This is a genomic window from Iodobacter fluviatilis, from assembly GCF_900451195.1.
Classification (GTDB): domain Bacteria; phylum Pseudomonadota; class Gammaproteobacteria; order Burkholderiales; family Chitinibacteraceae; genus Iodobacter; species Iodobacter fluviatilis.
Genome location: NZ_UGHR01000001.1, coordinates 689,386 through 804,728, shown reverse-complemented (window position 1 = coordinate 804,728; position 115,343 = coordinate 689,386). Strand labels below are relative to the sequence as shown.

Below are 115,343 nucleotides of genomic sequence, written 5' to 3'. Positions count from 1 at the left end.
AATAAATAAACACGTCTTCTAATGAGGTGGCAATCGGCGTGACATGGTTAATCCCCAATGCAGCAAAGCATGCTTCAACCCTGGCCGCATCGTGGCCGCTGACATGCAGCATTTCGCCAAACACCACCGTTTGGGCAATTGCCGCTTGGGCACGCAGCTGATCAGACAAGCCGGTTAAACCTTGGCCCGCTATCTGCCAGGTCTGCAGGTTTTGCTCTGCAATAATTTCACTGGCACGTCCCTTAGTCAGTAAGCGGCCATAAGCGATATAGGCCAGCTGATGGCAGCGCTCGGCCTCGTCCATATAGTGAGTACTAACCAAGACCGATATGCCCTGAGCCGCCAGCCTGTGCAGCTCTTCCCAAAAATCCCGCCTGGCGGTTGGATCCACGCCGGCAGTGGGCTCATCCAGCAGCAGTAATTTAGGCTGGTGCAGCATACAGGCAGCAAGTGCCAGCCTTTGCTTCCAGCCGCCCGATAACGAGCCGGTAAGTTGCTTAGCCCGGGATTGCAGCCCTAGGCTTTCAAGCGCCCTGTCCACCACTTCAATGCGATTGGGCATCTGATACATACGGGCGACAAAATCTAAGTTTTCACGGATGGAAAGATCATCCCAATAAGAAAACTTTTGTGTCATATAGCCCACATTGCGTTTAATCCCGGCGGCCTGGCTGCGAATATCAAACCCTAGGCAGCGACCACTGCCTGCATCCGGCGTTAGCAAGCCGCACATCAGACGTATCGAAGTGGTTTTGCCGCTGCCATTCGGGCCTAAAAAACCATAAATCTCGCCCCGTCCCACCTGCAATGACAAGTCATTTACCACGTGTTTATCGCCAAAGTGCTTGTGCAAGCCTTGCACATCGATGACCCAATCACTCATGGAGTCACCGTAACCGGCTGGCCGGGATGCAGTGCTTTGGGGTTTTCGAGTACGGCCTCAAGGCGATAAACCAATTTGCTGCGAGTTTGCTCGCTGTAAATCACCGGCGGAGTGTATTCAGCAAGGGCAGAAATAAAATCCACTTTGGCCTGGACAGGGGCGGCGCACTGATCACAAGTGGCCTTGATCTTCTGCCCAAGTTTAAATTGGCTTAAGGCGCTTTCAGGCACAAAAAAACGCAGCTTAATCTGCTCTGGCGGCAGAAGCTTAACGACGGGTGCACCCGCTTTAATCCATTCGCCTTCCCTGTAAAGCGTATCCACCACTAGGGCGGATTTGGGCGCAGCCACGCTTTTTTGCTCTACCAGCCACCTCGCTTGCTGCAAGGCGGCCACGGCGGCTGACCACTGCGCCTTGGCGGCTTTGAGCTGCTGATCGCGGGCCGGAAGCGCAGCAACCTGCTGTTGATTTTGTAATTCGCGCACGCGGGCGGCGCTGCTTTCGGCGGCGGCAAGCGCCTCATCCAGCTGAACTTGTGAAACGGCGTGCTCCGCATAGAGCTGGCTGATGCGGTTTTTTTGCCGCAAAGCATCATGAGCGGTGGCACGGGCCTGAATCAGCTGCTCGGCAATCACAGCGATTTCCGGCGCTCGTTTTCCCGACTGCAAATCCTGCCACTGTGAATGGGCGGCCTCGACCTGCTGCTGTGCCTGATTTTGGGCGGCCATTTCTTTTTCGGCATCTAAGGCAAATAAGGGCACTTTGGCAAGAACCTGCTGACCCCGTTTCACCCAAAGCTGATCGAGACGCCCTGCCTGTGAAGATGAGATATACACATAATCCCCTTCCGCATAGCCCTGATAACTTGCCCGCTCTGACACGCTGCATCCGGACAGCAGCAAAACCAAGCCGTAAACCCAAGATGGCTGCATAAGAATCCTTATGAAATCTTTCTTCAGCCTAGACCTTACACCAAAGAAAGTCATAGCAACTGCGATGACGTCAAGCTATGCCCTTGGGCCCACAAAAAAAGGTGCAAGAAAATAGTATTTTCTTTGCACCTTTTTGAATCAAACCGCTCATTAAGCCGTTTACATCCCCGCCTCAACCAGCATTTCCCGCGTCAGCAAGAATACAAAACCATCACCGCTTTCGGTATCCAGCCACACAAAAGGTAACTCAGGGAAGCTGGCTTCCAGCTCTTCACGGTTGTGGCCAATTTCTACCACCAGCACGCCCAACGGATTCAGGAAGCGAGTGGCTTCTTCCAGAATACGGCGGGTAATATCTAAGCCATCTTCACCGCTGCCCAGGGCCATTTCCGGCTCGTGCAGATATTCTGGAGGAAGCTCTTCTACCGAATGCGCGTCTACATAAGGTGGATTAGAAATAATCAGGTCGTACAGCTCGCCTTCAACTGCGCTGAATAAATCGGAATCCATCAGATCAATGCGCTCGCCCAAGCTATATTCCAACACATTGATTTCCGCCACATCCAGCGCGTCTGGCGACAAATCCAGCGCATCAATCGCGGCATCAGGGAAGGCATCGGCCATCACAATCGCAAGGCAACCGGAGCCGGTACATAAATCCATCGCGCGGTGAATCAGCTCTGGGTATTCAATCCACGGTGTTAAGCCGCCCTCACGGATAATCTCGGCAATAAACGAGCGCGGCACAATGGTGCGCTCATCAACATAAAATTTATACTCGCCAAGCCACGCTTCCTTGGTTAAGTAAGCAGCCGGTTTGCGGGTTTCTACACGCTCTTTTAATACCGCCAACACTTGCGTTAATTCTTCTGGCAGTAATTTTGCGTCGTACATGGGCTCTAAGCGATCGAGCGGCAATTTCAGCGTGGCTAAAATCAAATAAGCCGCTTCATCCCAGGCGTTGTCAGTACCATGGCCATAAAACAATTCGGCCGCGTTGAAACGGCTGACCGCAAAGCGATGTAAGTCGCGCACGGTGGTTAAGTGTTGCGAAGCGTGATCAAACATTGCGCTATTCCGTCAGGTTTAAATATGGGCGTTAGTTTAACCGATTGGCGGGCTTAGAGCCTGTTTCACTGTTGTCCGATGGTCGGTCAGGGTATGCAGCGGGCCTCGCTTCGTGTAAATTGGAACGTTGTTCTTATTTTTCGGAAAGAAACACGCATGACATTCGCATCGCTCGGGCTGGCTCCGGAAGTGCTCAAGGCAGTCGCCGAGCAAGGTTATGAACATCCGACGCTGATTCAAGCGCAGGCCATCCCTGTCATTCTGTCCGGACGCGACGTTCTCGGTGCAGCACAAACAGGCACCGGTAAAACAGCTGCGTTTACTTTACCGATCCTCACCAAAATCGCTAAACACGCGAACACCAGCGCGTCCCCTGCACGTCACCCGATTCGTGTATTAATTCTTACACCGACTCGCGAGCTGGCCGATCAGGTTTCTGAAAGCGTGACCACCTACAGCAAGCACATGCCGCTACGCAGCCATGTTGTATTTGGTGGCATGGATATTAAGGCGCAAATCCCAAAATTGCGGGAAGGTGTAGAAATCCTGGTCGCAACGCCTGGCCGCTTGCTCGATCATATCCAGCAAAAATCGGTTAATTTATCGCAAGTTGAAATTCTGATTCTAGATGAAGCCGATCGCATGCTCGATATGGGTTTTATTTTAGATATCCGTAAGATTTTTGAGCTGTGCACTACGCGCAAGCAAACGCTGCTGTTTTCAGCCACCTTTGCACCAGAAATCAAAAAGCTGGCCGAAGACTTTATGCACGACCCTGAAGTCATCGAAGTCGCGCGCCAGAATTCAGCCAATGAATCGGTAAAACAAGAGCTGCATCCGGTAGAAAACAGCCGCAAAAAAGCCCTCGTTGCCCATTTGATTCGCACCCACAATATGGGGCAGGTCATTGTATTTTGCCGCACCAAAATTGGCGCAGAGCAATTGGGCCGCGAGCTGAAACGCGCTGGTTTTTCTGCCGAAGCCATTCATGGCGACCGCACTCAGCAATCCCGTCTGGAAACGCTGGCGGCATTTAAAGATGGCAGCCTTAAAGTATTGGTCGCCACCGATGTAGCCGCTCGCGGCTTAGATATTAACGAGCTGCCCTTTGTCATTAACTTTGAGCTGCCAACCAATCCAGAAGACTATGTGCACCGCATTGGCCGTACTGGCCGCGCAGGCGCATCAGGAATTGCGATTTCTTTAGTCGCACCAGAAGAAGAAAAAGCTTACCTTGGCATTCAAAAAATGCTCAAACGTGATCTGCCTCTGATTCCGGTTCCGGGCTTCTCACCAGGCACTACACCGCTTGAAACCACGCCTCAACCAAGCCGAGGACGCGACCGTATTCCTGCTGCACGCTCTGCTGCTGCACCTGTTGCAGCGCTGACCCGCAATATGAATACACCACCAAGCAGCCGGGCCCGCGCACAAAGCTATGACGAAATGCCGGATGCACCACTGTCTAAGCTTAAGCGTGCACCGCAAATTGCAGCGCTCTTTTTGCCGCCAAAGTATCAGGTCACCAACTAAGCCAGCCATGAATGATTTTTCCCAACGCTGGACCACACGACTTCATCAGGGCTTCCCCCTTTTAAAAGCCATGCAGGTTCAGCTTTTGGGAGATCAATCCGATTGGCAACTAACTGCCCCCTACGGCCCTAATCAAAACGATCATCACAGCGCATTTGGCGGTAGCATCAGTACGCTGGCCACTATTGCAGGTTGGTTGTGGGTATCTGAATTAGCAGGACCAGATATAGAGGTGGTGATTCAAACCGGCAGTACCCACTTTTTAATCCCCTTGCAAAGCGACCTCATCGCCAAGGTTTGCCCACCAGACGCGAGCCAAACCGCACGTTTTTTACAAATGCTGCAACGTAAAGGGCGGGCCAGAATGGCGCTGGAAATCACGGTAGGTGACGCAACAGGCAAGATTGCCGCACGCTTTAATGCTCAATATGTAGCAGGCTGATGCTTCAGCGATCTTGCCGCCTTGAAATAATTAAAGTACATTAAGCCTTCCCCCATTCTTATCGTCAAAGTAATGATTATGCAAAACTCCCCACTTAGCCAAACAACAGCTCCGCTGCTGTGTTTGCATGTGGCTTCCATCAATCTGCTTGGCAATAATAAACCGAAGAAACAGCTGTCCCTCTGACGGAGCAGCCTTCCCGTCAGACGACAGCCGACGGGAATCAGTAAACCAATCCACCTCATCTATTCCCTGAGCGCTTCAAATCTGAAGGCATGGCCTCCCATGGTTGGCACCGCACAGGAGCAAATATATGATTGAATTTTCAGGCATTTGGGTCCCCATGGTCACGCCCTTTTTAAACGGGCAAGTTGATCTGGCCGCCGCAGCCCGCTTGGCAAAACACCTAGCAGAACAAGGCGCAGATGGCTTGGTCGTTTGTGGCACCACGGGCGAATCCGCCACGCTATCAACATCAGAGCAACATCAACTCCTTGCGGCAGTCTTAACCGCAGTCAGCAAAGATTTCCCCGTGGCCTTTGGTATTAGCGGCAACAATACGGCGGAAGTGGCTCAAGCAGCAGCGGCACTGAACAATATGCCCATCGCCGCGCTATTAGTTTCTGCCCCCTATTACGTAAGGCCATCCCAATCGGGGATTTTGCAGCATTTTGAAGCCATTGCTGCAGCAAGCCACCATCCTCTTATTATTTATAATATTCCCTATCGCACCGGCGTAACCATAGAGCCGGCCACCATTAAAGCGCTCAGCCTTAATCCGCAATTTGTGGCGATTAAAGAAAGTGGCGGCGGGCAAATAGAGCCTATTTATCAGATAATCAATGAAACCCCACTCAAGTTTTTAAGCGGTGAAGATCATCTTATTTTTATCAGCAGCTGTATGGGTGGCCATGGCGCAATTGCTGCGGCCGCGCATATCCGGCCTGATTTATATAAAAAGATGCTGAGCTATATCCAAGAAGGTAATTTAGCCGCGGCCAGAATCATTGATCTGCAATTACGCCCGCTGATTAAGTTGTTATTTTCCGAACCCAACCCTGCAGTGATTAAAGCAGCACTGGCCATGCAGGGATTAATACATGACGAGCTCCGCTTACCGATGACTTCTGCATCAGCAGAAACAAAATCAAAATTAAGCATGTTGCTCGCTGAAATAAACGCTATTTAGCATCTGCATAAAAAAGCACTTATTGTCTGTAAGTGCTTTTTTTCGAGTATTTATTTCTGTGCTCCCCATTTTGCTTTAATTTGCTTTAACTTACCGTTATCCGCAACGATTCTATAGCCTTGCTCAAACTGGCTAAGCGCCCATAAGCCTTTGGGATGCTGAATACTAAAGCCAATAAACACATCTTGTTTGGTGCTTGGGAATATCATTTCTACTTGCCCTGCCACGCCCGCGTTTTCTGCCCAATACCCAGGAATCTGTATCTCATTTGCCATCACCAGAGCAGCATCCAGGCTTTTGCCTGCTAATTGTTTTAAATTAATTTGCTCACTATTGCCCATCACAAAAATAACTCCTTTTTTAGGCAACTGACTGGCACTGGGCGGGTATTCATAGCCATTGACCACGCCTATTTTTAAGCCAGGTTTGAGCTGTGCCTCGCTCTTTGCCCCAATAGGATTCGCTTTATTCTGAAAGTAAACCGGTGTGACCGTATAAAGCGGTACGCTGGGGAATTTAATTTTTCCATTCAATGCAGGCTCCCAAGCCATATTAAAACAAGCAATGGCGCGGGCCTCTAAAACCATATTTTTACAGCGCGCATAGGGCACGACTTTAAGCTTTGCTTCAACGCCTGCTGCAGCATAAATAGCCACAATCAATTCATTGCTATAGCCCGTGCCATCGGCTTTAGAAAAAGGCTCAGCCGCATTTTCTACCATCAGCTCCACAACCGGCCGGGCAGAATATGCAGGCCCCATTAACAGGCTGCTTAACACTCCACAACACATAAAACGCATCACGCCACCCCGCGTATTATTCCAAATCTAAATTTAGTTACATTCTGAGGCTTAGCTTTATATCTGCAGGGATTGCCAGACAAGCGAAGCGGCAGTATCCGTCTTGCTTTCAATAAGCGATGGGCAGTGAATACCCGGTTTTAAAGCATATTTAGTTCTTAAAAACTGAATTAAATAAAGAAAAATTCGCGATCCCATTGACATGCCATTTTATGGCATTAAGATACGCCCATTGGTAAATTAGGATTTAATGATATGCGATTAACCCGTATAGCACTGCTTCTGAATTTCGCTATCGCAGGCTATACACACGCTTTAGTGCTTGATTTAGGTGTGGCCAATGAATACAACGGTTTTTTCTTTGCAGATGTCAATACGGCAGCTTACGTCGAAGGGCGTCTGGCAGTAGGCGGCAATTTAAATGCAGGGTTTGATGTGGGCTATCGCAATGCCCATGATTCCTCTGCTCCCTCTCTTGTGGTGGCAGGCAATGTATTGCTAAGTACTGCATGGGGCAAAGCAGGCATTATCTCGAATGGGCCGGTAAAAAACATAGATACCAACACAAGCATCGGTCTTAGCCCTGCCATTTGGGTATCTAAGGGGCCTAATCGTCCCAACGGATTACAAATGGGTGATTTGGTCTATGGTGGCAAACTGAATGCCGCCAGCTGGCAATATGCTACAGCGATCCCCAGTGCTACTGTGATTAATTTTGCAGCTGCAAAAATTCAACTTTCTGCTCTGTCAAAAAAATTAGCTCAACTGCCAGCGATAGGACAATGGCGTGCAGAAGCTGAAGGTTTGGTGCTCAGCGGAAATGGCCAATCCGATTTACAAGTTTTTAATCTTGGCGATACTGCAATCACGAATGTTTACCTTAAAAATATCAAACCAGACGCACACATCATCATCAACAGCACACTGAGCAAAGCAGATTTTTCTGGCCATTATGGAGGGGAGCACGCAGATTCTGCCGACACAATGGCAAAGCACCGCGATCGCATTATCTGGAATCTCAGCCATGCGCGGCAGATAAATATCAGTCGCTTTGTAAACGGCAGCGTACTGGCCGTAAATGCCGATGTGATTGGCTCCGGCCATATTGAGGGCACACTGATTGCTAATTCCTTAAGCAATGGCAATTTAGAAATAGGCTATGAGCCATTTAAATCCATAACCATGCCCTCCCTGATATCAAAGCCAGAATTCTGTGCATTGATAAGCTTCGGGCTGGCAAGCGTCATCATGGGGCTTCGCCGTAAAAAAAAGAGCAAATACCTAGCTGAATTAACTGACAGAGCTCAAGTCAACACCCTCTCCGGATGGGTATAAACAGTAAAACGCTGCCCGCGCACAAAGCCGAGCAGGGTGATATTGGCCTGCCTTGCTTGCTCTATCGCCAGATGGCTTGGGGCGGATATCGCTGCGATGATGGGCATTTGGGCGCGGGCAGCTTTTTGGACCAAATCGTAAGACAGTCGTGAAGACATCAGGAGCAGGCCATCCGGCCTTTGCCGCTGGCTGGCTAAATGGCCAATCAGCTTATCGAGCGCATTATGGCGGCCTAAGTCTTCAAATACCGTTAACTGCCCTGCTGCCCACCAGCCTGCGGCATGCACGCCCCCCGTTTGCTGGTTTATGGTTTGCAGCTGACTTAAGGCCTGCATTCCGGCCAGAATAGCCTGCGGTTCAATTTGAAAATCAGAATCAAACGCGGGTGGCGCACGCATCACCTCGGCCAGCTGCTCGCTGCCACACAGACCGCATGCGGTGCGGCTTTGCAGATTACGACGACGGCTGCGCAGCTTGGCGGCAAATTCATTGGGGATTTGTAAATGCGCCTCATAGCCATCGTGGCTGGGTCTGATTTCTAAGGCCAGTATTTGATAATAAGCCTCAACAATGCCTTCGCTCAGGCTAAAGCCAATCGCTAGTTGCTCCAAATGCAGTGGGCTGCACAGCATCACCAGATAGGCTACGCCGTTGTAGACCAAGAGCAGCGGTACTTCTTCTGCCACCTGCTGCTCCAGCAATTGTAAGCCATCATCAACATAAAAATGTGCTGTTACGGTTTGAATACCCTCGCTCATGCTTGCAGATAAACCACTAAGGCTTTACTGGCCGGCGTCATTGCGCCAACGGCGTAGTAATCCAAGGGCACCAGCGGATTGGTTTCCGGAAAATACGCAGCCAGGCAACCACGCGGCGTATCAAAAGGCTGCAGGCGAAAATCATTCACCTGACGCTCACGGTCAAACCACACAGAAACGATATTCACATACTGATCGGCCTGCAAGCCCAGCTCGGCCATGTCCTCAGCATTGATAAACAATACTTTTCGCTCATTTTGAATGCCGCGATAGCGATCATTTCTGCGGTACACCGTAGTGTTGTACTGATCGTGGCTGCGAATCGTTGAAAGGAGCAGCAGTGAATGTGTGGTCAATCCCTGTAGCTGATCACGGACAGACGCTTGCAAAGCATGCACTTTAAAACGCGCCTTACCCACCACCCAATGCCTCTCCCTTGCCGTATTGCCCAGATAAAACCCGCCAGGCACGCGCACCCGCTGATTAAAATCGGCAAAGCCTGGAATCGCGGCGGCGATTAAATCGCGGATTAAATCGTAATCCTGAATCAAGGCCATAAAATCTATAGGGCTATTACTCAGCGTGGCGGCAGCCATACGCGCCACTATTTCTGGCTCGGACAATAAATGCGGAGACGCAGGCGTTTTAATGCCGTGCGTCAGGTGCACCATACTCATCGAATCTTCAACCGTAATGCTTTGCGGCTGCTCGTTTTGCAGATCGATTTCAGTGCGGCCCAAGCAAGGCAAAATCAGCGCATCCAGCCCCGGCACAAGGTGCGATCGATTCAGCGTGGTGGTGATATGCACCGTCAGGTTTTGCTTACGTAATGCCGCATGCGTTCGTTCAGTATCCGGCGTGGCAGCAGCAAAGTTACCCCCCATGGCGATAAACACCTTGCCAGCGCCAGACTCCATTGCGGCTATGCTTTCCACCACATTGCGCCCTTGCTGGGATGGCGGCGTAAAGCCACAGGCCTTACCTAACTGCTGCAAAAAGGCCGCGCTGGGGCGCTCATTAATCCCCATGGTGCGATCGCCCTGCACATTAGAATGCCCGCGCACTGGGCAAACACCTGCGCCGGGCTTGCCGATATTGCCTTTCACCAGCAACACATTGCAGAGCATCTGGATGGTCGCCACCGCATGCTGATGCTGGGTAATACCCATACCCCAGGTAATAATCGTCGCCTTGCTCTGGATATACACATCACCAAGCTGCTTTAATTCGGCCAGCGTTAAGCCGCTATGGCTGACCAGATCTTCCCAGGAAGTCGCAGCAATATCGGCCACCAGCGCCTCATAGCCTTCGGTATGCTCGGTAATAAAAGCCTGATCGGCAGCGCCAGCCTCTAGCACCGATTTAAGCAGTGCCTTAGCAATCGCCAGATCGCCGCCCAGCTGTGGCTGTACATAGAGCGAGGCAATGGGGGAAGCAGAGTTACGCAACATTTGCAGCGGATTTTGCGGGTCTTGAAATGAAACCAAACCACGCTCTTTGAGTGGATTAATCACCACAATCTTGCAGCCCCGCTCTGCTGCTTCATGCAAAGTACCCAGCATGCGCGGATGATTAGTGCCGGGGTTTTGCCCAAAAATAAAAATCGCTTCGGCAAGATCAAAGTCTTCCAGCGTTACCGTGCCCTTACCCACGCCAATGCTGGCATTAAGCGCAAAGCCGCTGGGCTCATGACACATATTCGAGCAATCGGGCATATTATTCGTGCCATAAAGCCGCACAAAGAGTTGATATAAAAACGCTGTTTCATTGCCGGTGCGCCCCGAGGTATAAAAATGCGCCTCGTCAGGCTTTATCTCTTTCAAATGCCTTGCAATCAACTGAAACGCATCATTCCAGCTAATCGGAAGGTAGCGATCGCTTGCGGCATCAAAGCGCATTGGCGCGGTCAGCCTGCCCTGCTGCTCCAGCGAATAATCATCCCATCGCTGCAAATCGCTGACGGTATGCTCTGCAAAAAAATCCACCTCAACTCGCTTAGATGTAATCTCATGGCCAATGGCCTTGGCCCCGTTCTCACAAAATTGCACACGAGTATTAGGCTTATCCGGCCAAGCACAGCCGGGGCAATCAAAGCCATCGGGCTGATTGGCATTGGCCAAGGCAATCACGGACTTGCCCGCATGACTTGGCTCGATGGTGGCAAGCGTCGCTTTAAGCGCCCCCCAACCACCCGCTGGCGCTGGAATTTTTTGTGGCATTGTGATTTTCCTAAGCTCTATTGCATATTGAGAGCAAACGCTCCGATCAGGATTGCCTTAGGCTTTATTGCATAGTGAACGCTCCGAGCGGCTCGATCAGCCCATCCCCTGCTCAATCTTACTGAGGACAGATATTTCAAGCTAGTAATCTTTCAGCCAATATTCACGTAAGTATCTCCCCAACAGCTCCACTGTCAAGCGCTCAAACACAGCCATCTAGATACAAATAGCATAAAGCCCACCAGCGCAGTGCATTAGAATAGCGCCCATAAAAATGATTCTTAATCAGGGTATCAAAATGAGTTTGGCAGCAACCTTCTTTCGCTGGCATCGCTGGATAGGCTATCTGGTGGCATTTCAAGTTTTAGCATGGATACTAGGCGGGCTACTCTTTGCTTGGCTGCCTTTTCAAGATTGGATTAAATGCGGCGAAGTCATGGAAAAACCACGCCAGCCGCTCCCCGCAAATTGGGCTACCCAGATCGGCCCCATGCCAACAAATAAAGGCGCTTTGCTCGGTGTGCAAAGCATTGCCACAGCTACTGGCCCTGCACTCAAACTACGTTTTGAAAAAGAAGAGCTGCTCTTCAGTACGGCAGGAGGCGCAGTTCTAGCCGCCAATGCCAGCAATATCAGCCAGTTTGCTCGCAGTATCTATAAGGGTGAAGGTAAATTAGCTGAAGTCATCAAAATCAAAGAAGCCCCCCGCCGCCTAGGCATGGTGCATGAGTTTTCTGCCCGCCAAAATATATGGGTGGCGCAATTTGATGATGCCCTGCAAAGCCGCTTTTACTTTGACGGCCAGAGCGGCGAGCTATTAGCTGCTCGCAACGAAGCGTGGGTGATTTACGACTTTTTCTGGCGTTTACATGTGATGGATTACAGCGAGGGCGAGGATTTTAACAACAGCCTACTGCGCGGCACCTCTATCGTAGCCATGGGGCTGACTATCACCGGCTTTGCACTGAGCTTTTTTGCGATCAGGCGTAGCTGGCGAAGGAGGACTAAGCTAGTAAAACCCACATCTTGAACCACAGAGGGCACGGAGAAAAACAGATCCCTCGTAGGACGGGTGAAACCCCATACGCGTAAGCACTTTGTTTTTCATCTGCAAACAGCGAAAAATCTATTGTCCACACTCTCTGCACGGGGCTTTTAGAGTCCCCTTGAAACCGCGACACGAGGAACAAACGGGCGGGGTTTCTTTGATGCCTGTTTGAGCGAAGCGAGTTCCGCAGCCGCCGCTCGATTGTCCGCAGATGAGGGGCCTTCGTGTTTCGTGGGGCGGCCTTCTTTGCTTACTTTCTTGGCCGTTCAAGAAAGTGAGTCCCGCGCGGGGGACTCCCGCACCAAAATCAACGTGCCGAAGGCACTAATAAAAAAGTCTTTTGACTTTGCTTAGCTCGTATGGTGCTTCACCCGCCCTACAATACATCAGGCCTGATGAGCGCCAGACTGATCATCCCTTAAACGAAAACAGGCACGCTCGAATAAATCCTGTATATCAGGCTCTAGCTCACAGGCATCGGCCAATCGCTCCAACAAATTAGCCGCTTGCTGTGCGGCATGATGGCAGCCCGTTTCATGGTGCTTCAGTAAAAGGCTTAAAGCGCCAATACATAAATCTCCATTGCCCATTTCCTGCCCTCACAAGCTTGATGAAAGAATGATTTATCAGTGTAATATAATTGATATTAATTATCATTTATATTTTATATCAAGATAAACGATCCCATTTTCAAAGCCAGCCCCAGCAAAGCACACACCCCAATCACATGAATCACCGATCTTTTATATCGGAACAAAGCCACCGCAGCAGCCAGTGCGATCAGCGCTGATCGCCAGTCAAACACGCCAGCAAAGCCCGTAGGCCACAGCACGTGATAGCCAAAAAACAGCGCCAGATTTAATATCACCCCAACAACCGCAGCCGTAATGGCAGTGAGCGGCGCGGTGAATTTCAGATCGTTATGCGTAGCTTCCACCATCGGCCCACCGGCCAGAATCAAAATAAACGAAGGCAAAAAGGTAAACCAAGTCACCAAGGTGGCGGCAGCAGCGCCTGCCCAAAACAAGCTGTCCGGCCCGAATAATCCCTTGCTGTAGCCGCCAACAAACCCCACAAAAGCAACCACCATAATCAAGGGGCCAGGGGTCGTTTCACCGAGCGCCAAACCATCGATCATTTGCACTGGCATCAGCCAGCCATAATGATCCACCGCGCCCTGATAGACATAGGGCAGCACGGCATACGCACCACCAAACGTCAGCAAAGCAGCCTTGCTAAAAAACCAGGCCATTTGCGTAAAGGTATGCTCCCAGCCGTAGCTTGCCAGTAACAACCCCATAGGAATCAGCCAAAGCAGCAGGCCCACGATGGCAATTTTAATTAAGCCTGCCCAGCGAAAACGCGCATGTTCTGGTGTTGGCGTATCGTCATCAATCAGCGCAGGGCCAAAAGAAAGGTCGCTCTTACCATGGCCACCGCCCGCACTAAATTGCTCTGGAGCAATGCGCCCACCAACATAGCCAACTAAAGCCGCTACCGCAACAATCATAGGAAAAGGCAGTTTTAAAACAAAGATGGCAAGAAAAGACGCAGCGGCAATCGCCCACAGCGTATTGTTTTTCAGCGCCCTAGAACCGATGCGATGCGCGGCTTGCAGCACAATCGCCGTAACCGCAGGCTTAATCCCATAAAACAATCCCGCCACCAAGGGCTGATTGCCAAAAGCGATATAGACCCAGGAAAGCGCAATCAGAATAAATAATGATGGCAAAACAAACAGCACACCCGCAGCGATGCCGCCACGGGTTTTGTGCATCAGCCAGCCAATATAAGTCGCCAACTGCTGCGCCTCAGGCCCAGGCAGCAGCATGCAGTAGTTCAGCGCATGCAAAAATCGCCGCTCAGAAATCCAGCGCCGCCGCTCTACCAGCTCCTGGTGCATGATAGAAATCTGCCCGGCAGGCCCGCCAAAGCTAATCAAACCTAATTTCAGCCAAAATAAAAAAGCCTGCCAAAAGCTCACTGCTTGCGGTGCGACTTGGGGAGTTTCAAGCTGGGGCATACGATTCTCTGGCAGCTGGGGATTGGATGGCCGGTATTCTTATAAACGCATTTCTAAAACCGCCCTTGCCGTCATCTCGCTCTGGCTGGTGGTGGTTTGCTGGCGAATTCCGTTTTGATCTGTATAAAGAGATTCGGCGATATGGTCTTCAGCCAATATATTGGCAAATGAAATACGCAATTGCATTGCCGGGCTGATTTTCCATAAGCCATATACATCGAGCGTGCGTTTGGCTGGGTTGATTGCAGCCTGAGTATTCGAAAGCTGGGTCTTCGCCGCACTCTGAAAATTATAATTGCCACCTAAAGTCAGAAACTCACCCGGCAATTTATAATCCACCCCAAAATTAGCACTCACAGGCGTTTGCTGATCTAGGCGATTATCCGGCCCTGCTATTGATTCAACTTCCGACCAATTAGCCGCCACATTAGTGCGAATATCTAAAGCAGGTGCATCAGGCCAATACTGTTTTAAATTAAATTTGGCTTCTAATTCTAAACCACGCAACAGAGCCCGGCCCTGATTAAAAGGTTGAGAAACCCACAGGCCATTTATTTTCATCAGAGTTGGCAAGATCACATCATCAATTTGGCGAGCATAAATACTGGCACTAAGTACCCCGCCTTTTTCCAGATAATGCTCAATGGCCAGATCAGCGCCCCAAGCTAATTCAGGGCGTAAATCCGGATTGCCCTTAGTGTCTGGCGTGGTAGCGCTATTATCATTGGCCACATTACGCCGTGGAATTAAATCGCGGGTATTGGGCGCTTTATAGGTGCGGCTCAGCGCAAATCTCAGCTGATCTTTTTCAGCGAACTTCCATAGTGTTTGCAAAATAGGGCTAAGCACAGCAGAGCGATTAGCCACGTCATCCAGAGTATTGCCCTCGCTTTGCGTCGCAATCCCTTCCCAACGCAAGCCCATATAGAGCGACCATTGCGGCAAGATTTCCCATTCATCCTGAGCAAATACAGCAAGGCGCTCTACCTTGGCGGTATATGAATCATCCCGATAAACACTTGGCTTTCCATAAGCTATTTCCTGCCTGAGCCTATCCTCAGCACGCCAATTATATTCAGCCTCCCAGCCGGTAACAAAAGAATGGCCCTCAATATAGCCATTTAAATATTTGCCACTCAGACTAAGGCCATAATCGCTGGCCAGCGAGTTGATATTGCGGCTGAGCGCAGGCAAATCCTTTGCATCATAACCTTCAAGCTGACTATCTGATTCTCGCCGGTTATATGTGGCACCCAGCTTGAGATCAAGCTTGGCTCCGCTCGCAAGCTGATGCAATACAGTTAGTTTGCTTCTAAATTGGCTACTGTCTGAAACGCTGCGGGTAAAATCCTGAACCAAAGGGGGCTGCTCACCCAAGCCAGTCAGCCTTAGCTCTTTACCGCCCCCTTCCGAGTGCTGCAGGCGTAATAAGCTCTCAAGATTAATACTGTCGCCATGACCCAAATCCCACATCAGCCTTGGCGCAAGATTCAGCCTGTCGCTTTGCCCAAAATCCCTTTTGCTGGTCACTCGTGCCAGCCGCAGCTGGCCAGCCGCATTCAGCTCTTCTTGATCAACTAGGGATAAATCTACGCTTTTGCTGCGGCCAATTCCGCCAGAAATCGTATAAGAAAAATCACCATCACGATCAGAAAACAGACCATCCACAGCAAGACTTGGCTCACCACCATCGCTGGAAGCCCCCAGCTTAATATCGCGGCGGGACATATCCACTTTTCTTTTTAAAATGATATTAATCGAGCCGGCAATCGCCTGCGTGCTGGCATCTGCAGTGGCAGCACGAGCCACTTCGATGCGCTCGATTAATTCTGGAGAAATAGAATCTAAAGAAAACCCAGGAGGGGCACGTTCACCATTGAGCATCACCTGCGTGTAGCCACTGCCAAGGCCACGCATCCGCACCTCGCCGCCCTTGCCCTGCACGCCACGCACGCTAATTCCTGGTACGCGCTTTAAAACATCCACTAGGCTGTTATCGCCATAACGCACGATATCCGCTTCTAAAATGACGGTTTTCGTCGCCGTTGAGCTGCGTCTATCATCTTTATGCCCAAGCACTTCAACGCGCTGCACTTTATTAATTGAAGTAGTGGGATCAGGGGAATCGCCCAAGCGCTCTTCAGCTTTAGCACTCAATGCAATAAAACAAAGAATCAAGAAATGAATTGGGGCACGAAGAGTCATGACTAAACAAGGAAGATACAATAACCGTACTATGCCATGACAATCTAAGCGACATTCTATTTATATCGCATATAAATAGATTAAATAATGCAATACAACAGATCAATTGCACTCAAAGATTAATGATTTATGACTGATTGATTGCATTAATCCATTTTAATAATCCTACTTCTGCAGCCTCTTCCATACAAATCACACCATGCGCTTTGGCAGCAGCAGGGATATTCTTATCAATAAAAATAATTTGCGGATATTTTCCTGCAGATCGGATCATCGCAATCGGATTCACCACATTCAGGCTAGTGCCTACAATCACAAAAGTATCCGTGCTTTTTAAATCTTCAATCAGCCAGTGTAAAGCTTCATATTCCGGTGCCATTTCACCAAAAAATACAATGCCGGGCTTTACCATTACACTGCCACAGGCCGCGCATTCACCCGGCTCAAATACATGATCGGCAATATTCCAATAGTGGTAACACTGGGCACAAGACATCTGATCCACTCTGCCATGCAAATGTAATACATCAGCTGTGCCCGCAGCCTCATGCAATAAATCGATATTGGTTGTAATCACTTTAACCGGCTGTTGTTGCTGTAATTTTGCAATCGCGACATAGCCCGCATGAGGTTTTGCCTCAGAATATTGCAATTTACGCTCATTATAAAACTGAAAAGTTAAATCACGAATATTCTGCTCTTTAATAAATCGGGGGAAATTACATACCTGATTAATATCATAATTTTCCCAAAGCCCGCCGGTATCCCTAAAAGTAGGCAAACCCGAATCAGCCGCCATTCCCGCACCGGTAAAAATATAAATCATCGCATTCACCCCTCTCTGGCCTTAAATATCATGATATTAATCATACGCTCATGCTGCAATTACGATGGGCTGGTGTCCATTTGGGGCAGGTTTTGTAGGTTGGGTTAGCAGTCTGCGTGCGAGGTTTACCTCGCTCAGCGATAATCGCGTAACCCAACATGCAAATCACTTTTCTTCCGCGCAAAGCAAAACCCCCGCCTCTTTCGAGTACGGGGGTCTTGGTACGGCTTAGGGTGTCTGGCAATGACCTACTTTCACACAGGTAATCTGCACTATCATCGGCGCTAAGGTGTTTCACTGTCCTGTTCGGGATGGGAAGGAGTGGGACCACCTCGCTATGGTCGCCAGACTTTAACGGGTTAACTCGTTGCACTTACTGCTCTGCAACGCGTTCAGTTCAATAGAAGAAGTAATATATTACCTTGTACTGCTTGTTTCTCAAATTCAGCTCTAATCTTGGGTAGATTATACCGTCGCACACACGCGCTTCAGGTTATAGGATCAAGCCTTACGGGCAATTAGTATCGGTTAGCTTAACGCATTACTGCGCTTCCACACCCGACCTATCAACGTCCTGGTCTCGAACGACCCTTTAAAAGGCTTAAAGCCTTGGGGAAATCTCATCTTGAGGCGAGTTTCGCGCTTAGATGCTTTCAGCGCTTATCTCTTCCAGATTTAGCTACCCGGCGATGCCACTGGCGTGACAACCGGTACACCAGAGATCTGTCCACTCCGGTCCTCTCGTACTAGGAGCAGCCCCCCTCAAATTTCCAACGCCCACTGCAGATAGGGACCAAACTGTCTCACGACGTTTTGAACCCAGCTCACGTACCACTTTAAATGGCGAACAGCCATACCCTTGGGACCGGCTACAGCCCCAGGATGTGATGAGCCGACATCGAGGTGCCAAACTCCGCCGTCGATGTGAACTCTTGGGCGGAATCAGCCTGTTATCCCCGGAGTACCTTTTATCCGTTGAGCGATGGCCCTTCCATTCAGAACCACCGGATCACTATGTCCTGCTTTCGCACCTGCTCGACTTGTCTGTCTCGCAGTTAAGCCGCCTTATGCCATTACACTATCAGTACGATGTCCGACCGTACCTAGGCGACCTTCGAGCTCCTCCGTTACAATTTGGGAGGAGACCGCCCCAGTCAAACTGCCTACCATGCACGGTCCCCGATCCGGATAACGGACCAAGGTTAGAACCTCAAAGGGGTCAGGGTGGTATTTCAAGGACGACTCCACACAGACTAGCGTCCATGCTTCAATGTCTCCCACCTATCCTACACAAACCACTTCAAAGTCCAATGCAAAGCTACAGTAAAGGTTCACGGGGTCTTTCCGTCTAGCAGCGGGGAGATTGCATCTTCACAAACATTTCAACTTCGCTGAGTCTCAGGAGGAGACAGTAGGGCCATCGTTACGCCATTCGTGCGGGTCGGAACTTACCCGACAAGGAATTTCGCTACCTTAGGACCGTTATAGTTACGGCCGCCGTTTACTGGGACTTCAGTCAAGAGCTTGCACCCCATCATTTAATCTTCCAGCACCGGGCAGGCGTCACACCCTATACGTCGTCTTTCGACTTTGCAGAGTGCTGTGTTTTTGATAAACAGTCGCAGCCCCCATTTCTCTGCGACCCATGTCAGCTCCAGCCGCAAGGGCCTTCACCTAATATGGGCTCACCTTCTCCCGAAGTTACGGTGATAATTTGCCGAGTTCCTTCTCCTGAGTTCTCTCAAGCACCTTAGAATTCTCTTCCTACCCACCTGTGTCGGTTTGCGGTACGGTCAATATAAAGCTGAAGCTTAGAGGCTTTTCTTGGAAGCATAGGATCAATCACTTCAGTCCGAAGACTTCGTCGTCACGTCTCAGCGTTAAAGCAGCCCGGATTTGCCTAAGCCACACGCCTACTCGCTTAAACCCACTATTCCAACAGTGGGCTGACCTACCTTTCTCCGTCCCCCCATCGCACTTTATATCGGTACGGGAATATTAACCCGTTGTCCATCGACTACGCATTTCTGCCTCGCCTTAGGGGCCGACTCACCCTGCGCCGATGAACGTTGCGCAGGAAACCTTGGGTTTTCGGTGTGCGGGCTTTTCACCCGCATTATCGCTACTCATGTCAGCATTCGCACTTCCGATACCTCCAGCATCCTTCTCAAGACACCTTCGCAGGCCTACGGAACGCTCCTCTACCATATGCACATCGTGCATATTCGCGTCTTCGGTTATCAGTTTGAGCCCCGTTACATCTTCCGCGCAGGACGACTCGACCAGTGAGCTATTACGCTTTCTTTAAATGATGGCTGCTTCTAAGCCAACATCCTGGCTGTCTATGCCTTCCCACCTCGTTTTCCACTTAACTGATTATTTGGGACCTTAGACGGCGATCTGGGTTGTTTCCCTCTTGACCATGGACGTTAGCACCCACAGTCTGTCTCCCATGCTCGCACTTGACGGTATTCAGAGTTTGCCATGGTTTGGTAAGTCGCGATGACCCCCTAGCCATAACAGTGCTTTACCCCCGTCAGTGATACATGAGGCACTACCTAAATAGTTTTCGAGGAGAACCAGCTATTTCCAAGTTTGTTTAGCCTTTCACCCCTATCCACAGCTCATCCCCTAATTTTGCAACATTAGTGGGTTCGGACCTCCAGTGCGTGTTACCGCACCTTCATCCTGGCCATGGATAGATCACTTGGTTTCGGGTCTACGCCCAGCAACTATGCGCCCTATTCGGACTCGGTTTCCCTACGCCTCCCCTACTCGGTTAAGCTTGCTACTGAACGTAAGTCGCTGACCCATTATACAAAAGGTACGCAGTCACCCCATTTTGCAAGGGCTCCCACTGTTTGTATGCATCCGGTTTCAGGTTCTATTTCACTCCCCTCCCGGGGTTCTTTTCGCCTTTCCCTCACGGTACTGGTTCACTATCGGTCGATGATGAGTATTTAGCCTTGGAGGATGGTCCCCCCATCTTCAAACAGGATTTCTCGTGTCCCGCCCTACTTGTCGCATGCTTAGTACCAACCAATCTTTTTCGTGTACGGGGCTATCACCCACTGTCGCCAGACTTTCCAGACTGTTCCACTAAAGTTTGATTTATCACATGCAGGCTCTTCCCATTTCGCTCGCCACTACTTTGGGAATCTCGGTTGATTTCTTTTCCTTCGGCTACTTAGATGTTTCAGTTCGCCGAGTTCGCTTCTCATGACCTATGTATTCAGTCATGGATGACCCAAAAGGGCCGGGTTTCCCCATTCGGATATCACGGGATCAATGCTTATTTGCCAGCTCCCCCGTGCTTTTCGCAGGCTAACGCGTCCTTCTTCGCCTATCATCGCCAAGGCATCCACCAGATGCACTTAGTCGCTTGATCCTATAACCTCAAACACGTATCAACAAAGTTAATACAATTCGAAGTATCTGATTTCGCTTTGTTTGCGACATCGATTATTCAGTTCTGACTTCGAACAATCGATTTTGATACAATCTACCCTTATTTATTTCTAAATTTGAGTATTACTTCTTCTATTTTTTTAAAGATCAAAGATACGTCTTGCTGATTTTAGAAATCAGAAATAAACCATCGTCCCAAGCTTTGAATCTCTCTTGAGACAGTGTGTTATTTCTAGTTTCTTTATTCCACCACTCAAAAGGAGTGGTGGAGGCTAACGGACTCGAACCGTTCACCCCCTGCTTGCAAAGCAGGTGCTCTACCAGATGAGCTAAGCCCCCAAATTACTTCGCTATACTTCGTCATTCAATCTCTCGTTTACTTCAGTAAACGTCGAGATTTCATTTCTCGTCTAGCTTGCAATTAATTTACTGCAATCAAAACCAAACTGGTCGCTCTGTTGACAGAGCCTTCCAACCATCAAAAAATCAATGGTGGGTCAGACAGGAATCGAACCTGTGACCCCCGCCTTATCAAGACGGTGCTCTAACCGACTGAGCTACTGACCCATTTCAGAATATTCAGGTAGCTAATCTACGCCGCCCGAGCTACTGACCCAATCTGATTTTGTATCTTTGTTTTTTACAGTCGATGAGTGTGAGTACTCAATCCAAAAGACTTTTCTCTTGAAAGGAGGTGATCCAGCCGCAGGTTCCCCTACGGCTACCTTGTTACGACTTCACCCCAGTCATGAATCCCACCGTGGTAAGCGGCCTCCTTACGGTTAGCCTACCTACTTCTGGTGAAACCCATTCCCATGGTGTGACGGGCGGTGTGTACAAGGCCCGGGAACGTATTCACCGCGACATGCTGATCCGCGATTACTAGCGATTCCGACTTCATGGAGTCGAGTTGCAGACTCCAATCCGGACTACGATCGGTTTTATGAGATTAGCTCCACCTCGCGGCTTGGCAACCCTCTGTACCGACCATTGTATGACGTGTGAAGCCCTAGCCATAAGGGCCATGAGGACTTGACGTCATCCCCACCTTCCTCCGGTTTGTCACCGGCAGTCTCCTTAAAGTGCCCAACTAAATGGTAGCAACTAAGGACAAGGGTTGCGCTCGTTGCGGGACTTAACCCAACATCTCACGACACGAGCTGACGACAGCCATGCAGCACCTGTGTATTGGTTCCTTGCGGCACTCCCCAATCTCTCAGGGATTCCAACCATGTCAAGGCTAGGTAAGGTTTTTCGCGTTGCATCGAATTAATCCACATCATCCACCGCTTGTGCGGGCCCCCGTCAATTCCTTTGAGTTTTAGCCTTGCGGCCGTACTCCCCAGGCGGTCTACTTCACGCGTTAGCTGCGTTACTAAGGAACGAATTCCCCAACAACTAGTAGACATCGTTTAGGGCGTGGACTACCAGGGTATCTAATCCTGTTTGCTCCCCACGCTTTCGTGCATGAGTGTCAGTATTAGCCCAGGGGGTTGCCTTCGCCATCGGTGTTCCTCCGCATCTCTACGCATTTCACTGCTACACGCGGAATTCCACCCCCCTCTGCCATACTCTAGTTGACCAGTTTGCAATGCAATTCCCAGGTTGAGCCCGGGGCTTTCACATCACACTTAATTAACCACCTGCGCACCCTTTACGCCCAGTAATTCCGATTAACGCTTGGACCCTACGTATTACCGCGGCTGCTGGCACGTAGTTAGCCGGTCCTTATTCTTCCGGTACTGTCATCCCCAATGGATATTAGCCACTAGGATTTCCTCCCGAACAAAAGCGCTTTACAACCCGAAGGCCTTCTTCACGCACGCGGCATTGCTGGATCAGGCTTGCGCCCATTGTCCAAGATTCCCCACTGCTGCCTCCCGTAGGAGTCTGGACCGTGTCTCAGTTCCAGTGTGGCGGATCGTCCTCTAAGACCCGCTACAGATCGTGGCCTTGGTGAGCCTTTACCTCACCAACTAGCTAATCTGATATCGGCCGCTCTAATAACGAGAGGTCTTGCGATCCCCCTCTTTCCCCCTCAGGGCGTATGCGGTATTAGCTATCCTTTCGGATAGTTATCCCCCATTACTAGGTACGTTCCGATATATTACTCACCCGTTCGCCACTCGTCAGCGGTGCAAGCACCCTGTTACCGTTCGACTTGCATGTGTAAAGCATGCCGCCAGCGTTCAATCTGAGCCAGGATCAAACTCTTTAGTTTAATCGCTAAGCTAGTACTTACTGGCTTACTTTATTCGGCACATCCATCGCTGAATGTGCCTTACTAATGCAAGCACTTGTTTCGCTTCCGAATCAAGCACTCACACTCATCGACTGTATTTTTTTAAAGATCGTCCTCGCTATCTGCACACTGTGTTTCCGTGTGTGCTGCAGCGAGAGGCCGAAATATACGGGCTGGGGCCGACCAGGTCAACACCTGAGCCACAAAAAAAGCCACAAAAGTCGCTAAACCATTGATTTATATAAAATCAAAAAGACACTTAATTATGCTCCTTGTAGAATCACAAACTGCCCTCATCTGATTGCTTATCTACAAGACGACTTTAAGGACCCAAAATGGCCCATGTTTTAATGTACAGCACTGGGGTCTGCCCTTACTGTGTAATGGCTGAACGTTTATTGAACAAAAAAGGCATCACAGAAATTGAAAAGGTGCGTATTGATTTAAACCCTGAGCGCCGTGATGAGATGATGACCCGCACAGGCCGCCGTACCGTGCCGCAAATTTATATTGGTGAGCATCATGTAGGTGGTTTTGATGATTTAGCTGCGCTGGATCATGCTGGCGGGCTGGATGCTTTATTAGCCGCGTAATACAATCACACCAAGACAGACGGTAGTCATCTGCGCACGATTCGTGCGATGATTTCGCCTCACGTTTTACCCCACCTATATAAATAGAAGATAAGGATTTGCCATGAGCGAACAGAACCAAGAGCTTCAGCCCGTTTTTGCTATTCAAAAACTGTATGTAAAAGACATTTCGCTTGAATCCCCAAACTCCCCTCAATCTTTTCTGGAACAAGCTGAGCCTGAATTCAATATTCAGTTCCGCAACCAGGCCCGCAGCTTTGACAATGGTTTTTACGAAGTTTCACTGACTGTTACTGCACAAGCTACCGTTGAAGACCGCACCATTTTCTTGGTTGAAGTGACTCAAAACGGCTTATTCAATATCGAAAACGTGCCTGCAGAAGAAATGGATCCGCTATTGGGTATTGGCTGCCCAAGCATTCTGTTCCCTTACCTGCGCGAAGCGGTTTCTGACTTAACCACACGCGCTGGCTTCCCTCCGCTGATGTTGCAACCGATTAACTTTGAAGCAATCTACTTGCAACAGCGTCAGCAAGCAGAAGAGCAGGCAGCAAATGCACAAACCACTCATTAAACTGAGTGTAATTGCTGCGTTGGTTTTATCTGCCAACGCGGCTTTTGCCCTTGAATACCGGTCAGTTGCCCGGCATGGCGCAGTATTATCCGAAGCCCCCAGCGACGAGGCTAAAAAGCTATTTTTAGCCAGCAAGGGGATGCCACTTGAGCTACTCGCCGAGCAAGGTGACTGGGCAAGAGTGCGTGACCGGGCTGGAAGCCTAGCTTGGCTGAAGAAAAAAGACTTGAGTACTAAACACACGGTGCAAGTACTCAAAGACGCAACAATCTATAAAGCGGCAGATGCAAAATCGGCCATTATTTACCGCGCAGGCAAAGATTTGCTGCTCGATCTGCAAGAAAACACCCGTACTGGCTGGCTGAAAGTTAAGCATCGTGATGGTGCATCCGGGTTTATTCGTATTGAGGAAGTGTGGGGCGTATGAAATTAGCCGTATTGGGTGCAGGCTCCTGGGGTACTGCACTCGCCATTCGTTTTGCTGATCGTCATCAGGTAGCACTCTGGTCACGCGATGCCGAGCAAGTCAAAGAAATGCAGGCGACTCGCGCCAATCCCCGCTACTTAAGCGAGACTGTTTTTCCTGCATCACTCACCGTCACTCATGATCTGGCCCGTGCGATAGCCGATGCAGAGCTGGTTTTAATTGTGACTCCGATGTCGGGTTTACGCACCTCACTGAAAGCATTGCGTGATTTAAATTCCCAAGCTGCTGTGTTGTGGGCCTGCAAAGGACTGGAGGCTGGCACCATGCTGCTGCCTCATCAGGTCGCCAAACAAGAGCTGGCGAACGAAGTGCCGCGCGGCATGTTGTCCGGCCCCAGCTTTGCGCAGGAAGTGGCCAAAGGCCTACCTGCAGCGGTCACCATCGCAGCAAGTGATGCAAAATTTGCCCGCCATACCGTAGAAGAACTGAATACCTCGGTACTGCGCCTTTATGCCAGCGACGATTTAATCGGGGTAGAAATTGGCGCCGCCGTAAAAAACGTCATTGCGATTGCGGCAGGCGTATGCGATGGCTTAAACCTTGGCCTGAATGCTAGGGCCGCTTTGCTCACCCGCGGACTTGCTGAAATGGCGCGCTTTGCCGCAGCTTTGGGTGGTAAAACAGAAACCATGATGGGCCTCGCCGGAATTGGTGATTTAATGCTGACAGCAACGGGCGATCTGTCACGCAATCGCCGGGTAGGTTTATTGCTGGCACAAGGCTTAAGCTTGGACGATATCTTAAAGAATTTAGGCCATGTCGCCGAAGGCGTGCCAACCGCACGCGAGGTACTGCGCCAAGCGAACGATCTGGGCATCGACATGCCGATTACCGCCGCTGTCTGCAAAATGTTATTTGAGCAAATGCCGGTGCAAGATATTTTATCCGAGCTGATGGGGCGCAGCCCAAAAATGGAATCAGCAGCCTGAGCCCTGTCGGCGACTGATTCAGCCTTGCGCCGTGCCGAGAAACGCCCAAAGAGCATGGCCAAACGCAAAGCGCAGCGGGTAGCGCTTAAATGCCCTACCCGCTGACAATACTTCTTTTGCTGGCTTATTCCCCGGCCAGCCAGCAAACCTATTTAGCCCGGCAACTAAACTTTCATTATTTTGAGTGCGTTTTCATCAAACCGTGCCAAAGTGGGCAAGACCAGATAGCGATCAGAATCGGACACTCCAAACCATTTCGCCAAAGGCCAGGCCAACTGCTCAACAGATAAGTCGGGAATATAGCGCCCCTGCCCCACATCATCATTGCCACCAATGACCGGCAGGGGTACCCGGCCAAAAATCTGCCCTCCCGCCACCGCACCACCCATCACAAAATGATGGCTCGCCCAGCCATGATCTGAGCCATCGCCATTGCTGCTTAAAGTGCGGCCAAACTCTGAGCCGGTAAAGGTCGTAACTTGATTTTGCAAACCCAGCTCGTTCAGCGCGCCATCAAAAGCCATCAGGGCATCATTTACCGTTTTAAGCAATACGGGATGCTTAGCCAGCAAACCATCATGCAAATCAAAACCGCCCAGCTGCACCATAAACACCTGCCGCTTATTACCCAGCTGCCCGTTTACACTGATTAATTTAGCCACCATCTTCAGCGAATCGGCAAGTGCATTCCCGGCAGGAAACACCGTCGTTAAGGCAGGCGCAGCCTTTAAGGCCGTGTCCAGCGTTGAAGACGTATTCAGGCCACGCCGGGTTACTTTTACATACTCGTTTTCGAGATGATTACTTTTATCCGCCGTCATCATCCCCTTTAAATCACCGACAAACCCAGGCCCGAACACATAGCTTGAGCCCCATAACAGCAATGGATTACCGCTCACGCCCACGCTAAAGCTTCTTGCCTCTTTGCCACTCAAATAAAGCCCGACCCCACCTACAGAGATACAACTGAGTGCGGCATTCGCATTCCCACTTAAGAACAAATCACCCACCCGGCCACCCCAGCCCGAATCAGCCCCTTCTGCCATCGAAGACATCCAGTAACTCTGCTGATCATTATGTGAAAACAACTTAGGCGGCAAAGGAACACTACGGTTCTGATACTGCAATTTAGTGGTTGGCTGAATCAGCGGCCCCATATTAGCCACCACCGCCAAACGGCCTGCAGCGTATAAAGACGACAATCCGGACAACTGCGGGGCCAGCGCCATTTGCCTGCCATCACTCAGGGCATTGGGCAGCGCACTCAGCTGAGCGCGCGGCGTTGCCAATGTCTGGCGGATGGCCGCATAGGCATTGTAATTGGCCTGGTCATAGGGGATCAGCGTATTCTGATGATCATTCCCACCGGATAAAAACACGCAAACCAGCGCTTTATAATCCCCCGGCATGGCTGCCGCAGCGGCTTCGCTGATGAGTGATAAATTAAATGCCATTGGAGCCGCAGCCCCCGAGGCCGCTAACATAGCTGCGCGACGTAAGAACTCGCGACGTGAAAGATGCTTATCCATCGGAGTTCCTTATTTTAAAACCAGATATTCGGGGTTACTCAGCACCATTAACAAAGTCGCTACAACGCGATTTTGTTTTTGGATTTCAAGCTTTGCAGGATTAGGATCACTGAGCGCCAGCTTACTGACACTGGCTGCAATCGCAGACTTTACTTCCGCACTCAGCTGGCCACAGGCAAATAAAAGATTAAAACGCTCTACCAGCGCCGAAGGCTGGCCAGCCAATGCTTTTTCCTCATTTAAAAAAAGCGACAACCCTGTTTCTTTCTTATCATTCACGCTATTGCCATTGCTATCGTTGTATGTACGTAAGGTGCTATTTTCAGGTGCTGTCAGTAAGTTATACCAATAGTTAAGCTGAACGATGGTTGAAATCTCCGACACAATCTGCATCTCTGGCGCAACCAAGCCTTGCCTCGCAAGCTCAGAGCCCGGCGGTGCATAACCTGGCCTGAAGAAATTAAAAACACTGGCCGCTCCCAATGGCCCCTGCCCCAGCCGCCAGCCGGGATCGGTGGTGTTTCCAAGCCGCCATGCGCCATCCGGGCTCCTGTAATCTAGGGTTTTGATCAGCTGAACCAAGCGGATCATGGGCTCACGATGCTTACCTGCAAATACATTACCATCCGGTGCCTGCCGGGCTTCAGGGTCCAGCAAAATGGCTGAGATCACGTTTTTCATATCTCCCCTGCCACTTGTTCCGCTCCCGTTAAAAGCGGCCGCCACTCTGGAAATATAAGCAGGGCTGGGATTACTGCATACAAAGCGCTGAATTAATTGCTTGCCAATAAAGGGCCCAACATTGGGATGGTTAAATAATGTGGTCAAAGCCGTTTTAAGCGATTGATTACCATCGGTGCCTGCCGGAATAGTTACACCAAGAAAGCTCTTTTCTAAAACAGAGTGGTTGGCGCTCTGCAAAGTCATTGGCTTTCTGGTTAATTCAATATCAGGATTAGGCACATTGAATTGCAAAGGGGCTGTCCAGCCGGTAAAAACTCGGGCCAAATTAGAGACCGTATCAAGGTTGTAAGTCTCTATTGGCTGGCCTTTCGCATCTTTTTTAAGCGAGCCATCAATATTTAATTCATAGAGCCCGATCGTAAAAAGCTGCATTACTTCGCGTGCGTAATTCTCATCTGGACGGCGGCCCTTATTGTCTTCTTTTAAATTACCTAGTGTCCCAAGCATCCGCCCCATTGCCACGCTCAGCGTGACCTCACGCAGCAAATTATAAAAATTGCCAAAGGCATTTCTTTGCAGGATATCCATAAAATCAGCCATGATCAGCGATTTAACCGATCCCGGCACATCCACCCCTGCATAGCTGATCACAAAAATTTCAGACAAAGCCAAAGTCATGCGCTGTTGCAAAACATCGCTGCCTGTCAGCATGCTTTGCCACAAAATATTGGGTAAAGCCTGCCAGTTTTGATAGGCAGGTAAATCTTTAATACGCAACTCATTACCATAGGCCCAGCGGGAAGGAGAAGGCGCGGCCTTATACTGCTGAGTAAGCCATGCTTCATAGCCAATCTCTTTCAGCGTATTGATTTCTACCTGACGCCCGCCAAAACCCGCCTGCGCCAAAAAACGAGCCGCTTCTGCATCACTCTGCGGTTTAATCACCACAACAGGGGCTAGTGCAGATGCAGGCTCATCCTGCGAGCCACCACAGGCAGCGAGTGCCAGACTGGCTGCTAGCACCGCCGCCAGCTCTGCATTTCCTGTTGAAGATGCCGTCATTTCATCCGTTTCCACAATGCCGCTCACTCTGTTAAGTATTAGACTTTTCTTATACTAATACTTGATTGCACAAATACACGCGAAATAATGATAAATAGATATTTTTTATACTTACGCATGCATGCCGCTATTCCGCACAGCCAGATTTCATACCCCGTAAACACAACAAAACATTCACACAAGCTACTAAGCCTTAGATTTAAGATAGACGCGTACCGGTGTAAATAAGGCACTCTACCTTTACCGCTCATCACCCGGACATCAAGCCCCTCCCGTTTTTTACAGCCCATTGAAGGCCAGCCAACAACGCCCTCTTTTTCGGTTACAATCAGCACTCACTTTTTTTCATCAATGCTTTGGGCAGGAGTTTGCAATATGTCGATGTCTGACCGCGATGGGCTGATCTGGTATGACGGTAAATTAGTACCGTGGCGCGATGCGACCACACACGTGTTAACCCATACCCTGCATTACGGCATGGGCGTGTTTGAAGGTGTACGCGCTTACGAAACCCCAAAGGGCACCGCAATCTTTCGCCTGCACGACCACACAGAGCGCTTGTTTAACTCCGCTAAAATTTTTCAGATGAAAATCCCGTTCAGCTTTGAAGAAGTCTTCGAAGCGCAAAAAACGGTGGTTCGCGAAAACAAACTGGCCTCCTGCTACCTGCGCCCGCTTGCTTTTGTTGGCTCAGAAAAACTCGGCATTGCCGCAACCGGCAACTCGATTAATGTCATTGTTGCCGCCTGGCCATGGGGCGCTTACCTAGGCACGGAAGGGCTGGAAAAAGGCATCCGCGTTAAGGTATCCAGCTTTACCCGCCATCATGTGAATGTCTCCATGGTGCGTGCCAAAGCCAGCGGCTATTACATCAACTCCATCTTGGCGCATCAGGAAGCCGCAGCCGATGGCTACGATGAAGCCATGCTGCTCGATACCGAAGGCTATGTTTCTGAAGGCGCGGGCGAGAACTTGTTTATTGTAAAAAAAGGCAAGCTCTATACGCCTGATGTATCCAGCTGCTTGGATGGTATTACCCGTAACACCGTCATTACACTGGCCAAAGAAGAAGGCCTCGAAGTGATCGAAAAACGCATCACCCGCGATGAGGTCTATACCGCAGATGAAGCATTTTTTACCGGCACCGCCGCTGAAGTTACCCCGATCCGCGAGCTGGATAATCGCCCGATTGGCATTGGCAGCCGTGGCCCGATTACCGAACGCTTACAAAAACGCTATTTTGACTGTGTGAAGGGCTTAGATCCTAAACACGAAGATTGGCTTACACTGATTTAATATTTAAAGCAGAGGGTGGACTTTATCCACCCTCTTAGTCCAGGGTGATTCAATCACCCCGTATTTGAAAGAGAAAATCCATGGAACTGAAAGAAAATACCCAGCGTGAAATCGAAGTACTCGCCAGCGATTTACCCCTGCATTGCCCGATGCCAAATATGCTGAGCTGGAATTCACACCCGCGCGTGTTTTTACCTGTAGCAAAAAATGGCGAAGCACTTTGCCCTTACTGTGGTACGCACTACCGTCTGAAAGCGGGTGAAGTCGTTAAAGGCCATTAATCAAGGGCAGGCTTACCTGCCGTTTTACCCTGTGTGATAACACGCTGCGGCGGGTTTTCCCCGTCCTGTGCACGGATGAATTGGCCTGGCGTTCGCCTGAAATAAACGCCAGTTCGTCCCTCCTGAGCTTATGAAAAAAATTCTGATTATTGCCCCGGCGTGGGTTGGCGACGCCATCATGGCCCAGCCGCTTTACCGACGCCTGCATCAGCGCCATCCTGGCCTGATACTGGATGTACTTGCCCCAGCTTGGACACGCCCTCTGCACGCCCGCATGCCCGAAGTGAGCGAATCCTTTGATACCCCTTTTGGCCATGGCGAGCTGAAGCTGGGCACGCGCTGGACTTTAGCGCGGCAAATGAAAAAGCGCGGCTACGATCAGGTGATCGTACTGCCTAATTCGCTTAAATCTGCGCTGCTACCACTCTTTAGCGGCATCAAAACCCGTACCGGCTGGGTGGGCGAATCCCGCTATGGTTTTTTAAATGACACTCGCGTGCTTGATCCGCTGGCTTTGCCGCAAATGGTCGAGCGCTTTGCCGCACTGGCCGAAGACGCCGGCCAGCCCATTTCCCGCCCGGTACCTCATCCGCATTTAGTAGTAAACGACCAGGACCGTGCAGCCAGCGCAGCCAAATTAGGCTTTGATGCCAGCAAGCCCATGATTGCACTTTGCCCAGGCGCAGAATACGGCCCGGCAAAACGCTGGCCGGGCAGCCATATGGCCGCCCTTGCCCAAACCCTGCTAGGTCGTGGCTTTCAGGTGTGTATTTTTGGCTCGAATAAAGATCGGGAAATCGCTGACGAGATTCTGGCTGGTGCCCCCAGCGTCATTGATTACTGCGGTAAAACCTCGCTAGCCGAAGCCATCGACATGATGTCGCTCGCCCGCGCCGTGGTCAGCAATGATTCTGGTTTAATGCATGTGGCTGCAGCACTAGAGCGTCCACTGGTGGCGATTTACGGCTCCAGCTCGCCCGAATTCACACCGCCATTATCTGCCAACGCCAAAATTGTGACTTTAGATCTGGAATGCAGCCCCTGCTTTGAACGTGTCTGCCCACTCAAACATATGAACTGCCTCAAGCAACTCGGACCTGATAAGGTATTGCTAGCCTTGGATCAACTACTGGCTTAATTTTTCAGTACTTTAGCAATCAAATGCAAGGCCTTGTCTGAAGAGGAATAACCATGAAAAAATACTTCACCAAAGCGAGCCTGCTATTCGCCATGCTGATCTCATCTGCAGCTCATGCAGGGGTATCGGTACAATTTGGGCAGCCCGGCTTTTATGGCAGCTTTAATCTTGGCGACTTTCAGCAGCCACGCCTTATTTACCGCGAGCCAAGAATCATTCAGCAGGTCACAGTGGTACAGCCACCGATGTATCTGATCGTTCCACCGGGCCACGCTAAAAACTGGTCCAAACACTGTCGTCGATACAATGCCTGCAGCCGCCCCGTCTACTTTGTACAAGAAAGCTGGTACAACTCAGAAGTCGTGCCTCGTTATCAAGGTGATCGTCACAATGATCGAGATCACGATAAGCATCATGGGCATGGTCGAGGCCATGGAAAAGGGCATGGGCATGACCGCGATTAAAGCGCTTTAAACTAAAAACCATTCCTGAATCGATAGACAACGACCGCCCAGGAATGGTTTTAATGACAAATATTTATCTCTGCGCCCATTTTGTGACACGACTTCCTAGCACAGAAAAGTGCCTTACCATGCCCCAGCCTGCGGATATTGTTAAACCTATATAAGCCCTGTAACGACGCCACCCCGACCTGCTAAAACCCTTAAACACGGAACGCCTTATGGAACACATCGCCCTCGCCCCTATCGCCCGCGTCAACGGCACCGTTGCTCTGCCCGGCTCCAAAAGCATTTCAAACCGCACACTTTTGCTTGCAGCACTCGCACAAGGCACAACGGAAGTAAAAGGCTTACTGGCCGCAGACGATATCCATTACATGCTTGAAGCGCTGAAAGCATTAGGGATTAAATGGGAGCAGATTGGCGATAGCCGTGATTTTATTGTGCACGGCGCAGCAGGTGCATTTCCGGCTAAAGCAGCAGAATTATTCCTCGGCAATGCAGGCACGGCATTTCGTCCGCTGACCGCCGCGCTGGCGCTCAGCCAAGGCCATTACACCCTCAGCGGTGTGGCCCGTATGCACGAGCGCCCGATAGGCGATCTGGTCAACGCCCTGCGTGAAGCAGGTGCTGATATTACCTGCACCGGCGTAGAAGGCTACCCGCCGCTGGCAATTAAACCTGCCACATTCAACGGGCAGGTCATCAAAGTAAAAGGCAATGTATCCAGCCAGTTTTTAACTGCGCTCTTAATGGCCCTGCCCCTTACCGGCCAGGCCGTGACGATCGAAGTAATCGGCGAATTAATCTCCAAGCCATATATCGATATCACCCTCAAACTGATGGCGAAATTTGGCATAGAGGTTAAGCAAAACGGCTGGAGCAGCTTTAGCATTGCCGCTGGCCAAATTTACCAAAGCCCCGGCATTATCGAAGTAGAAGGCGATGCCTCATCGGCCTCTTACTTTTTAGCTGCAGGTGCGATGGGTGGCGGCAAGGTTCGCGTCACCGGCATGGGCAGCGACAGTATTCAGGGCGACAAACGCTTTGCCGAGGCACTGGCCCTGATGGGTGCCGAGATCACATGGGGCAGTAATTTTATTGAAGCAGCACCACCAAAGAGCGGCCAGTTAACCGGCATTGATGCCGATATGAACCATATCCCCGATGCCGCCATGACGCTCGCCGTCGCCGCACTCTTTGCCAAAGGCCCGACCACACTCAGAAATATCGCCAGCTGGCGTGTTAAAGAAACCGACCGCCTGAGCGCCATGGCCACCGAGCTGCGTAAAGTGGGGGCAAGTGTAATTGAGGGGGAAGATTTTATTACCGTCACACCACCTGAATCACTGATTGCAGGCGCAGCGATTGATACTTACGACGATCACCGCATGGCGATGTGCTTCTCGCTGGTGGCCGTTAAAGGCGTAGCGGTACAAATTAACGATCCGCAATGCACGGCCAAGACTTTCCCGACTTACTTTGAAGAGCTGGCCAAGATTTCCGCATAAGACCGACAAACTGCAGGCAATCCATTTTTAGCCAGCCATTAAAATGGATTGCCAATCACTGATAGCGCTCTATCAGTTTTTTCAAAACATGCTGTGCTTGTAAAGCCACAATCGCCTTATTGACCTCAGCCACTGTTACCTGTCCGGATCGGGAAACCGCACACTGCCCCTTAAAACTGCGCAGCACCGTAAACGGATGCAATGGCGTTTTAAATTGCCCCTGTCTTTGCAGATATTCCAGCTCAAACTGATTAATCACCATATGCTGCACCCTTCCTGCCGTCATTTTTCGCAAGTTGTGACGCATACTGGGCGCATCATCACGTAAAAAACGCGTACCTAAAGCCTGATCAAGATCTGAATACACATAGCCCAGTACCGTACCAATCCGCACATTCGCAAAGCCATCCAGCGATGCGGGTTTGTTTGCTTTTTGATCGCTGATCAGTAATTCGGCATTGGGAATAAACGGCGTACTCCAGTCGAAATCTCCGGGCAGCCAGACAGGCAGGTAATTACACAGCACATCTGCCCCGCCACTTTCAATGGCATGCACTAAACGCTTACGCGGCAAAAGCACAAATTGGGCTTTGCGCCCCATTTGCGCAGCCAGTGCTTGGCCAAGGTCAAAATAGAGACCTGCACTAAGCTGATTATTGCTGACCTCTGCCCATGGCATAGCATCACCATCTAAAACCAGAACCTTTAATTCAGCCGCCTGCAGCAGAAAAGGAGTGCCACATAAAAAAGCAAATAGTAAGTGACGGCAAAACATACTGGGCTTCAACCATACAATGGTGTGAGTAAGAAAAAACGGAGGTATTCAGGCCAAATCATAGCACCTTACTTATCTTTCACTGAATCCACTCGAAAGCAAAGCTTGACCTAAGCCCTTGCGGCTCGATCAAAACACCCTCGTTCAGATCCATTAAGCGATACATTGCGCTACTTAATCTGTCTGGCCCCTGTGCACCAAGACTTGTGTCCAGTGGCGCTCACAGACAAATATGCATCTGATTTAAGAAGGGGACGCCTCTTAGCTACAGCAGATTGGCGCTGCCCCATTTCTTCACTTAAAGATCCGGCTTAGCTGCACACGGGTCAGTGTCAATTTTTAATGCCCTGCGCGTTTTTTATGCACTGTTTTTTTATGGGCGGGCTGTTTATGCGCGATCTTTGGCTTTGCCCCTGAAACCTTCTTAGCATGCTGAACACCAGCCCCTTTTTTATGAGTCACAACGCGGGTCTTTTTGTTTTTTTGCCGGGTGCTCTTAGCAGCCTGTTGCTTGCCTCTGTGTTTTTTAGTCACGCCAGCCTGTGCTTTTTTATTCTTGCGGGCTGCTGCATGTTTATGGCGGCCAGATTTCACTGCGGGCTGTGCTGCTGGCGCATGCACTACAGGTTTACTCACAGCAGGCGTACGCGCAATGACGGGCGCAGCGGAAGGCACGTCAAAAGGCAAAGGAGCATCTTCAGCCTGGGCACAAAAAGGCAGCAATGCTGCACAAAGCAAAATAGGAAAAAAAACACGCATGAACATCTCATCAGCCAAGAAATCAACAGCTGCAAGTATACCGGATTCACCCCTTTACTAACGCCCGCCCAAATCAATTAAATAACAACCACAGTAGCACGCTACGTAATACCAATTACAGCGCGATTACCCACTTTTAGCTAGAGTGAGCCCCGTATTTAAAACGCGGGCAGGCGGTTGATCAAAAAATCATCTCACTGAAACACCTCCACAGCACCGCTTTCTTTAAGAACAATAACTTAGCTTAAATTAGCAGAATATTGTGCCAAATTGCTTTAGGTCATCAAAATAAAACAAAGCTTGAATTAATCATCAAACAGGTGCCCGTAGTCATTGACACCACGACTACAACTGCTACTATCCGCAAACCTTACAACGACAAATGAAGATACCACTTCATACCAAAACAGACGGGCAACAAGCCTGCAAACCTTTTTAAACCTGATCTGCGCTGCTGCTTATCCCAAGCACAGCCAACAGACTTTATTTTGGATGGAGCAAGAGACAATGAAAACAAAGATAAAAATCACGGCGCTGTTAGCCGCGATGTTTATGAGCGCCTCTCTGATGGCAGCCGACTGGAGCGCCAGCAGCACCTACACTGCTGGCGCAACCGCAAGCTATAAAGGCCAGACTTGGAAAGCCAAATGGTGGACCCAAGGAAATGTGCCGGGCGCAGAACAATGGGGCCCGTGGGAATTAGTCAACACCGTACCTACATCAGTACCAACCCCGGTTCCAACTAAAGTGCCGACGCCTGCCCCAACACCTGTACCAACCGCCGTTCCCACAAAAGTACCGACTCCTGCACCGACAAAAGTGCCGACCCCCGCTCCAACGCCGGTGCCAACCGCCGTTCCGACGCCCGTACCTACAGCCGTGCCAACACCGGCCCCAACACCTGTACCTACTGCCGTACCGACACCTGCTCCGGGAACCATCGCCTGTAAAGCCGCCTGGGTATCCAGCAGCAGCTATGTGGGAGGCAGTGTTGTGAGCTATGCAAATCATAACTACACGGCCAAATGGTGGGTTAATGCGGCCGAAGAGCCTGGCAAGAGCGCCACATGGACCGATAGCGGTGCATGCACAGGTGGTGGTGACAGTGGTGGCACAACGCCTCCGCCGAATGGCGTACCAACGCTAAGCCAGGCTCTGGCCCGCGAAGCCGAGCTGACTAATAACGACTTTTTCCGCAAGGTAAAAGCATCGGTACGCACGGCCAGCAACGCCATAGTTGATGCCGTTGCCCCAGGCAAAAGTGATAACCCGCTGAATGTAAAACGGGTTGAAACGCTCGTGCCTGAGCAAAAGTTTCAATACTATTTTTCAGTGCGCCACCCAAGCTATACCTATCAGCGCTTCTTGCAAGCCATTGCCAAATTCCCAGGCATTTGTGACGACTACAGCGATGGCCGCAATGCAGACCAAATCTGCCGCCGTTCACTCGCCACCATGTTTGCACACTTTGCCCAAGAAACCGGTGGCCATAGCGTCACCCAATACGGCATTGATGAATGGCGTCAGGCGCTGGTGCATGTACGTGAAATGGGTTGCACCGAAACCGGCACAGGCTGCGGCTACAACACCGAATGTACCGATCCTGTCTTTAACGGCGTATGGACCTGCGGCAAAAACGCAGACGGCAGCTTTAAAAAGTATTATGGCCGTGGCGCTAAGCAGCTTTCCTACAACTACAACTATGGCCCGTTCTCGCAAGTGATGTTTAGTGGCGATCAGACCAAGCTTCTGAATGATCCTGATCAGGTTGCTGAAAGCTGGTTGAATATGGCCTCTGCCACCTTCTTCTTTGTGTATCCACAACCACCAAAACCATCGATGCTGCATGTGATCGACGGTACATGGGTACCTAATGCGCAAGATAAGGCGCGTGGCCTGGGTAATGACTTCCCAACCACAATTCAAATTATCAATGCCGAATGCCAGGATGCAACGCTCAAACCAGCAGCTAAAAACCGCATCGACTACTACACCGAGTTTGCGCGTGATTTAGGCTGGGATATCAAGCAAGAATCGATGAACTGCACCAATATGCAGCGCTTCGAAAAAGGCAGCTCCGCCGCCTACCCTATTTTCTGGGAAAAAACCTGGAGTGCGGGGCAGGATAATCAGTGCCAGTTGGTTGATTACCAAACGCCCTACAACGCGCTGATCGAAGGCAATTATGTGAAGTGTGTGGAAAAAAACTGGAATGTGAAACTGAAATAAACGCCAGCGTTTTATTCCATATCTTTAAGCTTAAAAGCCCCTGCTGATGCAGGGGCTTTTTTTATCAACCACATAAAGAATCAGTCTGGCAAACAGAACAGGGCAAGCTTTGATTAATCGAGCCACGCGCCTAAAGCTTAAATTTGGCCGCTGCCAGTGTCAGCTCCCGCGCCAGCTCGTCGAGGCTGCGTACCTGCTCATGAGCAGCTTGGACAGATGCATCGGATTCTTCCACCATCTGGGCGATGCGCTCCACATTGCCAGCAATACTGTTACTCACTTGGCTTTGTTCCTGAGTAGCATTCGCCACATCGCGCGTTTTCTCTAAAGTAGCACGGGTTACGCTATTGATTTCACGTAAGGCCGAAGCTGCTTTTTCCACCAGATCAACCCCCTGAGCTACTTGTGATTGCACTAAATCCATGGAGCCTGCTGCAATATCCGTGTCATCCTGCACTGCACGAATCGTACGGGTAATATCCTGTGTTGCACCGCTGGTTCGCTCGGCTAATTTACGCACCTCATCGGCCACCACCGCAAAACCCCGACCCTGCTCACCCGCCCTTGCGGCCTCAATTGCGGCATTAAGCGCCAGCAAGTTTGTCTGATCTGCAATTTCTTTAATCACCGCACTCATACTGTCAATTTCGCGTGAACGATCAACCAGGCCACGAATCAACTCTGCAGCAGAGCTGATATCACCCGAAATACGGCGAATTTCGTCTGCGGCATGCTGGGCCATTTTTTCACCCTCAGTCGCCAGCTCTGCAGCCTGCTGCGAATTAACCTCTGTTTCCCTAGCACTGGATGAAATATGGCTGATACTGACCGTCATTTCTTCAATGGCGGCTGCGGTGGAAGATGTTGCCTCCGAAGTCATCTGGCTGCCCCGGCTGATGTGTGCCGTTTCTTTATTTAATTGCTGAGACGCATTGGCCAAAGTGGACGAGGCTTGATTAAAGCGCCGGACCATATCATGCAAACCCTGCTGCATGGAGCGCATAGATCCAATTAAACTATGATTGCCTGCCTTGCCATCAATTTGTTGAGATAAATCACCATTTGCAATACTAAGTGCAATATCCGCCGCATACTGAGGCTCTCCGCCCAATTGCCCCAAAATACTCCGCATTGTTGCCATCGCTAAAGCGCCCATAATGGCAAGAATAATAAAAACAGCCACCAGCATTTTAATTGCGCTGTTCCAGAATAAGCGATCAATATCATCCAGATAAAACCCGGTACCAGGAATCCATCCCCATGGCTCAAACTGAATGACACCATTTAATTTTGGATACGCCGTTTTATCCTCGCTACCAGGGCGGGCGGTATAAGTTAAAGCAAACGCTTTACCATCTTTGCTTTCAGCAAGGCCATCACGAATCACCTGCACGGCCGTCCTGCCATCCGGCGATTTTGCGCCCGGATCAGGCTTGCCTACTCGTTTGGGATCGATATGAAATACAAAGGTATCATCGGTCATGCTGCGAATAAAAAAATAAGTACTGCCCGCTCTTTGCGAAGCCAATGCCTCTTTAGCCCGACTTTGAGCCTCTTCACGGCTGAGCTTGCCACTGACTTCCAGCTCTTGATAATGCGTCAGCTGGGCTTTGGCTAAATCCAGCAGCTGAATAATTTGCGCTCGGCGCTCCTGCATCATACTTTGACGCAACTGATACAAGCCCCCTACACCCATAAGGATGATGCCAGATAAAGCGGCAATCACAATGATCCAGATCCGAGTTCTAAGTTTCATTATCCGTACTTCCATTAGTTAAACACATCAATGCACAAATGATTCTGAAGAAAAAAACAGGCTGCCAACATAACGATAGCCAAAATTAAACAACATGCTTATGTTTTTTACAGAAGAGTAAATACACTTAAAACTTGGCCAATCCCTCAACACACCAAAGATGCACCCCTATCGCACATTAAAAACAAACCATAAGAAATACAATAATAAAAAACCCTAGTGATTTTAATTTACCCTCAAAAAAACAAATTTTCTTAATTAAAAACACCATATATATTCAATTAAACTAAACCTTTAAAAAGATGGGGTAAATCACGGCATAAAACCGCCAAGAAAATTTATGAACAATATTTAATTCCAATAAAACACATCCCCAGAACCACCGTACATTTTTTTAACAAGCACATTAAAAAAAAATACTCGCCCAGAAAACAAATCAAAAAAATCACAACACCCAGCAAGCTAGATAATCATTCCAAATAAATAAAACGGATAAATTACCATGTCATTAATTACACAGAACAGCAAAGCGGCTAAGCAAACTAGGCCAAAGGTCGTAAAATAGACAGATGCGTACCCTCTAGGAGCAGCGTGCCCAAGGGCGGCTGCAAACGGGCTGATTTTCACAAAATTTAAGCATCACCGTTTGTCTGCACGGCCGCCTTATTGCCCTTGAACAATGGAAGCAGCAGAAAAAAGAGCTATATTGCACCGCCTCAAAAAACCATGACGCAGTACGCATGACACCGAATACGATTAATTATTTAGGAAACACCGATATGGCCCCGCAAGAAATTTCTCTGGATGTATTACTGGAAAAGTACGCCAAGGGCGAAGAAGCCTCGATTGCCGATGTACAAGCGCGCGTTGCCAGCGCTTTGGCCAGCGTAGAGCAGCCTGATTTTAAAGCTTACTTTGAAGAGAAGTTTTTATGGGCGCAGCAAAATGGTTTTGTACCGGCTGGCCGTATTAACTCTGCTGCGGGTATGGATTTACACGCCACGCTGATCAATTGCTTTGTGCAGCCTGTGGGCGATTCAGTTTCTGGCATCACGGACGGCAAGCCTAGCATTTATACCGCGCTCTCTGATGCGGCAGAAACCATGCGCCGTGGTGGTGGTGTGGGCTACGATTTCTCGACTATCCGGCCTAAAGATTCACTGGTGCGCGGCACACGTTCCCGCGCTTCCGGCCCGGTTTCCTTTATGCAGGTGTTTAATGCGTCGTGCTCAACCGTTGAATCAGCGGGTGCGCGGCGTGGCGCTCAGATGGGTGTGTTGCGTGGCGATCACCCGGATATCCTGGAATTTATCCGCTCTAAAGATCAGGGCGGGCTGACTAATTTTAATATCTCGATCGGCGTAAGCGACGAGTTTATGGAAGCCGTTAACCAGGACAAAGACTTCTGCCTCGTGCACCAAGCCGAGCCTGGCCCGGAAAAAATCGCGGCGGGCGCATATCTGCGTGAAAACGGCCTGTGGGTACACCAAACCATACGCGCACGCGCGCTTTGGGATGAGGTGATGAAATCCACTTACGATCACGCCGAGCCAGGCATTTTGTTTTTATCGCGCATGAATAGCGACAACAATCTGTATTACTGCGAAACCATCGAAGCCACCAACCCCTGCGCCGAGCAGCCTTTGCCGGATTACGGCTGCTGCTGTCTGGGCTCTGTCAACCTCACCCGCTTTGTAAAATCGCCTTTTTCCAGCGATGTGAGCTTTGATTTTGAGGGCTTCCAGGAGGTCGTCAGCATTGGGATTAGGATGCTGGATAATGTGCTGGAAGCCACCGCATGGCCGCTGCCACAGCAAAAAGCCGAAGCGATGTCCAAACGTCGCATTGGTCTGGGCTACCTGGGCCTTGGCAGCACGCTGGTGATGATGGGCCTGCGCTACGATTCTGATGCGGGCCGTGCGCTGGCGCAGAAAATATCAGAGGTCATGCGCGATGCGGCTTATCTGGCATCGGTGGATTTAGCCAAAGAAAAAGGCGCTTTTACCCTGTTTGATAGCACTAAATACCTAGCAGGCAATTTTGCTAAACGTCTGCCAAAGGCAATTCGTGCGGCGATTGCCAAGCATGGTCTGCGTAACTCGCACCTCTTATCCATTGCGCCCACCGGCACCATTACGCTGGCCTTTGCAGACAACGCCTCTAACGGCATCGAGCCTGCTTTCTCATGGGTGTATAACCGCAAAAAACGCATGAGCGACGGCACCACGCAAACTTATGAAGTGGCCGATCACGCATGGCGTCTGTACCGCCATATGGGTAACGATGTATCGGATGACAGCAAGCTGCCAGCGCCCTTTGTGACCGCGCTAAATATGTCAGCCAGCGATCATATGAAGATGCTGGAAGTCGTGCAGCCCTTTGTGGATTCGGCCATTTCTAAAACAGTGAATGTGCCTGCAGATTATCCTTACGCAGATTTCCAAAACCTCTATATGGATGCATGGCGTGCAGGGCTAAAAGGCCTAGCGACTTATCGCCCCAATAGCATTTTGGGTAGTGTGTTATCGGTCGCTGAAGCGCCTGTTGCGGTGGCAGAAGAAGAGCCAATTCCCGATGATGATTTACTGCGCAAGCAGTTTGACCGCCGCCCGAATGGCGATCTGGAATCAGTGACTTCCAAAATCGTGTATATGACGTACGAAGGTAAAAAAGTGGTTTACCTTACCGTCAGCTTTATTCATATCTCAGGCATGGTGGGCGGTGAGCTGGTGACAATTGAGCGCCCATTTGAATTTTTTATGCCTGCCAGCCAAAAAAGCGAAGATCAGCAATGGATTACCGCCAGCATGCGCCTTTTATCCATGGCGGCACGCTCGGGTGGATCGATTGCAAAATCGCTGGCCGATATGCGCGAAGTCATCTGGGGCAAAGGCACCGTCCGTTGCGGCATGATTAATAAAGAAGACGGCTCGCAAGCGCCTTTATTCCACGAATCTGAAGTGGCTGCGATTGGCTATGCACTGCAACAAATCCTCACCAAACGCGGCTTCCTGGATGCTTCTGGCAATCAGGTTCCAACCAAGCTGCTGGCTGAACGTTTCAAAAACAAGCATATGACTTATCTGATTAACGAAAGCCATTATGAAGCCCCGCTGGCACCAGTCAGCCCCATTGCCACCGGCAAGAAATGCCCGGAATGCGGTGCTTATGCCTTACAAAAAGTAGACGGCTGCAGCCGCTGCCTGTCTTGTGGCCATGTAGGTGCCTGCGGCTGATTTAGTTTTTTGTAAGCAATAAACAGCCCGCTATTTATCCCTAAAGGCGTAAATGGCGGGCTTTTTTTCGCCCTTTTTCAGATCTATAAAACGCCTCTTCATCATAAAAATAAGCCGTTTTTAAAATATACCCCACCCCAAAAAACACATCGTTTACCAATAAAATCAACTTGCATACGCGCTTGCTTCAACGAGCATTAAGCGTTTTCAAAAATTCTGGCTTTTATTCAGGAAAAAACGTCTTATGTACTGCCATTCGCCTTCTCATTAAGAACATCACCTCATCAGCCAGACTGATTACGCAGTGCTTAATGTAGCTTACAAATACCCACGACATTTTCAAATTCATCCCCTAAGCAGTACGTGAAATCCCAAAGGGATATGTCATGAGCTTGTCATGTAAACACGTTAACTTACGCAGAATTAATGCCGCTAGTACTTAATCAGGCATTTAACAAGCACGATTTTGTGACCGGAATCTCTGAGGAGTTATAAATTGTTAGATGAAATGCAAGCTTCCCGCCGCCAAGCCTTAAAATTATTCTCCAGCATTCCACTTTTACCACTGGGTGGTGCTTCAGCCGCATCCGTACTCATGACCGCCTGTGGCGGAGACAGCGATACAACATCAGTCACTCCACCGGCCACAATCAGCTTTGAATCAGCCAGCTTCAGCAGCATGGCAGCCCCTGGCATTGCAGACCCCTACGCAATGGGCACGACCAGCGTTGGCTCCGCTCTGAATGTAAAACTTAGCGATGGCAGCACACAAAGCTTCAAGCTGGCTTACAAGCCTTTCTTTATCACAGGCGATTATGTTCCTGATGGTAAGGGCGGTTACAACCTGTCTGGCGGCTATGTTGATATCAACAACAAACCGATTATGGATACATCCGTAGTTGGCCTTGAAAGACAATTCTTCTCTGATTGTGCTGACGGTACATCACTGATTAACTTGGATAAAACAACAGTTGCCGGTATCAAGGGCAAAGCGGTGTTTGCGGTTGTTCAGTTTGAATACACCTCAAAAAACCAAGCCGGCCAAAGCATGTATGGCCAGCTGCCTTCCCCTATTGCTGTGCTGACGCTAGATCAAGATCAAGCCACAGGTAAGCTGACACTGGTTAAATACCACAATGTAGATACCTCAGCAGCGCACATGCTGTGGATCACCTGTGGCGCCAGCATGTCACCATGGAATACCCACCTTTCCAGCGAAGAATACGAGCCGGATGCTTTTACTGCTGCAACAGATGCGCAATTTAAAGGCTTCAGCAAAAATGTATTCGGCGATGAAACCAAAGCCAATCCTTATCACTACGGCCACCTGCCAGAAGTAACGGTTAACCCGGATGGTACTGGCTCGATCAAAAAACATTACTGCCTAGGCCGTATCTCGCACGAACTGATTCAAGTGATGCCGGATAACCGCACCGCTTTAATGGGTGACGATGCGACCAATAGCGGCTTGTTTATTTTTGTTGCAGATAAAGAAAAAGATCTGTCTTCAGGATCGCTGTATGTGGCTAAAGTCGGTACAGGTTTCTCTATCGACCCGGCAGCAGCCGGTGCCGCACTGACATGGATTAAGCTTGGCTCCGCCACCAGCGCTGAAATCGAAAAAATGGCTAACACCCTCAAGCCAAACGATATCATGACTGTTGTAAGCAAAGACCCTGCAGATGCAAGCTTCACCAAGATCTACAACGGCGGCAATGTTGAGTGGATTAAAATCAAGCCAGGCATGGAAAAAGCAGCGGCCTTCCTTGAAACCCACCGTTACGCCAGCTTTGTGGGTGCCAGCATGGTATTCACAAAGATGGAAGGCACCACCGTTAACGCGAAAGACAAGATTGCTTACTCAGCGCTGCAAAACATCCAGGCCTCAATGGTTAAGGGCGATAAAGCCAATAACCCAAATGACAGCGTTGCACTGGAAAAAGCATTAAAAGCAGGTGGCGTCATGGCGCACACCTTAACAGGCGGCCAAAAAGATTCAGCGGGTGCAGCCATCAACAGCGAATGGGTACCGGTAAAAACCAAAGCCCTGATCGTTGGTGAAGATATTGCAAAAGATGCATTGGGTAATACAGCCAATGCTGACAAGATTGCCAACCCAGACAATCTGAAATTCTCTGAAAAACTGCGCACCCTGTTTATTGGTGAAGACAGCGGACAGCACGTAAATAACTTTGTGTGGGCTTACAATATCGACACTAAAGTGCTTTCACGCCTGATCTCTATGCCAGCGGGTGCAGAAGCAACTGGCTTGGTCGTTGCCGATGATGTAAATGGCTGGACTTATATCATGAGCAACTTCCAACACCCGGGTGAATGGATTAGCTCAATGGACAAGGCCGCTATTGCAGCAGTTAACCCCATTGTTAACAGCAACTACAAAAACAAATTTGGTTGCGCTGTAGGTTACCTGACTGCTGAAGCAACAGGCATGAAGCTGTCTAAAGTTTAAATATTCAGCGTAAAAAAACAGCAAGTGGCGGCCATCCGCTGCTTGCTGTTTTTTTTGTTAAATTAATTCATAGACCGGCTTCAATGTAAGCAGCAAAGCAGCAAGTGCTGCGGCAATTTTACTATTCAACTCATCCAGATAGATGGCTTCAAAGGCAATATCCGTCCCCCGCATGCCTGCCTCCATAGCAACAGCTGCCTTTCGTGCTTTTTTATGATTGGCCTCCAGCGCTGTTAGGCGCTCTAGATTAGCGGCTGCATCAGGGTAATGATCTTTGGCCGCCCTAATCACAAAAGCATTTCCGCCACTGCCCTCACACTTATCGGCCTTTAATAATAAAGAAGCGCCAACCAACCGGTGCGACTTATCCACGATACCGGCAAAACGCATAGAAAAGTGCTCATCGTGATAGCGATAAATGTCGTATCCCTCTGCAGAATCAGCCGCTAAATCGCGAATAAAATCTGCCGCTCGCTTCAGATTACTCAGATCGTGCTCCAGCTCATACAGCTTTTCAAATTGCTTGGCGGCATAGCTTTCTTGTGGGCTGGCATAAAAACGCCCGCCTGCTTGCACCATTTTCAACATGCTTTGGTAAGAAACCCAAAAAGGACGTAAAGAAAGCAAGGCATTGTGCTCAGTTAACATAACTATTCCGCATTAATAAACCAATAAAGATTGCTATCAGAAAGCTTGCTGCGTGGGCCAGAGACACCCCCAGCTCACCCATAAAAATTTAACCATTAGGGAGCACTCTTTACCCACCCAATCTCCCGCGCCGTTTTTTCACCTATCAGCGTCCGGCCCAAATGATCAGGAATCACCGCCAGCACTTCGCTCACCGGCACACGCCCGCCCATCAGCTCGGCAAACCCTTGGGGGTAACGCGGCTGCTGATCCGGCTCGGCAAAGCCATCCGGATAAATGGGCATATTGGTGCTCAAATCATATTTATCGGTGGCATTCAGTGTATGCAGCAGCTCGTGGCCTGTAATCACCAAGTTTTGCCTAGCATAGGAGCGATCACCAAAAAGATTAATCCGCCCGATCCGCCCCTTATTCAGCGCAGTGGAATGGCTAAGCTGAGGGTGAGTAGCCGGATCGTAATAGAGTAAATACAGGCGAATATCCGGTGGCACGCTCACTTTAGGGCTGTTAGCCCATGCAAAATATCTGAATTTCAAGCTCCACAGCACCGTACTTAAAACACTGCCATCAGAGGGCGGCGCAGGCGGAATCGCTTTGACTTCTCCACCCAGCTGAAACTCAAATGGCCGGTGAACAGCCAGCTGATATTGCTTAGCCTCGGCCGCAAAATACTGGCTCAACGGCTCAAAATCATCCTTACTTAGCGTTTGCAAATAGGCACTCACCCTAGCACTGCCACTGACATTCACCGGGTATACCGCCACATATAAATTCTTTTTCCACTCCAGCGCGCCTTTATCCAGCCACATCCACTGAGCAACCTTGGCCAGAATCAGCAGCAAAATCACAACTCTTATTTTTTTCCACATAACAAACCTGTTTAAATAAAATCATAAATTTGAAAAAACAATAAAATCTTTTTTACCTACCATGCTGTTTTTTACGATGCTTTATTCAATACGGCAGTACAAACACTTCAGTATACTTTGAGCATTCCCGCCTATTATCTGCCCCCAATGAATCAATTTATTTTTGCACTAAAAACCCTCGGTCTTTTTACCGTCACGGCCATTGCAGAAATAGCAGGCTGCTACTTACCCTACCTGTGGCTGCGTAAGGGTGGATCGGTATTTTTATTACTGCCAGCAGCACTCAGCCTGATGATTTTTGTGTACTTACTGACACTACACCCTGCAGCAAGTGGCCGGGTTTATGCGGCTTACGGCGGTATTTATGTCAGTGTAGCGGTGCTCTGGCTATGGCAGGTAGACGGCATTATGCCCGATCGCTGGGATATGATTGGCAGCCTGATCAGCTTAACCGGCATGGCCGTCATTTTACTGGCCCCCAGAGCCAGCTAGCGAGCCAAGCGCCACCTTATACGTGATTTCACCTGCAGCCTAACGCGCAATATATTGCTTAACATCATCAAATTAAAAGCACTCACTGCTAATATCGTCCTTTGTGGAGGTTTTATCTGATGAAAAACGTTAGAATCGAGCACGATTTATTAGGCGAAAAAGAAGTTCCTTATGATGCTTACTATGGCATCCACACCCTGCGAGCCATAGAAAATTTCAAAATATCGCAAGCCAGAATCAGCGACAATCCCATTATGGTAAAAGCCTTGGCCAAAACAAAAAAGCCTGTGCTTTAGCCAATGGTGAAATTGGTACCATAGAAAAAAATATCGCAACCGCCATTGCTAAAGCCTGCGATGAGATCATCAATAAAAACCGCTGCCTGGATCAATTTCCCAGCGATGTATTTCAGGGCGGCGCAGGCACTTCGGTGAATATGAATGCCAATGAAGTGATTGCCAATTTAGCTTTAGAATTACAAGGCCACGGAAAAGGCGAATATCAGTATATTCACCCCAATGATCATGTTAATAAATGCCAATCCACCAATGATGCCTATCCAACTGCATTTAGAGTTGCCCTGTTTGATCATTTGCTGATTTTAATGCGGCATATGGAAACGCTACAGCAAGGCTTTATGGCGAAATCAATTGAATTTAAAGACGTGCTTAAAATGGGCCGCACCCAGCTACAAGATGCGGTGCCGATGTCTTTAGGCCAAGAATTCCATGCCTTTGCGACATTAATCAAAGAAGATATCCGCCTAATTGGGCAAATTAAAAATCTATTGCTCGAAATTAATCTGGGTGCTACGGCCATTGGCACAGGGATTAACGCACCTGCTGAATACCGCGAAATTGCAGTAAAAAAACTCTGCGAAATCACCGGCCACGCTTTTACTTCATCTGAAGATTTAATTGAGGCCACTTCAGATTGTGGCGCTTATGTCATGGTTTCAAGCGCATTAAAACGCACTGCCACCAAATTATCGATGATATGCAATGATTTACGCCTTTTATCATCCGGCCCTCGGGCGGGTTTAAAAGAAATTAATCTACCTGAATTACAAGCAGGCTCTAGCATTATGCCCGCCAAAGTCAACCCCGTGATGCCAGAAGTGGTGAATCAGGTTTGCTTTAAAGTAATCGGCAATGATTTAACCATTACCCTGGCAGCAGAAGCAGGACAATTGCAACTCAATGTAATGGAGCCGGTGATTGCATCGTCTTTATTTGAATCCATCCATTTACTGCAAAACGCCATGCTGGGGCTCAAAGAGAAATGTATCGATGGCATTAGCGCCAACGCAGAAACCTGCCGCCGCAATGTGCTAAATAGCATCGCCATTGTCACCTACCTAGACCCCGTCCTAGGCCATGCTAAATGCGATGAAATTGGCAAAATTTGCGCGCAAACTGGGCAAACCGTGATGGAAGTATGCTTAGAGAAAAAGCTACTTAGCCAGGCGCAATTAAATGATATTTTTTCAAATGAAAACCTGCTTAATCCACAGTATTTGGGCAAACGTTATTAATCCTCTCAGGCATTAAGACAAAAGCCTGCTTAAAAACCCCAATTCTGTAAATCGGAATTGGGGTTTATTTTTACAAGCGGCACAAGCCGCCACACTGTGGATGTGCGCAAAACAAACACAAAACAGAACGATCGTTCTGTTTTAATTGGCGACCCGATTTATCCATGCCATACTCCAAAATACATCTTTGATTAATCATTATGTAAGGAGTAAGTCATGCAAAACTATATCACTTTGGGTGCCAACGATCATGCAGCATCGTGCATGTTTTACGATGCGGTATTAGCCACCATTGATTGGCACTCCCATATAAACTTCCCCGGCTGGAAGGCCTACTCTAGCGAAGGGCAAGGCGAAGGTTTAATTGTTTGGGTAGCCAAGCCATTTAACGCAGAGCCTGCCACAGCAGGCAATGGTGCGATGGTTGGCTTTGCAGCCCGCTCGCACGAACAAGTCGATGCATTTTATTTGGCAGCCCTTGCCAACGGCGGAACAGATGAAGGCGCCCCCGGCCCGCGGCCTTACGGCCCCAACTGGTATGCAGCCTATGTGCGTGACCCGGTGGGTAATAAACTTGGCATTGTCTGCACAGAAGCAGCCTGAGTTTGCCAAAGCACCGCAGGCACGAACCGCATGGCGTTTCCTGCCTGTCTAAAAACACCAATCAGAGAGAGCCCTGCTTTTTTAAACCCTCAAGATAAGACTCAAGCGCTGCAGGCGTTTTAAACCGCAGCACATGCAAATGACAATAGGCTGGATCTGCAATCATTTCTGCATATTGTTTTTTTCTTAAGGCATAGGTTTGCCAAGCCCATAGAATAATAGAGTCCTTACTGAAAAAATTATTCTTTAACGTTTCGGTATTGCCTGCCCATAATTTTTCTTTTTTAATCCCCCGCAATAATGAACGTTTAATGACCCGCCACATCACAGTAAATAATGAATAATCCAGCCAGATCAATTGCCGGGCATTTCCCCAGCTTAAATCTTTTACTTCAAGATAATTGCCATTCATCACCCAAGCAGAATGGCTATTAATGGCGTTTTCCACCCTGTCCCTAAAAAGTGACGCACCCACTGGCGTCCAATTCGCCTGCCAATATAAAGCATCTAATTCAATATCAGCCAGCTGCAAACGCCTTGCTAAATCTCTAGCCAGCGTGCTTTTACCAGAGCCACTGGTACCAATAATTAATATTTTAGAATGTAAATTCACAGCCCATTACCTTTAGTTAATTAAACCAAGGCAGCCAGCAAGGCCTGGCTCTGCGTCTGTGCTTTTAATACGGAAGCCTTTAAATCCGGATATACAGATTGAATATCAGATAAATTAGCATTGGCGTTTTCTATTGCAACCGCAATCATGGAAAACACGAGGTGAGCACCGGCAACAATATCAGCCACGATGGATAATTTGATATCCGGCTTAATCTCACAACAAAGCTGCAAAATATCATTCCCCATAGCCGAAATTACAATTCCCAATTGGGTAGCCGATACCGCGGCTTGTTCAATACTTTTTAAGCGTAAAGTTTGCTCTGCCCCGGTCGATTCAGGCAACTTATACGCGGCTAGAAATTGAAAAAAAACTTCCGCATCTTGCTGCGCATAATCTAGACATTGCCCGGCATAGCCCAGCAAACGCTCTTCAGCCTCTTGCAATATGGCTAATCCAGGTTTGGATTTTAATGTGATCCGAATCGCCTTTAATAATAAGGCAACCCCCAGATTGGCAGATACGCAGGCCACGCATCCCCCACCTGGCACAGCATCTGTTGAAGCTGCTGTTTTAAATAACTCAGCTAATGAATCGGGTAATAGATATGCACTCATTGCAGATCAACCGCCTTGATTAAATTTGCAAAAATCATAGCATTAGTCACTGCGCCCACCCCCTTAGGCACAGGCGTAACAAATACACCCAGATCAGATAATTCTGCACTATTTACATCGCCCGAAGTTTTGCCATCGACAAATGAAATACCACAATCAATCACAATTTGCCCTGCTTTAAACCATTCACTTTTTACCGTACCGGCCATGCCAATCGCCGTCATCACAATATCACTTTGTGCAATCGCCATTTCAATATCAATCGCAGCTGTTTTTGAATGACACACCGTCACCGTTGCATTGCGATTAATCAGCATTTCTAGTAATGGCCGGCCCACCGTCCTGCCCCGGCCTAAAATACATACTTTTTTTCCTGAAATAGCACTCAGCGATTCAAGAATATATAAAGCCGCAGCGGGTGTAGCCGGAGCAATAGCACTTTGCTCATGATTAGCAAATATGGCACTGGTATTTTTAGAACCCAAACCATCAATATCTTTATATTGCGCAATTTCATTGAGCAATAGATCAGAATCAAGATGGGCAAAAACAGGCAAACCAATCACAATGCCATGCACATTTTCATCCCTATTTAATTGCCGTATTTTTTCTAGGACCGTATCAATGCTTGAATCATGATCAAAGATAAATGATTCATATAAAATCCCCAGCTCAGCAGCTTGCCTTTTTTTAGTCTCTGCATAAGATAAAACACCCGCATTTGATGTGGCCAAAATTTCACAGAGTTTAGGTGCAATACCACGCTGATTTAATTCTTTAACCGCTTGAAGATTATAATCATTCAGTTTTTTTGCGAGAGCAAGACAATCAATAATCATTATTTATCCCTAAAGCGAGGCCCTGAATGCGCGAAGTCTAAGTCTATGCCTGGGTCAAACACAAGAGCGTTGTCATAAAACCCACCTGATACTTACTCCTGCTTGAATTAAAACCCAACTCTGGTATATGATCCACAGCAGGTCTGCAGCTCACCTAGGCGTCGCCGGTTTATTTAAACCACGCTAAACCTGCCATGGCGAATTAAATCATTGCATCAAAGCTTGGCCCCGAACCCTAGTGCCAAGCCGTAACGGCGACCAGCGGCAGTCTTTTCAGACTCAGGCACGACAGGAGATTCGACCATGTCGCGCACCACGTATCCTTTTTATACTTCCGATATTTCTGCCCTTGCCCGCTCGCTCAAACAGCAATGGGCACTTGAGCCTGCCGCCCCCAGCCACTTACAGCTGCTGAATATGTTGGCGCGCGCTGCTGGTTTTAGTAATTTTCAGCACTTACGTGCAGCGGCAGAAACACCTACCCCAGCGGCAAGCAGTACCTTCTCCCCGCTGACAAAACGCCTGCTTAGGCATTTTAATGATCAGGGGCGTTTAATACGCTGGCCTACCAAGTTTTCCGAGCAACTGCCCTGCATCTGGCCGATCTGGGCCTGCATTCCCGCCCAACTAGAAATGAGCGAAAAAGCCGCTAATGAGTGGATTAAAAGCGCAGAAGCCATTGGCGATCATGTGCTGCTGCGCCGCGAGCTAGTCAATTACAAGCTGATCACCCGCACGCCAGATTGCCGTGTTTATCAAAGGCTGGAGCAAGATGTGCCGGAGGAGTTTTTGGAATTGATGGCGGAGATTGAGCGCCGTAAGATGGCCGTCGGCACTTAATCGTACCGATCAAAAGCACACCTTGAAATACAACAACAGGTTTCGCAGGGAGCACAACGATGAAGTCCTTGTGCTCCAAAGCGGTGTGCAAGAAAAACGACTTGCACACTCTATAAAAACTGCAGCCCTTTGTAGGCTAGGTGCAAGCCGCGTTTGCACCTAGCCTACAAAAAACATTTCCTTACGTTAATGAAATCCCCCCTAATCCCCAGCCAAAGGCGTTAAATCTGCAGTATTCTGGCAATTAAAATTGCCCACAGCCCAATAATTTTGGCCCAACCAGCTTCTGGCGTATTGATGAATATATTCAGGAGTGAAGTTAGCAAAATCAGCTGCGCTGCCTTTTACTGATCCATCAATTAACCAATACCAAGATAAAGCTTCGGCATTTTGTATGGGTTTATTTCTGCGTTCTTGCTGTGCTTTAAGTAAAATGGCACGCACATTATTTACTTCATTCATTGTTGGTGCTTCATTACGCAAACGGGCAATTTCAGCAACGGTGATTTTGGCGGCCTGATCACATTGTTTAATATCGGTTTGATAAACCACGGACAATAGCAAACCTTGCCACGCCGTCAGCTCAAAATTGCTATACACCCCATATGTTTCCCCGGTGTTTTCACGTAATGCCTGCCATAAACGCTGTTGCACAAGCTGGCTTAAGAAACGAGCCACGCCCTCGCCGCCCGAGTTAGCAGGCAACGGCACATAAGCATGCCAAAAACGCATCGACAAAGGTTGCGGAATCATTTGATGAATTTCATTGCCTCGCCCATGGGCTAATGGCTCTGGCTTAAATACCGCCACCTCTTTAGTTGGCAAGCTTGCGATGTACTGCTCAATTAAATCCTTATTAGGCTTGTTATTCATTACCCCACTTAGCACAAAACGAAATGCGCGCGGATTGCCAAATAAGGTATTTCTTGCCTCAATAAGCTCACTTAATGAGGCATCAAAATTATAATTTTGCCAATAAGCAGGATAAGGCCATAGCGCACCATAATGCTTTTCGTTTAAGCCGGTATATAAAGAATTTGCATTGCTCACCATCAATTGATAAGCCAAATCCTTGCTTAGCGTAGCTGCCGCCTTATCGTCTCTTGTTGCTGTCCAAGCTAGGTATTGTAATTGCAGCAGGGTTTCGATATCTGCGGCATCCACCTCACCCGCAAGGCCCTGCTGATCAGCATATACAAAGGGGTAAAACTTTAATTCGGTCTGTGACGATAATCTTTGCTTTAATTCGCTACCGCTAAACTCGCCCAATCCAGCCTGATTTAAATACTGCACCAGTGTTAACCCCGCTGGATACAGCTTTTTAGTCAGCGCCGCCATACCACCGGCAGCTCGGGCAGAAAAACCGACTCGATCTCCACTGCCTTTAGGCGGTGTGATCAACACCTCGATGCCATTACTTAATTTAAATAAAGTGCCCTCGGTCGTCGGCTCATCCTGCTCCGATACAATTTTCCCTGGCTGCGGCGGATGAGCAAGCAGTGGCTTATTATTTACTTCCTGAGCGATATTTTCCAATGGCTCGGCTCGCACCGCATCAACAATATTCTGTGCCGTCTTCTCAAAAAACATCGAATAGCTGCTGACTGCAGGTGGCAATAAAATTGTAGCAACTTGATCTGGCGACAATAACAAACGCTTTAGCTCATCTTGTAAAACGCCTGAAGTAGTAGCAGCAAAGAATATTTTAAGCTGCTGAAACATGCCAAATGAATCTCTGGCTGTTTCACCAAATTGCGCGTGCTTCTGCAAGCGACCAATCCAATCACTATGACTTGAGACACTGGACTGATTTTTTCGATAAATCTCGAAACTGTGAGCAAGCTCCTGCTGGCTGAAACCAAACCGTTTAGCCCTTTCCAGCTCGCGATACAAGGCCTGCAGCGCCTCTTTCATTTGCTTATCTTTAACCGACACTGACAAGGTAAACTCGATTTGCCGAGTCGGTAAACTGACACCATGCCCATTAAAATAACTGGCATCGACAAAAGGGCTGCCATCTTTTCGAGCTTGTACACTCAGGCGCTGTTGCAATAAGGTGCCCAACATACCGCGTTTAAAGTTGTTAAACGCTGCATCTGCATCATTCATTGATTCCGCAGGCAAAGCCCAGCCCCATATTGCTTGTGGATGAGCAATTCCCGGTACATTTCGATGGCTAAAAAAACGCAAACCACTGGCTGCAGCTGGATGGGCATAGCCTATGGGCGCAGTGCCTTTTTCTATACCAGCAAACAGCGTCTTGATTTTATCCTCGGCCTCTTGCGGCTGAAAATCACCCGCAATCAGCAGGGTCATGCGCTGCGCTTGGTATTCGCGCTTATAAAACGCTTTTACTTTTTCGAGCGGGATATTTTTTACAATATCGGCATCCCCAATGGCCAAACGCTTTGAATATTGCGGCTCATTGGGATAAATACCTTGCAGCAAAGACTGATAAAAATCAGCCCATGACTGACGCAAACGCCCCTCATCCAGCACCACTTCCCGCTCTAGTGCTAATTCAGCGGCATCCATTTCGATACCATTCGCCCAATCGGCCAGCAGTTGCAAAGCCTGTGGCAGCGCTTCCCGAGTCACGCTTATTTGGTAGTTAGTCCACTCATGAAAGGTAAACGCATTGATATCCCCGCCTAAGCTCATCCCCTGGCTTTCTAAAAAAGCTTTAAGCGCCCCCGGCCCAAAATGTTTAGTCCGCCGAAATGCCATATGCTCCAGCAAATGCGCCACGCCACGCTCATCATCCGCTTCGCTGAGTGAACCCACATTTACTAATAGACGCAATTCAACTTTTTCCGCTGGCTCGGCATTGCGTTTTATATAGTAATTCAAGCCATTAGCCAGCTGCCCATGGCGAACATCTGTAGGCAATAAGGGAAGAATTTCCGGCTTAGTCTCTGCCGCCTGCACATTGCTCATTAAAACAAGCAGCAAGCAAAATAATATTTTCACAATAACCGCCACAATCTTTCAAAGATTGCAAATCTTACGGCAGGATGTGTCAATAATCAATTGGCATTAAATATTTAATATTGGCGAGCAAATTTATGCAGGCCAAGCAAATACCAATGAAGCAAGCAGGCACAAAAAAACGGCGGGGGTAGCCGCCGTTTTCTACACCTTCAAAAAATCAGCACTCCACAATATTCACCGGCACTTCAATCACATTGATGGCCAGACCACCACGGGCGGTTTCTTTGTATTTGGTATTCATATCGCGGCCGGTATCGCGCATGGTTTTGATCACTCGATCGAGTGATACAAAGTGCTGACCATCGCCGCGCAGCGCCATACGTGCGGCGTTAATTGCTTTGATCGATGCCATGGCGTTGCGCTCAATACATGGCACTTGCACGAGGCCCCCAACCGGATCGCAAGTGAGGCCCAAATTATGCTCCATGCCAATTTCTGCGGCGTTTTCCACCTGCTCAGGCGTGCCTCCCAATACTTCGGCTAAAGCCCCTGCTGCCATCGAGCAAGCCGACCCCACTTCACCCTGACAACCGACTTCCGCACCAGAAATAGAAGCATTTAGCTTAAATAAGATACCAATTGCACCTGCAGTCAGAAAGAAACGCACAATGCCGTCGTCAGTTGGATTCGGTGTAAAGCGGGCGTAATAGTGCATCACGGCGGGGATAATGCCAGCTGCGCCATTGGTAGGCGCAGTCACTACTCGGCCACCACCAGCGTTTTCTTCATTAACCGCCAATGCGTATAAATTCACCCAATCGAGCACGGTGAGCGGGTCCCGCAGCGCGGCCTCTGGGGAGGCCAGCAGTTTTTGATACATATCGGCAGCACGGCGTTTTACTTTTAAGCCGCCGGGTAAAGTGCCTTCCCGCTCGCAGCCGCGTTTGACACAGGCTTGCATCACCGACCAAATTTCCAGCAAGCCTGCGCGGATTTCATCTTCGGTGCGCCAGGCCAGCTCGTTTTCTAGCATGATCTGGCTGATGGTTTTACCGTGGCGCTCGCACAGCGCCAATAGCTCGGCCCCGCTTTTAAACGGATGCTTCAGCTCGGTCACGCCTGGCGGATTAAAGCCCGCATCCACGGCAGCCTCATCCACCACAAACCCCCCGCCTACCGAGTAATAAGCACGCTTGGAGATGCTCTCACCAGCGGCATCAAAGGCTTCAAAAATCATGCCGTTCGGATGAAAAGGCAGGGTTTTACGTTTATGCAGAATAAGGTGCTCGGCCTCAATAAAGGGGATATCGTGCTTGCCAAGCAGATTTAATTTTCGGCCTTCACGAATCGCCGCAACCATCCCATCTACCTTATCGGTATCCACTAGCCGGGGTGACTCGCCCTGCAAACCCAGTAACACGGCGATATCAGAGCCGTGGCCTTTACCTGTTGCACCCAGGGAGCCAAATAACTCGCTTTTTACTTTTGCGACTTTATCAAGAATGCCGTCTTTCTCTAAACGACGGGCAAAAGTGCGCGCAGCCCGCATTGGGCCAACGGTATGCGAGCTGGATGGGCCAAGGCCGATCTTAAATAAATCAAAAACGCTGATTGCCATTTTGTGTATCCCGGATATTGCCTGCTGCTGCACTGAGCATTTGCCCATTTGCAGCGCGGCTATTGTTGATATGTATAGTTAGATAGATTGTTTTTACAGAATATCGTTCAGCACAAGCACCAAATAAGGGGCCTGTTGCCTGTATTGTTTCAGATGACATATTGAAAGCGCGCAGCTTACAAAGGTTAAGTGGCAAAGCGGCACGCGTGAGCAGGGCAAACAAAGATGACCGTGCCCGCTCAGCAGTGTCCGAGCTATGCCCCTCTGTCCTTTTGCCTGAGAGATTGCGGCAGATGCAGTGCACCAGCCATGCTTCTTCGGCGAGGCGGCGGCAAAAACCGCGCCTTCTCTCCAGATTACCAACGCCATCACAGTTCTTTTGCCTGAGAGTTTCCGGGGCGATTCCCCTTCGGCGCTGCATTTGTAAAAGCAGTCTCTCCTGCAATGGCTGCGGCCAATCTAGCAAAAAACCCAACTTGGCCACAAGGCTGGGCCAATCTATTGAAGCCTGCACCGGCTGTCAATTCATGATTAGCCCTGGATTTCAATAAAAACCCCCAAGCGAATAAAGAACTTGGGGTTTTTTAATTAAAGCACAACAAAAAAGACAGCTTAAATCATTTAAAACATGCCGTTGCCATTAACATCTTTCTCTGGCACAGCCTGAATCACATCCCAATGCTCGGTGATTTTTCCCTTTTTAACCCGGAAAATATCCACCACTGCCACACCGCGCTCACCGGCTTTATCTTGTGAATGTACATGCAGCATGACCAAATCACCTTCAGCAATCACACGTTTAATGGTGGCGCGCGATTGGGGTGAATTGGTTTTCAGATAGCGGATAAAATCTTGTAAAGGCTGCACACCGTTGGCGACTTCTGGATTATGTTGAATATAATCTTTAGCAATAAAGGGCAAAACCCCTTCAGCATCCAGCTTATTAAATGCAATATCGTAAAACTTCAGTACCAGCGCCTTGTTTTTTTCTTCCTTAGGCCCGGCAATCGCCGTCGCCGCCAATAAGCCCAAGATAATGGTGATTAGTAATTTTTTCATTTTTAATATCCTTTAGCTGCATATTTAAGTAAAAAGCAAAAAATGAAGAGTCCCTGCCCTACAAACTATAGCTATTCCTTTAAAACATCACGCTCTATCACGCAGCTACGGTAGCAAAAATCAAGCGCCCATAGCCAGTACCCCTATCACCTTACAGACTAGAAAATAAGACAATCAGTCATCACGCAATCTGCCCCTCTTTGCTAATCAAAAGGCATACTTCACCCTCGGTATTTTTCCATCTAGGCAAAAGCCATGAAAAAGGCTTGATCCCGCAAGAAGCGTCGTATTACGATGCGGGGATAGAAGATGAAAGGCGGCTCCTGCCAGCCTTCACGGGAAGAGACTAATTATATGAAGAATCACCGCCTCTCCAGAGGTTTCACCCTACTGGAATTATTGGTTGTTTTGCTGATTATTGCCCTGCTGGCCGGTTACGTTGGGCCAAAGCTATTTGGCGAGGTAGGCAAAGCCAAAACCAAGACTGCGGCAAGCCAGATGAAATCTATCGCGGATGCACTGGATCATTACCGTCTTGATACCGGCCACTATCCAAGTACCGAACAAGGCATCAATGTACTCACCAAAAAGCCCAGTGACGAGCCAAAGTGGCAAGGCCCTTATTTGATGAAAGACGTACCGGCTGATCCATGGGATAGGCCTTACGTTTACAGCAAACCAGGTGAAAACGGCCGCGACTACGATTTGCTGACTTTAGGTGCAGATGGCAAAGCCGGTGGTACGGGCGAAGACACCGACGTCAGCTACTAATCGATAAAGCCCACTCCTCATGCGCTACACCGTTAAAGCCTTGCAGGCAGGTAAGCTGCTGCAGCTGGATATCGACGCCGCTAATGAAAGCGAGCTACGGGATAAGCTGACGGCGCAAGGACAGCAGTTTTTATCTGCCAAGGCGCACAGCGCCTTTAAGCTTTCTTCCAAAGAATTTGGCCTCTCGCTCTTTACCCAAGAGCTGATCGCGCTTTTGCAAGCGGGGCTGACGCTGGTTGAAGCGGTAGAAACACTCAAAGAAAAAAGCGCGCAAGACACGAATGGCGAAGTATTAAGCCGCATGATTGAAGGCCTGTATCAGGGCTTACCACTATCTAAAGTACTGGCACAAATGAGCCAGCACTTCCCGCCTTTATATATTGCCACCGTCAGCTCGGCCGAAAAAACCGGCCACCTTGCCGATGCACTGGGCCGCTATCACCATTACGAATCCCGGCTAGCGGCGGTCAAAAAGAAGGTCATCTCGGCGGTGATTTACCCGCTGGTGGTGATTGGCATTGGCGGCGGCATTATGTTGTTTTTGCTGTTTTATGTGATTCCAAAATTCAGCCAGATCTATGCATCCATGAAAAACCTGCCTTTTGCCGCGCAAGTGATGCTGTGGTGGGGCGATCTGGTGCATAAGCACGGCGTAATGATGTTTGGCGCCATGGTGCTCAGCGTGGTGTTGGCGGTGTTTTTGCTGCGTACGGCTGCGGCAAAAAATGCTTTGCGCGAAGCCTTCTGGCGCTTGCCACGTTTAGAGCAGTACCGGCGTTTATTTTCGCTGACCCGTTTTTACCGCACCGTAGGCCTGCTGCTGGCTGGCGGGATTTCGGTAGTGCATGCAATGGAGCTGGCGGCGCAGTTATTGCCGTTAAAAATGCAGCTTGGCTTACAACAGGCCCTGGTTGATGTGAAATCGGGCCAATCCCTTTCACAAGCCCTGCCCCACTATCAGCTGACCACCCCCGTATCAGAGCGCTTACTACGCGTTGGGGAACAAAGTGGCGAGCTGGCCACCATGTGCGAGCGCTCTGCGCAGTTTTGCGATGAAGAGCTGGAACGCGCCATCGATATGTTTACCCGCCTTTTTGAGCCGATATTAATGTTGATTATTGGTGTATTGATCGGTGGAATTGTTTTTCTGCTGTATATGCCAATTTTTGAGCTGGCTGGGAATATGCAATGACAGATGCAAAATGGACACCTGCCACAGAGGCCGCCCCTTTACCCAGGCTCAGTCTGGAGTTGATTCAAACATTACGCCAGGATCAGGCCCCGCTTGCGCCTCGTTTGCAACACGTATTGCAGCTGAGCGATGCCGATTACGGTGAAGCGCTTAGCCACTTTCTTGGCCTGCCGTTTTTAAGCATGGATGAGCTGAGCGCACTCAGCCCGCGTTACGATCTATTGCCTTACGGCGAAGCCGTGGCAAGGCAATGCCTGCTACTCGATGGCACAGATGGGCTATGTATGGTGCTGGCCGATCCTTTTGATGCCGCACTGCGTAACTGGCTGCGCCAGCGTTTAACCGTAAGCTATCAAACTGCTTTTGCCCATCATCAGGCACTGCGCACTTACTTGGATCAGTTTGAAACCTCACACCGGGCGATGGATCAGCTGGGCGTGGGCGAGCAGAGTGAGGTGAATCAGGACGGCATTGTTGAGATTTCGCTGGCCACCCTTGCTGCAGATAAAAAACCAGTGGTCAAACTGGTGAATTCCACGCTGTATGACGCGCTTAAAGCCAAAGCGTCCGATGTGCATATGGAAAGCACGCCCAACGGCTTAACCATTAAATATCGCATCGACGGCGTACTGCTGCATATCGGAGGGGCAAATGGCCTAGAAACCGCCGAGCAGGTAATTTCTCGGATTAAGGTGCTGGCCGATTTAGACATTTCTGAGCGCCGTGTGCCGCAAGACGGGCGTTTTAAGGCGCGGATTAATGGCCGCGAAGTGGATTTTCGCGTCTCCATCATGCCGTCAATTTACGGCGAAGATGCCGTGCTGCGGGTATTAGATAAGCAAAATGGCGGCGATGCTTTTAAGCAGCTGCGATTAGATATTCTGGGCTTTGATGACGGCACAATGGGCCGGATCAGAAGTCTGGCACGCGAGCCTTACGGCCTGCTGCTGGTCACTGGCCCTACCGGCTCAGGTAAATCGACCACGCTTTACGCCACGCTGTCTGAAATTAATACCGGCGAAGAGAAAATCATCACGATTGAAGATCCGGTGGAATACCAGCTGCCCGGCGTATTGCAAATCCCCGTGAACGATAAAAAAGGCCTGAGCTTTGCCCGTGGCTTGAGATCGGTGTTACGGCACGACCCAGACAAAATTTTAGTGGGTGAAATTCGCGACGGCGAAACCGCCAATATTGCAGTACAAGCCGCGCTGACCGGCCACCTGGTGCTCACTTCCGTGCACGCCAACAATGTGTTTTCGGTGCTCGACCGCTTTATTCATATGGGCGTGGAGCCAAACAGCTTTGTGGATGCGCTGATCGGCGTAGTGGCCCAGCGGCTGATTCGTAAAATATGCCTGCATTGCGTGGTGGACGACGAACCCGATGAAGAGCTGCTCGCCACATCAGGCCTACGCAGCGAAATAGTCAAAGGCTGGCGCTTTAAAAAAGGCGTGGGGTGTAAGGCTTGTCGCAATACCGGCTACCAGGGGCGTAAGGCGATTGCCGAAGTATTGCGGCTAAACGACGAGCTAAAGCAAGCCATCGCCAGCCGCGCGCCAGCTGTAGAGCTGAAGCAACTTGCCGCACGCTTTGGATTTTTGTCGATGCGCCAGCAAGCGCTCGCCGTTGTGGCCAGCGGAGAAACCACCTTACAAGAAATTAATCGTGTGACTTTTGTGGATTAAACGATAAAACCCTTAAAAGAACCTTAGGTCTGTAAACACAGAGAACACGGAGTTTAAAAGCAGCACAGAAAAACAAAGACGCGTAGGGCATAGCTATCTACACAAGCCAGCACACTTACCCCCCCCTTTGTAAAAGGGGGGCTGGGGGGATTTGCAGTTGATGCAGGGCTAAAATTAGCCAAAAACCAAAGGCAAATCCCCCTCTAATCCCCCTTTGATAAAGGGGGAGGCTGCAGTACTGAAGTATCACCTGATGTGCGTTGATACTTATGCGCTTAGGGCGCTGCATTACGCAGCATGGCAGCGTGCAGACAGGCTACAAATGTCATCAGGAAATTTTTTCACCAGCGCAGTGGGTTACGCGGTAAAGCATCGCTAACCCAAGCTACTAATGGAAAGCAATCGTGTCCCCTTTATGGATTGAGCATAGCGTTTGGCTGGCGAGCAAGAAGCTGGGTTTAGCCAGCCAGCCGCGCTTACAAAAAGCAGATAAGCAGTGGACATCGGCAACGATCGACGCCCAATCTGCTGCGCTGGCTTTGCAGCAGCGGCTGGAGACTCGTCCAAAAAGCAGCATCAGCACACTGAATATATTGCTAAGTGGAGACTGGGTGCGTTACGCCGTACTGCCTTGGCAGGATGGCCTGTATCAGCCGGACGACTGGAATGCTTACGCTCGGCTCATTTTAGCCCAGCAATTTGCGGGCTCTGCCGAAGGCTGGCGGCTGTGTATTCATCCGGCAGGCTTTGGCGAATCGCGCCTAGTGGCCGCCATGGATGAATCCATTTACCAAGCCATCATCGAGCTGAGCCGTGCAAATAAGCTGCGTTTAAACAGGGTACAGCCGCTCTTTTCTACCGTGCATCAGCAGTACCGTAAACAACTCAAAGCCGCCGAATTTGCGCTGTTGATCACCGAGGCCGATCAACTTTGCTGTGGGTTCTGGCGCGATGCTGCGTGGCAGGGCGTCATCAGCCTGCCGCTGAATCAGGACAGCGAAGCACTGCTGAATGGCGGCATGGCCGCACTGCTGCGCCAAGCGGCCATGCTGGCGCAGGTGTCTTTGCCACCGCAAATCTATATCAGCTCCAGCACCCACCCGCTCGCCAAACTCAGCCTGCCAGAATGCGAAGTCAGCTATTTAGGTGCAGTGCATCCTTTATTTGCCGGGGATTGGGCTTTATGAACACAAATGATGCACATTGCACCCGAATTACGAATCAATCCTCTCCACCTATGCTCAAACGCTGCAACAACAACCGCTTAGTTTGCACGGGGCTTGAATTCCCCTTCAAACGCGCCGAGCGAGGAACAAGCGGGGCGGGGTTTCGGCGAGGATGTTTGAGCGAGCCTGCGAGCGAGTCCCGCAGCCGCCGACCCGATTGTCCACAGCGAGGGGATGTCGCGTTTGCGGGGTCGCCTTCTTTGCTTACTTTCTTGGCGAAGCAAGAAAGTAAGTCCCACACGGGGGACTCCCGTACCCAAATCACTGTGCCGAAGGCACTAAAAACACAACACAGCGATCAACCGGACTTTGCCGCATGAAACCCATGCAACTCGATTTTCATCAATCACCCCGCTCAACGCCATGGCTGGGCTTAGCCCTTGTCGTTGTGGCAGTGATTGCCCTGCTTTGGGTGATGACCCGGCTTGATATCAGCGATCAGGCACGCCAGCAGCTGGATGCGCGCGAGGATGAGATCAGCTGGCAGCGCCGCCGCTTAGATGAGGCGCGTAATAAAGAGCAAAAAGAAGCCCCAGCCAATGCAAAAGTACTGGCCGCGCATCAGGCTCAGCAACAAGCCATCGGGCCGGTGCTGGCCGTTTTAGAGCAAACCTGGCTGCCCACCGTGGCCTATACCCGCATCGAGCTGGCCGGCACCGAACATCTAATCAAGCTGGATTTAGAAGCCAAAACGCTGGCCGATGCATTGGCGCTGGTCGATCGTCTCGGCAGCACCAAGGGGGTTAAAACGGTTTCTTTATCCCGGCATAATTTGCGTGCTAGCGATCCCTTCCATCCAGTGCAAGTGAATCTGGATATCACGTGGGAGCCGCGCCGATGAATATGCAGCGACTCATGCAACAGATCATTTGGTATGTACGCCAATGGCGGCAATATGCGGGCGTTTTGGCAATTGCGGCCTTGGTTTTGCTGCTACTAACCGGCGCACTTTATGTGCAAAAGCTCAAACCTATCCAAAAAGATTTAGAACGCCGCGAGCTGAGCCTACTGGAAGCCGCGCGCAAGCTGAAGCAAGCAACATCCAGCGCCTCTGCCACCGCCAGCAGCGTGGCAGAAGAGCGCCTGCCGCAATCGAATCAATTTACAGCGTTTTTACTTAAGCTCAATGAGCTGGCCGAGCAAAAACATATTGTACTGCAGCAAAGCGATTACAAAGCCACGCCCGAAGTGGGGGGTGAGCTGCTGCGCTACGGCTTGCAGTTTCCGGCTAACGGGCAGTACCCGGACCTCCAGCAATTTATTAGCGAACTAGAAAAAATACCCGGCGTGCGCATCGAAAACCTCAGCATATCTCGCCCACAAATTGGCGAGGCCATGCTCAGTATTCAAGTGCAAATGTCATATTTAAGCGAGGTACAGCCATGATCTCGAAAGCAACTATGGCTAAGACCACGCTCAGTATTCAAGTGAGAATGGCGGATTTAAACGAGGTGCAGCCATGATCTCGCGCCCGCTGCAAATTGTGCTAGCCATTACGCTCATTTTAACGCTCTATTCTTTCTGGCAAGACAGCCAGCCTGATGATATGCCAGCCCGCCGTCAGCAACATGCGGCAGCAGCCAGTGAAGCCAGCGCTAAAGCATCGGCCGTTGCTGCGGCACAAGCATCGGCGGCCTCGGCAGCCAGCGGTGTGGCCGTGAATTTATTCCCGGTTCAAACATGGCAGCCGCCTCCTCCGCCGCCACCTAAACCCACACCGACTCCGAAGCCAACGCCCACGCCGCCGCCGGTTGCGCCCCCTTTGCCGTTTAAAGTGGTTTCAACCTGGCACGAGGGCAACATTGATTATGTAGTGCTTGAGGCGGGCGGCCAGCAGATGGTGGTTTGCCAAAGCTGCAATGCCCTTGGCCGTGTACAAAAGGGTGAGGTTTTACTGGGCTCATGGCGGGTGGATCAGGTGACCCGTCAGCAAATTATTTTTACTTTTATGCCGCTGAATCAGCAGCAGGTCCTTTCCTTGGGAGCGACGCCTTGAAAACGCGCCCTTCGTGCAAATTAAATCAGCCAACTACTTTCCCCCTGCCGCTCAAGCAGCTGCGGATGCTTTCTTTTGGAGCTACATTTTGAAGCGCGCATTTAGCATGACCCTTATCGCGGCCAGCTTGCTGACTGGCTGCGCCGCCGACATGGCCCGCAAACAGGGTGAGTCTTTAATTTATGAAGGCGAAGTAGAACAAGGCTTACAGTTTTTAAAAGAAAAATCCAAGCTATATCCTGACGATATCAAACTACGTGCCAGCTTTCAGCGGCAATTAGACATCACGCTTGGCGCTTTGCTCAAAGAAGCCGACAACGCCCGCGCGCGCGGCGATATCGAGCTGGCGAGCAATCGCTATCAGCAGATGCTGTCACACGATAAGGGCAATTACCGGGCGCTGGAAGGCTTAAGGCTGAGTGAAATCGCAGCAAGGCAGGATTCCATGCTGAAATATGCGCGTGAAATCAAAGACAATAAACCGGAAGAAGCACTGGATGTACTGGCTCAAATGCTGATCGATAATCCGCGCAACACGCAGGCACTTAAGCTGCGTGATGAAGTAGAAAGCCGCAAAACGCGCGAAGCCACGCTGCGCCCCGGCTTGGCACAATCTTTAAAAAACCCAATTTCTTTGCAATTTAAAGATCAAAGTATCAGCAGCGTATTCGATATTATTTCGCGCATTGGTAAAGTTAATTTTATTTTTGATCGCGATGTTGCGCCTAATTTACGCACCACAATTTATGCGCACGACAGCAGCGTAGAAGATGTGATTAATTTAATCTTAACGACGAATCAGCTCGATAAAAAAGTATTAAATGAAAACACCATTTTAATTTACCCCAAACGCCCGGATAAAGACCGCGATTATAAAGATCTGGTGATGCGTACCTTTTATTTATCCAACGCCGATCCAAAACAGGTATTGGCGATGATTAAACAAATGGTCAAAACCAAAGACGTGTATATCGACGAGCGTTTATCCATGCTGGTGATGCGCGACACGGCCGAAGCGGTTGCCGTGGCCGAGCGGCTAATTGCCGCCCAGGATTTACCGCAATCAGAGATTATTTTAGATGTGGAAATTCTTGAAGTAACCAGTACAGATTTGCTGAATATGGGGATTGAATACCCACAAAAGATTTCTGCTTCAATTGGTGTGCCTAATGGCCTGGGTGCTATTACGGCGGGTAATTCAATCAGCCTGGATAAGCTGAATAATCTGAATAAAAGTGATGTGCTAGTTAATATTGGCAGCCCAGCCGTTACGGCCAATTTTGCCCATAATAAAGGCAATACCAATATTCTGGCCAATCCAAAAATCAGGGTTAAAAACCGCGAAAAAGCCAAGGTGCAAATTGGTGACCGGGTGCCAGTCATTACGACCACCACCAATAATGGCGTTACCTCAGAATCCATTACCTATCTGGATGTGGGCTTAACCCTGAATGTGGAACCCACGCTATCCATCGATAACGACATCAGCGTAAAAGTGTCTTTAGAAGTTTCTAACGTAACCGATAAAAGCAAAACCACCAGCGGCAACACGGTTTACACCATTGGTACACGAAACGCCACAACCAATATGAGCGCCAGAGACGGTGAAACGCAAGTCCTAGCGGGCCTCTTATCCCGCACCAACCAATCCACCGGCAATGCACTGCCAGGCCTTGGTGAGCTGCCGGTACTAAATCGATTATTTGGCAATCAGAGTGACGACAATAAAAAAACCGAGCTGATTCTTTTAATCACCCCCCGCGTAGTGCGTAATTTAGCGATTCCATCGCCCCATATCACTACCTTTGAAAGCGGCACCGAAGGCGCAATCAGCACCAACCCGCTACGTTTACGCCCAAGCTCCAGCATCAAAATTAATAGCACGGCGGCAGGCAGTATCATGATGCCCGCGCCTCAGCCCATGATGCCGCAAGCCATGCCGGAACCAGCCCCCCAGCCCGCCCCGGCGCCTGTTGCGCAAGCTGCGGAAGACAACTCTCAGGCTGTTACACCGCCAACAGGCAGAGGCAATGGCATGGGACGGCGCTAAAGATGTGGCCCCGTTTGCCAGCTGACCGGCCCGCTCTGGGTTTTACCCTGATCGAGCTGATGGTGACCCTCACCATCCTGGCCGTACTGGCCACGGTGGCCATGCCGCTTTCGCAAATTGCCTCTACCCGCCAGCGTGAAGAAGAGCTGCGCCGCGCGCTCTGGCAAATTCGAAGTGGTATCGATGCCTATAAGCAAGCGGCAGACGAGGGGCAAGTTAAAAAAAATCTGGATGAAAGCGGCTACCCGCCCAATCTGAGCGTTTTAACAGAAGGTGTAAAAGACGCCAAAGACCCCAATGGTAAAATGATCTACTTTCTGCGCCGCCTGCCCAGAGATCCTTTTTGCGATTGCCCAAGCAGCTCGGATGAAAAAACATGGGGCCTGCGCAGCTACACCAGCCCCCCCGATTCCCCCCAGGAAGGCCGCGATGTATTTGATGTGTATTCACTCAGCAGCGGAGTTGGGCTGAATGGTACGGCTTATAAGAAGTGGTAGATAGTGAGCGGTGGAAACCCAAGTCCTGAACCACGGAGGACACGGAGTTTCACGGAGAAAAACAAGGGGGGAATTAAGGTGTTTTAATAGGTTTTAAATACTTTCAAACCCAGCTATCTGTAGTTTATCGCTGCTTGTGGCATGGGGCTTTTTAAAGTCCCCTTGAAACACGCCGGAGCGAGGAACAAGCGGGGCGGGGTATCGGCCAGGGAAGGAGGATCCAGCCAATCCCGCCTGCCACCGCCTCAATTGTCCGCAGCGCAGGAGCCTTCGTGTTTTTGAGTTTGCTGTTTTGCTTCCTTGCTTGGCCGTTCAAGAAAGGGAGGCCCCCGTGGTGGCTACCGCTCCAAAATCAACGTGCCGAAGGCACTAAAATGATCTTTTGATCATTTTTGACTTTAGTTCTCGCGTAATAAGTAAAACCAAATCATAAATAGGATCACCATGGCGCATGCGTCGTCTGCCAATAAAGGCCACACAAGCCACAAAGGCTTTACCCTGATCGAGCTACTGGTCGTGCTCGCCATTATGGCCAGCCTGCTCACCTTAGTCGTGCCCCGCTATTTTCACCAAACCGAGCGCGCCAATGAAACCGTGCTCAAACACAACCTCGTCGCCATGCGCGATGCCATCGACAAATTTTATGCCGACACCGGCCATTACCCCGCCACAATCGACGAGCTGGTCAGTAGCAAATACCTACGAGAAATGCCGATGGATCCCATCACCGGCAAAAACGATGGCTGGCAAATCATCAAATCTGAAAACGCCAGCGGCGTATACGATGTAAAAAGCGGCGCAGAAGGAAACGGCAATGACGGCTCGGCCTACAGCAGCTGGTAAACAGCAGTCCGGTTTTGCTTACGCATGGGCCTTAATGGCCGTGCTCATCATGGGTATTTACCTCGCCCAAGTGGGCGAAGCTTGGCAAAACCGCGCCCAGCGGGCCAAAGAAGAAGAGCTACTGCGTGTAGGCGCTGAAATCCGCCGCGGCATCCGGCTGTACAGCGAGCAAAATATGATGCAAGGCACGCAATACCCCAAAACACTGGAAGAGCTCGTACTCGATCCGCGCAGCCCCACACCAAGGCGCTTTATCCGCAAAGCCTATAAAGACCCGATGACAGGGGACGACTGGGCCTATATCTCCGCCCCCGGAGGCGGCTTTATGGGTGTTTATAGCCAAGCCAAGGGTAAGCCACTCAAGCAACAACGCTTCCCCAGCGACTTTGCCAGCTTCGCCAATCAAAACACCTATCAAGACTGGAAATTTGCCAACTGGCCCAATGGCAAAGCGCTGAAAAGATAATGGCTTAGGGTGGATTGTCTTCATACCCTGTATACACCTCTGCCTGCAAAATTCTTTTTTTGCTTAGCTCCATCACATCCTATATATGCGTCCTAAATCTGCTCCCTATACACTCAATAAACAAGGCTTTAACAAAGCACTAAACGCTTGCTCAACAGCATCGTCATCACTAAATGCAACATTAAAACGCATATATTGCTCTGTCTGCGGCTGACGACTAAACAGTGCACCGGGAGCGAGCAATAAGCCTTGCTTCATTCCCTCCCTCGCCAGCATTTCACTATCCACGCCTGCAGGTAGCTTCGCCCAAATAAACATCCCTCCTGTAAATGGAAAGGGCATGGTGCATCCCGCCCGCTTCAACCACGCAAAGACCCGCCCGCCAGACTCAAGCAAACGATCAGCAATCCTTTTACGATGCTTGCCATAGCTTCCTTCATTAAGCATACGGCACAGCAATTGCTCTAATAACTCTGAAGTGCCACCACCGCTCATTAATTTAAGGTGGCTTAATTTTGCAGCTAATTGCGGTGCAGCAATCACATAACTCACTCGCGTATTGGCACTTAAAATCTTAGAAAATCCCGACAAATAACTCACATGCTCAGCTCCGGCCAATGCGGCCAGCCTAGGGGGAGGATTGCTGTGCAGGTCTCCATACAAATCATCTTCAACAATATGGCAGCCATACTCTTTGCATAATTGTAAAAGCCGAAAAGCCTGGGCAGGCGTAAATGAATGCCCTGTTGGGTTGTGCAGCAATCCACAGCTTAAATAAACGCTGGGCCTGTGCTTGGCCAGCACCGCTTGAAAACGATCAAAATCAGGCCCCTCTGCTCTACGCTCCACCGTCACGACCTGAGCGCCATGCAAAGCTAAATTAGCATGAAAATTAAAATAGCAGGGGTCATCAAGCAGCACCGTATCCCCCTGGCGGAGCAATACGCGCAGCAGCATATCTATGCCCTGCACCGTATTTGAGGTGGTCACAATCTGCTCCAAATGCACCGGCATCCCTTGTTCAGAGAGTTTTTTTTGCAATGCTTCACGCAAAGGCAAATAGCCGGCAGGGCTGCCGTAAGCAGAGACACGCAGCAATGGGGAGCGAACAGTGGCGCGCATCGCTTGGCGAAACGCATCCGTATCCAGCCAGGATTCAGGTAAATGACCGCAGCCGGGGCGCAGCTCACCGTTATCCACCAATAAAGAGCGGCGCAGCACGCTAATCAAATCCTGGGGCAATAAATCAGCCTGCGGCGGATAAATCGCCTGTGGACTTTGCGCCACCACAAAGTATCCCCTGCCCTGCCTAGATATCAGTAAATTTCGCGCACGTAAGCGATCCAGCGCATCAATGACCGTAAATTTACCCACCCCCAGAAGCAAAGTTAACTCTCTGACTGAGGGTAACTTGCTACCCGCAGGCAACACGCCGCTCTCTATTGACGCAGATACAACCTCAATAATTTGCCGGACTTTAGAAGTCCCTTTTTGAAAATGAACAGCAGGAAATGTCATGGAACTCTCTTTGTTTGCCGCTTATTTTACCGGTAAAGCAAGGTCGGTTAGATCATTACTTAAGCTGTATCCCTCCTGATCTTCAAACTACACTGGCTAAATCAAGCCCTGCATACTTTAAATAAGAAACAAAAGCAATTTATTTAAAGCATATAAATTTACATGCTAACAGCGCTGATCTATTCAATTTAGTCATCCCTAGGCAGGCCAGAATTGGACATCCACATTGAATCTCTGGCAAAAACAATTAGGGATATCGATTCAGTCGAATATAAATTCACGTTTGTATATTAAAAAACAAAACCACCAAGGATTCAGCGAAATGACTACAGGACTAAGCCCTGAAAACTTCATATATTTTGTTATTTTTTGTTTTACGATGACATTCAGCCCGGGACCAATGACCATTTTCTTACTTAGCCTTGGTCTGAAAAGTGGCTTGAAAAGTGCGCTACCTGCACAAATAGGTGCAAGCCTTGCTTATTTAATTTCAATCATTATTTTTGCTATAGGCCTTTCAGAAATAATTAAGGACTACCCACTTCTCACTCATACTATTCAACTCACAGGTATCAGCTATATTATTTATCTTGCTTACAAACAATGGACCAGTAAAGAAATACAAATAAACACCCATATAGATCTTAAAAACTTTAAAGATTTATTCTGCAAAGGGATGCTTACTGGGATGTCTAATCCCAAAACAATCCTGATGTTTACAGCTGTTTTTCCTCAGTTTTCAGCACAAAAAGATCACCAAATGACAGATATTTCTATTTTAGGAATCACATTTCTTGTTCTTCAATTTGCCAGTGGTTGCAGCTATTGTTATTTTGGCCAGCGGATTAAGCCACTACTTGATCAGCCTTCCAGACAATCTTTGCTGCATAAAACCAGTGCCGTTTTACTTCTGGCCGTAGCCACAATGCTCGCTCGCAGCTTTCTGGCATAAAATCCCCCTGCCCCTCTGCTCTTACAGCCTGTCAATTCGCGTATCATGGCGAGCATTCTGTTTGCCCTTTGCTCCCATGCTGCCGATTCTTTATTCCTTCCGACGTTGCCCTTACGCCATGCGTGCCAGAATGGCGATTCAGTATTCTGGTATTCAAGTTGAATTACGTGAAATTGTACTGAGAGATAAGCCTGCAGAATTACTGCTCGCCTCACCCAAAGGCACCGTGCCGGTATTGATTTTAAATAATGAAAATGTCATAGAGCAAAGCTTGGATATTATGCAATGGGCATTATTTCAAAACGATCCGCAGCAATGGCTTTGCCAGCAAAGCACGGCGCTAAGCACCCAAATTGCCCAGCTAATCGATCATAATGATCGGGTATTTAAAACTCATCTTGATCAATATAAATACGCTGACCGCTATCCTGATCAGCCCAAAGAATACTATTGTCATCAGGGTGAGTTATTTTTACGTGATTTAGAAACCCGATTGGCTCAGACTCCTTTTTTACTATCGAATAAAATCAGCTTGGCAGATGTCGCGATATTTCCTTTTATTCGCCAGTTTGCCGGCGTTGATCCAAAATGGTTTGACTCTGCGCCCTATCCTAAGTTAAAGCTGTGGTTAAATTTTTTCTGTAACAGCCGTGATTATCAAAACATCATGCAAAAATTTGCAGTCTGGCAGGCAGGGGCCCGCCCTTTTATTTTTCCTTAAAATACAATTACGCAATCCAAGCTGCTGTTTTTTAGGTAACCTTGCAACTTGAATGTGCATTAAGAGTCATTGTGAGCCAATTTATACGCCTAACGATGGATGACATTGCCCGCCTGGCCAATGTTTCCAAAACCACGGCCAGCCTTGTCCTTAACGGACGCTCGGCAGAATACCGTATCGCGGAAGCCACCAAGGAACGCGTACTGGCGATTGCACGCGAGCATCATTTTCAGCCCTCGCAATCGGCCAAAACGCTGCGCTCCCGCAAAAGCGGTACTTTAGGTTTACTTGTGCCGGAGCTCAGTAACTTTGCCCACGCCAGCCTTGCGCAAGCTTTAGAGCCCCTATGCCGTGAGGCAGGCTATCAGCTGCTGGTGATGAGCAGTAATGAGCAGGCCAGCATGGAAACAGCAGGCATTGAGCATCTGCTCACCCGCCAGGTAGACGGCCTGATTGTGGTGCCCTGCAGCAGCGATGCAACACAATATTTAAAATGGTCTTTGCGCCTGCCGCTGGTGTTTGTTGACCGCCATATTAAAAACTGCCCGATTCCCTTTGTTGTCACCGACGCCATTGATGCCGTTACCTCGCTGGTCATGCAAACCATCGCAGGTGGCAGCAAAGAAGTGGTTTATTTTGGCGGGCAAGCCGATTTATCCCCAAGCCAGGACCGGCTGGCAGGCTATCGCAAAGGCCTAGAATTAAGCGGCGTGCCAGAGCAGCCATACTGGGTATGGCAAAGAGATTACCTGCGTCCATCGGGCTACAGCATGATGGCTGAATGCTATGAGCGCCTTGGGCATTATCCCGACAGCCTGTTTACCGGCTCGCTGACCCTGCTGGAAGGCGCGCTGGCTTATATCAACGAAAAACAAAACGGCATGCCCAAGCGTTTAATGACCTTTGATGATCATAACCTGCTCAACTGCCTGCCTTGGGGCATTCAATCCGTGGTGCAAGACAGCCAGCAACTCGCCAGCGAAAGCCTTGTCAGAGTATTAAAGCTTATGCAGGGCGAAGCGGTAGATTCGGTATGGATTCCGGCAAGTTTGCATCAGCGTAGTTAAGGGCCGGAGGGCAGACCGTTTGCCCTGCACGGGGCCGCCCACCGCCAATCGGCCTATATCACCCATCCCCAGCCCACTGGCATTAAATGCCATACCCTTATCCAGCCTGAAGATGTATTATAAATGCTTATTTTAAAGTCCGGACAACAGCGATGCGCCTGAATGTTTTTACTGATTACTGTTTGCGCACTTTAATTTACGTTGGCGTACAGAACGATGGCATTGTAACGCGAGGGGAGATTGCCTCGGCCTATGGCGTTTCTGACAATCACCTAATGAAAGTCATGAGCTTTTTGGCCCGCAATGGTTTTTTAGAAACCACCCGGGGCAAAGGCGGCGGCATGCGTTTAGCCCGCCCTGCGGATCAGATCAGCCTTGGCGCTTTGGTCCGCCTCAGCGAGGCAGATAGCCCGGTTGTGGAATGCTTTGATCGTGAGCACTCCAGCTGTAGCATCGGCGCGGTTTGCCGCTTAAAAGGGGTGCTCTTTGAAGCCATGGAAGCGTTTTACTGCGTACTTGATCGCTATACCCTGCAAGATTTAATCAATAATCCTGTCGAGCTCAACGCCATTTTCAGTATTCCCTTGCTACAAATAAAAGACTGACGGCAAACCCGCTAAGTAACGCAAAGACCTTGAGTTTCCCCTAGGTAAAAGGGGACTAGGAGTAATGCCGTTCACTTAAGCCGTTTGGTTTAAGTTCCCCCCTTTGCAAAAGGGGGACAGGGGGGATTTGCAGTAGACTATTTTTTAAACTTTTTCAAAACTAACAAATCCAGCTTTTCACCCTACAAATCTAAAGCACCCAAATAGATATTCACACCATGACTGAGCAAATAAATAATCCCCAGCACGGCATTACGCTGGAGAAAATGCTGACCGATTTAGTTGATCATTTTGGCTGGCCAGAGCTAGCACGCCGCATTCCAATTCAATGTTTTGAAAAAGATCCTTCGATTAAATCCAGCCTAAAGTTCCTGCGCCGCACGCCTTGGGCACGCAGCAAGGTAGAAGAGTTAGATGCCAGAATGCGCCGCTAACACAACAGATCCTACATCCTCAAAAGTGAGTCACACCCCATCTTCAAACACATGATGCAGCTCGGCCTCAACACCCTGCAAAAAAATATATAAAAATCTTCGTCATATTTTGCCAGTCTGCTACGACTAAGGATCAGCAAGTAATCATGCTTGTTGACTATCCTGCAAAAATTGGAGATTGACCATGAATCGTATAACCGGAGCAACCTTAGCCGCGGCAGCCGCAACACTTTTCACTTTTGCGGCGCATGCTGAGGAAATGCCTGCATCTGGCGATGCAAGCAAAGAAGTAAAATGCGCGGGGATTAACAGTTGTAAAGGCACATCCATGTGTAAAACAGCGGATAACGCTTGTAAAGGCCAAAATGTGTGTAAGGGTCATGGCTGGCTGCCTGCAGCCAGTGCCAAAGCTTGCGGCGATCAGGGCGGAAAAGTTTTATAAGCCACTTTTTACCAAGGGGGCCTAGTCTGCCCCCTTTTCTTGCTGAGCCGCTATGAATCAAACACTCAAAGGCTTTGGACTAGGTCTGCGGCCAGAACACTATGCAGATTTTTTAGCCCAAGCGCAGCCCGTAGATTGGCTAGAGGTGATTTCAGATAATTACCTCGTCCCTGGTGGCAAACCCCTTTATTACCTCGACAAAATTCGCCAAGATTATCCAATGGTGATGCATGGCGTAGCGATGAATTTAGGCTCGGTTGACCCTCTCGATTTTAACTACCTTGCCCAAATTAAAGCACTGGCCAAGCGCATCGAGCCATTGGCAATTTCCGATCATCTGTGCTGGACAGGAGTAGATGGCCAATACCTGCACGATTTACTGCCGATTCCCTATACCGAAGAAGCGATCAAACATGTAGCAGGGCGAATCCGGCAAGTGCAAGATTTTTTAGGCAGGCGTCTGGTGATTGAAAACGCCTCGACCTACCTAGAAGCCCAAGCGGATCTGCAAGAGTGGGAATTTATCAGCGCAATCCTGCAAGAGGCCGATTGCCAACTACTACTCGACATCAACAATATTTATGTTTCCAGCCGCAATCATGGTTTTGATCCGCAGCGCTATCTGCAAGCAATTCCCCGCCAGCGCATCGCCTATCTGCATTTGGCCGGCCACACCGATCATGGTGATCATTGTATCGATACCCACGATCAGCCCATCTGTGCCGAAGTCTGGTCTTTATATACTCAAGCGATCAGCCAATGGGGGGCGATTCCCACCATGATAGAACGCGATGCCAATATCCCAGCGCTGCCCGAGTTATTAGCCGAGCTAAATCATGCCCGCCAGCGAGGAGCTGCCCATGTCTCTGCACACATGGCAGCGTGATTTACAGGCCAGTATTCTGACTGCCAGCGATCAAATACGGCAGCCGCTCAATCAGGGCAGCATCAGCCGCGAGCGGGAAATCGCCGTCTATGCCGATGGCTATTTTTTGCGCTTGGCCGAGGCATTGCAAAGCAATTACCCAGCCCTGTTTCAAATTCTGGGCGACGATGATTTTTACAGCCTCGCCCGTGCTTATCTGGCCGCTCATCCCTCATCGCAGCCATCAATACGCTGGTTTGGCGATCAGCTGGCCACCTTCCTAGCGCAAGCGTTGCCCTATGCCAGCGTTCCCATTTTTGCTGAACTCGCTGCTTTTGAATGGGCTTTGCGCCATACCGTGGATGCCGCTGACGCACCACTACTGACGCTGGAAGATCTGCAGGCGATTCCCACTGGAGATTGGGGCCAACTGTGCTTTAAGCTGCATCCTTCCTTAAGTATTTTATCTTTGCAATGGAACGCGCCTAAGGTGTGGCAAGCCCTAATGGCAGAGGATGCGCCGCCAGAGCCTCAACGCCTTCCTCAGCCCTGTTTAGTCTGGCGCAAGCCTGATTTAACCCTCCATTGGCGTAGCGCCAAGCCGCCCGAAGTTCATGCCTTAAACTTACTGGCCAGCGGCGCAAACTTTTCCTCTGTCTGCGAGGCGCTCATGAGCGAAGATATCAACGATGTGCCATTAAGGGCTGCTGGTTTTTTGCGTACGTGGATTGAGCAGGGGCTGATTACAGCGGCTTAAACACCTGACCACCAGCCGTGATCAGGATATAGCTAGCAATCACTTCACAGCTGAGCGGTTATAAACAAAACCATCTTCCCCAAGTTGCCCCTGCCACGCCTTCAGACGCCTGATCGCACCTAAGAGTGATGGTATTTCAAGCCCTGCCATTGAGCATGAACTCAGCCTCTAAGCGTCTTCTGCACCAAAATATTTCCCGATCTAAATATGCATATTATTTGCATCTTTATAAAATAGGTATATATTATGCATATATAAACACCCACACGCCTCACCCATCCGGAGCACATCATGCATAAAACGCGCAATTTATGGCGCTGGCTTGCGATTATCTTCTTCCTGTCTTTTGCCGCGCTCGGCTGGATAGGCCGGGAAATTTACCTAGAGAAGCCGCCGATCCCCCAACAGGTTTTAAGTAGCAGCGGCAAGCTACTCTATAGCGGCGAGCAAATTCAGCGCGGGCAGGAGGCTTGGTTGTCAGCCGGTGGCCAACAGATGGGTTCTGTTTGGGGCCATGGTAGTTATGTGGCGCCTGATTGGTCGGCCGATTGGCTGCACCGCGAAGCGATTACCCTGCGTGATATCTGGGCTAAGCAGCAGTTTAAAAAAGACTACAGCCAGCTAAATCGGGAAGAGCAAGCGCCGCTGGATGCACGTTTAATCTCGGTAATGCGTAGCAATACTTACGATAAAGCCAGCGATACGCTGACTATTCAAGCCGATAGAGCCGTGGCCATCGAGCAAGTTGCCCAGCACTATATGGGCCTGTTTGGTAGCGATGCTGCGCAAGATAAATTGCGCGAGCAGTACGCGATGATTTCTGGCTCGATTAAAAACGCTGATGATCTGAAAGCTCTGCCCGCTTTCTTCTTTTGGTCGGCATGGTCGGCCACCACTAATCGCCCCGGCGTTGATCATATTTCCTACACCAGTAACTGGCCGCATGAGCCGCTGGTGGCGAATACCCCGACCACCGGTACCAGCGTTTGGTCGATTGCCAGCATTATCCTGCTGATCGCTGGTATTGCAGCGATGGTCTTGTTTCATCAAATGCACCGCGATGAAGAGCCGGTGATTTGCCCAGAAAATGATCCGCTGGTCACGCTAAAGCTCACCCCTTCCATGAAGGCCACCATGAAGTATTTCTATGTGGTGATTGGCCTGCTGCTGGTGCAAGTGGGGATGGGGATTATCTCGGCGCATTATCAAGTCGAAGGCGGTAGCTTTTTTGGTATCCCGCTGGCAGAAGTGCTGCCGTTTACCATTAGCCGCACCATTCATACCCAGCTGGGCGTGTTATGGATTGCCACCGCATGGCTGGCAACGGGGCTGTTTTTAGCGCCGGTATTGGGCGGCAAAGAGCCTAAGTTTCAAAAGCTGGGCGTCGATGTGTTGTTTTATGCCCTGCTGTTGATTGTGGTCGGCTCAATTGCCTGTGGCTGGGTTGGCACCTTACAGCGCCTAGGCACTAGCTATAGTTTTTGGCTGGGTAATCAAGGTTTGGAATACACCAGCATGGGCCGTGTCTGGCAAATCTTGCTGTTTATTGGTCTGCTAATTTGGGCGTGTTTACTGGGCCGTGGCCTATGGCCAGCGCTGCGTAAACCATCCGAAAGCCAAGGCCTGATCGCCATGGTGTTTATCTCAGCGGTATGTATCGGCCTGTTTTACGCATCGTCCTTGGTATGGGGGCAAAAAACCCATTACGCGCTGATTGAATACTGGCGCTGGTGGTTGGTGCATCTGTGGGTAGAGGGCTTCTTTGAAGTATTTGCCACCGCCGTGATTGCCCTGCTGCTCAGCCGCTTAGGCTTGATCCGTGCCGCATCGGCCAACCGCGCCATTGTGCTTGAAACAATTGTGTTCCTGTTTGGCGGTATTTTAGGCACGCTGCATCACCTTTACTTTACCGGCTCGCCCACCAGCGTCATTGCCGTGGGCGCGATGTTCTCAGCCTTAGAAGTCGTGCCTTTAGCACTGATTGGTGCAGAAGCCTATCAAACCTATCGCCACAACCAAGCCGCACCGTGGGTAGCAAAATATCGCTGGGCAATCATGTGTTTTGTGGCAGTTGGGTTTTGGAACACCGTCGGCGCTGGCCTGCTGGGCTTTGCGATTAACCCGCCGATCTCCTTGTATTACGTGCAAGGCCTGAATATGACCGCAGCTCACGGCCACGCCGCGCTATTTGGTGTGTACGGCATGCTCGGTATCGGCCTGATGTTGTTCTGCTTACGCGGCCTTGCCCCTGCTGCTAATTGGAATGACAAGCTACTGAAACCGGCTTTCTGGTCGCTGAATATTGGTCTATTTATGATGGTGTTTATGTCGCTACTGCCATCCGGTATTTACCAAGCCATTGCCAGCGTAGAACACGGCCTGTGGTATGCCCGCTCTGCCGAAATTATTCATTCCCCAGTAATGGAAGCCTTAGTTTGGCTGCGCGTGCCGGGCGATATCGTGTTCTCGGTGGGTGTGGTGTATCTCGCCGTATTTGCCCTGAAACTACTGGGCAGAGATCGTAGCTTGCCGGTGCCTGCGGGCAAGTTGGTCGATGCTTGAGAGACGTGTTGTAAATAAATTTGTAGCTTGGGTTAGCAAGTTTTATCGCGTAACCCTGTCCTCCTAAATGTTGGGTTACGCAGGTTTGTCCGCCTCAAATAGGCGAACAAACCCGCTAACCCAACCTACGCCAATATAAAGGAATCACCATGCACGACTGTAGCCTCCCTAATCAATTAAATGGCATTTATGGATTTGATGCACGTGGCATTGCCAAACGTTTTCGCCATGCCGCAATTTTTGGCGCCATGGATGCATTAAATGAAGGCGAAACAATGCGCTTTGTGAATGACCATGATCCGCTGCCCCTATTAGCGCAAATTGAGCAACGCTATCAGGGCAAAATTATAGCCACATATATTCAGCGTGATCATGAAGCCACTGTAATTGATTTCTTGCTGCGGTCTTCCCAAGCGATAGTGGAATAAACAGCGCTCTCTTTTATTATTAAAACTATTAAAACGGCACTGATCAGTGCCGTTTTTTTTAATAATGCAATGATATTTTATTGATATTCATCAAAATCATTCAGCATAAAAACAAATGCCGAATGATTAAATACCATTGATCTGTTAATACTCTGTCATTGAATATAAAATATTCATTTATCCATACCCGTCAATGCATTCTGCATAACAAACAAAACGGCTTAATTCTCCGCAATTAGTAATCTTAAAATACCAACGGCAAATACAATCAATGCACACCACCTCCATTGCCCTCGCGCTTAGCCTTGCAGCCCCTGTTGTCAGCGCAGAGACCATCCGGCTCTCCCCTGTTATTGTCACCGCACCTGCCATGCAAGAAGCGCTGAAAGTAGAGCTTGATGCAAGAAACCCGCAGCAGCCTTTGCCTGCTACGGATGGCGCCAGTTTTTTGAAAACCATTCCAGGCATGAATGTGATTCGCAAAGGCGGGATTGATGGCGATCCTGTTTTTCGAGGGATGGCAGGCTCTAGGCTCAATATTTTGCTGGATGGCGAGCAGATTCTGGGCGGCTGCGGTGGCCGTATGGACCCACCCACGGCCTATATTTTTGCTGATTCTTACGACAAAGTGAGCCTGCTCAAAGGGCCACAGACCGTACTCTATGGGCCGGGGAATTCTGCAGGCACGGTACTGTTTGAGCGCAAAGCCACTGCATTTTCGCAAGGCGGCATCAAGGCCAATGCGGCGCTTACCATCGGTAGCTTTGGCCGCTTTGATGCCATGAGCGAGGTTTCCACTGGCAATGGCAAAGCCGATGTCAGCGTGATTGCCACCCACTCTCAGCAAGATGATTACAAGGATGGCGATGGCAACGCAGTGCATTCCAATTACCAAAGGCACAGCGCCAACTTGACCTTAGGCTGGACACCTGATGAAGACACCCGCTTGCAATTTTCTGCTACCCAAAGCGATGGCGAAGCCGCTTACGCCGATCGCGGCATGGATGGCAGCCAGTTTGCGCGCAATAGCCTGAGCTTTAAATTCAGCAAAAAAAATATCTCCCCGTGGCTAAAGCAACTAGAAGCACAGCTTTCACACGCTTATATCGATCATGTGATGGATAACTACAGCCTGCGCCCCTACACGCCGGGCAAGGAAATGGCCAGCAACCCAGATCGCCTGACTTGGGGCGGACGCATGGTGGCCACGCTCAATACCAGCGATAACAGCCAATTAAAAACCGGCCTAGATTTCCAGCAGGATGAACACAGCTTACGCACCGGTAAAGATTATCAAGATAAACCACGCATCAACGATGCCCGCTTTAAAAACAGCGGTGTCTTTGCTGAGCTCAGTTACTTTATCAGCGAGCAAGCACGCCTGATCAGCGGTGCGCGTGCCGATTTCTGGCAGGCAAGCGACAGACGCCAGAGCGGCGCAAGCGCGAGGCAAGAACGCAATGAGGTGCTGGGCAGCGGCTTTGTGCGCCTTGAGCAAGATATCAGCACAGACACGATGATCTACGCGGGCTTAGGCCGTAGCGAACGCGCGCCGGATTACTGGGAGCTGATCAGTAAGCAAAGTGCAGAAAGCAATTCTGCGTTTAATACCGCCACAGAAAAAACCAGCCAGCTTGATCTGGGTGCAATCCATCAAAACGGCCCCCTGTCACTGAGCGCCTCTGTGTTTTATAACCAGATTGATGACTATATTTTGATTCAGTCCGGCGTGCCCAATGGCAGCATGGGCACAAAAAACATCAGCCGCAATGTAGACGCCAGCACATGGGGCGGTGAAATGGGGCTGGCTTATCAGATCAACCCCAAGCTAAAAAGCGAGTTAGCGTTCTCCTTTGTGCGCGGCAATAACCAAAGCGATCACAGCAACCTGGCCCAAATCCCCCCGCTGGAAAGCCGCTTAAATATCAGCTGGAATGAGGCCAATTGGAATATCGGCGGGCTGATCCGTGCCGTTGCCGCACAAAATAGAATCGATCTTGGCAAGGGCAATATCGTTGGCACTGATACCGGCAGCACAGCAGGCTTTACGATTTTCTCGCTCAATGCCGCTTACAAGCCCAGCAAAAACAGCCAGCTGAGCATCGGTGTCGATAATCTATTTGATCGCAGCTATGCGGAGCACATCAGCCGCGCAGGTGCGATGGTGGGGGGCTACTTGCAAACCAGCAAAATCAACGAGCCTGGCCGAACACTTTGGCTGAAAGGGCAAATTAATTTGTAAAGGATAGAGGCTTTAAAGTCCAACGTCTGCGCTTAATCAGGCGTAATGTTTTTTGCAGGAGCAGAGCAAGGGCGCCAACGCTCAGCATGCATCTATGCTGCGTATACCGCCCCTAAAGAATATATCCTGAAGTGGCGCAGGATTCATCGCAGGTAAATGCCCAAAGCGGCTTCGCCCTTGCCCCCTCCCGCCCATCAATGATGGTGAGCTAGCTCATTGCAAAAAAAGTAATCTGCACTGAAATCACCATTATTTAAGCGCTGCCAAGGGTAAGAATAGAATTAAAGACGTTTTGCATATTAATGTATGCAAAACAAGTGACCAATTTGGACTAGCCATTTATATATTTCAATCCGATACTGCCAGACTGATTGTTACCAATAGGTTTGCTCATGCCCGCACAGAAAATCATCAGTCAGTGGCGCATTCTTCAACCTATCCATTTTGTACTTGGCCTGCTCATCCTGCTGACCGTCTCTTTATTGCTGTGGCAACACTATGGCATGAATTTATTTTTGCGCTTTGATCCCGGCAATTTTAATCAAATCAGTGCCAGCGACGACAGAGATAATGAAGGCGGAAAAAGTATTGGTTTAATCAGCATCAACCCCAAGTACTGGCGTTTAGACTGCCAACTTCAGAAAGGGCATCGCTCCCCGTATTGCTCAATTGATTTCGATTTGAGCAAGGGCAAGCAAGGAATTGATTTATCCAAATACACAGACATTACCATTCGTTACCGCTATCAAAACCCGCGGGAACAAGTTAATTTAGTGATGGTTAATTTCAACCCCGAATATAGCGTTGAAAGCGATTATCGCAGCCAGAAATTTACCGAGGTTTACCTGCCTGGGGTGATGGGCTGGAGCACGTACACTCTGAAATGGCAGCAATTTAATGTGGCCTCTTGGTGGATTGCGGATAAAAAAATACCTCCCAAATGGACAGACAATGAATTTAACAATATAAGAGAAATCCGTCTGGCAACGGGGCTTTACCCAGAGCTATCCAATCACCAGATTGATTTGGCTTATATCGAGTTTCGTGGCAAATGGATCAACAATAATACTTTGCAACTATTACTTCTTTTATTGTGGGGAGGCACTGCCGCTTTCTGGCTACTCAGCGAATTACGCCGATCGATGCTGGCTTTACAACGCAGCCATGCCAGGCAAAAAGATTTGGAAAACGCCCAACAGCATTTACAGGAAACCAATCAATTACTTGCAGAGCGCAGCATGCGTGATCCGCTGACCCTCGCGTTTAATCGGGAGGGGCTGAGTATATTGCTCGCAAAAGAAACACCCGATACGCCAGGCAGCATTATTTTTATTGATATTGATCACTTTAAAAAAATCAACGATCACTACGGCCACGGCACAGGTGATCAGGTGCTTTGCCTGCTGGTTCAACATATTCAGCAGCAAATTCGCCCAAGTGAACAACTGATTCGTCTGGGGGGAGAAGAATTTGTTTTGCTATGCCAGCACAGCAATCTAGCGCAGGCTGAGCGCCTCGCTGAAAAGCTGCGTTTGTGGCTGTTCAGCCAAAGCTGGCCCGCAGATATTCCTCTGAGCTGCAGCTTTGGCGTTGCAGAGCGGCAAAAAGGGGAACGCTTTGAAGCCACACTGCACAGAGCGGATCTGGCACTCTACCGCGCAAAAGCCGGCGGCCGTAATCGGGTGGAAGTCGCAGAGTAAAGAATGCCTAGCTGTAAATACTCAACCCAGAACCACAAAGAATTAATCTGCACTGAGTGAAACTTTGAGAACTCTATAATCACCTTAGCAAGGATAAGCAGAATGGTCCTGTTCAGCGGCGAGGGCTTTGCATCTTTTCCACGAGTGCAAGGCGTCTTGCTTTTTTTATCCCGCTTATTGGTCCACATCCCCTCCTCTTGGCGCCTTGTATTCCAACGGCAGGCTGCCTTGGCCATCCCCCCATCGGGAAAATCCCGTAGTTTTTTGAAAAGCACTACATTTTCTTGATTTAGATCTATATTTTTTGCTGCGTACGGTTTAGCATTGCTCATAAATCAAGCCGCAATCAGAAAATGTAAAGGTGCAACATGACAAAAGTAGTCGTCGTTGGCAGCATAAATATGGATTTAGTGGTCCATACCCAGCAGTTTCCCCGCATGGGAGAAACGCTGTTTGGTGAGCAATTTGCAACGCATCCTGGTGGCAAAGGGGCCAATCAGGCCGTGGCCGCGCAGCGCCTTGGCGCTTCGGTTGCGATGGTCGGCTGTGTCGGCAATGACGAATTCGGCCAAACGCTGACCGCAGGCCTTGCGGCTGAAGGTATTGATACCCGCTGGCTTAAAACCAGCCCGGATACGGCTACCGGTGTGGCGCTGATTACGCTCTGCCAGGGTGACAACGCCATTGTGGTGGTGCCAGGCGCAAATATGCAGCTTAGCCCAAGCGATATCAGCGCCGCAGAGGCCGCCTTTATCGATGCCGATATCATTCTTTCCCAGCTGGAAATCCCTTTAGATACGGTGCTGGCCGCGGCGAAGCTCGCTCAAAAACACAGTAAGCCTTTCTTTCTGAACCCCGCTCCTGCACAGGCATTACCTGCCGAGCTACTGGCGCTTTGCACCCTGCTCACCCCAAATGAGTTTGAGCTACTGGAAGCACTTGGTGAATCAGAAGCAGATTGGAAAACCGTCCTGGCTAAGCACAGAGCGGTGATGACCAAGGGCAGTGATGGTGCTTGGTTTAATCAGGGCGGGCAGCTTCAGCATCAGGCGGGCTTTAAGGTAGATCTGGTCGATAGTACCGGCGCAGGTGATACCTTTAATGGCGCACTCGCTACCTTCTGGCACCTTGGCATCGCAGAAGCCACCCAAAGAGCCAGCGCAGCAGGGGCATTATCAGTCACCCGCGCTGGCGCTCAGGGCGGTATGCCCACCCTTGCAGAACTCGAACAATTTTTAAAGACGCAATCATGAAAAAGCACGGCATATTAAACAGCGATATCGCTCGCGTACTCGCCCAATTGGGCCACACCGACAGCATTGTGATTGCCGATTGCGGCCTGCCGATTCCGGATCATGTAGAGCGCATCGATCTGGCACTCAAACTGGGCCAGCCCAGCTTTGTAGACACGCTGCAGGAAATTCTTGCCGACATGCAGGTAGAGCGTGCTGTATTTGCCACAGAATGCTTGGCAAAGAATCCAACAGTTGCAGCGCAGGCCGAGGCCATGCAATCGTCAGGTATTAGTATTGATTTTGTCAGCCACGAAGATTTCAAGCAGCTATGCCACAAGGCCAAAGCTGTAATCCGCACCGGCGAAGCGTCGCCCTACGCCAATATCATCTTGCATGCTGGCGTGATTTTTTAAGGCTGAGTACAGCCCTAAACCCAAATATTGAAACAAGAAGGGCACAGAGAACGCGGAGTTTCACGGAGAAAAGCTAAAAAAGAGTGTTTTTGCTTGAGCCCCCCCTTTGTAAAAGGGGAGGCTAGGTGTCAAAACCCTAGTATGAGCACAGTGTTTTCTCTCATGTTTTTCCTCTGTGCAACCCTGTGTTCTCTGTGGTTCAAGATTTGGGTTGTAAGTTTTATGGTTAATTTTTCTAAACACCCATTAAAAACCAAGGCTTTCGTATGCTGATCCAAATGCAAGGCATCAATAAATCTTTTGGCCCGGTTAAGGTGCTGGAAGGCGTGGATTTTGCCCTGGAACGCGGCGAGATTCATGCGCTGATGGGTGAAAACGGCGCGGGTAAATCCACGCTAATGAAAATACTGACCGGCATTTACCCAAGCGATGCTGGACGTATTCAAGTGGATGGCCGCGAAGTCGCCATTCACAGCCCCAAAGAAGCCGAAGCCCTAGGTATTGCCATCATTCACCAGGAGCTAAACCTGATCCGTGAATTATCGGTGATGGATAATCTGTTTTTAGGGCGTGAAAAAACCCGTGGTGGCTGGCTTAAATCAGGTGAGATGCGCGCGCTGTGCCGCGAATATCTTGCACTACTGGGTATTAGCAATATCGATCCCGACAGGGAAGCGGGCAGCTTATCCATCGGCCAGCAACAAATGGTGGAGATTGCTAAGGCGCTGTCACTTAACGCACAAGTCCTCATTATGGATGAGCCAACAGCGGCGCTCAGCAATCGGGAAATCGAAGTTTTATTTAAGCTGATGCAAGATTTAAAAGCGCGCGGTGTAGGCATTGTGTATGTATCACACCGCATGGAAGAAATCTTTCAGGTTTGCGACCGTATTTCGGTACTGCGGGATGGCCAGTTTGTTGGCACCCGCGTGATCAAAGAAACGCGCTTTGATGAAATCGTCAAAATGATGGTAGGGCGTGAAATTGGCGATCGCTATCCCCAGCGCAATGCCGCCCTTGGCCCTGTGCGCTTTAAGGTAGAAAATCTCGCCGACGATCACACCATCAGCGGTATCCATTTTGAAATTCGCCAGGGCGAAGTGCTGGGCGTAGCGGGCCTGATGGGTGCGGGGCGCAGCGAAATTGCCCATAGCCTGTTTGGCCTCTCGCCCAAATCAGCAGGGCAAATCTGGCTTGATGGCACGCCAATTCATTGCAATTCAGCGATAGAGGCCATCAGCCACGGCATAGGCTATGTCACGGAAGACAGAAAATCACAGGGCCTTGTGCTGGGTTTATCGGTAAAAGAAAACATCAGCCTGACTCACACCCCAAGCAAAATGGGCGTGATTGATCAAAATGCCGAAAATAAAAACGTCAGCGAAATGATACGCAAGCTGTCTGTCCGCACCCGGGATGCTGATCTGGAAGTTAAATCGCTATCAGGCGGTAATCAGCAAAAGGTGGTGTTTGCTAAATGGCTGGGGATTGCCCCCAAGGTGCTGTTTTTAGACGAACCCACCCGAGGGGTTGATGTTGGTGGCAAGGCCGAGATTTACCACATTATTAATGAGCTGGCCGCCAGTGGCGTCGCCATTTTAATGATCTCATCCGAGCTGCCAGAAGTACTCGCCATGAGCGATCGCATCCTGGTGATGCACCAAGGACAAAGCGCCGGTATTTTCGACGCGAAAACGGCCACCCAAGAATCAATTATGCACGCCGCCACCGGAGGCCAGTAATCATGAACCAAAGCCAAAAAGCCACACTACAAAAACTAGGCCCCCTGCTCGCACTGCTGCTGATCTCCGGCGTTTTGTCAGTGATGAGCCGTGATTTTCTCACCGTCAATAATCTGCTGAATGTGCTGCGCCAGGTATCGATCAATGCGCTGATCGCCTTTGGTATGACTTTTGTGATTCTGCTGGGAGGGATTGATTTATCCGTCGGTGCAGTGCTGGCACTTTCTTCAGTCGCCATTGCCAGCATGATGGCAGCTGGTATTGATCCGGTACTGGCCACATTATTTGGCGTATTGGCCGGAGCTGCGCTTGGCGCGGTCAATGGCATCATTATCAGCCGTGGCAAGGTTGCGCCCTTTATTGCCACGCTTGGCACCATGACGGTATTTCGCGGCTTGGCGCTAGTCGCCTCAGATGGCCGCCCGATTACCGGCTTTAACAGCGACTTTTTCTCTATGCTGGGTGCGGGCTATATCGGCAATCTGATTCCTGTGCCTGTGCTGACCACAACACTTGCCTTTATTGCTCTGTGGTTTGTGCTCAAAAAAACTGTATTTGGCCGCCATGTGTATGCCGTGGGCGGCAATGAAGAAGCCTCGCTAATCTCTGGCGTAAAAGTAAACCGCGTCAAGCTTTGGGTTTACACCCTTTCTGGTGGCTTATCAGCCCTAGCAGGTGTCATCCTCACCTCGCGCTTAAATTCTGCCCAACCGAATGCAGGCATGGGCTACGAGCTGGATGCTATCGCTGCGGTTGTTTTAGGCGGCACCAGCTTATCCGGTGGCCGAGGCTGGATTGTCGGCACCCTGATCGGTGCTGTATTGATAGGGGTTCTCAATAATGGCTTGAACTTACTATCTGTGTCATCATTTTACCAGCAAGTTATTAAGGGAAGCGTTATCCTGCTGGCAGTATTACTGGATAGAAGTGCAAAAAAATAAAGGGCTACGGGCTCACACCCCAAAAGTCAAAACACACGAGGAATGATGATTTCACAGTTTGGGTTAACGGGCTTGTTCGCCGATTTGCGTCACCCCCGCTAACCCAAGCTACACATTCCCTTTGGTTAATAGGGCGGGTCCCTTCCCACCTATTTTTCAAGCTAGGCAAAACATCGCCAGGCTAAAAAGAAGCACTCAATGGCGCAGAAGTCGCCAGTGCTAATGTCGTTGTCCTTCACACACAAGGCTTTAAACATGAAAACTTGGCTCAAACCTCTTCTGATCGCCTCAATGGCTCTTGCTTTTTCTGCCTGCTCCAAGCAAGGCCCGGAAAGCGCCGCACCAGCGGCCTCTGCCCCGCCGGTTGCCGAAACGGCAAGCAGCAATACCGTTGGCTTAGCGATTTCCACCCAAAATAATCCTTTCTTTGTCACCTTAAAACAAGGTGCAGAGGAAGCCGCCAAGGCAAGTGGCCTAACGCTGATCACAGTGGATGCACAAGACGATGCGGCTAAGCAAATTGCCAGCATCGAAGATTTAATCCAGAAAAAAGTAAAAGTGATTCTGATTAACCCAACAGACTCTGATGCGCTGGTGTCTGCCGTTAAACAAGCTAATGCAGCAAAAATCCCCGTGATTACGCTGGACCGCAGCGTCAATGGCGGCGAAGTGGTCAGCCATATTGCTTCTGATAATGTAGCCGGCGGCAAAATGGCAGCCGCGTTTCTGCTGGAAAAAATCGGCAAGCAAGGTGAAATCGCCGAGCTAGAAGGCATTGCGGGCTCTTCTGCAGCACGCGAACGCGGCCAAGGCTTTCATGCTGGTGTAGATGCTGAAAAAGGCGTAAAAGTGGCCGCCAAGCAGCCCGCTGATTTTGATCGCGCTAAAGGCTTGTCTGTGATGGAAAACATCCTGCAAGGCAATAAAAAGATTAAAGCCGTATTTGCCCACAACGATGAAATGGCGCTGGGTGCAGTACAAGCACTAGAAGCAGCTGGCCTGAAAAATGTGGTTGTAGTGGGCTTTGATGCTACAGCAGATGCTGTTGCCGCAGTAAAAGCGGGCAAAATGGCCGCGACCGTACAACAAAAACCTGAGCTGATCGGCAAAATGGGGATTGAAGCGGCTAAGAAAATCATCGATGGCCAGACGCCAGAGAAAAATATTCCAGTGCCTTTAGAGTTGGTTAAGTAATTCATAAAAAAGCCTGCATCTTGTGATGCAGGCTTTTTTAATTAATATCAATCAGCGGCTCGGTTAAAACTCCCCCATTTCTTTTAATTCACTGGCAACAATGGATGCAGCGGCCTGATTTAAAACGATCTGTGCGGCAATCAGCGCCATGCGATCAAAAGCAGTAATCTCATGATATTGATGATCAGACTTCCTTTTCCAAAACACTTCACTCTCTGGCATTAAAGGCTGAACAAAAGCCAGCATCAAGTCGTCATCATCAAATGCATATTCCACCAAGGTGGCCTGATTAGAATCAGTGATTGTTTTCAATTTTGCGCTGGATGAGCTGATCTTCACATCGGGTTCATGATGTTCCGCTTCAAAAAAAGCTGTGCCCATTTGAGCATCAAGATTCATACCGATAGCGGAGTATTCAATTACAAATTCTTCGCTGTATTCACCCAGATCAAAACTGGCAAGCAAATCTTCCCAAAATGCTTTTTCTATCAATTCAAATGCTTTCATATTGCCCTGGCACCAGATCAAAAAAAATACTTTAAATGAGCATATATCCACATGCCAATAATCTTTTAACCTTAAATCTGCCCTAAAAACCAATTCACAATATAGAAATGATCTTCAAACAACTCGGCCTCCATACGGTTAAATTCAAATAACGGCACCCATTTAGCCCGTTCTGCATCGTCCCCACCACGCACCTTAGGCAAGCCCTCTCCGGTGGGCGTAAGCTCAATCAAAAACGCATGGGTAATGGTGCGCCCGCGCAAGGATCTATGCGGGTGATCAAAGACCCGTGAAGAGCGAATCGAGCCCGCCAGCACCGGTGCAGGCACTTTTAAACGCGTTTCATCGCGCAGCTCCCGAATCACCGCATCTTTAACCAATTCATCCTGATTAATAAAACCACCCGGCAAGGCCCACAGCCCGCGCCCCGGCAAGTTTTTGCGCCGCACCAGCAAAATATGCCCGGAGTGAATCACCACCGCATCTACGGTGACAAAGGTGGGCGGATAGGGCGCAGCCGACCAAGCCTTGCGATAGTCCTGCACAAAGCGCCATTCTGCCTCTAGATTGGCGTAAACATCACCTGAGCGAAACGCTTGTAAATGCGCATAGACAGACGCGGGTAATTTATCTGCACAAAGCCCTGCCCCACCATCGGCAAACAGATTACGGCGCACTTGCGAGGCATGAATGCCGATAATCTCAGGCACTTCTACCCTCTGCCACTGTGGAAAAAGATCAAGATAATAGGTGTGCTTGCTGCGGCTGCTGCCCACAATACCCACTTTAAACTGCGCCTCGCGGCTGCCAAGGCTGGCGGTATCAACCGCAATCACTTTATCCACGAGGCTTTGCACCTCGGTAACCCACTGCTGATCGTTATACATACGGTCTGAGCAGCCCACGACAAACACTCTATCCTGCATCTGAGGCGGCAATGCAGCCCGCAGCATCGCTTCGCGCTCAGGCACTGTCCATGGGTTGCGCGGGTTCCTAGCCTGACGAGCTGAGCCGCAAATCACAATCAGCTTGCCCGCCCGCTCTAAAGCCGCCTTAACCACCTGCAAATGCCCAAGATGAAAAGGCTGAAAGCGCCCAATAAATACGAGGTAATCCAGCATCATTCAATCACCCGTCATTTAATCTGACATAGGAAAGAAGCCCGAAAGAAATCACAAGCTTCAAGCTTAAAAGACAAAAAAAGGCGGGTAACACACCCGCCTTTCTCTCTGCAATCTTGCTTACTGGTAATAACGCTTAGAGAATTCCAGCATGCGCTCGATCGGCAGGCGGGCATTATCCATTTGTTCGGCGCTGAGATAATCAATGCGTGTGCCCTCGCCCGCTTGGGCGCGCTTCACCGCATCAATGGTATTCATCTTCATATAAGGGCAGGAATTGCACTGACAGCCCGCATATATAGGGGCTTGTTTAATATTCAAGTCAGGGCGGGCAAGGCCCATATTGTAGAGAATGCCGTCTTCAGTCGCGACAAAGATCACCGCATCAGGCTCTTTATCAAAGGCTTTAATCCAATTCAGCATGCCCGATGTGGAGCCCACGTAATCAGCTTGCTGCAACACAGGCAGCGGGCTTTCAGGGTGAGCAATCAGATATTTAGCGCCAGCAACCGCCGCGAATGCTTCATCTAGCGCGGCTTGATTGAATTTATCGTGCACTTCGCACACGGCACTCCACAGCGGCATATCGTAGCCATACTGGAAGTTTAAATATGCGCCCATATTGCGGTCTGGCGAGAATGCCACCTTTTTACCTTCGGCATAAAGGCTGGCGATAATGTCATCCACATTACGGCTGGTTACAATCCAATCCGATAAAGCTTTATGCTCGGCAGAGGAATTAATATAAGAGACATGCACATAATCTGCGTGCTCTTCACGCCATTTTTGTAAGGCGGCCACGTCGGTTTGGGTGACTAATGAGCAAGTAGAACCGCTGGCTGGCAAAATCACCTCAGCCTGCGGGTTAAGAATCTTGGCGGTTTCTGCCATAAAACGCACGCCTGCAAACACAATAACATCTGCGCCGCATTCTTTAGCGTATAAAGACAGTTCTAAGCTATCGCCGACTTTATCGGCCATTTGCTGGATTTCAGGCTGGGTATAGTAATGCGCAAGTGTGACAACACGTTTGGACACGGGAATTCCTCCAATGAGAAGCCGCCGTCAACCCGGCAGCATAAAAAAATAATGTATTGCTAACGACAAACAGCATCACCAGTATCCCTAGCAAGCGTCAGCAGCCATAAGCGTACCATAACTTAGCCTTTAAATATCAAGCCACTATCTATTTACACCCCTTTTCAGGTAGAAAAATGCGCAGATAGTGCTTGACGAAGCAAGGGCTCATCTTCATAATGCGACTCCTCTTCTGACGCAACGGCAGAAAAGAAAACGAAACAAAGCAGTGATGCGGGAATAGCTCAGTTGGTAGAGCACTACCTTGCCAAGGTAGATGTCGGGAGTTCGAGCCTCCTTTCCCGCTCCAGTAAATCGTTGTAGAAATAAAGTAAGATGCGGGAATAGCTCAGTTGGTAGAGCACTACCTTGCCAAGGTAGATGTCGGGAGTTCGAGCCTCCTTTCCCGCTCCACTTATTTTAGTTCTGTAGTAAAAGCATGACGAATGCGGGAATAGCTCAGTTGGTAGAGCACTACCTTGCCAAGGTAGATGTCGGGAGTTCGAGCCTCCTTTCCCGCTCCATTTCATGTAGAATCAAATCAATGCGGGAATAGCTCAGTTGGTAGAGCACTACCTTGCCAAGGTAGATGTCGGGAGTTCGAGCCTCCTTTCCCGCTCCAAATTTTAAGAATAAAGATCTTATCCTTTATTTAAGTAACCATGGCGGAGTAGCAAAATGGTTATGCAGCGGCTTGCAAAGCCGTCTACGCCGGTTCGATTCCGGCCTCCGCCTCCATAAGCAAGAACGTTAAAGCCCTGATCAATCAGGGCTTTTTCTTTGTCTGCTATTTCTGAAACGGCTTTTTTCATGTACAAACCCAAAAACAGCCTCTTATTGCTTTGAAACAATGGCACTCCATTTGTTGACGGGCCATGTTGATGATCAGCACAAGCCTCCACCCACAAGTTCTTCACCCCGCCAAATCGTCCTCCTCTTTATCCGCATACTGCAATGCAATCGCCTGAAACTGCCCCGCCACCTTTATAAAACCATCAATTAAATCCGGATCGAAATGCTTCCCCTTTCCCTCTAGGATAATCGCCACCGATTTCTCATGCGAAAAAGCCTCTTTATAGACCCGCTTGCTCACTAAGGCGTCGTAGACATCTGCCACGGCCATCAATCTTGCAGATAAGGGGATCTCATCACCTTTCGCCCCCTGGGGATAGCCCGACCCATCCCATTTTTCCTGGTGCCCATAAGCGATCTCCCGGGCATAGCGCAAAAAGACACTTTCCTCACCCAGCATTCGCTCCACTTCACGAATAATATTGCGCCCATATGTAGGGTGATTTTTCATAATGGTAAATTCTTCATCAGTGAGCTTTGCGGGCTTATGCAAAATGGCATCCGGCACACCCACCTTGCCAATATCATGCAAAGGGGCTGATTTGGCCATCCCAGCAATGTTTTCCGGATCAAGCTGATGAATAAATCGCGGATGATCAGCCACTGCCCCGGCAAGGCAGCGCAAGTACTCCTGTGTGCGCTTCAGATGTAAGCCTGTTTCCTCATCCCGCAGCTCGGCCATCACACCCATAGCCAGGATTGTTGCATCCTGAATTTTCAATAGCTCCTGAGTCCGCTGCTCTACACGCTCTTCAAGCGTCTGGTTATAAAGTCGAATTGAGTTTTTTAAGTCCTGAATCGTAATATGATTTTTGACTCTTGCCTGCACAATGGCCGGATTAAGTGGCTTATGGATATAATCCACCGCCCCCGCATTAAAGCCATTAATCTCATCCGCCTCCTGCGTTTTAGCCGTCAGAAAAATAACCGGAATATCATTCGTTTTATTCTTGGCTTTCAGGCGCTGACAAACCTCAATCCCATCCATATTTGGCATCATTACATCCAGCAAAACCAGATCAGGAACCGGATCCCGCTCAGCCAAGATTAATGCCTGCTCACCATTATTTGCGATGCGCAGTTTATAGGTATCTTTCAGGCAATCATTCAGCACAGCCAGATTAGCGGGCGTGTCATCCACCAATAAGATTGTCCGGCGATAATTAAACTCTGCATCGAGCATAAGATTTCCCTACAATTTTTTCCCGATCAGCGTAAGGCTCTCTAAAGCCCGTTCAAAATCAAATGTATTAATTGCTTCTCCTAGGCGATCAAGTAAGGCCACCTCAACCCATCCCTCCAGTTGCTCACGTAAACGGTAATACACATCAACCGAATCACCATCACAATCATCCAAAAGAGCTGACAGCTGCTTGGTCAGCAAGCCCGTTTTTTCTGTATCCGGCGGATTTTTATGTGGTTTTATAAATTGAGTATAGCCTCGGCCAACCGTGCCAAGCATATGATTGAGCTCTGATTTAAAAGGATAAGCTGCAGCGCCCTCATCTGCGGGATAAAGCTGTAGCTGCCGCTCCAGCTGCCCGGCAGCTAGCATCAAATCATGCATACCCAAAGTACCCGCCACCCCCTTTATCGAGTGAACCCAGCGCTCGGCCCCCTTGGCATCCGTCTTTAACAAGTATTGAAACTGCTCGTATCCCCCTTGATAATCCTGATAAAACTGCTGGAAAAGATGAGTGATCAGTGCTTTATTCCCCCCCAGCCGCTGCAAAACCTCTTGTGTATTTATGCCTGGTAAATGGGGAAGTACAGACTCATCAGGCACTTTGCTTACTTTTTTACCCTCCTCAGGTTGGGGGCGAACAGCCTGCCCAGCCCATTTTGCAACCGTTGTAAACAGCTCATTGGGCTGCACAGGCTTAGTAATATAGTCATTCATCCCCAGATTTAGGCAGCGCTGACGCTCATCCGACATGGCATGCGCCGTCATAGCCACAATGGCCAAAGAATTAAAACGGGGTTCGGAGCGAATTAATTGCGTAGCCTGATGGCCATCCACCACCGGCATTTGTAAATCCATTAAAATTAAATCGCAAGGCAAAGGATCAATGGATAACCAGCCCAATGCCTCTCCGCCATGCTGAGCAATAATGACGCTGGCCCCCACATTAGTTAATAACTCATAAGCCACCTGCTGATTAAGCACATTGTCTTCAACCAATAAAATACGCACACCATCAAGACGCTGCACAGGCCCGCTCACCAGATCAGGCAAGACCTGCTCTGCCGAACGCATCAGCCACAGTGACACATAAAACGTACTGCCCTGCTGAGGCGTGCTTTCAATCCAGATATGCCCTTTCATCAGCTCGACCAAACGTTTGCAAATAGATAATCCCAAGCCCGTGCCACCAAATTTCCGGGTGGTAGAGCTATCGGCCTGAGAAAACGGCTTAAACAACTGGGCAATTTGTGCTGCGGATAAGCCTATTCCTGTGTCTTTTACTGCGATTTGCAAATGCACCCGCTGCTCCTGTGCTTCAAGCAGCCTGATTTGTACCCTCACCTCCCCTTCTGGGGTGAATTTAATCGCATTACCAACCAAATTATTTAAAATTTGCCCAATACGCAGAGAATCACCCAATAAAGAAAGATCACAATCTGCCGCTGGCTCGATATAAAGCCGCAAACCTTTTTCTTCTGCTTTTAATGCATAAAGTGCAGACAGTTTTTCTAAAACAGACTCAAACCTGAAAGGCAGTATTTCCATTTGCAGGCGATTTGCCTCAATTTTAGAAAAATCCAGAATATCATTCAAAATATGTAATAAAGATTCGGCGGTACAACTGGTTTTAGTTAAATAATCTCTTTGCTGCTTACTTAAATCCGTATTTAATGCCAGATGAGTCATCCCAATAATCGCATTCATCGGGGTACGTATTTCATGGCTCATATTGGCCAAAAAATCACTTTTAAGCCGATTTGCCTGATCTGAAGCCTCTTTTGCTTTAATCAGCGCCTCTTCCGCAGCCTTACGCAACTCAATATTGTCGTATACCGCCACAAAATGCGTTACTTTATCCGCCGCATCCCGAATTGGAGACACCGAAACCGACATCCAGACTAATTGCCCGGATTTACAACTATGGCGAACGTCGCGCCTCCACTCATCCCCACGCAATAAGCTTTGCCACATTTCCTGATAAGCCAGTAAATTAATCTCTCCAGAAAGCAATATATTGGGTGTTTCACCTTTAATTTCTGCTAATGAATAACCAAATGTCTGCTCAAACTTTGGGTTTAAATACTCAATCACCCCTTCTGCATCTGTAATCAGCACCGGCACAGGATTAGCCTCAATGGCGGCAGAAAGCTGGCGTAATTGAACTGCCGCCAGCTTTTGATCTGTAATATCAAAAATAATTCCATCCAGATATTCTGCTTGCTGTGCTGCATTTCTGACAATCTGCCCGCGCTCCAGCACCCATCGGATTGCGCCACTGGCATGGACAAGCCGATATTCAACGGAATAGCGATCTGGCCCTGCTAAAGCGGCATGAATTGTTTTTTCAAGTAAGGCTAAATCTTCGCGCAACACTAAAGCGCCATAGCTGTGCGTGACATGAGGCAAAAGAAAATGCTGCGCCGGGCAGCCCGTCAGCACTTCAATTTCATCATTGATATAGTGCATCCCGCGGGGATACTCGATTTGCCCCCGAAAAACCACACCAGGCACATTACCTGCAAGCATTCGAAATTGCGCTTCCTGCTGCTGCAATGCGGCCTCGGCCTGCTGACGCTCATTCAGTAAGCTTCCCATCAGTACAGACAGCTGCTCAAGCCCGGCACTTTCCTTACCCAGCGCTGGGCGACCAAGGCTGGCTTGTAAACGATTTGCCGTTTCCCACAAAGTATCAATCGCCCTTTGCCTTGCCAGCACCTCCTGGCGCAAAGTGCTGTTGGCCTTGCTCAGCTCATCCGAACTAATTTGCAAGCTGCGCGAGCCCAGAGCCACATCCCGGTCAAACTGCTGATACGACTCATCAATGGCCAGTAATAAACGTCTGAAATTACCCAGTAAGACCGCCACAGACCGATCACGAATATCAACCGCAGCTAAATCTGCAGCCTGCAGCATCGCCTCCACCGCCGACTCATCAGCCCAAGCCAGGTAGCGCTTTAACTGACGTGCGAGCAATTTATTCATATGGCTGATCACTCAAAATACTGATCGTCATCGTTTGATTGTGTAATTTACAGCCTGTTGCGCCCAGCAAAGGGCTGATTTCGCCATAAGAATAAAACCCAGCCAGACTTATTTGCGGGCCAAGCACCCCGGCCACCGCTTCTATTTCTTCCTCAACACGGCCCCCCATCACCAACTTACGCCCTACACAACTCACCAACAGACCCAGCCCGCTGACAGCACCATTCAGCGCCCTAGCTGCCAGCGCTGCTGATTCTGCCCCATCGGCCAGAGCATCATTGCTTGCATGCATCAGCCGCAAATAGCCATCACTAATCAGATCTCCTGCCAGTGTTAGGCTGCCACTTGCCTCATCAACCCCCAGAATAGTGCGCACTACCCCCAGTGCCGAATGATCCTGCCCAAGCATCTCAAATGGAAACAGTAGACCGGATGAAGGCAACTGCTCGGCGTACTCCCCCAGATAGCGCTTATAAACATCCAAGGCAGGCTCATCATCAAGCTCGTACAAAACATTACCCTCATGACGACTAACCCGCCGTGCGGGGCCAAAAGGCCTCCACCCGCCATAAGAACCATGCCCCACGGACACCCCGGCAGGAATCGCCATCGCCACCACGGTATCTGCAGCAACCCCGGCCGGGCTGATTACCACCGTCTGGTTAAATGCCGTGCCATCTCCGGCAAGGCCCCCCATGATAGGTACGCCCGCAGGCAAACCACTTTCCAGCCCGGCCACCAAGGCGCTGCCATTGATATTCACACCCTGAGCAAACAGCAAAACACCAGACAAAGGCTGCTGAAGCTGCGCTGACAGCCGCTGCCCGGCCTGTTCGCTGTCCTGCATATCCCGCAATTGCGTCACTGCGCACTGAGGCACCCCAAACCGCCAGTGAATAGCGGTAATCACGCAGCCATCCTCTCCAACACCACCCGCAGAAATCTCGCCTGCAGTTGAACAGCCCAGCACTACCGCGGAAGGAAAACTTTGCCTGATCACACTATATAAAAGGGTATCAGCCAAAAATGCCCGGCTGCCAAACACCAGCAGCCACTGAGGCTCAACGGCCTTTAATTCATCAAGCTGGCTGGCAAGCTGATCAAACTGCCCTAATTTAATCTGTGCAATTTGCATCGCAGTGCTCCTGTGCATGGCTAAATTCAAGTCTAGTCAAATTAATTCATTGCACAAAATCTTCAGCTCTAAGGGGCAATCTGTAAAACTATCGTTTTAAAAGCTTCACCGACGAAGTGATGCTAGGCGGCAAAAAATCATCTGATCTAAAAAAACAAAAAAATATTACGCACTCAACAAGCCGATGTATCAATCAATGACAAGCTACCAGAAAATATTTTTGAATATAATTCAAACACCTAGCCTCCTTAACCATAAAATGCATCAGATCAGCCCGCCAAACCCGCGCCACCCTGATAAAAATTATTGTGGCAGGGGTATTGCAATAATTTCGAAACGCGATAGAATGCACGCCTGTTGTCGCTGACGCAGTTTGAAACAAGCATAAAAAAACAGGCAGAATATAAAAATTCAGCCCGTTACCAAAGAAAAAGTATTTATCTTTGATTTATGCCAATCAAATGCAAAGCAAATGATGTTGAAATGCCCGGGTGGTGAAATTGGTAGACACAAGGGACTTAAAATCCCTCGCTTATGGCGTATCGGTTCAAGTCCGATCCCGGGCACCACAGCAGAAAAACTTTAAACCCGCATCCGATAAGGCTTAGCGGGTTTTTTGTTGCCTGCAGCACCCAAAAAAGCCGGAAAGATTCCGGCTTTTAAATCATGTTCTGCAAATATTACTTTTAAAAGCGCCAGATCATCATCACACCATCCATAAGCCTTCAGTATTGTATTGAGTGGCGATGATTTCCGGGCTGATGCTCAATGCAACAACCATTTCTGCGCGTGTATGGCTGGCCAGATAGCCTTGCCAATTTTGCTGGCTAGTAGCATCCGCAGCATGATGCAATGCATTCTGATAAAGCAGGTTAACAAAATCAGCGTTATTCAGGCTGCCATGTTGTTGCTGAAATTCTGCCGAGTATAAAAAGCCATCTGCCAGTGCTTTGTTTTCCTGATAGTGACTTGTCCAATAGCCGAAGCCATTAAGCTCTGCATTTCTTCCCAGCACCATTTGGTACATTAAAGCAATTTGCTGCAAAGTGGCTTGGCCGGCTTGAGTGAAGCTTAAATCGACCGTACCATCGCTGAATTCTCCCTTTTCAATCTGTCTGATTAAATCAATATCCCCATTGGCTTTATTTTCTGCAATCTGTACTTCGCCTTTATTGCTGAGAATAAATTTGTAATCAGCCAGCTTGCCAGAGTAAACCACGGTGTCGCTGCCATCGCCCCCTACGAGGGTGTCATTGCCACTGCCGCCAGTCAGGCGATCGTCTCCGCTGCCGGCAATCCAGCCTTGTTCAGAGCTGATATTTTGCCCTCCCAGCGACAGGCCAAAGGCGGTCAGCCACAGAGCCTGATGCTCACTGCTACCAGCAAACTGCTTTAATACCTCAGCACGTGTCACAGCACCCGAATCCAGCTTGGCGGCCCATGTACCGCTGCCATTCTGATCAACGCTGCCTTGGGTGGTCTGATAAAGCTGACGCATAAAATCTAAATTTGAAAGCTTGCCCGCGCTATTATTCCATTCATTTGAATAGCTAAAATCAAGCGCAATTTGATCTGTGGTTTTGCCTGTTTTGACCCAATAACTTAAGCCTGCCAAATCAGGGCTGCGGTTAAAAGCGGCATGATAAAGCAGAGCAAGGGATTGCAGTGCTGTTTGGCTGCCTGTGGCAAAGCCTAAATCTGCCACCGCCTGATTAAGCTCTGCGGCCGTGATGGTTTCAGTCTGTGTGGCATCCACCAATTGGGTGATATGACGGCCTGTTACCTGGCCCTGATTATTCAGATAAAAATTCCATTGTCCTAAATCACTACGCCCGCCCTGCACAGAATCATTACCACTGCCGCCCAGCACGGTATCGTTGCCTATGCCGCCAAACAGGCGGTCATTATCGGCTCCGCCATCCAGATAATCATTTCCTCCCGCACTGCCTACGATATCATCGCCTGCTCCGCCAAGCAGCGTATCGTCATCAGCCCCCAAAAAGAGTGTTTGTGATGCATCATCGCCAATCACATAGTTTTTTCCGTTACCGCCACGCACAATGGCGCTGCCAACAATGCTGGCAAAATCAACATCATCAAGCTGAATCGTTATACCTGATGGCAATGCTCTGGCATCGATCACAAGAGCAAGCGAGGAAGAGGGCAATGCAGGTACAGAGCCGCCATTGCCCGCAGCCGGTGTACCTGAAACGAGGATCGCCTGATTGAGCGTCTGGTCAGGCGCGATGCTGAGCGTCAGCGTTTTGGTTTGTAACAAGGTATCGGGCAATAAATTATTTAAAAATTGAGTACCAAACCCCGTCATCCCTGTTTGCACTTGTGAGCCAGACACCGTTTTGCTTTCGATACGCATAATTAAATCAATCAAAGCCTGATTATTACTCAGCAGTGTATTGGGGCCATCCGCCTGCAGGCCGGTGCCATTGGGCAAGCTCACCACCAGATTAGAGCTGGCTGCACCCTGATTGATACCAAGCGGAATATCGGCCAGCTGACCATGCGATGTGCTGCTGTCCTCTACCCTGCCTGCCGTAATGACAGGAACAGAAACACTCTGATTATTCAGACCTGTATTCGCATCATGCGTAGTGGTGGTGCTCACTACAACGCCATCAACAGTACTGGGCACCGGTGTTGGTGTTGGTGTTGGTGTTGGTGTTGGCGTTGGCGTTGGCGTTGGTGTTGGCGTTGGTGTGGGTGTTGGCGTTGGTGTCGGGGCAGGCAATGTTGCAGTGATGGCATTGCCGGTTAAATCAGCAACGACGGCCGCACTGTCTGCACCAGCAATCCAATCTTCAGCGGCGGCAAGGTTATAGCTGGTGCCCCCCGTAGAAAGTGTGCCGCTTTTATTCAGCAACTGATTGACAGCCGCTTTGTCTGTTGCGCTCAGGGTAAGGGTAAATGCACTGGCCGAGCTAATCTCCACATTTGCGGTATCTGTCAGCGCGTATGTCCCGGCCCCTTCGCCTTTAAGAGTGAATTTATTGGCAACAATATCATTAGCTGCACCTATTTTTTTAAGTAAGCCCGTGCCCGTGACCACTAAAACACCACTGCTGGCATCGTAGCTTGCAGAGGTGATTTGCGGCGTAGCTGTATTACTGACCGTGATCCCGTTGCCCGTTAAATCTGCATTTAAGGCCACATCCGCCAGCCAGTTATTTGCTGCAGCCAGGTTATACGTTGTGGCATTCCCGGAGCTTGTGCCGTTTTTATTCAGCAGGCCATCTAGATTAATGCTGTCGGTGGCATTTAAGTTAATCGAGAAAGACGTGCTGTTTGTGATCTCCACATCGGCCGAAGTCAGCGTATAGCTCCCTCCCTCCCCTGCAATACTCAGCAGCGACACCGCAATATCATTAGCGGCACCTGTTTTGGCCTGAAAATTACTGCCTGTCACACTCAGAATATGGGTAGCCGCGTCATAACTGGCGCTGCTGATTACCGGGCCGCTGGCCACCGTAATGCCATTGCCGGTGAGATCTGCCACCACCACTGCAGCATCCGCCCCTGCAGCCCAGTCTTCAGCGGCAGCCAAATTGTAGGTGGTGGCATCCGCTGCGCTTGTTCCATCTTGATTAAGTAAAAGCAGCACAGCGGCCTTATCTGTGGCGCTCAGTGTCAGGGTAAAGGCCGTGCCCGAGGTGATCTCCACATTAGCGCTGTCCGTCAGGGTGTAGCTGGCGCCGCCCTGCCCGGTAAAGCTCAGCTTATTGGCCACAATATCGTTAGCACCACCACTTAAAGACAAAAAGCCACTGCCGCTCACCTGCAACACGCCTGTGCTGCTGTTATATACCGATGAATTAACCTGCGGCACGGCCACATTACTGACCGTGATGCCATTGCCGCTTAAATCTGCGACAACAACGGCGGCATCCGCCCCGGCAGCCCAATCTTCTGCAGCAGCAAGATTGTATGTGGCTGTTCCTGTTGAGCTGGTGCCTGCCTTATTAAAGATTAAATTCATGGCCGCTTTATCAGCCGCGCTTAAAACCAGAGTAAAGCTGGTGCCCGATGTGATCTCCACATTGGCCGTATCTACCAGGGTATAGGTTTGCCCACCCTCACCACTAAAGGTAAATTTATTGGCAACAATATCGTTATTTGCACCACTTAAAGACAAAAACCCTGTCCCCGTCACCACCAGCGTGCCTGTTGCCGCGTTATAGGCAGACGATGTAATAGCCGGCACCGCCACATTACTGGCGCTTATCCCATTAGCAGTCAGATCAGCCACCACAGCGGCGCTGTCTGCGCCCGCAATCCAGTCTTCTGCGGCTGCAAGGTTGTAGCTGCTTGCACTACTTGAGCTGCTGCCATTTTTATTGATGATCAGATTTACAGCGGCCCTATCGTTATTGCTTAAGGTCAGCGTAAACTCTGTGGCAGACGTGATTTCTACATCTGCACTATCCGTCAGCGTGTAGGTGGCGCCGCCTTCACCCGTGATAGTCAGTTTATTTGCGGTGACATCATTGCCTGCCCCCACTTTTTTAATCAGATTGCTTCCCGTCACCACCAAAGCACCGGTGGCTGCGTTGTAGGTGGCCGAGCTAATCTGCGGCAAAGTGGTATTGCTTACGGTAATGGCATTACCAGTCAAATCTGCACTCATGGCAACACTGGCCAGCCAGTTATCTGCTGCGGCTAGGTTATAAGTTGTGGCATTGCCTGAGCTGCTGCCGTTTTTATTCAGCAACCCTTCAATATTGATTTGATCTGCCGCATTTAAGGTCACAGAAAAACCAGTCGCGCTGCTGATTTCAACATCAGCAGAGGTCAGGGTGTAGCTCCCCCCTTCGCCCGTCAGGGTCAGTAAAGAAACCGCAATATCATTTGCCGCCCCAGCCAAGGCCTGAAAATGGCTGCCCGTCACTGTTAACACATGGGTCGCTGCGTTATAAGTGGCGCTGTTAATCACCGGCACCCCCGCATTGCTGGCGGTCACCCCGTTGCCGCTTAAATCGGCCACAACGAGCGCAGCATCTGCCCCCGCTGCCCAATCCTCAGCCGCAGCAAGGTTGTAAGTGCTGGCGTCTACAGAGCTTGTACCGTTTTTATTGATAATCAGATCAAGCGCAGCACGATCAGTGCTGCTCATGGTGATGGTAAACGAGGTTGCCGATGTGATTTCTGCATTACTGCTATCGGTAAGGGTGTAAGTCTGCCCCCCTTCACCGGTAAAGGTCAGCTTATTGGCCACAATATCATTATTGGCCCCGCTGAGTTTAAGCAGGCCGGTGCCCGTCACCACCAGCACGCCCGTGCTCACGTCATAAGCAGCAGAGGTAATCGTCGGAACAGCCACATTGCTGACGGTTATTCCATTGCCTGTTAAATCAGCAATCACAACCGCCGCATCTGCTCCGGCCTGCCAGTCTTCTGCAGCGGCAAGATTATAAGTCGTGCCAGAGACAGAACTGCTGCCATTTTTAGTCAGCAGCTGATTCACTTGCGCCAGATCGGCAGCGCTCAGGGTAAGGCTGAAGCTGGTGCCTGAGGTGATGTCCACATTGGCCGTGTCAGTCAGGGTGTAGCTGCCGCCCTCCCCGCTAAAACTGAGCTTATTGGCAATGATTTCATTACTTGCACCGCTCAGTTTTAAAAAGCCCGTGCCGGTCACCACTAATACGCCCGTTGCCGCGTTATAAGTGGAAGAGCTGATCACTGGCGCAGCTACGTTGCTCGTGGTAATGCCATTACCGCTTAAATCAGCCACAACAACAGCGGCATCGGCGCCAGCGGCCCAGTCTTCGGCGGCGGCAAGGTTAAAGGTGGTGCCACCGGTAGAGCTGCTGCCATTTTTATTCAGCAGCTGATTGATTGCAGCCTGGTCAGTTGCAGAGAGTGTCAGCGTAAATGAAGTACCAGAGCTGATATCAACATTAGCCGTATCGGTCAGGGTGTAGCTCGCACCTTCTCCTGTAAGGCTCAGCTTATTAGCCACAATATCGTTGCCCGCACCACTCAGGCTTAAAAAACCTGTACCGCTTACCGTTAAGACCCCCGTTGCTGCGTTATAGGTTGCGGAAGTTATTGCTGGCACCGCCACATTACTGACCGTAATACCGTTGCCCGTCAGATCCGCCACCACGACTGCCGCATCCGCGCCTGCAGCCCAGTCTTCTGCTGCTGCCAGATTAAAGGTGCTGCCCCCTGTAGCGCTGCTGCCATTTTTATTCAGTAGCTGATTAATAGCCGCTTTATCGGTGGCAGAAAGCGTGAGCGTAAATGAAGTTTGCGAGCTGATATCCACATTAGCGCTGTCAGTCAGCGTATACGTTGCCCCTCCTTCTCCGCTCACAGTCAGCTTATTAGCCACAATATCATTAGCTGCACCGCTGGCCGATAACAGGCCCGTACCCGTGACCACCAATACACCCGTTGCCGCGTTGTAGGTGGCCGAAGTCATGGTAGGAACGGCCACATTGGAAACCGTCACCCCCGCTGTCGCCACTGAGGTATCGCTGTTATTGATCACGCTATTCCAGTCATCGGCGGCAGCCAAGTTATACGTTGTGCCGCCACTGGAGCTGGTGCCCACCTTATTAAATAGCATTTCAATCTGAGCACGGTCTGTGGCATTAAGCGTCACGGCAAACGATGTAGCACTGCCAACTTCCACATCGGCACTCGTCAGCGTGTAAGTACTGCCCCCTTCCCCCTTCAGGGTCAGCTTGGAAACCGTAATATCATTTGGAGTGCCAATGGTTCCGACCAAATTACTACCCGTTACCGTCAGCACATGCGTCGCCGCGTTATAGGTAGCGGAGCTGATGACTGGCGAGCTCACATTGCTCACAGTCACCCCGTTAGCGCTTAAATCTGCTGCAGCGTTTGTAGTGACGTCCCAGTTGGCTGCCGCAGCCAGATTAAAAGTCGTGCCACCGACTGCCGATGTCCCTGCCTTGTTCAGCAAGCCATTCACTGCAATTTTGTCAACGGCATTCAGGGTAATTGAAAAAGTAGTGGTGCTGCCGGGATTGGTATTGGCGCTGGTCAGGGTATAACTTGCCCCGCCCTGCCCTGTGAGTGAAAGCTTCGTGGCATCAATGGTATCGATCGTATTCATACCACTGCCGGTAACAGAAAGCACACCGGTACTGGCATCATAAGTGGCACTGGTAATTGCAGAACTACCCGATGGCGTAGTAAACACTAGGCTGTCCAATGCCAGACCCACCCCATCTGAGCCGGAAGTACGGCTAAAAACAACCGTATCAATATTGTCCCAGGCCGAGCCAAAGGTCAGCGAGCCTCCGTTATACACACTGGATAACTTACTATAAACAATGGCTGTATTGCCACTACCGTAAGTCGCTGAAAGCCCCATATTCAGGCCAGTGACTTGCACCACCTGGGTGCCCCCACTACCCCCGCTATAGCCTGTTACCGAAAAATTGCTATTAAAGCCACCAATATTATCGTTTGCATTTGCAACCAGTGAAATGAGTTTAAATTTATCACTGACGCTATCAGAGGAAAATTGAAAATATGAAATTCCCGAATTAGCAGTTCCATTATAATCATTCAGAATGGCACGGCCGGTAAAGCCCGTAAATGTCTCGCTATAAAAGCCATTTATATCATCAATAATATCAACAGCAGCAACGCCATTACTGGAATAAGTGATCCCGCCAATAGAGCGGCTGGCAGTTGAATTGCCCGTATTTGAAAATGATTCAAAATTCTGATTGGCCGGTACGGCCAGGGTGGCGGAATATGCAGTTAGTTTAGAAATAGCGAGTGCCGCTTCAATATTGCCGGTCGTTTTTTCTAATACCCAATTTCCGCCCAAAGCGGCAGCACCGCTTAAATCATCCGATGCCGCAATATCGGCTTTGGTATAGCTAGCCAGTTGCTGAATAAAACCAGCGCCATCATCCCCCTTAGCCACATTGCAGCCATAGAGCAAAATATCTGCCCCCTGCTTCAGAGATAAAGCAATCGTTTGCAATTCAAAAGCATGCTCATTCAGATTTTGTGCATCCAGTGTCAGCGTGCCTAAACTCAGCGCAGCTTCAGAGCCATGAGATATAAGATGCAGCGCATCCACACCACTTCTACCGGCCAGTATATCGCTCATCTGGCTCAGGCCATCCCGGCTTGAATCCAGAATATGGACTTCTTTATCCGCGCTGAGTGCCGCAATAATTTGCGCGATATCCGCCACATTATCTTCAATAAAAACAACTTGGCTGGCAGCAGTGCTATGACTTACAACTTCAGAATTGGGCAGCGGGGGGGTAATAAGCCGGGAGGCCAATAAAGAAGCAAGCCGCTGTGAAGAATGCGCTTCATCGTCAAAAGGGACGCGTGCTGATTCATTATTTTGCATTGCAAATGACCTCTGAAAATAGCGAGCCATCCAGCCACCCGGCTCGTTGGTGCAGCGCTGCATGTTGTTGCAGAGCGTTGAAATAAGTGCATTCTCCCTGCATTAAATATGCAGGTATAATATTAATATTCTCTTATGTACCAAGCTAGGCAGAAAGCAAACCTGAATATAGCTTACAAATAAATAAGTGTTAGCGATCTCACAGTTCTTTTTACAATTACAACTATAGAAATTATAAATATACAGAGCACGCCAGAAAAATGCACCTAGCGTAAAAGATAAACAGCCTTTCTGCAGACAAACAGCAGCAAAAACGCACTTCTCTGTTGTATTTAAATTACGGGCTGACTTGATTTAATTCAGGAATTACTGACAAAAATCCAAAAAAACTTACTGGCTTTTTGTGTAACAGAGGAAATGAGGAAGGTCTTATTTAACGTTGCAAACACAATAGCTCAGACATCATCAAGCGTTCTTGCAAGCAGGGCCTGTGCCTGAAAAGAACGCTTCTACTCTTTAGCCTTAATACAATAACCCAGAATCTTTAAAACAGGGATTCAGCCCGAAGCACAGCACACTTAAAAAACCACTGCGCCCAATGCCCCGATATCCCCCGCCATAATTTCCGGCAGATGCTGGCTAATGACTTCTACAGGCCAATTCCACCATGCTATTTCTTCCAGCCTAGCTACCTGATCCAAGGTAAAGCGATGCTTAATGAGCTTTGCAGGGTTGCCACCAACCACCGTGTAGGCAGGCACATCGCGAGTCACCACTGAACGAGATGAAATTACTGCACCGTTGCCTATCTTGACCCCCGGCATAATTAAAGCGTCATAGCCTATCCAGACATCGTTGCCGATGAGGGTATCGCCTTTATAAGGAAAATCAGAGAGCGGCGGCGCGGATTTTTCCCAGCCATTACCGAAAATTTGAAAGGGATAAGTGGAGATACCGGAGAGCTTGTGATTGGCGCCATTCATAATAAATTTCACGCCACGAGCGATGGCACAAAATTTACCAATAATCAGTTTGTCGCCAATAAAGGGGTAGTGATAGAGCACATTACGTTCAAAGTTTTCCGAATCTGCAGGATCATCGTAATAGCTGTAATCACCGACAATAATATTGGGATTACTGATGGTATTTTTGATATAGCAAACCTGGGGAAACCCATCCATCGGGTGCTTATTTTCCGGGCTGGGGCCGTTCATAACTACTCCTTGGGCAGTTTAAAAAATGCTCGATCAGGATGACGGCTATCCACATCAAACTCAAGCTTATCTCTGCAGGAAATCAAAAGTACCGGAGGTATTCCGGTGTTTGGGCACTGAAAAATCATGCCAGACACATTGCTATTTCCGCCGCACATTTGTTAATAATACCCATGCAGGCAATTTGGACCATTAGCGTATCCTAATAACATAAAAAAAGAGGATAATTCGGATTAATTCTCTTTACTTTCAGGTACATGATGCAGTCCATCAGAAGTAAAATTACGCTATTAATCGCGTTATCCATGCTGTTTGCCACGATCAGCATTACGATCATCACCTGCTTAAATATCCGCAGCCACACCTACGCCGAGGCGGAACGGGAAATCGACTCAGTCGCAGCGGCCCAGACTGCATTTATCAGCAACTGGCTTGATTCGCGTAAACACATTGTTAAAGCCGCCCTGCGCCATACCGGCGAAGAAAACATCAGCCTTTATTTACAGCAATTAGCCGAAGCGGGTGGCTACAGCCTGATGTTTGAAGGCGATGGCAGCGCCAAAACCATGATGTATTCTGTGCCTGGCCAAAGCAAACCCAGCCCTGAATATGATCCTGCTGCTCGCCCATGGTATATCCAGGCAAAATCCAGCAATGATGTGATCGTATCCGAGCCTTACCGCGATGCCGATCCGGCCATTAAAGAACTGGTTCTGACCCTAGCCCAAAAAGTGGGCGGCCATGAAAAGGTTATTGGCGGCGATATTCTGATTGGTGATCTGGTTAAATCCACACTCGCCATCAAACTGGCAGGTAAAGGTCATGTCTTTTTAATGACCAAAGAAGGCAAAATCATTGCCTACCCTAAGCCGGGCTTTGAACTCAAACCGATCACAGACCTGATCCCAGGCTTGGATAGCAGCACCGTTGCTGCCCTGCTCAGCAAAGGCAGTGCAAACCAGATCAGTATTGATGGCAACGATTTCTTACTGGAGCTTGCCCCTATTACCGGCAGTGATTGGGTATTAGGTGTAGCACTGGATAAAGCCGAAATTGACGCACCGCTCAATCATCTGATCATGATTATTATTGCGGCAGTTGTTGCCGTGCTGATTGCCGTTATTCTGTTTTGTACCGCTTATTTACGCAGCTTACTGGCAGGCTTATTACGCATTCGCGATGCCATGCTGGATATTTCCCAGGGCGAAGCCGATCTGACCCGCCGTATTCCAAGCGAAGGCAATGATGAGGTTGCAGAAACCGCTCAGGCCTTTAACCGCTTTATTGATCGCTTGAATATTCTGTTTAAAGAATTACGCAGCGAAGCCATCGAGCTAACGGGTGGTGTGAGCGAAGTCAGCGGCTCGGTACTGAAGCTGGCTAACGATTCGCACAACCTAGCTGATATTTCCAGCTCAAATGCGGCTGCCATCGAAGAAGTCAGCGTCAGCATCTCGCATATCGCCGAAGCAGCGCGTGAAACCGATGATCTGGTCAAAGAAGCGGCAAATGCATCACGTCATGGTAGCCAGAATGTCTTGAAAATCAGCGACGAAATGGCCAATACCCGCCAATCAGTCGGTGATTTATCAACGCTACTGGCCTCTTTAGAGCATCGCTCGCAAGATATCACCAAGATCACCAATGTGATTCGTGAGATTGCCGATCAAACCAATTTGCTGGCACTCAACGCCGCAATCGAAGCGGCCCGTGCAGGTGAGCAAGGCCGTGGTTTTGCCGTCGTAGCGGATGAAGTTCGCAAGCTGGCAGAGCGCACCGGCAAGGCCACGATGGAAATCAGCCAAATGATTGGCGATATCCTCAGCGAAACTGGTTTGGCTGTAAGTAATATGCAAACCACCGTGAAAGCCGTTGATTTAAGCAGCGCACTCACGCAAACAGCCAGCGAGCAAATGACTCTGATCGGCCAGTCTATGCAGCAGGTCACCGACCGGATCAGCGAAATTGCGCTGTCTACTGGCGAGCAGCAAAACGCCACGACCGCCATGGCACAGAGCACTGAATCGATAAATGGCCAGATTCTGGATTCAGATGCGGCACTGCAATCATCAATGCAAACCCTGAAAATGCTGGACGATCTGGCAAAGAAAATGCAGGCGGCATTTAATCGCTTTAAAATGTAAATAAATCTGTTTGCATTCATCTGCTGAATAAATTTAAAGAACTTTCTTTGTTCTTTCTTTTTACAAAGAAAAGCGGTCATTCAATCACCTTGAATGACCGCTTTTTTCTTTCTTTAATGGTAATTATTACCGTGGATATTGTATAAGCATATTGTGATATACCAATAAATTGGCGCTTAAAATAAAGGATAATGCGAAATATTACTATTACCTTTCAAAAAGATGATGCACTCTATCAGAAGTAAGATTACGCTCTTAATTGCGCTCTCTATGCTGATCGCCACAATCAGCATCACCGTGATTGCCTGCCTTAATATCCGCAGCCATACCTATGCCGAAGCCGAACGCGAAATAGATTCGGTTGCCGCAGGGCAAACCGCATTTATCAGCGGCTGGCTTGAATCACATAAACGCATTATCACCGCCACCTTGCGCCATAGCGGCGAAGAAAATATCAGCTACTACCTGCAGCAACTTGCCGAAGCGGGGGGCTATAACGTCATTTATGAGGGCAATGGTAGCAGCAAAGACATGCTGTATTCTGTGCCCGGCCGCAGCAAACCCAGCGCAGAATATAACCCCGCAGCCCGCCCTTGGTTTATTGAAGCCAAGGCCGCCAATGGGGTGATTATCTCTGGCCCCTACCCCGATTCTGAGCCGGCAAGCAAAGGCCAGCTGGTTATCACCTTTGCCCAAAAAGCCAAAGACCCCAATATGGTCATTGGCGGCGATATTCTGATTACTGATCTGGTTAAATCAACCCTCGCCACCAAATTAGCGGGTAAAGGCCATGTTTTCCTGACAACCAAAGATGGCAAGATTATTGCCTATCCCAAGACAGGCTTCGATCTCAAGCCCATCAGCGACTTAATCCCAGGGCTAACAGACAGCGAATTTTCTGCACGCTTAAGTGGTGGCAAACACGCCAGCGTTTTTGCCATTGATGGTGAAGATTATCTGATTGAGCTCTCCCCGGTAGCAGGCAGCGATTGGGTGCTGGGCGTTGCACTGGATAAAGCTGAAATCGATGCCCCTTTGCATCGCCTCGTCTGGGTTATTATTTCTGCGCTTTGCGTTGTTTTACTAGTGGTTATTCTGTTTTGCACCGCCTACTTACGCCGGCTGCTGGCAGGTTTATTGCAAATCCGCGATGCCATGCTGGATATCTCACAGGGCGAAGCTGATTTAACCCGACGCATTCCAAGCAAGGGCCATGATGAAGTTGCTGAAACAGCCCAAGCTTTTAATCACTTTATTGAACGCTTAAACACGCTGTTTATTGCACTACGCCATGAAGCGATTGAGCTCACAGGAGGTGTGGGTGAGGTCAGTAATTCAGTACTCAGGCTAGCCAGTGATTCACATCACCTGGCCGATATCTCAAGCGCTAACGCCGCCGCCATCGAAGAAGTCAGCGTCAGCATCTCGCACATTGCCGATGCCGCACGTGAGACCGATGATTTAGTGAAAGCGGCAGCACTGGCCTCGCAGCATGGCAGTGAAAATGTGCTGAAAATCAGCAGAGAGATGGCGCATACGCGCCAGTCTGTGGGCGATTTATCCAGCCTACTGGCTTCTTTAGAGCATCGTTCACAAGACATCAGCAAAATCACCAATGTAATCCGGGATATTGCCGACCAAACCAATCTACTGGCGCTGAATGCAGCGATTGAAGCCGCCCGCGCAGGTGAAGAAGGCCGCGGCTTTGCCGTCGTTGCTGATGAAGTACGCAAACTTGCAGAGCGCACGGGTAAAGCCACGATGGAAATCAGCCAGATGATCAGCGATATCCTTGGCGAAACCGGCCGTGCAGTGGGCAATATGCAAACAACAGTAAAAGCCGTCGATACCAGCAGCGCGCTCACACAAACCGCCAGCGAACAAATGCAGCAAATTGGCGACTCCATGCAACAGGTTATGGAAAGAATCAGCGAAATTGCGCTCTCTACCGGCGAGCAGCACAATGCCACTACGGCTATGGCACAGAGTACTGAATCCATTAACGGGCAAATTCTCGATTCGGATGCAGCCTTGCAATCCTCCATGCGCACCTTAAAAACACTGGATGAGCTGGCCAAAGAAATGCAGAGCGCCTTTAATCGCTTCAAGCTTTAAAGTGTCTGGCGTACTGCCCAATCCGCAGTACGCCCCCTATCGTCTTGTTTACAAATTTAATCTTGTACAAAGCAAGCCTTGATTGCCTGTAAATAAAACGTATGAATACATATACGTTTTGCCATAAAGCAACTTAAATAATCCGTTTTTTATCCATCTGACTTTCAGATTGCCATCATTATTTAAATGTCATTATTTGCCATGGTAATAACACCATCTGATAAAAGGGCATTGCTAAGGCAATCCCCAGTAGCCGCTTAAACCCTTTCCATTTTATTCTCGGGCATTGGCCTTATTTCCCCTCCACACTCGTTTCAGGAAATTCATTTGCCATTCCTGACGAGCAACGAGAATAAAACAGTAAAGGAAACACGATGCAGCAGACACAAAATCCGCTACTCAGGCTATTAAACCGCAGCAGCTTGGTCAGCCAGATTATGATTGGCCTGATCGCGGGTATTGCACTGGCTTTATTTTTTCCTGCGGCAGCCAAGTCAGCAGGTTTATTGGGCAGCTTATTTGTCAGCGCCTTAAAAGCGGTTGCCCCCATCTTGGTTTTTGTTTTGGTAGCGGCTTCTATTGCTAACCATAAACCCAGCCAAAAATCGAATATGCGGCCCATTTTGGTTCTGTATTTATTTGGCACTTTTGCTGCGGCCGTCGTGGCTGTAGCGGCCAGTTTTTTGTTCCCGTCCACACTCATTCTGGTAAAGCACGCAAGCGATATCACCCCGCCCAGCGGCATTGTAGAAGTGCTGCGCAGCCTTTTGCTGAGCGTGGTTGATAACCCGATAAAAGCGCTGATGAATGCCAACTTTATCGGCATTCTGGCCTGGGCCATTGCCCTTGGTGTAGCCATGCGCCACGCCAATGAAACCACTAAAACCGTGGTCAGCGATTTATCTGGTGGCGTATCGGTGATTGTGGGTGTGGTCATTCGCTTTGCACCGCTAGGTATTTTTGGCCTGGTTGCGTCAACGATTGCCGAAACCGGTATCGAATCTTTGCTGAACTATGCCCACCTTTTACTGGTGCTAATTGGCTGCATGCTGTTTGTAGCCTTGGTGATGAACCCGGCGATTGTATTCTGGAAGCTGCGCCGCAATCCTTACCCGCTGGTTTTTTCCTGCCTGCGTGAAAGCGGCGTAACCGCCTTTTTTACCCGCAGCTCGGCAGCAAATATCCCTGTGAATATGGCTTTATGTAAAAAGCTGGGCCTGAAAGAAGAGGATTACTCAGTATCGATTCCGTTGGGCGCAACCATCAATATGGCCGGTGCGGCGATTACCATTTCGGTGCTGACCCTAGCTGCTGTGCATACACTCGGCATTCAGGTTGATTTGCCTACGGCACTTCTCTTAAGCGTGGTTTCTGCCATCTGTGCCTGCGGCGCTTCTGGTGTAGCCGGTGGCTCGCTGCTGCTAATTCCTATGGCGTGCAGCTTGTTTGGTATTTCTAATGATCTGGCCATGCAGGTAGTTGCCGTCGGCTTTATTATTGGCGTATTGCAAGATTCTGCCGAAACCGCACTCAACTCTTCCACCGATGTGCTCTTTACCGCTGCAGCCTGCCAGGCCGCAGAACACAAGTCACAGCTGGCATTTGCCGGCCGCTAAATTGTTGATACCGTGTATTGAAAAAGCGCAGCCTGGGCTGCGCTTTTTTTTGCCGCCATAAGACTGTGCCTCCTTACAGGCTAAGTTGAGCAGTGTTATAAGCCTGCTCCATCTTTGACCTGTATCCACCAGGCCTGACCATTTCCCTCTCTGGGCAAAATACCCTTTCCTTTGCAATAAAGATGCTGCGATAATTAGTTGATAAGTCAATTATTGATATGTCTACTATGTTAAAACAGAATACCGAACGCACCTTCCGCCAATCCCTGCTGGCCATGCTAGGCATTTGTTTTGTGATTATGATGGTGGCACTCGACCAAACCATTGTGGCCACAGCCCTGCCTACGATCGTGGCCGAGCTGCACGGCTTTGAGCTATATGCTTGGGTATCCACCGCCTATTTGTTGGCATCGGTGGTGACCATCCCTATTTTTGGCCGCTTAGGTGATTACTACGGGCGCAAACCTTTTGTGGTGGTCGCTATCGTGACGTTTACACTGGCATCGGTGCTGTGCGGCATGGCCAACAGCATGCTGCTGCTGGTATTAGCCCGTGCGCTGCAGGGTATAGGCGGCGGGATGCTGGTTGGCACCGCTTTTGCGTGTATTCCCGATTTATTCCCCGATAGCAAAGTGCGCTTGCAATGGCAGGTGATGCTGAGCGCCGCCTTTGGGATTGCCAACGCCATTGGCCCCAGTATTGGCGGACTGCTCACCCACTATGTCAGCTGGCGAGCCGTGTTCTTTGTAAATATCCCGGTTGGCTTATTGAGTGTGATTTTTGTAAGCCGCTTTCTGCCTCGCTTAAAGCCGAAGCACGATACAAAAATCCGCCTTGACTGGCTGGGTGCGCTGCTGATTACCTTATTTTTAGGCAGTTTGCAGCTGTCCGTAGAATGGCTGCCGGAACAGGGCCTGAGCCTGTCGGTGATCAGCGTCTTGCTCACATGCCTCGTTGCAGGCTTTTTGGCATGGAAACAGGAAGCCAATAATGAGCACGCCATGCTGCCCTTCGCGCTTTTCCGAGACCCCGCCCTGGCCGCATTATTCAGGCTATCGCTCCTGATGGGCTTTACCATGTTTGCGATCTTGTCCTACGCCCCGCTCCTCTTGCAAGGTGGCTTTCATTTATCGCCCAGCCAGGCCGGGATGCTGATTACACCGCTGGTGGTTTGCATTACCTTTGCCAGCATTATTAACGGGCGGATTGTGCACCACCTGCCACGGCCCGAAGCCATGCTTTATCTGGGCTTTGGCCTGCTGCTGGTTTGCGTGATTGGCATGATGAATATCAACCCGCATACCGCGCATCCATTGATTATCAGCCTGATGGTGTCGGGTGGCTTGGGGCTGGGTTTTATCATGCCCAATCTCACTATTTTTGTGCAGGAAACCTGCCCGCGTAAAGACCTTGGCATCAGCACCGCCCTACTGCAATCACTGCGGATGATTGGCGGCATGCTTAGCACCGCGCTGGTTGGATCCATCTTAACCTGGCGCTATGGGCACGATATTAATCAGCAGTTTGCCAAGCCTGTTGCCAGCCTGATGAATGACCCGCAAATCCTAGTCAATATCGAAGGCCAGCAAGCCGCCATCTTACAAATGAATGCCTTAGGCGAGAATGGGTTACAACTGCTTGAACAAGCCCGCGCCACGCTCAGCCATGCCATTCAGAGCAGCCAGTGGCTGGGCATTGCCGCTGTACTCTTCGCCTTTTGGTGCCTGCGCCGCCTGCCGGCAATCCAGTTCAAGCCAAGGGGTGCATGATGACGCCACATGAAGCCGAACAGCTTAAAGTATTACAACAACTGGGCCGCAGCTACCGCAGCATGCTGGGCGCATTTGAATTATCCGTAGGCCATGGGCTGACCCGCTGGCGCATTTTGAATCAGCTTTATAAAGAAACCCAATGCTCGCAAAAATCGCTGATTCAACAACTTAAAATGGATCCTGGCTCGCTCACCCGCCTGCTCAAAGCCATGGAAAAAGAAGGCTTAATCCAGCGCAGTAATGACCCTCAGGACAACCGCCTCAGCAACGTCACCCTCACCCCAGAAGGCTATGCCGAAATAAACCAAGCCCTGCCCAAACGAAGCGCTTTTTTAAATGTGATTCTGGAAGAATTTACTGACGAAGAACTACTGGCCTTTCAAGGCATGCTAAATAAATTAGAGCGAGGGTGTGAGAAGGCAGGGTTAAGGAATTTGTAAAGCATCCTTATCAAGACAGAATATGTCTATTCCACAGAGCTACAGCTTGAACCACAGAGTAAAACGAGGACACAAAGAAGCCCAACCTCGCCTTTCTCTGTGAAGCTCTGTACTCTCTGTGCGCTCTGTGGTCCAAGATTTAGCTCACTCTCAAAGCGAGAAAATCCTCCCCGCGCATCACTTAACGCAGTGACTCAATCCGCTTTAAAGCCGCTTTCAGCGTCTCAGCCGGGCAGCCGAAGTTAAGGCGCACAAAGCCAGGCAGGCCAAAATCACGACCATCTGACAGGCCCACGCCTAGCGCTTCAAAGTGCGGCAGCGGGTTGACGGGGTCTAGCGCCCGAGCATCAATCCACGCCAGATAGGTGGCTTCAGGCAAAGTGATTTTTAGCCGATCTGATCCAGTAAACCAATCGAGCAGAATATCGCGGTTTTGCCGTAGCGTGGTGATCAGCTCGGCGTGCCATGCGCCATCGTCACGGTAGGCGGCTTCTGCTGCGGTAAAGGCCAGCAGGTTAACGGAAGGCACAATCCCCGCCATTTGCTTACAAAAATTAGCACGTAAGCTTGGGTCTGGAATCACCGCCAGCGAGCAGCCAAGGCCTGCGATATTCCATGTTTTAGAGGGCGCAAGCAGGGTAATGGTTTGTGCGGCAAAGCCAGGATCAAGCGCAGCCAGAGGTTGATGCTTCAAGCCTTCCGCCAACAGCAAATCGCAGTGTATATCGTCTGAGCAGATAATTAAATCGTGGCGACGGGCAATGGCAATCAATTGGGTCAGCTCTTGTGTATTCCAAGCACGGCCCACTGGATTATGCGGATGGCACAGCAACAGCAGCTTGGTTTTAGGCGTAATCGCCGCTTCTAGTGCGGCAAAATCCCACTCCCATGAATCATTTTTTTGCAGCAAGGGCACAGTCAGCAGGTTG

86 protein-coding genes, 8 tRNA genes, 3 rRNA genes, 1 pseudogene and 1 riboswitch (2 of these 99 only partly in view) are annotated in these 115,343 nt (G+C 49.6%); of the genes and pseudogenes, 60 read left to right on the top strand and 38 right to left on the bottom strand.

What is annotated here, in order from left to right; translation table 11 throughout:
* From DYD62_RS03645 to prmB, 3 genes are all read right to left on the bottom strand, one after another.
* Nucleotides 1–883, bottom strand: partial view of an ABC transporter ATP-binding protein gene (locus DYD62_RS03645; RefSeq protein ID WP_115226115.1) — the 5' portion only. The gene continues 41 nt to the left of window position 1, outside the view; only the first 883 of its 924 coding nucleotides appear in the window; it begins with the start codon at nucleotides 881–883; its stop codon lies off the left edge, out of view.
* Entirely contained in the window at nucleotides 880–1,815 is a 936-nt protein-coding gene (locus DYD62_RS03640; RefSeq protein WP_115226114.1) for an HlyD family secretion protein, read from the bottom strand. Before DYD62_RS03640 ends, DYD62_RS03645 begins: the two co-directional genes overlap by 4 nt.
* A 159-nt stretch (nucleotides 1,816–1,974) precedes the next feature.
* Nucleotides 1,975–2,883, bottom strand: a complete 909-nt coding sequence (prmB, locus tag DYD62_RS03635; protein WP_115226113.1) for a 50S ribosomal protein L3 N(5)-glutamine methyltransferase — start codon at nucleotides 2,881–2,883, stop codon at nucleotides 1,975–1,977.
* Nucleotides 2,884–3,039: 156 nt separating this feature from the next.
* Here prmB and DYD62_RS03630 point away from each other — a divergent pair, with 156 nt between their 5' ends.
* From DYD62_RS03630 to dapA, 3 genes are all read left to right on the top strand, one after another.
* A complete protein-coding gene (locus tag DYD62_RS03630; protein WP_115226112.1) occupies nucleotides 3,040–4,416 on the top strand; it encodes a DEAD/DEAH box helicase in 1,377 nt (458 codons plus the stop codon).
* Nucleotides 4,417–4,423: 7 nt separating this feature from the next.
* The gene (locus DYD62_RS03625; protein ID WP_165928732.1) at nucleotides 4,424–4,858 is read left to right on the top strand and encodes a YiiD C-terminal domain-containing protein; all 435 of its coding nucleotides are present in this window, start codon (nucleotides 4,424–4,426) and stop codon (nucleotides 4,856–4,858) included.
* Nucleotides 4,859–5,171: 313 nt separating this feature from the next.
* Nucleotides 5,172–6,047: a 4-hydroxy-tetrahydrodipicolinate synthase gene (dapA, locus tag DYD62_RS03620; RefSeq protein WP_115226110.1), complete on the top strand. Its 876-nt coding sequence runs from the start codon at nucleotides 5,172–5,174 to the stop codon at nucleotides 6,045–6,047.
* Nucleotides 6,048–6,097: 50 nt separating this feature from the next.
* On the opposite strand, the gene DYD62_RS03615 is transcribed toward dapA, so the two are convergent.
* Nucleotides 6,098–6,808 carry a substrate-binding periplasmic protein gene (locus DYD62_RS03615; RefSeq protein WP_165928731.1) on the bottom strand — a complete coding sequence of 237 codons (711 nt, stop codon included), beginning with the start codon at nucleotides 6,806–6,808 and terminating at the stop codon, nucleotides 6,098–6,100.
* A 294-nt stretch (nucleotides 6,809–7,102) separates the two neighbouring features.
* Here DYD62_RS03615 and DYD62_RS03610 point away from each other — a divergent pair, with 294 nt between their 5' ends.
* A complete protein-coding gene (locus DYD62_RS03610) occupies nucleotides 7,103–8,182 on the top strand; it encodes a choice-of-anchor A family protein (protein WP_115226108.1) in 1,080 nt (359 codons plus the stop codon).
* On the opposite strand, the gene fdhD is transcribed toward DYD62_RS03610, so the two are convergent.
* A complete protein-coding gene (fdhD, locus tag DYD62_RS03605) occupies nucleotides 8,152–8,940 on the bottom strand; it encodes a formate dehydrogenase accessory sulfurtransferase FdhD (RefSeq protein ID WP_115226107.1) in 789 nt (262 codons plus the stop codon). The two genes, DYD62_RS03610 and fdhD, sit on opposite strands and share 31 nt — an antisense overlap.
* Nucleotides 8,937–11,159, bottom strand: a complete 2,223-nt coding sequence (locus tag DYD62_RS03600) for an FdhF/YdeP family oxidoreductase (RefSeq protein WP_115226106.1) — start codon at nucleotides 11,157–11,159, stop codon at nucleotides 8,937–8,939. Before DYD62_RS03600 ends, fdhD begins: the two co-directional genes overlap by 4 nt.
* Nucleotides 11,160–11,457: 298 nt before the next feature.
* Here DYD62_RS03600 and DYD62_RS03595 point away from each other — a divergent pair, with 298 nt between their 5' ends.
* Entirely contained in the window at nucleotides 11,458–12,189 is a 732-nt protein-coding gene (locus tag DYD62_RS03595; RefSeq protein ID WP_132038702.1) for a PepSY domain-containing protein, read from the top strand.
* Nucleotides 12,190–12,593: 404 nt separating this feature from the next.
* Here the strand turns inward: DYD62_RS03595 and DYD62_RS03590 are convergent, their stop codons facing one another.
* The 9 genes from DYD62_RS03590 to DYD62_RS03550 form a co-directional block, all read right to left on the bottom strand.
* Nucleotides 12,594–12,797 (bottom strand): hypothetical protein, encoded by a 204-nt coding sequence (locus DYD62_RS03590; RefSeq protein WP_115226104.1) that lies wholly within the window; start codon nucleotides 12,795–12,797, stop codon nucleotides 12,594–12,596.
* A 74-nt stretch (nucleotides 12,798–12,871) separates the two neighbouring features.
* Entirely contained in the window at nucleotides 12,872–14,230 is a 1,359-nt protein-coding gene (chrA, locus tag DYD62_RS03585) for a chromate efflux transporter (RefSeq protein ID WP_115226103.1), read from the bottom strand.
* A gap of 39 nt (nucleotides 14,231–14,269) precedes the next feature.
* Entirely contained in the window at nucleotides 14,270–16,435 is a 2,166-nt protein-coding gene (locus tag DYD62_RS03580) for a TonB-dependent receptor plug domain-containing protein (protein WP_115226102.1), read from the bottom strand.
* A gap of 127 nt (nucleotides 16,436–16,562) precedes the next feature.
* Nucleotides 16,563–17,261, bottom strand: coding sequence for an SIR2 family NAD-dependent protein deacylase (locus tag DYD62_RS03575; protein WP_115226101.1), 699 nt, complete (start codon nucleotides 17,259–17,261; stop codon nucleotides 16,563–16,565).
* A gap of 235 nt (nucleotides 17,262–17,496) precedes the next feature.
* A 5S ribosomal RNA gene (gene rrf / locus DYD62_RS03570) occupies nucleotides 17,497–17,610 on the bottom strand.
* 148 nt (nucleotides 17,611–17,758) lie between these two features.
* A 23S ribosomal RNA gene (locus tag DYD62_RS03565) occupies nucleotides 17,759–20,649 on the bottom strand.
* Between the two features lie 283 nt (nucleotides 20,650–20,932).
* Nucleotides 20,933–21,008, bottom strand: a tRNA-Ala gene (locus tag DYD62_RS03560).
* Nucleotides 21,009–21,159: 151 nt separating this feature from the next.
* A tRNA-Ile gene (locus DYD62_RS03555) sits at nucleotides 21,160–21,236 on the bottom strand.
* Nucleotides 21,237–21,356: 120 nt separating this feature from the next.
* A 16S ribosomal RNA gene (locus DYD62_RS03550) occupies nucleotides 21,357–22,890 on the bottom strand.
* Together the 16S, 23S and 5S rRNA genes with 2 tRNA genes alongside form the textbook arrangement of a ribosomal RNA operon.
* Nucleotides 22,891–23,246: 356 nt before the next feature.
* On the opposite strand from DYD62_RS03550, the gene grxC reads away from it, so the two are divergent.
* From grxC to DYD62_RS03530, 4 genes are all read left to right on the top strand, one after another.
* On the top strand, nucleotides 23,247–23,504 hold the full coding sequence (gene grxC, locus DYD62_RS03545; protein WP_115226100.1) for a glutaredoxin 3: 258 nt from the start codon (nucleotides 23,247–23,249) through the stop codon (nucleotides 23,502–23,504).
* Nucleotides 23,505–23,607: 103 nt separating this feature from the next.
* Nucleotides 23,608–24,078 carry a protein-export chaperone SecB gene (gene secB / locus DYD62_RS03540; RefSeq protein ID WP_099399757.1) on the top strand — a complete coding sequence of 157 codons (471 nt, stop codon included), beginning with the start codon at nucleotides 23,608–23,610 and terminating at the stop codon, nucleotides 24,076–24,078.
* Nucleotides 24,059–24,505 carry an SH3 domain-containing protein gene (locus tag DYD62_RS03535; protein ID WP_115226099.1) on the top strand — a complete coding sequence of 149 codons (447 nt, stop codon included), beginning with the start codon at nucleotides 24,059–24,061 and terminating at the stop codon, nucleotides 24,503–24,505. Before secB ends, DYD62_RS03535 begins: the two co-directional genes overlap by 20 nt.
* A complete protein-coding gene (locus tag DYD62_RS03530) occupies nucleotides 24,502–25,494 on the top strand; it encodes an NAD(P)H-dependent glycerol-3-phosphate dehydrogenase (protein WP_115226098.1) in 993 nt (330 codons plus the stop codon). Before DYD62_RS03535 ends, DYD62_RS03530 begins: the two co-directional genes overlap by 4 nt.
* A gap of 164 nt (nucleotides 25,495–25,658) precedes the next feature.
* Here DYD62_RS03530 and DYD62_RS03525 read toward each other — a convergent pair whose 3' ends face one another.
* Nucleotides 25,659–27,023: a DUF1501 domain-containing protein gene (locus tag DYD62_RS03525; RefSeq protein WP_115226097.1), complete on the bottom strand. Its 1,365-nt coding sequence runs from the start codon at nucleotides 27,021–27,023 to the stop codon at nucleotides 25,659–25,661.
* 9 nt (nucleotides 27,024–27,032) lie between these two features.
* Entirely contained in the window at nucleotides 27,033–28,769 is a 1,737-nt protein-coding gene (locus tag DYD62_RS03520) for a DUF1800 domain-containing protein (protein ID WP_132038608.1), read from the bottom strand.
* Between the two features lie 375 nt (nucleotides 28,770–29,144).
* On the opposite strand from DYD62_RS03520, the gene DYD62_RS03515 reads away from it, so the two are divergent.
* The 5 genes from DYD62_RS03515 to aroA all read left to right on the top strand — a co-directional run bounded on the left by DYD62_RS03515 (nucleotide 29,145) and on the right by aroA (nucleotide 33,456).
* Nucleotides 29,145–30,065 carry a branched-chain amino acid transaminase gene (locus tag DYD62_RS03515; RefSeq protein ID WP_115226095.1) on the top strand — a complete coding sequence of 307 codons (921 nt, stop codon included), beginning with the start codon at nucleotides 29,145–29,147 and terminating at the stop codon, nucleotides 30,063–30,065.
* An 80-nt stretch (nucleotides 30,066–30,145) separates the two neighbouring features.
* Nucleotides 30,146–30,346: a zinc-finger domain-containing protein gene (locus DYD62_RS03510; RefSeq protein ID WP_046350861.1), complete on the top strand. Its 201-nt coding sequence runs from the start codon at nucleotides 30,146–30,148 to the stop codon at nucleotides 30,344–30,346.
* A gap of 130 nt (nucleotides 30,347–30,476) precedes the next feature.
* Nucleotides 30,477–31,484, top strand: a complete 1,008-nt coding sequence (gene waaF / locus DYD62_RS03505) for a lipopolysaccharide heptosyltransferase II (protein ID WP_115226094.1) — start codon at nucleotides 30,477–30,479, stop codon at nucleotides 31,482–31,484.
* Nucleotides 31,485–31,537: 53 nt separating this feature from the next.
* Nucleotides 31,538–31,948 (top strand): hypothetical protein, encoded by a 411-nt coding sequence (locus tag DYD62_RS03500; protein WP_115226093.1) that lies wholly within the window; start codon nucleotides 31,538–31,540, stop codon nucleotides 31,946–31,948.
* A 218-nt stretch (nucleotides 31,949–32,166) separates the two neighbouring features.
* The gene (gene aroA / locus DYD62_RS03495) at nucleotides 32,167–33,456 is read left to right on the top strand and encodes a 3-phosphoshikimate 1-carboxyvinyltransferase (protein WP_115226092.1); all 1,290 of its coding nucleotides are present in this window, start codon (nucleotides 32,167–32,169) and stop codon (nucleotides 33,454–33,456) included.
* A 55-nt stretch (nucleotides 33,457–33,511) separates the two neighbouring features.
* Here aroA and DYD62_RS03490 read toward each other — a convergent pair whose 3' ends face one another.
* Both DYD62_RS03490 and DYD62_RS03485 read right to left on the bottom strand, forming a co-directional pair.
* On the bottom strand, nucleotides 33,512–34,231 hold the full coding sequence (locus DYD62_RS03490) for a substrate-binding periplasmic protein (RefSeq protein ID WP_115226091.1): 720 nt from the start codon (nucleotides 34,229–34,231) through the stop codon (nucleotides 33,512–33,514).
* A gap of 339 nt (nucleotides 34,232–34,570) precedes the next feature.
* Nucleotides 34,571–34,990: an NADH-quinone oxidoreductase subunit E gene (locus tag DYD62_RS03485; RefSeq protein ID WP_132038607.1), complete on the bottom strand. Its 420-nt coding sequence runs from the start codon at nucleotides 34,988–34,990 to the stop codon at nucleotides 34,571–34,573.
* A 507-nt stretch (nucleotides 34,991–35,497) separates the two neighbouring features.
* Here DYD62_RS03485 and DYD62_RS03480 point away from each other — a divergent pair.
* Nucleotides 35,498–37,219 carry a glycoside hydrolase family 19 protein gene (locus DYD62_RS03480; RefSeq protein WP_276527784.1) on the top strand — a complete coding sequence of 574 codons (1,722 nt, stop codon included), beginning with the start codon at nucleotides 35,498–35,500 and terminating at the stop codon, nucleotides 37,217–37,219.
* 130 nt (nucleotides 37,220–37,349) lie between these two features.
* On the opposite strand, the gene DYD62_RS03475 is transcribed toward DYD62_RS03480, so the two are convergent.
* The gene (locus DYD62_RS03475) at nucleotides 37,350–38,975 is read right to left on the bottom strand and encodes a methyl-accepting chemotaxis protein (protein ID WP_165928595.1); all 1,626 of its coding nucleotides are present in this window, start codon (nucleotides 38,973–38,975) and stop codon (nucleotides 37,350–37,352) included.
* Between the two features lie 740 nt (nucleotides 38,976–39,715).
* Between DYD62_RS03475 and DYD62_RS03470 the strand changes: the two genes are divergently transcribed.
* Complete coding sequence (locus DYD62_RS03470) at nucleotides 39,716–42,211, top strand: adenosylcobalamin-dependent ribonucleoside-diphosphate reductase (protein ID WP_172476476.1); 2,496 nt, start codon at nucleotides 39,716–39,718, stop codon at nucleotides 42,209–42,211.
* A 496-nt stretch (nucleotides 42,212–42,707) separates the two neighbouring features.
* Nucleotides 42,708–44,681 (top strand): PhoX family protein, encoded by a 1,974-nt coding sequence (locus DYD62_RS03465; RefSeq protein WP_233702866.1) that lies wholly within the window; start codon nucleotides 42,708–42,710, stop codon nucleotides 44,679–44,681.
* Between the two features lie 57 nt (nucleotides 44,682–44,738).
* On the opposite strand, the gene DYD62_RS03460 is transcribed toward DYD62_RS03465, so the two are convergent.
* Nucleotides 44,739–45,329, bottom strand: coding sequence for a hypothetical protein (locus DYD62_RS03460; RefSeq protein ID WP_115226087.1), 591 nt, complete (start codon nucleotides 45,327–45,329; stop codon nucleotides 44,739–44,741).
* A gap of 95 nt (nucleotides 45,330–45,424) precedes the next feature.
* Nucleotides 45,425–46,198 (bottom strand): hypothetical protein, encoded by a 774-nt coding sequence (locus DYD62_RS03455; RefSeq protein WP_115226086.1) that lies wholly within the window; start codon nucleotides 46,196–46,198, stop codon nucleotides 45,425–45,427.
* Nucleotides 46,199–46,345: 147 nt separating this feature from the next.
* Between DYD62_RS03455 and DYD62_RS03450 the strand changes: the two genes are divergently transcribed.
* From DYD62_RS03450 to DYD62_RS03440, 3 genes and pseudogenes are all read left to right on the top strand, one after another.
* A complete protein-coding gene (locus DYD62_RS03450; protein WP_207916288.1) occupies nucleotides 46,346–46,690 on the top strand; it encodes a YnfA family protein in 345 nt (114 codons plus the stop codon).
* Between the two features lie 119 nt (nucleotides 46,691–46,809).
* A pseudogene (gene aspA, locus DYD62_RS03445) lies at nucleotides 46,810–48,224 on the top strand (aspartate ammonia-lyase).
* A 216-nt stretch (nucleotides 48,225–48,440) separates the two neighbouring features.
* Nucleotides 48,441–48,827 (top strand): VOC family protein, encoded by a 387-nt coding sequence (locus DYD62_RS03440; RefSeq protein WP_115226085.1) that lies wholly within the window; start codon nucleotides 48,441–48,443, stop codon nucleotides 48,825–48,827.
* A 61-nt stretch (nucleotides 48,828–48,888) separates the two neighbouring features.
* Here DYD62_RS03440 and DYD62_RS03435 read toward each other — a convergent pair whose 3' ends face one another.
* From DYD62_RS03435 to DYD62_RS03425, 3 genes are read right to left on the bottom strand one after another with little or no spacing between them, the layout of a single operon-like run.
* Complete coding sequence (locus DYD62_RS03435; protein ID WP_115226084.1) at nucleotides 48,889–49,440, bottom strand: P-loop NTPase family protein; 552 nt, start codon at nucleotides 49,438–49,440, stop codon at nucleotides 48,889–48,891.
* 20 nt (nucleotides 49,441–49,460) lie between these two features.
* On the bottom strand, nucleotides 49,461–50,057 hold the full coding sequence (locus tag DYD62_RS03430; protein WP_115226083.1) for a cyclodeaminase/cyclohydrolase family protein: 597 nt from the start codon (nucleotides 50,055–50,057) through the stop codon (nucleotides 49,461–49,463).
* Nucleotides 50,054–50,896, bottom strand: a complete 843-nt coding sequence (locus DYD62_RS03425; protein ID WP_115226082.1) for a bifunctional 5,10-methylenetetrahydrofolate dehydrogenase/5,10-methenyltetrahydrofolate cyclohydrolase — start codon at nucleotides 50,894–50,896, stop codon at nucleotides 50,054–50,056. The genes DYD62_RS03430 and DYD62_RS03425 overlap by 4 nt, the downstream gene beginning before the upstream one ends.
* Before the next feature lie 303 nt (nucleotides 50,897–51,199).
* Here DYD62_RS03425 and DYD62_RS03420 point away from each other — a divergent pair, with 303 nt between their 5' ends.
* Nucleotides 51,200–51,736: a DUF2087 domain-containing protein gene (locus DYD62_RS03420; RefSeq protein ID WP_115226081.1), complete on the top strand. Its 537-nt coding sequence runs from the start codon at nucleotides 51,200–51,202 to the stop codon at nucleotides 51,734–51,736.
* Between the two features lie 201 nt (nucleotides 51,737–51,937).
* On the opposite strand, the gene DYD62_RS03415 is transcribed toward DYD62_RS03420, so the two are convergent.
* The 3 genes from DYD62_RS03415 to DYD62_RS03405 form a co-directional block, all read right to left on the bottom strand.
* Nucleotides 51,938–54,706 (bottom strand): M16 family metallopeptidase, encoded by a 2,769-nt coding sequence (locus DYD62_RS03415; RefSeq protein ID WP_132038606.1) that lies wholly within the window; start codon nucleotides 54,704–54,706, stop codon nucleotides 51,938–51,940.
* A 178-nt stretch (nucleotides 54,707–54,884) separates the two neighbouring features.
* Complete coding sequence (locus DYD62_RS03410; RefSeq protein ID WP_115226079.1) at nucleotides 54,885–56,285, bottom strand: L-serine ammonia-lyase; 1,401 nt, start codon at nucleotides 56,283–56,285, stop codon at nucleotides 54,885–54,887.
* A 361-nt stretch (nucleotides 56,286–56,646) separates the two neighbouring features.
* Nucleotides 56,647–56,737: riboswitch (glycine riboswitch) on the bottom strand.
* A 169-nt stretch (nucleotides 56,738–56,906) separates the two neighbouring features.
* Nucleotides 56,907–57,344 (bottom strand): nuclear transport factor 2 family protein, encoded by a 438-nt coding sequence (locus DYD62_RS03405; protein WP_115226078.1) that lies wholly within the window; start codon nucleotides 57,342–57,344, stop codon nucleotides 56,907–56,909.
* A 354-nt stretch (nucleotides 57,345–57,698) separates the two neighbouring features.
* Here DYD62_RS03405 and gspG point away from each other — a divergent pair, with 354 nt between their 5' ends.
* The 11 genes from gspG to DYD62_RS03350 all read left to right on the top strand — a co-directional run bounded on the left by gspG (nucleotide 57,699) and on the right by DYD62_RS03350 (nucleotide 68,073).
* Entirely contained in the window at nucleotides 57,699–58,115 is a 417-nt protein-coding gene (gene gspG / locus DYD62_RS03400) for a type II secretion system major pseudopilin GspG (protein ID WP_099399166.1), read from the top strand.
* Between the two features lie 19 nt (nucleotides 58,116–58,134).
* Nucleotides 58,135–59,307: a type II secretion system F family protein gene (locus DYD62_RS03395; RefSeq protein WP_115226077.1), complete on the top strand. Its 1,173-nt coding sequence runs from the start codon at nucleotides 58,135–58,137 to the stop codon at nucleotides 59,305–59,307.
* Entirely contained in the window at nucleotides 59,304–60,995 is a 1,692-nt protein-coding gene (locus tag DYD62_RS03390; RefSeq protein WP_115226076.1) for a GspE/PulE family protein, read from the top strand. The genes DYD62_RS03395 and DYD62_RS03390 overlap by 4 nt, the downstream gene beginning before the upstream one ends.
* A gap of 404 nt (nucleotides 60,996–61,399) precedes the next feature.
* Nucleotides 61,400–62,182: a hypothetical protein gene (locus DYD62_RS03385; protein ID WP_115226075.1), complete on the top strand. Its 783-nt coding sequence runs from the start codon at nucleotides 61,400–61,402 to the stop codon at nucleotides 62,180–62,182.
* A gap of 355 nt (nucleotides 62,183–62,537) precedes the next feature.
* Nucleotides 62,538–63,062, top strand: a complete 525-nt coding sequence (locus DYD62_RS03380) for a hypothetical protein (protein WP_115226074.1) — start codon at nucleotides 62,538–62,540, stop codon at nucleotides 63,060–63,062.
* A gap of 14 nt (nucleotides 63,063–63,076) precedes the next feature.
* Entirely contained in the window at nucleotides 63,077–63,607 is a 531-nt protein-coding gene (locus DYD62_RS03375) for a type 4a pilus biogenesis protein PilO (RefSeq protein ID WP_165928593.1), read from the top strand.
* A 73-nt stretch (nucleotides 63,608–63,680) separates the two neighbouring features.
* Nucleotides 63,681–64,217, top strand: coding sequence for a hypothetical protein (locus DYD62_RS03370; protein ID WP_115226072.1), 537 nt, complete (start codon nucleotides 63,681–63,683; stop codon nucleotides 64,215–64,217).
* 106 nt (nucleotides 64,218–64,323) lie between these two features.
* Nucleotides 64,324–66,267 carry a secretin GspD/PilQ domain-containing protein gene (locus DYD62_RS03365; protein ID WP_132038605.1) on the top strand — a complete coding sequence of 648 codons (1,944 nt, stop codon included), beginning with the start codon at nucleotides 64,324–64,326 and terminating at the stop codon, nucleotides 66,265–66,267.
* 2 nt (nucleotides 66,268–66,269) lie between these two features.
* Nucleotides 66,270–66,764 carry a type II secretion system protein gene (locus DYD62_RS03360; RefSeq protein ID WP_115226070.1) on the top strand — a complete coding sequence of 165 codons (495 nt, stop codon included), beginning with the start codon at nucleotides 66,270–66,272 and terminating at the stop codon, nucleotides 66,762–66,764.
* 444 nt (nucleotides 66,765–67,208) lie between these two features.
* On the top strand, nucleotides 67,209–67,607 hold the full coding sequence (locus tag DYD62_RS03355; RefSeq protein WP_115226069.1) for a type II secretion system protein: 399 nt from the start codon (nucleotides 67,209–67,211) through the stop codon (nucleotides 67,605–67,607).
* On the top strand, nucleotides 67,579–68,073 hold the full coding sequence (locus tag DYD62_RS03350; protein WP_115226068.1) for a type II secretion system protein: 495 nt from the start codon (nucleotides 67,579–67,581) through the stop codon (nucleotides 68,071–68,073). Before DYD62_RS03355 ends, DYD62_RS03350 begins: the two co-directional genes overlap by 29 nt.
* Before the next feature lie 105 nt (nucleotides 68,074–68,178).
* Here DYD62_RS03350 and DYD62_RS03345 read toward each other — a convergent pair whose 3' ends face one another.
* Entirely contained in the window at nucleotides 68,179–69,591 is a 1,413-nt protein-coding gene (locus tag DYD62_RS03345; protein ID WP_115226067.1) for an aminotransferase-like domain-containing protein, read from the bottom strand.
* Between the two features lie 322 nt (nucleotides 69,592–69,913).
* Here DYD62_RS03345 and DYD62_RS03340 point away from each other — a divergent pair, with 322 nt between their 5' ends.
* The 17 genes from DYD62_RS03340 (at nucleotide 69,914) to rbsB (ending at nucleotide 87,891) form a co-directional block, all read left to right on the top strand.
* Complete coding sequence (locus tag DYD62_RS03340; RefSeq protein WP_115226066.1) at nucleotides 69,914–70,543, top strand: LysE family translocator; 630 nt, start codon at nucleotides 69,914–69,916, stop codon at nucleotides 70,541–70,543.
* A gap of 61 nt (nucleotides 70,544–70,604) precedes the next feature.
* Nucleotides 70,605–71,264, top strand: a complete 660-nt coding sequence (locus DYD62_RS03335; RefSeq protein WP_233702865.1) for a glutathione S-transferase — start codon at nucleotides 70,605–70,607, stop codon at nucleotides 71,262–71,264.
* A 71-nt stretch (nucleotides 71,265–71,335) separates the two neighbouring features.
* A complete protein-coding gene (locus tag DYD62_RS03330; RefSeq protein ID WP_115226064.1) occupies nucleotides 71,336–72,331 on the top strand; it encodes a LacI family DNA-binding transcriptional regulator in 996 nt (331 codons plus the stop codon).
* Nucleotides 72,332–72,483: 152 nt separating this feature from the next.
* The gene (locus tag DYD62_RS03325) at nucleotides 72,484–72,936 is read left to right on the top strand and encodes an RrF2 family transcriptional regulator (RefSeq protein ID WP_115226063.1); all 453 of its coding nucleotides are present in this window, start codon (nucleotides 72,484–72,486) and stop codon (nucleotides 72,934–72,936) included.
* 218 nt (nucleotides 72,937–73,154) lie between these two features.
* Nucleotides 73,155–73,370 (top strand): VF530 family protein, encoded by a 216-nt coding sequence (locus DYD62_RS03320; protein ID WP_115226062.1) that lies wholly within the window; start codon nucleotides 73,155–73,157, stop codon nucleotides 73,368–73,370.
* Nucleotides 73,371–73,554: 184 nt separating this feature from the next.
* A complete protein-coding gene (gene bufA2 / locus DYD62_RS03315; RefSeq protein ID WP_099399485.1) occupies nucleotides 73,555–73,812 on the top strand; it encodes a BufA2 family periplasmic bufferin-type metallophore in 258 nt (85 codons plus the stop codon).
* A gap of 52 nt (nucleotides 73,813–73,864) precedes the next feature.
* Nucleotides 73,865–74,698: an MNIO family bufferin maturase gene (gene bufB, locus DYD62_RS03310; protein ID WP_115226061.1), complete on the top strand. Its 834-nt coding sequence runs from the start codon at nucleotides 73,865–73,867 to the stop codon at nucleotides 74,696–74,698.
* On the top strand, nucleotides 74,673–75,434 hold the full coding sequence (locus DYD62_RS03305; RefSeq protein WP_165928592.1) for an HvfC/BufC N-terminal domain-containing protein: 762 nt from the start codon (nucleotides 74,673–74,675) through the stop codon (nucleotides 75,432–75,434). Before bufB ends, DYD62_RS03305 begins: the two co-directional genes overlap by 26 nt.
* Nucleotides 75,435–75,725: 291 nt before the next feature.
* The gene (locus DYD62_RS03300) at nucleotides 75,726–77,996 is read left to right on the top strand and encodes a nitric-oxide reductase large subunit (RefSeq protein WP_115226059.1); all 2,271 of its coding nucleotides are present in this window, start codon (nucleotides 75,726–75,728) and stop codon (nucleotides 77,994–77,996) included.
* 149 nt (nucleotides 77,997–78,145) lie between these two features.
* Entirely contained in the window at nucleotides 78,146–78,424 is a 279-nt protein-coding gene (locus DYD62_RS03295) for a DUF2249 domain-containing protein (protein WP_115226058.1), read from the top strand.
* A 271-nt stretch (nucleotides 78,425–78,695) separates the two neighbouring features.
* Complete coding sequence (locus DYD62_RS03290; protein ID WP_115226057.1) at nucleotides 78,696–80,666, top strand: TonB-dependent copper receptor; 1,971 nt, start codon at nucleotides 78,696–78,698, stop codon at nucleotides 80,664–80,666.
* Between the two features lie 392 nt (nucleotides 80,667–81,058).
* Nucleotides 81,059–82,366, top strand: a complete 1,308-nt coding sequence (locus tag DYD62_RS03285; RefSeq protein WP_115226056.1) for a GGDEF domain-containing protein — start codon at nucleotides 81,059–81,061, stop codon at nucleotides 82,364–82,366.
* Between the two features lie 368 nt (nucleotides 82,367–82,734).
* Nucleotides 82,735–83,619, top strand: a complete 885-nt coding sequence (gene rbsK, locus DYD62_RS03275; RefSeq protein ID WP_115226054.1) for a ribokinase — start codon at nucleotides 82,735–82,737, stop codon at nucleotides 83,617–83,619.
* Nucleotides 83,616–84,014: a D-ribose pyranase gene (rbsD, locus tag DYD62_RS03270; RefSeq protein WP_115226053.1), complete on the top strand. Its 399-nt coding sequence runs from the start codon at nucleotides 83,616–83,618 to the stop codon at nucleotides 84,012–84,014. The genes rbsK and rbsD overlap by 4 nt, the downstream gene beginning before the upstream one ends.
* A 266-nt stretch (nucleotides 84,015–84,280) precedes the next feature.
* The gene (locus DYD62_RS03265) at nucleotides 84,281–85,756 is read left to right on the top strand and encodes a sugar ABC transporter ATP-binding protein (protein ID WP_115226052.1); all 1,476 of its coding nucleotides are present in this window, start codon (nucleotides 84,281–84,283) and stop codon (nucleotides 85,754–85,756) included.
* 2 nt (nucleotides 85,757–85,758) lie between these two features.
* On the top strand, nucleotides 85,759–86,697 hold the full coding sequence (locus DYD62_RS03260) for an ABC transporter permease subunit (protein ID WP_115226051.1): 939 nt from the start codon (nucleotides 85,759–85,761) through the stop codon (nucleotides 86,695–86,697).
* 255 nt (nucleotides 86,698–86,952) lie between these two features.
* Entirely contained in the window at nucleotides 86,953–87,891 is a 939-nt protein-coding gene (rbsB, locus tag DYD62_RS03255) for a ribose ABC transporter substrate-binding protein RbsB (RefSeq protein ID WP_115226050.1), read from the top strand.
* 63 nt (nucleotides 87,892–87,954) lie between these two features.
* On the opposite strand, the gene DYD62_RS03250 is transcribed toward rbsB, so the two are convergent.
* The 3 genes from DYD62_RS03250 to nadA all read right to left on the bottom strand — a co-directional run bounded on the left by DYD62_RS03250 (nucleotide 87,955) and on the right by nadA (nucleotide 90,557).
* Nucleotides 87,955–88,398, bottom strand: coding sequence for a hypothetical protein (locus tag DYD62_RS03250; RefSeq protein WP_132038604.1), 444 nt, complete (start codon nucleotides 88,396–88,398; stop codon nucleotides 87,955–87,957).
* Between the two features lie 71 nt (nucleotides 88,399–88,469).
* Nucleotides 88,470–89,522 carry a bifunctional nicotinamide-nucleotide adenylyltransferase/Nudix hydroxylase gene (locus DYD62_RS03245; RefSeq protein ID WP_115226048.1) on the bottom strand — a complete coding sequence of 351 codons (1,053 nt, stop codon included), beginning with the start codon at nucleotides 89,520–89,522 and terminating at the stop codon, nucleotides 88,470–88,472.
* A 117-nt stretch (nucleotides 89,523–89,639) separates the two neighbouring features.
* Entirely contained in the window at nucleotides 89,640–90,557 is a 918-nt protein-coding gene (gene nadA / locus DYD62_RS03240) for a quinolinate synthase NadA (protein WP_115226047.1), read from the bottom strand.
* A gap of 273 nt (nucleotides 90,558–90,830) precedes the next feature.
* Between nadA and DYD62_RS03235 the strand changes: the two genes are divergently transcribed.
* The 5 genes from DYD62_RS03235 (at nucleotide 90,831) to DYD62_RS03215 (ending at nucleotide 91,334) form a co-directional block, all read left to right on the top strand.
* Nucleotides 90,831–90,906: transfer RNA gene (locus DYD62_RS03235), tRNA-Gly, on the top strand.
* A 28-nt stretch (nucleotides 90,907–90,934) separates the two neighbouring features.
* A tRNA-Gly gene (locus DYD62_RS03230) sits at nucleotides 90,935–91,010 on the top strand.
* Nucleotides 91,011–91,044: 34 nt separating this feature from the next.
* Nucleotides 91,045–91,120, top strand: a tRNA-Gly gene (locus tag DYD62_RS03225).
* Nucleotides 91,121–91,142: 22 nt separating this feature from the next.
* Nucleotides 91,143–91,218, top strand: a tRNA-Gly gene (locus tag DYD62_RS03220).
* Nucleotides 91,219–91,260: 42 nt separating this feature from the next.
* Nucleotides 91,261–91,334, top strand: a tRNA-Cys gene (locus DYD62_RS03215).
* 175 nt (nucleotides 91,335–91,509) lie between these two features.
* On the opposite strand, the gene DYD62_RS03210 is transcribed toward DYD62_RS03215, so the two are convergent.
* Genes DYD62_RS03210 through DYD62_RS03200 form a run of 3 tightly spaced genes read right to left on the bottom strand, consistent with a single transcriptional unit; the run spans nucleotide 91,510 to nucleotide 96,751 of the window.
* Nucleotides 91,510–92,631 (bottom strand): response regulator, encoded by a 1,122-nt coding sequence (locus DYD62_RS03210; protein ID WP_115226046.1) that lies wholly within the window; start codon nucleotides 92,629–92,631, stop codon nucleotides 91,510–91,512.
* Nucleotides 92,632–92,640: 9 nt separating this feature from the next.
* Entirely contained in the window at nucleotides 92,641–95,616 is a 2,976-nt protein-coding gene (locus DYD62_RS03205) for a hybrid sensor histidine kinase/response regulator (RefSeq protein ID WP_115226045.1), read from the bottom strand.
* A complete protein-coding gene (locus tag DYD62_RS03200) occupies nucleotides 95,609–96,751 on the bottom strand; it encodes an FIST signal transduction protein (protein ID WP_115226044.1) in 1,143 nt (380 codons plus the stop codon). Before DYD62_RS03200 ends, DYD62_RS03205 begins: the two co-directional genes overlap by 8 nt.
* 485 nt (nucleotides 96,752–97,236) lie before the next feature.
* On the opposite strand from DYD62_RS03200, the gene DYD62_RS03195 reads away from it, so the two are divergent.
* Nucleotides 97,237–97,320 (top strand) — tRNA-Leu (locus tag DYD62_RS03195).
* Nucleotides 97,321–97,457: 137 nt separating this feature from the next.
* Here DYD62_RS03195 and DYD62_RS03190 read toward each other — a convergent pair.
* Entirely contained in the window at nucleotides 97,458–105,113 is a 7,656-nt protein-coding gene (locus DYD62_RS03190) for a DUF4347 domain-containing protein (RefSeq protein WP_165928591.1), read from the bottom strand.
* 578 nt (nucleotides 105,114–105,691) lie between these two features.
* The gene (locus DYD62_RS03185; protein WP_115226042.1) at nucleotides 105,692–106,327 is read right to left on the bottom strand and encodes a Vat family streptogramin A O-acetyltransferase; all 636 of its coding nucleotides are present in this window, start codon (nucleotides 106,325–106,327) and stop codon (nucleotides 105,692–105,694) included.
* A 257-nt stretch (nucleotides 106,328–106,584) separates the two neighbouring features.
* Between DYD62_RS03185 and DYD62_RS03180 the strand changes: the two genes are divergently transcribed.
* From DYD62_RS03180 to DYD62_RS03160, 5 genes are all read left to right on the top strand, one after another.
* A complete protein-coding gene (locus DYD62_RS03180) occupies nucleotides 106,585–108,471 on the top strand; it encodes a methyl-accepting chemotaxis protein (protein WP_233702864.1) in 1,887 nt (628 codons plus the stop codon).
* Between the two features lie 270 nt (nucleotides 108,472–108,741).
* Nucleotides 108,742–110,586, top strand: a complete 1,845-nt coding sequence (locus DYD62_RS03175; RefSeq protein WP_233702863.1) for a methyl-accepting chemotaxis protein — start codon at nucleotides 108,742–108,744, stop codon at nucleotides 110,584–110,586.
* Nucleotides 110,587–110,960: 374 nt separating this feature from the next.
* Nucleotides 110,961–112,202: a serine/threonine transporter SstT gene (gene sstT / locus DYD62_RS03170; protein ID WP_115226041.1), complete on the top strand. Its 1,242-nt coding sequence runs from the start codon at nucleotides 110,961–110,963 to the stop codon at nucleotides 112,200–112,202.
* A 218-nt stretch (nucleotides 112,203–112,420) separates the two neighbouring features.
* The gene (locus DYD62_RS03165) at nucleotides 112,421–113,971 is read left to right on the top strand and encodes an MFS transporter (protein ID WP_115226040.1); all 1,551 of its coding nucleotides are present in this window, start codon (nucleotides 112,421–112,423) and stop codon (nucleotides 113,969–113,971) included.
* Nucleotides 113,968–114,414 (top strand): MarR family winged helix-turn-helix transcriptional regulator, encoded by a 447-nt coding sequence (locus DYD62_RS03160; protein WP_115226039.1) that lies wholly within the window; start codon nucleotides 113,968–113,970, stop codon nucleotides 114,412–114,414. Before DYD62_RS03165 ends, DYD62_RS03160 begins: the two co-directional genes overlap by 4 nt.
* Nucleotides 114,415–114,595: 181 nt before the next feature.
* On the opposite strand, the gene DYD62_RS03155 is transcribed toward DYD62_RS03160, so the two are convergent.
* Nucleotides 114,596–115,343, bottom strand: partial view of a MalY/PatB family protein gene (locus DYD62_RS03155; RefSeq protein WP_115226038.1) — the 3' portion only. It continues 380 nt past the right edge of the window; 748 of the gene's 1,128 nt are visible here — the last part of the coding sequence; its start codon lies beyond the right edge, outside the window — the gene reads right to left on this strand; its stop codon occupies nucleotides 114,596–114,598.

Bases quoted from the DNA above. Each gene is read 5' to 3' on its own strand.
- chrA (WP_115226103.1), bottom strand. From the start codon at position 14,230: ATGCCCCAGCTTGAAACTCCCCAAGTCGCACCGCAAGCAGTGAGCTTT.
- DYD62_RS03260 (WP_115226051.1), top strand. From the start codon at position 85,759: ATGAACCAAAGCCAAAAAGCCACACTACAAAAACTAGGCCCCCTGCTC.
- DYD62_RS03535 (WP_115226099.1), top strand. From the start codon at position 24,059: ATGCACAAACCACTCATTAAACTGAGTGTAATTGCTGCGTTGGTTTTA.
- DYD62_RS03210 (WP_115226046.1), bottom strand. From the start codon at position 92,631: ATGCTCGATGCAGAGTTTAATTATCGCCGGACAATCTTATTGGTGGAT.
- DYD62_RS03425 (WP_115226082.1), bottom strand. From the start codon at position 50,896: ATGATTATTGATTGTCTTGCTCTCGCAAAAAAACTGAATGATTATAAT.
- DYD62_RS03305 (WP_165928592.1), top strand. From the start codon at position 74,673: ATGTCTCTGCACACATGGCAGCGTGATTTACAGGCCAGTATTCTGACT.
- DYD62_RS03460 (WP_115226087.1), bottom strand. From the start codon at position 45,329: ATGTTAACTGAGCACAATGCCTTGCTTTCTTTACGTCCTTTTTGGGTT.
- DYD62_RS03285 (WP_115226056.1), top strand. From the start codon at position 81,059: ATGCCCGCACAGAAAATCATCAGTCAGTGGCGCATTCTTCAACCTATC.
- DYD62_RS03455 (WP_115226086.1), bottom strand. From the start codon at position 46,198: ATGTGGAAAAAAATAAGAGTTGTGATTTTGCTGCTGATTCTGGCCAAG.
- DYD62_RS03450 (WP_207916288.1), top strand. From the start codon at position 46,346: ATGAATCAATTTATTTTTGCACTAAAAACCCTCGGTCTTTTTACCGTC.
- DYD62_RS03440 (WP_115226085.1), top strand. From the start codon at position 48,441: ATGCAAAACTATATCACTTTGGGTGCCAACGATCATGCAGCATCGTGC.
- DYD62_RS03250 (WP_132038604.1), bottom strand. From the start codon at position 88,398: ATGAAAGCATTTGAATTGATAGAAAAAGCATTTTGGGAAGATTTGCTT.
- DYD62_RS03520 (WP_132038608.1), bottom strand. From the start codon at position 28,769: ATGACGGCATCTTCAACAGGAAATGCAGAGCTGGCGGCGGTGCTAGCA.
- DYD62_RS03640 (WP_115226114.1), bottom strand. From the start codon at position 1,815: ATGCAGCCATCTTGGGTTTACGGCTTGGTTTTGCTGCTGTCCGGATGC.
- DYD62_RS03395 (WP_115226077.1), top strand. From the start codon at position 58,135: ATGCGCTACACCGTTAAAGCCTTGCAGGCAGGTAAGCTGCTGCAGCTG.
- DYD62_RS03610 (WP_115226108.1), top strand. From the start codon at position 7,103: ATGCGATTAACCCGTATAGCACTGCTTCTGAATTTCGCTATCGCAGGC.
- DYD62_RS03430 (WP_115226083.1), bottom strand. From the start codon at position 50,057: ATGAGTGCATATCTATTACCCGATTCATTAGCTGAGTTATTTAAAACA.
- DYD62_RS03355 (WP_115226069.1), top strand. From the start codon at position 67,209: ATGGCGCATGCGTCGTCTGCCAATAAAGGCCACACAAGCCACAAAGGC.
- DYD62_RS03390 (WP_115226076.1), top strand. From the start codon at position 59,304: ATGACAGATGCAAAATGGACACCTGCCACAGAGGCCGCCCCTTTACCC.
- DYD62_RS03485 (WP_132038607.1), bottom strand. From the start codon at position 34,990: ATGCGTGTTTTTTTTCCTATTTTGCTTTGTGCAGCATTGCTGCCTTTT.
- DYD62_RS03525 (WP_115226097.1), bottom strand. From the start codon at position 27,023: ATGGATAAGCATCTTTCACGTCGCGAGTTCTTACGTCGCGCAGCTATG.
- DYD62_RS03325 (WP_115226063.1), top strand. From the start codon at position 72,484: ATGCGCCTGAATGTTTTTACTGATTACTGTTTGCGCACTTTAATTTAC.
- DYD62_RS03370 (WP_115226072.1), top strand. From the start codon at position 63,681: ATGATCTCGCGCCCGCTGCAAATTGTGCTAGCCATTACGCTCATTTTA.
- waaF (WP_115226094.1), top strand. From the start codon at position 30,477: ATGAAAAAAATTCTGATTATTGCCCCGGCGTGGGTTGGCGACGCCATC.
- DYD62_RS03245 (WP_115226048.1), bottom strand. From the start codon at position 89,522: ATGATGCTGGATTACCTCGTATTTATTGGGCGCTTTCAGCCTTTTCAT.
- DYD62_RS03420 (WP_115226081.1), top strand. From the start codon at position 51,200: ATGTCGCGCACCACGTATCCTTTTTATACTTCCGATATTTCTGCCCTT.
- DYD62_RS03490 (WP_115226091.1), bottom strand. From the start codon at position 34,231: ATGTTTTGCCGTCACTTACTATTTGCTTTTTTATGTGGCACTCCTTTT.
- DYD62_RS03405 (WP_115226078.1), bottom strand. From the start codon at position 57,344: ATGAAAAAATTACTAATCACCATTATCTTGGGCTTATTGGCGGCGACG.
- DYD62_RS03575 (WP_115226101.1), bottom strand. From the start codon at position 17,261: ATGATTTATATTTTTACCGGTGCGGGAATGGCGGCTGATTCGGGTTTG.
- DYD62_RS03595 (WP_132038702.1), top strand. From the start codon at position 11,458: ATGAGTTTGGCAGCAACCTTCTTTCGCTGGCATCGCTGGATAGGCTAT.
- DYD62_RS03615 (WP_165928731.1), bottom strand. From the start codon at position 6,808: ATGGGGCCTGCATATTCTGCCCGGCCGGTTGTGGAGCTGATGGTAGAA.
- DYD62_RS03165 (WP_115226040.1), top strand. From the start codon at position 112,421: ATGTCTACTATGTTAAAACAGAATACCGAACGCACCTTCCGCCAATCC.
- DYD62_RS03345 (WP_115226067.1), bottom strand. From the start codon at position 69,591: ATGACATTTCCTGCTGTTCATTTTCAAAAAGGGACTTCTAAAGTCCGG.
- DYD62_RS03350 (WP_115226068.1), top strand. From the start codon at position 67,579: ATGACGGCTCGGCCTACAGCAGCTGGTAAACAGCAGTCCGGTTTTGCT.
- DYD62_RS03600 (WP_115226106.1), bottom strand. From the start codon at position 11,159: ATGCCACAAAAAATTCCAGCGCCAGCGGGTGGTTGGGGGGCGCTTAAA.
- aroA (WP_115226092.1), top strand. From the start codon at position 32,167: ATGGAACACATCGCCCTCGCCCCTATCGCCCGCGTCAACGGCACCGTT.
- DYD62_RS03475 (WP_165928595.1), bottom strand. From the start codon at position 38,975: ATGAAACTTAGAACTCGGATCTGGATCATTGTGATTGCCGCTTTATCT.
- gspG (WP_099399166.1), top strand. From the start codon at position 57,699: ATGAAGAATCACCGCCTCTCCAGAGGTTTCACCCTACTGGAATTATTG.
- grxC (WP_115226100.1), top strand. From the start codon at position 23,247: ATGGCCCATGTTTTAATGTACAGCACTGGGGTCTGCCCTTACTGTGTA.
- DYD62_RS03580 (WP_115226102.1), bottom strand. From the start codon at position 16,435: ATGACTCTTCGTGCCCCAATTCATTTCTTGATTCTTTGTTTTATTGCA.
- DYD62_RS03375 (WP_165928593.1), top strand. From the start codon at position 63,077: ATGCAACAGATCATTTGGTATGTACGCCAATGGCGGCAATATGCGGGC.
- DYD62_RS03160 (WP_115226039.1), top strand. From the start codon at position 113,968: ATGATGACGCCACATGAAGCCGAACAGCTTAAAGTATTACAACAACTG.
- DYD62_RS03175 (WP_233702863.1), top strand. From the start codon at position 108,742: ATGCTGATCGCCACAATCAGCATCACCGTGATTGCCTGCCTTAATATC.
- sstT (WP_115226041.1), top strand. From the start codon at position 110,961: ATGCAGCAGACACAAAATCCGCTACTCAGGCTATTAAACCGCAGCAGC.
- secB (WP_099399757.1), top strand. From the start codon at position 23,608: ATGAGCGAACAGAACCAAGAGCTTCAGCCCGTTTTTGCTATTCAAAAA.
- rbsK (WP_115226054.1), top strand. From the start codon at position 82,735: ATGACAAAAGTAGTCGTCGTTGGCAGCATAAATATGGATTTAGTGGTC.
- DYD62_RS03590 (WP_115226104.1), bottom strand. From the start codon at position 12,797: ATGGGCAATGGAGATTTATGTATTGGCGCTTTAAGCCTTTTACTGAAG.
- prmB (WP_115226113.1), bottom strand. From the start codon at position 2,883: ATGTTTGATCACGCTTCGCAACACTTAACCACCGTGCGCGACTTACAT.
- DYD62_RS03500 (WP_115226093.1), top strand. From the start codon at position 31,538: ATGAAAAAATACTTCACCAAAGCGAGCCTGCTATTCGCCATGCTGATC.
- DYD62_RS03510 (WP_046350861.1), top strand. From the start codon at position 30,146: ATGGAACTGAAAGAAAATACCCAGCGTGAAATCGAAGTACTCGCCAGC.
- dapA (WP_115226110.1), top strand. From the start codon at position 5,172: ATGATTGAATTTTCAGGCATTTGGGTCCCCATGGTCACGCCCTTTTTA.
- DYD62_RS03360 (WP_115226070.1), top strand. From the start codon at position 66,270: ATGTGGCCCCGTTTGCCAGCTGACCGGCCCGCTCTGGGTTTTACCCTG.
- DYD62_RS03320 (WP_115226062.1), top strand. From the start codon at position 73,155: ATGACTGAGCAAATAAATAATCCCCAGCACGGCATTACGCTGGAGAAA.
- DYD62_RS03365 (WP_132038605.1), top strand. From the start codon at position 64,324: ATGACCCTTATCGCGGCCAGCTTGCTGACTGGCTGCGCCGCCGACATG.
- DYD62_RS03515 (WP_115226095.1), top strand. From the start codon at position 29,145: ATGTCGATGTCTGACCGCGATGGGCTGATCTGGTATGACGGTAAATTA.
- DYD62_RS03295 (WP_115226058.1), top strand. From the start codon at position 78,146: ATGCACGACTGTAGCCTCCCTAATCAATTAAATGGCATTTATGGATTT.
- DYD62_RS03340 (WP_115226066.1), top strand. From the start codon at position 69,914: ATGACTACAGGACTAAGCCCTGAAAACTTCATATATTTTGTTATTTTT.
- DYD62_RS03410 (WP_115226079.1), bottom strand. From the start codon at position 56,285: ATGGCAATCAGCGTTTTTGATTTATTTAAGATCGGCCTTGGCCCATCC.
- DYD62_RS03380 (WP_115226074.1), top strand. From the start codon at position 62,538: ATGAAACCCATGCAACTCGATTTTCATCAATCACCCCGCTCAACGCCA.
- fdhD (WP_115226107.1), bottom strand. From the start codon at position 8,940: ATGAGCGAGGGTATTCAAACCGTAACAGCACATTTTTATGTTGATGAT.
- DYD62_RS03480 (WP_276527784.1), top strand. From the start codon at position 35,498: ATGAAAACAAAGATAAAAATCACGGCGCTGTTAGCCGCGATGTTTATG.
- DYD62_RS03630 (WP_115226112.1), top strand. From the start codon at position 3,040: ATGACATTCGCATCGCTCGGGCTGGCTCCGGAAGTGCTCAAGGCAGTC.
- rbsD (WP_115226053.1), top strand. From the start codon at position 83,616: ATGAAAAAGCACGGCATATTAAACAGCGATATCGCTCGCGTACTCGCC.
- DYD62_RS03470 (WP_172476476.1), top strand. From the start codon at position 39,716: ATGACACCGAATACGATTAATTATTTAGGAAACACCGATATGGCCCCG.
- DYD62_RS03265 (WP_115226052.1), top strand. From the start codon at position 84,281: ATGCTGATCCAAATGCAAGGCATCAATAAATCTTTTGGCCCGGTTAAG.
- DYD62_RS03205 (WP_115226045.1), bottom strand. From the start codon at position 95,616: ATGAATAAATTGCTCGCACGTCAGTTAAAGCGCTACCTGGCTTGGGCT.
- DYD62_RS03625 (WP_165928732.1), top strand. From the start codon at position 4,424: ATGAATGATTTTTCCCAACGCTGGACCACACGACTTCATCAGGGCTTC.
- DYD62_RS03180 (WP_233702864.1), top strand. From the start codon at position 106,585: ATGATGCAGTCCATCAGAAGTAAAATTACGCTATTAATCGCGTTATCC.
- bufA2 (WP_099399485.1), top strand. From the start codon at position 73,555: ATGAATCGTATAACCGGAGCAACCTTAGCCGCGGCAGCCGCAACACTT.
- DYD62_RS03200 (WP_115226044.1), bottom strand. From the start codon at position 96,751: ATGCAAATTGCACAGATTAAATTAGGGCAGTTTGATCAGCTTGCCAGC.
- DYD62_RS03290 (WP_115226057.1), top strand. From the start codon at position 78,696: ATGCACACCACCTCCATTGCCCTCGCGCTTAGCCTTGCAGCCCCTGTT.
- DYD62_RS03185 (WP_115226042.1), bottom strand. From the start codon at position 106,327: ATGAACGGCCCCAGCCCGGAAAATAAGCACCCGATGGATGGGTTTCCC.
- bufB (WP_115226061.1), top strand. From the start codon at position 73,865: ATGAATCAAACACTCAAAGGCTTTGGACTAGGTCTGCGGCCAGAACAC.
- DYD62_RS03190 (WP_165928591.1), bottom strand. From the start codon at position 105,113: ATGCAAAATAATGAATCAGCACGCGTCCCTTTTGACGATGAAGCGCAT.
- DYD62_RS03530 (WP_115226098.1), top strand. From the start codon at position 24,502: ATGAAATTAGCCGTATTGGGTGCAGGCTCCTGGGGTACTGCACTCGCC.
- DYD62_RS03300 (WP_115226059.1), top strand. From the start codon at position 75,726: ATGCATAAAACGCGCAATTTATGGCGCTGGCTTGCGATTATCTTCTTC.
- rbsB (WP_115226050.1), top strand. From the start codon at position 86,953: ATGAAAACTTGGCTCAAACCTCTTCTGATCGCCTCAATGGCTCTTGCT.